This window comes from Candidatus Solincola tengchongensis, from assembly GCF_015711935.1.
Taxonomy (GTDB): domain Bacteria; phylum Actinomycetota; class Geothermincolia; order Geothermincolales; family RBG-13-55-18; genus Solincola_A; species Solincola_A tengchongensis.
The window spans coordinates 1-99,165 of the sequence record NZ_JACVJJ010000022.1; the positions used below are offsets into that span (position 1 = coordinate 1).

A 99,165-nucleotide genomic window follows, 5' to 3' on the forward strand; every position below is an offset into this window, starting at 1 on the left:
GGCCATGGCCTCCCTCAGAAAGGAGGTGAGGAGGAATCCCGAAGCCTGGCTCGAAAAGCACATGCCGCTTCTTGAGACAAGGAGCGGAGACCCCTGGGTGAAGGACGTCCTCAAGGCGCTTGCGGGACATGAGAGGATAGCGTGTTGAGGTTTTGTCGGGATGGGGTGCCTACTTTTTGTAGACAGCAACGGGTTAGTCGGTTCGTTTGACTATCATCCTGGTGAAGACTAATATTAGAAAACGCGCCGAGAAGGATAAAAATCCGCGTGGAGCCATGCAGGCCGGTTGAGACTCATCCGGAATCGGGAGTCTTGCCGGAAGTACGGCGCGAGAACTCGAGAAGGAGGGAAGAGGAATGCTCGCCCTGTTCCAGAGCTTCGGCCTCCCCGAACTGGGAGTCATTCTCCTTATTGCTCTCATCATCTTCGGGCCGGCCCAGCTTCCAAAGATCGGCCGTTCCGTGGGGAAGGCCATCCGCGAGTTCCGGGCTTCGAGCCAGGAGGTCTCCAAGGCCATCCAGGAAGGCATAGAGGGCACGGACGAGGAAGAAGGGCCCAAGAAGAGGAAGTCCTCCGACGACGAGGATTGAGCACCCACCGGGCAACCCCTGAACGGTTTTCAAGCGGAGTAGCCGACGCAAAGTTTATGCGCGCGGAAGGGAATGTCGGTTTTCTCCGTCATAAAAGGGGAGCGGGAGGGATGTGTGGACGAGAGGCGGTCACGGATACCCGTGGCGAGTCCTACCGGAAAGGCGGGAAGATGCCGACCGGGTTGGCCTTTCGCCTCATTGGAAGCCATGTTTGAGTGTCCACTTCCGCTGGATCCGAAATAACGGATGTCCCTCCGCTAGGGGAAACTACTGGAACGCGTTAGCGTGACTGAGCCGGCTTAGTAAAGGATTCGCTTGGCGGTTCAGGCCGGGTTATCCTGCGGGATGCCATTGCCTGCGGATGCCCGACGCCCCGATTATGGGAGGTGGAGGACCGGTTCATGGTATCCCTACTTTGCGAACGGCGTCATCCCCCCGGCCCATGACAGCCCTGGGAGGTTCCCGTGGCCGAGCTGAGGATGTCCTTCATCGAACATCTGGAGGAACTGCGCAGGCGCATCATCGTCATCTTCATCGCCCTGTTGGTGGCGGTCTGCGTGGGTTATATATTCTCCTGGGAGATCCTCGATTTCCTGAAGAGGCCGGCCACTAAGGCCGACATCCCTCTCAACCTCTATTACCAGACGGTTCTTGAGCCGTTCATGGTCCGTTTCAAGATCGCCATGTACGCGGCGCTGGTCATCGCCTTGCCGGTCATCCTCTACGAGGTCCTGGCCTACATAGCGCCCGCCCTGCGCAAACGGGAAAAGCGCATCATGTACGGCTCTCTCTTCTTCATCATCCTCTTCTTCCTCGCCGGGGCCGCCTTCTGCTATCTCTACATCCTGCCGGTGGGGCTCAACTGGCTGGTGGGGCAGGCCCAGGGGAGGATAAGCCCGGTGCTCATGGCCGGGGACTACGTGGGACTGGTGGCCCTGCTCATGCTGGCCCTAGGCCTCACCTTCGAGACGCCCCTCCTTGTGTGGCTGGTGGTGCGACTGGGCATAGTGACCCCCCGCAGGCTTCACCGGGGGTGGCGCTACGCGGTCATCGCCATCCTGGCCTTCGCTGCCCTCATCACTCCGGACTGGAACCCGATCACCATGATGCTGGTCGCGGCTCCCATGTTCCTGCTTTACGAGGGGAGCATATTCTTCGCCGCGCTCGGGAAGCGGGCGGCGGACAGGCGGCGGAAGGCCCAGGAGGTGGAGTTGGGCGAATAGAGGGAAGGGGTTGAAGAGAAAGATCATGGCCCCTCCCTTTATGCGGCGCACGTGGATATCTATGAGTGGGTAGGGTCCGGGTCGACGAATGGGCGAATACCGGCCCTCGCCTCAGGGGTATGACCGCAGTAAAGGTACGGAGAAGCGTTCCCGGACGCCTTTCGGAAGCTTTTTCGGCTGAGGCCGCATGCCCGGTAGGGGCGGGGAGGAAAATCCCCGGATGGGTTGGACGCGACCTCGCCCCCTTATCTGGTCATATGCGGAAAGGGTGCCAGGGGCCTCGGGTTTCAGGGCCGTCTCGTCCCGCATAGGCGTGAGGTTGCGCCCCCTTTCCCTGCTTTGGACGGCTCCGGGCCACTTTCTGGTATTATTATCCCGCCCGTGGGGCCGGATGGGCCGGGGAGGGAATGCCCCGGAGACGTTTCCGGGCCACGGTATGGTTGGACGGGTGCCCTTGGCACGAGAGGAGGTGGGTCATCATAGGCGATTTCAATTTGAAACAGCGCCGCATAAACAAGAGCCTGGTCAACCGGAAGGCGAGAGAATATGTGGAGAAGAACCCCCGCTTGAAGGGGATCGTCGGCCTGTACCGCGAGGTCTTCTCCGTGCAACGCAAGCTTTCCCAGCGCATCCCGGACCGACTGCCCCATATTGAGGGCGCCCTTGTCTCCGCCCGGCTGCAGGAGGAAGAGCTCCTTCTGCGCCCGGAGGAACTGGAGCTCGACCTCCCCCTCCTCGTGGACATGATCAGGGAGATAGGGGACGCGCTGGTGAGGAAGAGCGAGAGGGAACCAGAGGGATTGAGAACCTTCCTCAAGGAGGAACTCACGGAGGAACTGGCACGCGAGATGGCCGAGGGTTACCTCTCGGGGGACGAGGCGAGGTTCAATGCGCTGCTGGAGGGCAAAGCGGTGAAGCCGGAGCTCGTTTATCTTCTGCTGCACCTGACCCTAGCCCCTTTTTACTGGAAGGCGGCGGGTTCCCTGGCCCGCCAGGCGGACCTGGACCAGGTGGCGCGGGGGACATGCCCCGTATGCGGCGACCTGCCGGTCATGGGTTTTCTGCGCGCGGAGGACGGTCTGCGGGTCTTGGAATGCTCCCGCTGCGGGACGCGCTGGGGGTTCCCCCGGATTATGTGCCCCTTCTGCATGACCACGGACCAGGAGAAATTACATTATATATATCTTGAGGAGGATCCGGCCCACCGGGCTTATCTCTGCGACAATTGCCGTAAATACATAAAGATTACCCAGAGCTACAGCGGGAAGGACGAGGAGTTGCTCCTTCCCCTTGAGGACCTGGCCACGGCGCGGCTTGACCTGGCGGCGGAGGAAAAGGGCTATATACGGGGATGCCGCACCGTTTTCTCCTAAGGCCTGGATCTCCATGGCGTGAGGGCACGTTTCGTCGCTGCGGATGGCATTGCCCTCCGCGTGTATGCCCCTCCGCGGAAGGCGGATCACGGCAAACGCCTTCCGGATAGTGTGGGGCAGGTCAGGGTCGGGAGCAGTCCAACGCTTTTCGGTTGCGTTTTGATAAAAAAATGATAGTATTATGACGGCAATTTTCGGATAAACGGGACCTTGACATACGAAATACGCGGGTGAAGCCCGGAGGGCGGGAAAATGGAAGCACCTTGCGGATAGAAGAAAGGAGATCTCTTGTGAGGACCCACGCCCCGTGAGGGGAAGGTTTCAGATATAGAACGGGTTTGTGAGAGTCCGCTTACAGCGGTGTGAAAGCAGGTGTAGGAGTCGACCTAGGAAAGTGGGGGGAGAGTATGGAACTTTCTCGCAGAAGTTTCCTCAAGCTGTCGGGCGCCGGGATTGGCGTCACGGCCCTCGCCCAACTCGGTTTCACCACCCCCGCCTATGCCGCTGACGTGGAGCTTCGCATACGCGAGGCCAAGGAGAGCACGACCGTTTGCCCTTATTGCTCCATGGGCTGCTCGGCCATCGTCAGCGTGCAGGACGACAAGGTGGTGGGGATCGAAGGGCTTCCCGACAGCCCCATCAACCGGGCCAGCCTCTGCTCCAAGGGTCAGGCCATCTTCCAGGTAGCCAACAACGAGAGGCGCCTGAAGAAGGTGCTCTATCGCGCCCCCGGGGGGACGGACTGGGAGGAGAAGACCTGGGAGGAGGCCATCCCGGCCATAGCACGCCTCATCAAGGACACCCGGGACGCCAACTTCGTCGAGGAGGAGGAGATCGACGGGCAGAAGGTGAAGGCCAACCGTTGCGAGGGCATCGCCCAGCTGGGAGGGGCGGCCCTGGACAACGAGGAATGCTACCTGGCCTCCAAGTTCGCCCGCGCTCTCGGCCTGGTGTACATAGAACACCAGGCACGTATATGACACTCGGCCACAGTCGCCGGTCTCGGCGGCACGTACGGCCGGGGGGCCATGACCAACCACTGGGTTGACCTCAAGAACGCCGATGTCTTCATGATCTGCGGCGCCAACCCCAGCGAGAACCATCCCTGCTCCTGGAAATGGTTGGAGAAGGCCAGGGAGGAACGCGGCGCCAAGATCATCGTCGTCGATCCCAGGTTCACCCGCTCCGCCGCCCGCGCCGATCTCTTCTCCTTCCTCCGGCCGGGCACGGACATCGCCTTCTTCAACGCCCTCATCAAGTACGCCATCGACAAGAACTACATCAACTGGGAGTACGTCCAGAACTACACCAACGCCCCCATTCTGGTGAACCCGGACTTCAAGGGGCCGTGGGAGCTGGACGGCTACTTCAGCGGTTACGACAAAGAGAAGAAGAAGTACGACACCAAGACCTGGACTTACCAGACGGACCCGGCGACGGGAGAGCCCAAGCGCGTGCATCTCATCCCCATAGCCGAGGACCCGGCCTTCCCGGGCCGGGGGGTTCCCATCGGGCCCAAGGACGCCAACGGGAACTACATACCAAACCCGGACGACCAGATAGCCGGGACGGTCTTCGCCAAGCTCAAGGAGCACGTATCCCGCTACACCTACGAGGGCCCGAACAGCGTGGTGGCCAAGGTCTGCGGCATGGACCCGGAGAAGTTCAAGGAGATAGCGGAGACCTACGTGGGGATCACCCACAAGCGGGAGAAGACCGGAAACCTCATGTATGCCATGGGGCTTACCCAGTCCACCTACGGGACGGAGAAGATACGTGCCTTCGCCATCCTGCAGGCCCTGCTGGGGAACACCGGACTGCCCGGCGGAGGCATCAACGCCCTGCGCGGCGAGTCCAACGTGCAGGGGTCCACGGACTTCGGCCTCCTCTCCCACATCCTCACCGGGTACATGCCGGTGCCCAACACCACCGACCATCCCACCCTGGACAAGTACCTGGAGAAGACGACCCCCAAGGTGGGCATCTGGACCTGGCAGCCCCGCTTCTTCAAGAGCTACCTCATGGCCTATTACGGCCCCTACGCCAAGAAGAACGGGCTGGACAAGGCCTACGAGCTGCATCCCAAGGTGAAGAAAGGCAAGAACTACACCCACATCGCCCTCTTCGAGGACATGTACGCGGGCATCATCAAGGGGCTCATCGCCTGGGGGCAGAACCCGGTGGTGGGAGGCGCCTGCTCCAACCTGGAAGCGGCGGCCATGGACAAGCTGGACTGGTTCGTGGCCGTGGACCTCTGGGAGACGGAGTCCATGAACTTCTGGCGCCGTCCCGGCGTGGAGCCCAAGGACATCAAGACCGAGGTGTGGGTGCTTCCCGCCGCCTCCTCGGTGGAGAAGAGCGGATCGGTGACCAACTCCGGGCGGCTTGCCCAGTACCGGTGGAAGGCCGTGGAACCTCCCGGCGAGGCCAAGTCCGACGCCTGGATAATGCACCAGATCATGAAGGCCCTGAAGGACCTCTACGAAGCCGAGGGAGGCAAGAACAAGGAGGCCATCACCGAGCTCTTCTGGGAGTATGAGGAGGACGAGCACGGCGACCCCAACCTGGACCAGGTGCAGATAGAGATAAGCGGTTTCACCTGGCCGGAAGAGGAGTTCTCCTGGGATGCCGCCTTCAAGAAGCCGGTGTTCGGATTCGCCAACCTCAAGGACGACGGCTCAACGGCCTGCGGGACCTGGATCTTCTGCGGGCAGTGGGCCAGCGACACGGACATCGAGAACGCGGCCAAGATCCTGGGCAAGGATAAGGAGCTTCCCAGGGGCGACGACGGGAAGGTGAAGATACCCCGGGACAAGCAGGCCACGGAGTGGAACGGTATCCCCTTCAACAAGGCCCAGTGGCACTTCCAGAAGACGCCGGTCTACTGGCTGGACAAGGACGGCGTGACCATCTATACCGAGAACCCGCCCTCCAGCGCCAAGATGATCGACCTGGGAATCACCCCCAACTGGGCCTGGGCCTGGCCGATAAACCGCAGGATCATCTACAACCGTGCCTCCTGCGACTGGTCGGGCAAGCCCTTCGCCCCGGACAAGGCCCTCTTCACCTTCAAGGACGACGACACCCTGGGGATGAAGAACGACGTGCCCGACTTCTATACCCAGGCGAGCACCGACCCTGCCTTCCCGGCCGAGCTCAAGGGGAAAGCCACCATGCGCACCCGCTCGGGGGCCAACTCCTTCTTCATGAACCGGGAGCCGGGTGCCCTGGTGGCGCGGATCTTCTCCAACTCCCTGCTGGAAGGGCCTTTCCCCGAGCACTACGAGCCGCGGGAGAGCCCGGTGAAGAACATGCTCTCCTCGGTGCAGAACAACCCCGCGGCGGTGCTGGAATGGCCATCCGCCAAGAACGAGCCGGAGAAGTGGGGCTTCGCCGAGGTGGGAGACCCGCGTTTCCCCTACGTGTGCACCACCTACAGAGTCACCGAGCACTGGCAGGCAGGTCAGATGACCCGTAACAACTCCTGGCTGGGCGAGGCCATGCCGGAGAACTTCGTGGAGATCTCCAAGGAGCTGGCCGACGAGCTGGGCATCAAGAACGGAGACCTGGTGGAGGTGGAGAGCCTCCGCGGCAAGGTCCAGGGAGTGGCCGTGGTCACCGTCCGTCTGAAGCCGCTGGAGATCGGCGACAACGGGACCACCAGGAAGATCCACATCGTGGGGCTGACCTGGCATTACGGGTTCGTGGGACTCTTTACCGGCGGCCCGGAGCGCAACGGGTTCTCCAAGAAGAACTACGCCGCCAACCAGCTCACGCCGCACGTGGGAGACGCCAACACCACCATCCCCGAGTCGAAAGCGTTCCTGGTGAACCTAAGGAAGGTGAAGTAAAATGGCTAACCCGACGGACAAGGCCATCCTCTTCGACGCCAGCAAGTGCACGGGATGCCGGGCCTGCCAGGTAGCCTGCAAGAACTGGAACCAGCGGGGATACACGGAGACCCACAACGAGGGGACTTACGAGAACCCCCGCCAGCTCACCGCGCAGTGCTGGATGCGCATCCTGTTCAACGAGCCGGAGGAGCGCCCGAAGAGCGACGACGAGATCTACTGGTACTTCACCAAGTACCAGTGCATGCACTGCACCGACGCCACCTGCGTCAAGGTCTGCCCCAGCGGGGCCACCAAGAAGCATAAGGTGACCGACGGGGACAGCGAGGCCTACGTGGTGAAGACCGACCCCAAGCAGTGTATCGGCTGCAACTACTGCGTGGCCACCTGCCCCTTCCAGGCCTGCCGCTACGACGAAAAGGAGAAGGGTGTCTTCCGCTGTGTCCTGTGCCTAGACCGCATAAGTCAGGACCCGGCGGCCTTCCCCACCCCGGAGCAGGCATCGCCGGACCTGGAGAAGAACGCCAAGGACCCTTACCCCACCCGCAACCGCCCGGCCTGCGTGCAGACCTGCACCTCCGGGGCTCTGTCCTTCGGGACCCGTGAGGAGATGCTGGCCAAGGCCAAGGAGAGGGTGGAGTTCCTGAAAAAGGAGAAGGGCAAGGAAAAGGCCCGGGTCTACGGGGAGGACGAGCTGGGCGGCCTCCACTACATCTACGTGCTGGAGGACAGCCCGGACAAGTACGGCCTGCCGGAGAAGCCCACGGTGCCCGCCGGCGTGACCATCTGGGAGACCCTCATCAAGCCGGGCGCTCCCTGGGGCGGCCTGGCCCTGGTGGGACTGGTGGCCGCAGCCGGTGTCGGTTACGTGATCAACAAGCGCAACGAAGGGTTGGAGCGTCAGGCCAAGGGAGGGGGTGAGTGAGATGGCGGAACTCAAGACCTTCAAGGGTGGCATCCATCCCCCTTACAACAAGGAGCTGGCTTCGGGCAAGGCCATAAAGGCCGCCCCCATCCCCTCCGAGGTGGTCATACACTTGCAGCAGCACATAGGGGCTCCCTGTGAGCCACTGGTCAAGGAGGGCGACCGGGTGGAGTTGGGCCAGAAAATAGGCGAGGCACAGGCCTTCGTCTCCGCTCCGGTGCACGCCTCCGTTTCCGGGACGGTCAAGGCCATAACCGAGGTCCCCAACTTCACCGGGGCCAAGGTGAAGAGCGTGATCATCACCCCGGACCCCGAACAGCCCGAGTTCCAGAAGAGGACCGGGAAGGACCTGGACGCCCTAACCGCTGAGGAGGTCCGGGAGATCGCCAAGGAAGCGGGCCTCGTGGGTATGGGAGGAGCGGCCTTCCCCACCCACGTGAAGATCACCCCTCCCAAGGACAAGCCCATCGACATCGTGATCATCAACGCCTGCGAGTGCGAGCCCTTCCTCACCTGTGACCACCGCCTCTTGCTGGAGCGCACCGACGACCTCATCGCCGGCGCCCGCCTGCTGAAGACCGCGGTGGGTGCGGGGAAGGTCATCTTCGGGGTGGAGGCCAACAAGATGGACGCCGTGGACGCCCTGCGCTCCCGCGCCTCCTCCTATCCCGACGTGGAGGTGGAGGTCCTCGAGGTCAAGTACCCAGAAGGGGCGGAGAAGATGCTCATCTTCGCCTTGACCGGCAGGAAGGTGCCCCCGGGCAAGCTCCCCTCCGAGGTGGGCTGCCTGGTGCAGAACGTGGGAACCGCCGTGGCCCTCTACGAGGCCGCCGCCTGGGGGAAGCCACTCTACGAGCGGGTGGTCACCGTGACCGGGCCCGGGGTGCGGGAGCCCGCAAACCTCCTGGCCCGTATCGGCACCCCCATATCCGTCCTCCTCGAGGCCTGCGGGGGCCTGGTGGGCAACCCGGTAAAGCTGATCATGGGGGGCCCCATGACCGGGTGGGCCCAGAAGGATGCCTCCGCACCCGTGGTCAAGGGGACCTCGGGGGTGGTGGTCCTCACCTCCGACGTGGTGGACCTGGGCGAGGAATCGGAGTGCGTGCGCTGCGGGAAGTGCGTGGAGGTCTGCCCCATGTTCCTCTCCCCCAACTTCATCGTCCAGTCCGTCAAGCGGGGGCAGTGGGACAAGGCGGAGATGTGGGGGGCACTGGACTGCTTCGAGTGCGGGTGCTGCTCCTTCGAATGCCCCGCCTACATCCCCCACGTACAGTACGTGCGCAAGGCCAAGGCCGAGATCGCGGCCCTGAAGAAGAAGTAGAGGAGGCGATGGGAAATGGCGATGGATAACCTGGTCCTCACCCCGCCCCCGCACCTGAGAAGCAAGGAACAGACGGCGGTCGCCATGCGCGACGTGCTCATTGCCCTGGCGCCTATCACCATTGCCGCGCTGGTGGCCTTCACCTATAACGCCCTGTTCAATATCGCGGTCTGCGTGGGGTCGGCGATGTTCTTCGAGTTGGTGGCCCGCAAGATAAGGAAGAGGAAGGTCACCCTCTCCGACGGGAGCGCAGCGGTGACCGGTCTCCTGCTGGCGCTACTCCTCCCGGCCAAGATCCACTGGCTGAACATGATCATCGCCTCCTTCGTGGCCGTGGTCATAGTCAAGGAGCTCATGGGTGGCCTGGGGCGGAACATCTTCAACCCTGCACTCTTCGGGTTCGTCTTCATCCTCATCGGCTCCGGGTTCCTGGCCAGCTGGACAGGGCACCTGGGATTTTTGCCCGGCGGCTTCGACGGAGTCCAGGCGGCAACCCCGGTCGCTTACATCAAGCACGGCCTGCAGGGCGCGCCCTCCTACGCCGCCCTGCTCTTCGCCAACTACGGAGGAGCAATCTCCGAGGTGGGTTGCTTCTGGATCCTGCTGGGCGGGGCCTATCTACTGTACCGTAAGGTCATCAACTGGGTGATTCCGGTGACCATTCTGGCCACCGTGTTCATCCTGGCCTACATCCTGGGCTCCGACGGGCTCTACCAGATTCTGGCGGGTGGCGTGATGCTGGGGGCTTTCTTCATGGCCACCGACTGGGTGACCAGCCCCATGTACCGCTGGGGCCAGGCGGTGTTCGGCCTGATCATAGGCATCTGCATCGTGCTCATCCGCCTCTATGGTGGGCCCTCCGGGGCGGTGGCCTACTCCATCCTCATCGGCAACGCCTTCGTGCCCCTGCTGGACAAGGTGTTCAAGCCCAAGAGGTTCGGAGAGGTGGTCGCCGCCTGAGCTATCGGGACCCCGGAAGGAGAGACAGAGGGCCGGGAGCGAACTCCCGGCCCTTTTCCCTTCTGGGGTGATGCGGGGAGGGGGCTCTGGCCGGAGGCGAGAGAGCCAGTGGAGAAGCGGTAGGCCACGCGGGAAAGGCCGTGGGCTTTTGGGATTGATGCGGGATGCCGGGAATGGCGATTGGCGCGGCCCCTTTTTCTTTCCGAAGGGGTGGGGGTGGGGGTTCGGCGGTCATGCGGAGCCATGGCCAGCCAAGGGTTGATGACCCCCCGGAACAGTGCCTCCGGGGACGGGAGACGACGAGTAGGATGCGTGCGGCGATTCGCGGGGCGGGGCGAGATGGGACGACCATGAAGACGGGACCCCCTTTTATGGAGCAGAGGCGTAAACCACAGGTATCATACGCGGTGGATAGGATGTGATAGGAATGAGGGGAGGCAGTGTCCGGAGTCCATAGGTGATGACGCTGCGAATGCGGACGACCCGGGCCGCATGCCTCCATGTGGGGGGAGCCGCCACACGGCCGTAATGAGTGAGCGCGCCCAAGGAGCGGACAGGCATAACGGTGGGAATGGACGGATTTCCTGGCCCCATCCCTGGGGAAACACCGATTGGGCTCGAAGGCGGGCACTTCCGCCCTGACCGCTTCGAACCAGATGACGAATACCCTTTGCGCGGCTTGAGCCTTTCCGAGGTCCGGGAGAGGGAGGACAAGGGCCAGACCAACCGGGTCAGGGAGAAGAGCAGCCGCTCCCTTGCGCACATCATCCGGGCCAACGTCTTTAACCGCTTCAACGCTCTCCTGGGAGCTTTGGCAATCGTCGTACTGGTATTCGACTCTCCGCGAGACGCCCTCTTCGGCCTGGTGCTGGTCTTCAACACCCTCATCGGGATTGTGCAGGAATGGCGGGCGAAGAGGACCTTGGACCGGCTCTCCATCCTCACCGCGCCCCTTGCCCGGGTGGTCAGGGACGGAGTGGTGAGGGAGATTCCCAGGGAGGAGATCGTCCTCGATGACCTGATAGAGGTGGGCCCGGGGGACCAGATCCTGGTGGACGGGTCGGTGGTGGCCTCCGAGGGGCTGGAGGTGGACGAGTCCCTTCTCACCGGGGAGTCGGTGCCGGTGCCCAAGGAACCGGGTGCCGGCGTCTGGTCGGGGAGTTTCGTGTCCGGCGGGAGGGGGAGGTTCCGGGCCACGGCAGTTGGGGAGGAAGTCTACGCCCAGAAGCTGGCTTCGCAGGCCAGGCGTTTCACGCTGGTGTCCTCGGAACTCAGGAAGGCTTCGGACACCATCCTGCGGTATATCACATGGATAATGGTGCCCGTGGCCTCGGTCTTCGTCGCCAGTCAGTTGCTGACTCATTTTTCCCTGCGGGAGGCGGTCATCTCCTCGGTGGCTGGCCTGGTGGGCATGGTTCCGGAGGGTCTGATCCTGCTCACCAGCCTCGTCTTCGCCGTCAGCGCCGCGGCGCTCGCGAGGCGCAACGTGCTGGTCCAGGAGCTTCCCGCCGTGGAGGGGCTGGCCAGGGTGGACGTGGTCTGCCTGGACAAGACGGGTACCCTCACCGAGGGCACCTTGTTTCTCCAGGAGGTGCGATACCTCGGTGACGAGCGCTGGACACGGGATGCACTGGGGGCGTTGATCCGGACCCTGCCGGACCGCAACGCCACTCTTTCCGCCCTCCTTGAGGCCTTTCCCCACGCGGAGGGATGGGAACTCGCCAGTGTGGTTCCCTTCTCCTCGGAGCGCAAGTGGAGCGCGGTGGAATTCCAGGGGCGGGGGACCTGGGTTCTGGGCGCTCCGGAGATACTCCTCGCCAAGGCATGTGAGGCTGGAGGAGAGGGAGCCCGGGAGCTCTCAGCGGAGGTGGAGGAGCTGGCTAGGCGAGGCCTACGAGTGCTCATGCTGGCGCGGACTGACGAGCGGCTGCGCGAAGGCGGGGACCTCCCCCGCGACCTTCGTCCCATGGCCCTCCTGTCCTTTGTGGAGAAGATACGTACGGACACCCCCCGGACATTGGCCTATTTCCGGGAGCAGGGCGTGGGTATAAAGGTCATCTCCGGGGACAACCCGCTCACCGTGGCCGATGTAGCCCTGCGGGTGGGTGTCCCAGGGGCGGAGGAGCCAGTCGACGCCCGAGGGCTTCCCACCACGCGGGAGGAGATGGCCGCCGTCCTGGAGGAGAGGTCGGTCTTCGGAAGGGTGGTGCCGGAGCAGAAGCGGGAGATGGTCCTTGCCCTGCAGGGCCGGGGCCATGTGGTGGCCATGACCGGGGACGGCGTGAACGACACACTGGCCCTCAAGGAGGCGGATCTGGGTATAGCCATGGGGTCGGGGGCTCCTTCCACCAAAGCAGTGGCCCAGCTGGTGCTCCTGGACGGGAAGTTCTCCACCCTTCCCAGGGTGGTGGCCGAGGGTCGCAGGGTGATGGCCAACATGGAGAGGGTGGCCAACCTCTTCTTAACCAAAACGGTGTACGTGGCCCTTTTGGCCCTGGTGATCTCCCTTGCCCGCTGGCCTTTTCCCTTGCTCCCCAGGCACATCACACTGGTAGGTTCCCTGACCATCGGGATACCCGCATTCATCCTCTCCTTCACCCCCAGCAGACGGCGCTACCGCCCGGGCCTTCTCCGCCGGGTGATGCTCTTTTCTCTTCCCGCCGGGGTCATCGCCACCTCGGCCACCTTCACCGCCGTGGCCATGGCCCACTCCAACCGCATTCCGGACGGAGAGGTCAGGACCACGGCGGTCATCGTCCTGACCTGTGTGGGGCTGGCCGTGCTGGCCCATCTCTCCCGGCCGATCTTCACCTGGAAAGGTGGGTTGACCGCAGTAATGGGAGGAGCCTTCACCGGCATCCTGTTCCTGCCCTGGTTTGGGAACTTCTTCCAACTCTTCCTGCCCTCCCTCCCTGTCCTGGTGCAGGCATTGGGCATCGCTGCGGTGCACGTTCTCCTCCTGGAGCTCGCGGTGAGGTACGTGGGGCGGAGAGGAGAAAAGGGCCTCACCCCAGCTTCCGACGACTGATGGGCCGGCAGCGGATTGAGGAGCCTCGGGTCCTTATGCCCCCGGTTCTGTTATACTACCCACCATGGAAGGACGGGAGGATCTGGAGCGGGAGACCCTTGGGCGCAGGAACCGTCGCGACACTTTGATAGTGACCGTGGTCTTTCTGGCCCTTGTGGGAACGGCATTTCTCGGCGTCAAGCTCATCAACCCGGGGTATTCGAGGGAACCCTACCAGCGCACCATGTTCGTCCTCGAGGATTACGTGACCATAACCGCCTACGGGAAGGACCAGGCACGGGTGGAGGGTGCGGTGGATGAGGCATTCCGGGAATTGCAGCGCCTGGATAACGTGTTCGACCGTTACGACCCGGAGAGCGAACTCTCCAGGCTGAACGATGCGGCGGCGCGGGAGGCGGTACCCGTTTCCGAGGACCTGTGGAAGGTCATCGCCACCGGTGTGGAGATCTACCGGGAGAGCGAGGGGGCTTTCGACATAACCGTGGGTCCCCTGGTGGACCTTTGGGACGTCCTGGGCAGGGGAGCGAGGGGCGAACCTCCCCCCGGCGATGCGGAGGTCGCCGCCGCACTCAAGCTGGTGGGCTCCGATAAGCTCGAGTTGGACGAGGCGGCCCACACCGTCCGTTTCCTCCAGCCGGGCGTGGTCATAGACGTGGGTGGGCTGGCCAAGGGATACGCGCTGGACCGGGCGGCGGAGATACTCCAATCCCGGGGCGTCAGATCCGGTTATATAAGCATGATAAGTACCGACCTCACCCTGGGGGAGAAGCCGGGAAGCGCCGGCGGTCCCCTGTGGAGGATCGGCATCCTGGATCCGCGGGGAGAGGACTACCTGGCCACCCTCCTTCTGCCCGGCGAGACCTACGTGAGCACCTCCGGGGATTATCAGCGCTTCTTCGAGTATCAGGGTGTGCGCTACCATCACATTCTCGACCCGCGAACCGGTTATCCAGCCAGGGGGGTGGTCTCGGTCACCGTGGTGGGCGGGGATGATGGGGCGCGTTCCGATGCCTTCTCCACCGCCGTCTTCGTCATGGGATACCCCCAAGGCCTGGAGTGGGTGAAATCACGGGGACTGGAGTGTCTCCTGGTGGACGCCTCCGGTGAGGTCCACTACACGGAGGGGATGAGGGCCCTCCTGGAGGGGATAAAGGAAACCACGACCCCCTGACGTCGATTCTTCCCTATCCTGTTGGTAATACTTACCAATAATCACCGCGCCTCAACCAAAACTGCGCATACGCGCCCCGCTTCACCGGCGTCCTGCAGTTTCGGCAGGCGTTTTCGAGCTTGAGGAAATCGAGGGGCTGCTCCGCGGCCGTGATCGTGAGGGGCGTGGAATAAAGGCTCTCCGTCGATTATCCTCTACTTGGTGTATGCCGTTGACGGACATGAGGCCCTCTTCACGTACGGCCATGGACGAGAGTCTCTCGGCGCTGGAGGAATTGCTGGACGCTTCTCCCTACACGGTGGCCTTCACCGGGGCGGGAGTCTCCGAGGAGAGCGGGATTCCCACCTTCCGGGGACGGGAGGGCATTTGGAAGGAATTCCCACCAGCCTTGTACGGTAACCTGCCCGGCCTGGCGCTGGCCTTCCTCGCCCGGCCGCGGAGGGTGGCCGCTCTGGCCTCCGGCGTGCTGGGTACCCTCCTGCGGGCCGAACCCAATCCCTGTCACCTGGCTCTGGCCCGGCTGGAAATGGAGGGTCGCCTACATGCGGTGATCACCCAGAACATCGACGGATTGCACCAGGCGGCAGGGAGCAGGCGGGTTATTGAGCTGCACGGCAACGCCTTTCGCCTGCGCTGCACGCGGTGCGGGGCGAGGGTGGAGGTACAACGGGAGAGAGCGCTGGCGGTCCTGGAGGGCCTCCGTGAGGCGATGACAAGGCGCAGGCTGCTGGAGGCCCTACGCAGATATGCTGAACCTTGCATGAGGTGCGGGGGCAGGACGCGCCCCGACGTGGTCCTCTTCGGGGAAGGCCTTCCCGCGGGAGAGCTCAACCAGGCCCTTGAGGAGGCAGGACGATGCCGCCTCATGCTTGTGCTGGGGACCTCGGGGGTGGTCTATCCCGCGGCCATGGTGCCCCGGTTGGCTCTGGAGACCGGTGCCAGGTTGGTGGTGGTCGACCCCGCCCGTACGGCGCTTTCCTCCCGCGCACACCTCCACATACCCGCGCCCGCGGGGAGCTTTTTCGCTGCCTGGCTGGAAGACCGGTAGAGGCGAAGGTCGGGCGATCCGGCCTAGGGGTGAGGGCAGGGCTCCAAGCCGGAAAGGCGGGAAACGAACATCAACTGCCATAAAATGCCAGCTCTTTTTCCATCCGTGGCAGGGGATATCGAGGGAGACCATCAGGCCGGCCTTGCAGCTCCTTTCCCCTGTTTGTCGTTCGGATACGTGTCTTCATTTAGCTCCGGACCATATCCGCTCGAGGGGTGTCGGGCAACTTTCCGGCACTCTGACCGTTTATCCGACACATCCGTGAGAGAAGGCCTTCTTTAGGGGGAACGATCGACGCGGCTTTCCATTAGATACCTGCCCATTGGCGATGATCCCCAAGGCTTAAAGGTCAAAAAATCTCTCCTCAAAGGGCTAAACATCCTTCCCATTCGCGAGGCGAAGGTCTTGGCTCTGCGTGTTCATGGCTTTGAGAAATCAGCCTACCCCCGGTCCGGAGGCCCGACAAAGGAGGCCAGTTCGTCCTCCAGTTCCGGGCGCATCTCCTCGATGACCTGCACCAGGGCTTCCACCGCGGGTGTGCTTGGCCTGCGCCGCAGGATGACATAGTGGAAGTCGCGCCTGAGATCCGCGCCGGACAAGGCGAGAACGCGGACCTTTCCCAGCCGCGCATACGGCTCCACCGCCCACAGGGAAGAGACGGATATCCCCGCCCCCGCAGCCACGGCCTGGATAACGGCCATGGTGCTCCCCAGTACCAGGCAGTCCAGGTGGGAGATTTCCAGCCCCAGCTCGGAGAGTATGCGGAGCATGTGGGAGCGGGTCCCGGACCCTTCCTCCCTGAGGATGAGGGTCTCCCCGGAGAGGTCGTCGACCTTCACCCGTTTCCGGGTGGCCAGGGGATGATTACCGGGAGCGATGAATACCAGGCGGTCGGGGCACAGCCTTCCGTACTCCAGCCGCTCCTCGTCGTCGCGCGATCCCACGCAGCCCAGGTCCACCTCCCCCGCCCTCACCAGGTCCAGGACGCCGCGGGTATCGGTGACCTCCAGGCGGGGCTCCACCAGGGGATAACGGAGGCGATATCGGGAGAGCACGCGGGGCAGGATGTATTCCCCGGGGATATTGCTGGCCGCCAGGAGCAGGGTGCCGCTGGGTTCGCCCCGCCTCCCCTCCATCTCGCGCGAAAGTTCCTCCTCCACCTTCAGTATGCGCTGGGCATGCCTCAAGAGGGCCTGCCCGGGTTCGGTCAACCGGCAGCGCCCCAGGGACCGGTCCACCAGAACACAGCCGTATTCCTTCTCCAGGGAACGGATATGAAAGCTCACCGCGGGCTGGGTGAGCCCCAGGTTCCGGGCGGCGGTGGAGAAGCTCCCCGTGCGGGCCACCTCGGCGAAGACGCGCAGGCTCCTGGTGTTCATGCCGGACCTCCATGGAAAAGCCCCGGATGCAACAGGGGCGGGAATAAAAAATGGCGGAGATGCGTAAGAATCGAACTTACCCGGCGCCCGTTACGACGCCGCACCGGTTTTGAAGACCGGGCCGCCCACCAGGACGGATGCATCTCCGAATAAAAATTATTACCCACGGTTCGTCTTGTAAAGGACGGTTTTCGTTTCTCCCTCGCCGGGGCGGCGATGAACATCGGATGATGGAAAGTGAGCCTCGGAGAGGGTCCGTCCGGGCTTCCGGTCCGCGCCCGGCGGACCGGTATCGCCGTGCCTTTCACACCCCTTCCTTCCATGGCGCGCTCCGGTATATGAGGGCGCGAGGCCCATGTCGAAAAGCAGGGTTCACGATCCCTCGCCGATTTTTGCACCGCGTTTCACCTCCGACCGGATTTGAAGGACACTCGGAAATCCCCCTCCCGACGGGTGATCCTCTTCCGGTCCATGTACTCGAGGAGGGGTATGGCATATTTCCGGCTGGCGCCCAGCATGTCCCTCAGGTCGGCCACGGAGAGCCTCTCCCGCTCGGCGAGGAAGGCCAGGACCTTTTCCTCCGCCTCGGCCAGCTTTCCCGCGGCCAGATAATATTCCGGGTTCACCTGCTCTATCCTGCCCTCCTCCAGGAGGATGTTCAGAAGGTCCCGGAGGCGGTTGCGGTCCAACCCCAGCCTTTCTCCCAGCTCCTTGAACAGGGGAGGGGAGAACCCTCCCTCCCGGATGAGGGCGTTCAGGTCCTCCAGGAGCGCCCTTTCCCTCTCCCCCAGCGCTCTCCCTTTCCCCTTGACCCTTATCTTGCCACCCTCCGTTTCCAGGCGGCTCTCCTTCTCCGCCGCCCTGAGGAGGGCCAGAAACTCCTCGGCGGGCAATTGGGAATTCCTTCCTTTTACCACCCGCTCACCCAGGCGCTGGCGCAGCACCTCTTTCTCCACCCCCGCCTTGAGCGGGTTGGCGGCATGCAGCTCCTCCACCAGCCTTACCATGGTGTCCAGCAGGTCGCTCAACAGGGAGGGGCTCAGGTAGAGAGGGCCGCTCTCCCCTGTTATCTCCACGAGTCTCCCTTGGGCCACAAGCTCCCGGACCGCTCCCTCCACGTCTCCGGGCTTCAATTCCAGCCTTTCCACCAGAGCGGCGAGGGACATGGGGAGACCTCTCTCCTCCAGGGCCAGGAGGAGGAGTTCCGCGGGATCCCCGCGCCCCCGGACCTCGAGCTCCTCGAGCACCTCCATCTGATGATGGCGGTGCTTGCGGGGATGGGAGTCCAGGATGCGGCCACCGCCTATGGTGGTGATGGGCGAATAGCTGCGGATTATGAAGCGGTCGCCATAGCGGAGCACGGCCGGCCTCTCCAGGCGCAGCTGCACCGGATGGCTCTCACCCGGGGGGAGCTCCTCGCGGCCTCCCAGAAGGACCACCCGGGCCATGATCTCGCTGGTGCCGTGGTGAAAGCGGACGCGGGCACGGTTCCTCAGCGGCTGGGGCGCGCTGTGCAGGAGGTGGAGGCTGGCGTCGGCCATGAGCGTGGGCCGGAGGTGGCCCGGCGAGACTATCACGTCCCCGCGGGCTATCTCCTCCTTGGAGATACCGGGTAGGTTCATGGCCACCCGCTGGCCCGCGTAGGCCCTCTCCACCTCCTCCCCGTGCACCTGGACGTTGCGCACCCGGACGGGCTTTCCCCGGGGCTGGACAACGGCCTCCTCTCCGTCGGCCACGCTCCCTTCCCAGAGGGTACCGGTGACCACCGTGCCTATGCCGCGCAGGGTGAAGACACGGTCCACCGGGAGGCGGAAGGGACCCTCGCTGTCGCGCGCGCGCACCCTCTCCGCGGCACGGGAGAGGGCCTGGAGGAGTTCGTCCAGCCCCTCTCCGGTACGGCTGGAGGTGACCACCACCTCCGCGCCCTCCAGGACGGTGCCCCGGAGGGCCTCGCCCACGTCTTCCCTGACCAGCTCCAGCATGTCCTCCTCGACCAGGTCCGCTTTGGTGATGGCCACCACCCCGTCGGACACTCCAAGGAGGTCCACGATGGCCAGGTGTTCCACGGTCTGTGGCATGACCCCGTCGTCGGCGGCCACCACCAGGAGCACCATGTCGAATCCGGTGGCCCCGGCGAGCATGTTCTTCACGAAGTGCTCGTGGCCGGGCACGTCCACCACTCCGGCGGTGGTGCCGTTGGGCAGCTTCAACTCGGCGAAGCCCAGCTCGATGGAGATGCCCCGCTCCTTCTCCTCCTTGAGGCGGTCAGTGTCGGTCCCGGTCAGGGCCTTGACCAGTTCGGTCTTTCCGTGATCGATGTGCCCGGCGGTCCCTATGATGAAGTTCTTCATTTCCCGTTCAGCCCTCTTCGTGCCCCGCAGAGGACCGGAAAGCCTCCACCACCAGAGAGAGCTCCTCATCCCTCAGGGTTCTCACGTCCAGGAGGAACCGTTCCTCCTTTATCCGCCCGATGACCGGGGGGTCGTGGCGGCGGAGCCTCTCCTCCAGCCGGTTCACCTTCAGGCGGGAAGACTCCACGGCCACCACCCAGGTGGGCAGGTCCTCCAGGGGAAGGGATCCCCCACCGGCCCGGGAGACGTCCTCCACCACCTCCACCCTCAGATCGGGGCAGGCGGACGAAAGTTTCCCCGCCAAGCGCTCGGCTCTCTCGCGCAGGGATTCCGGGTCGGCGGTGATCATGGCTAGGGTGGGTATCTCCGCCAGGGCGCGTTCCGGGTCCAGGTAGAGGCGCAGGGTGGCCTCCAGGGCGGCAACGGTGAGCTTGTCCGCACGCAGGGCTCGGGCCAGGGGATGCTTGGCCATGGCATCCACGAGTTCCTCGCGGCCCAGGATGATGCCCGCCTGGGGCCCTCCCAGGAGTTTGTCCCCGCTGAAACACACCAGGTCCGCCCCGGCTCGCAGCGAATCGGTGATGGTGGGCTCGGGTGAGAGGCCGAAACGGGAGAGGTCCACGTAGACCCCGCTCCCCAGGTCGTCCAGGAGGATGAGCCCGTATTCGTGGGCCAGGGAGGCCAGTTCCGCGAGGTCAACCTCCGCGGTGAAGCCGAGGATGCGGTAGTTGCTGGGATGGGCGCGCATGATAACCGCGGTCTCGCTGGTGATGGCCTTCCGGTAATCCTCCAGGTAGGTCTTGTTGGTGGTCCCCACCTCCACCAGCCGGGCGCCGCTCTGGGCCATGACTTCTGGGAGTCGGAAGGAGCCCCCTATCTCTATGAGCTGGCCGCGGCTCACGATGACCTCGCGGTCCCTGGCGTGGGCGGTGAGGGCCAGGAGGACGGCCGCGGCGTTGTTGTTCACCACCAGGGCGGATTCCGCCCCCGTCAGCTCGCACAGGATTCTGCGCAGGTGCACCTGGCGGGAGCCCCGCGTTCCGTCCTCGAGCCGGAACTCCAGGTTGCTGTAGTGGGCGGCGGCGGTCCGCAGGGCCTCGATGGCCGCCGCGGGGAGGATGGAGCGTCCCAGGTTGGTGTGCACCACCACTCCGGTGGCGTTGATCACACGGCGGAAGCTGGGCCTCATCCGCTCCTCGACCTCTTTCTCCACCATGGAGACCAGCTCCTCGGTGTCCGTGCTGATGTTCTGCAGGGACATCTCATCGCGGGCGGCCAGGATGGCCTCCCTCACTCCCTCCAGGACGGCGCGCGAGGCCTCGGTTATCAGCTCGCGGGGGATGGTGCGGTTTCCCGCCATACGGCTGCGGTAGAAGGCCTGGATGAGGTCGTTCACTGAGGACAGCCGCCGCAGGTAGTCCTTCTTTACCTCCTCGTTACCCGCCATGTCTCCCGCCTTTCGTCCTCTTTCCCCTCATATGCACGGTATTATGTGGATTTCGGACACCATCCTTAACCTGCCCCTCAGGCGTCCTCTTCGTCGCGTAGGGTCGAATGGTGAGCGTGAACCGGGCTTTCGCCCCCCTGGGAGATTCTCGAAAGGCGCCCTTTCCCACCTCCCGACCCTTCCGCCCTGGACCGCTTGAAGGGCGCTCGCCGCGCACCCGAATGACTCCCAGAGGCCTTTCCTCCTGCCGTCGCGGGACGCATTTATTTTAGACGGTTACCGAATTGGAGGCCACCAGCATGGTCTCCAGTATCTCGAACATGTTGCTCACCGTGCCCGCCGCCACCTTGTCCTTGGCTCCGAAATAATCCAGGCAGGTTCCGCAGACCAGGACCTCCACGCCCCGGGAGGCCAGTTCCTTGAGGGCGGGGAGGGTGTCCGCGCCCTCCACCGCCAGAAGGACGCCGCGGTTGAAGAGCACCAGCCTCCAGGGCCGCCTTTCGCTCTCCGCCAGGGTGTTCAGGAAGGCCTTCATGAGTATCCTTCCCAGTTCCTCCTCACCCCGGCCCATGACGTCCGAGGAGAGGACCACCACCCTTTTCTCCCCGGAGGGCGAAGGGCTTTCCGCGGTCGCGGTTGCGCACGCGGCTTCCTCCGGCCCACCCTCCCTCATTATGTACAGATGGAACATGCCGTCCTCCTCGCTCACCTCCACGCTGCACCCCTGGGAGGCGGCAAAGCGGGTGACGTTGTCCCTGGCCGTGGGGTTGTCCACCAGCACTTCCAGACGCTGGCAGCCGCGTTGCAGGGCTTCCCTGGTCTTCACCACCGGGGTGGGGCAGGGCAGGCCCCGGGCATCCACCACTTCCTCCATGTCCCCTCCTTTAACCTCGTCGCATCGTATCCTCTCCCCACGCGGGCTCGAATCCCGGATAACGGCTCGGGCCGTACCGTTCCCTTACCGCCTTTGCCTTCAGGCAGGGCCCCCGGGCTCATTCCCTTACCCAATGGGGAGCCATTGGAGCGCAAGGGCGGCTCTTCACCACCCGAAAGGCCCGAAGCGGGCGGGTCGTCTCTCCGCCGGCCCTCCGGTCCTCTCCCGCGGCGTGATACCGGCCGACCCGTGAGCCGGGATTCAGGCGCTTATCTTTATGATCGGACTCGAGCGGGCGAAGAATTCGCCGATACGGAACCACCTCTGCCCCTCCGGGAGCGAGGCCCTGAATTCCTCCAGCTTGTCGGGGGGCAGGGCCACCAGCAATCCCCCGGAGGTCTGTGGATCGTAAAGGATGTCGCGGTCCACCTCTCCCACGCTCACGTCGAACTCCACCCTTCCGGCCAGGAAGTCGCGGTTACGATGGGCGCCCGCCGGTATCATCCCCATGGCGGCCATCTCCCGGGTTCGGGGATAAAGAGGTATGGAGCTTATGGAGATCTCGCAGGCCAGCCCCTGTTCGGGGAGCATCTCGAAGAGATGCCCGAGAAGGCCGAAACCGGTGACGTCGGTGCAGGCCCGGGCCCCGGCGGCAAGGGCGGCAAGGGAGGCTTCCCGGTTGAGCGCGGCCATCCCCTCCACGGTTTCCTCCATCTCCTCCTCGGACAAGAAGCCCGCCTTCAGGGCGGTGGCGAGGATGCCCGTCCCCAGAGGCTTGGTGAGAACGAGGGCGTCACCCGGGCGGGCTCCCTTTCTGGTCAACATGCGCCCGGGGTGGACCATGCCGGTGACCGCCAGCCCGTACTTGGGCTCATCGTCATCCACGGTGTGGCCGCCAAGGACGACGGCGCCCGCCTCGTGTACCGCGTCGTGGCCGCCACGCAGGATCTCGGCCAGCATGTCCATCCCCAGGGAGCAGGGAAAGCAGACGATGTTCATGGCCGAAAGGGGAGTCCCTCCCATGGCGTATATGTCGCTCAGGGCGTTGGCCGCTGCTATGCGCCCGAACCGGTAAGGGTCGTCCACGATGGGGGTGAAGAAGTCCAGGGTGTGCACCAGGGCCCTTTCCCCGTCCAGCCGGTAGACGGCGGCATCGTCAGGGGTGTCCAGCCCCACCAGGATCTCCTCCCGCAGCTCGCCTGGGGGTAGGAGGCGCAAGACCTTTCTGAGGTCCTCCGGACCCACCTTGGCCGCTCACCCCGATTTACTGGAAAGGAGAGTGAGTCTTACCTTTTCCTCCGCCATCCGCCTACGTCCTTTCCGCTCCGCGCTCCCGCCGGCCCACCGGGAGCGGCTCCGGCCGCTTCGGCTCTCCGGACGGGCCCCCACCCGGATATCCTCGACAGGCAGCCTTCCATGTCTCCCGGCCTTCCCCATGCGCCTGGCGGGTACCCGCGCAGTTCGGGGGCGTCGAGGCGCCGCTTTTCGCGCCGGACGAACCTTTCGCCGGGGGCGAAAGCGGGACTTGACATCCAGGGCGGCCTAACCCTCCGCGAGACATCCGCCTCCCGCCCGCTCAAGGCCATTATAAAATGAGGAATCCGCCTCCCGCCCGCTCAAGGCTATTATAAAATGAGGAATCCGCCTCCCGCCCGCTCAAGGCTATTATAAAATAATTTATTCAATAATATAAAAATATTTTAAAAAGAGTCGCTTTCTCCGCATCATGAGGGTTACTTGGCCAAGACCTTGAGGGAGGCCGGCGGACCTTAAAGGCAGTGCACCTTTCAGCGAACCTGCCCCAGGGTTTTTGCGAAGCATGTACATGGAAGCGCTGCTGGGGGGCAAAGGTTCAAGCGGGAGACGGCCTGCACTATGGTTTTCTTCTCCGCGGCATGGATGACGTTTAAAGCGTTGGAAACTCTTCGTGACGCGCGCCGGCGGTCGACCATCTCTTCCTCACCTGCCTCTACCGTGACCCTTACACGGCTCGAGCTTCCTCCGCTCGGGATGGCCTGGCTTTGTGTTCCTCAACGGGGGGAAGTGGGGGAGACCCGTTGGCGGGCTTCAGGAGCGCGTATCGCCGAGGCTCCGGCTTATCTCGGCGACGAGCTGCTCCCCGGCAGAGTAGGCGTCGCGCATCGCCGTGGGATGGTTCCTCACGGCTCCTCTTTCTCCCATGCGGAAGAAGAGAAGGCGGTGATAGTATTCGATGTCCAGGAGGCGGAAGAAGGAATCCACGACCTTGATGGCCCCGTCAAAGGCGTGGGGGTCGTCGGCTCCGGCGGTGGACAGGAAGAGCCCCCTGCGGGCATGGCGTGTGTCGGGGTCGGTTATCTCCTCCTTCAGGATCTCCTTGCGTGCCCATATGCACTGGTGGCGGTCGATGAGGGCCTTAGTCTGGGCGTTGAGGGAATTGAAATACACGGGGGCGGCGAGTATTATCCCGTGGCTGGAGAGGGTGAGCCCGTAGATCTTTTCCATGGCGTCTTCCTGCTGGCAGGCCCCGCTGCGCCGGCACCAGCCGCATCCCAGACAGGGGTTGATCTCCCGGTTGCAGACGACGATCTTGTTCACCGTGGCGCCGGCCGCACGCGCACCCTTGAGCGCCTCCTCGAGCAGGAGTGAGGTGTTGCCGTTCTGGCGCGGACTACCGGCGATTCCCAGGATCTTCACCATCGGCAATTCCCTCGCCCTCTTGCTTGATTAATAACCGGGTTGCTGCAAATTTTATCCGATACCCACCCTCTCCGCAAACTTTTTCGGGAATTTTTCCGGCTGTTTTCCCTTCCTCTCCCTACCCGTTTTCGGGTTACCCTCCCCCTGAAACGGAAGCGAGAGACGCTTTGGTGTATGTCGTGGGGAATCGCGGGCCCACTTTTCCGGTCCTCATCCTCCCCGGCGGGCGCTTCCCCTCCGTTCCGCCGCCAAGGTCAGAATACGGCCTTCTCCTCCCTCATCTCGGAGATCTCCTCCCGCGTGAACCCGGCCTCCAGCAGGAGCTCCTCGGTGTGTTCTCCCAGCTCAGGAGGGGGAAGCTGAAAACGGGGAGGGGTGGAGGAGAGCTTGTAGGGGCTTCCGAGAAGGCGCACGCGCCTCTCTCCTTCCCCTACCTCCACTATCATGCGGCGGTGACGTACCTGGGGGTCGTCGAGGGCCTCGTCAATTCCCGGCAGGTTGCAGTAGGGGATGTCCTTATCGGCCATCAGTTCCATCCACTCCGCAAGGGTTCGCGAGCGCACGGCATCCCGCACGCGGGGAAGAAGACGTTCGCAGTCCATGATGCGCTGGAAGACGTTCAGGCCTTTGGCGTCCTCCATGCCCAGGACCTCGCAGAGTTCGTCCCAGAACCAGTCCTCGTGGGCTATCCCGATGACCAGGTATTCTCCGTCGGAGGTCTCGAAGATCCCGTAATGGGGAGTGGCATGCAAAGGGTTGACGGTTGGGAGCTCCCCGGTCTCCAGGTATGGGCCCAGGCTGTTGGAGAGCAGGGCGACCGCGCAGTCCAGCATGGAGATGTCCACCAGTTGCCCCTCGCCGGTCCTCTCTCGAGCCTGGAGCGCGGCCAGTATCCCGATGACCGAGTTCAGGGCGGAGACGATGTCCGCCACCTCGAAACCCAGGACCACCGGCCTTCCCTCCCTGTCCCTGGTGAGCCCCAGAACGCCCCCCATGGCCAGGTAGTTGATGTCGTGACCGGGACGGTCGCGGTAAGGCCCGTCCTGCCCGAATCCGCTTATGGAGCAGTAGATGAGGCGGGGGTTGATCTCCCGCAGCGTCTGGTAATCCACGCCCAGGCGGGCGGTGGTTCCGGGCCGGAAACCCTCCACCACCACATCTGCTCCTGCGGCCAGGCGGCGGAAGGCCTCCTGGGCCCTGGGGTGCTTCAAGTTCAGAGCCAGGCTCTTCTTGTTGCGGTTTATCTGGTTGAAGAGGAAACGGTAGGCGCGCGCGTGGTCGCCGGTGCCCGGCGGCTCCACCTTTATGACCTCCGCGCCCAGATCGGCCAGGATCATGGTGCACAGCGGACCAGGATAGAGCTGCGACATATCGAGGATGCGGATTCCGTCAAGGGGCGTGGTCATCCCAATCTCCTCCCTCTCGTGGGCTCGGGGTTCGGCCGGGGAGACGGATATCCGTTTTCCGGACGCGGATGGCCATTCTCCCCTTTTTAAATGCCGATACCCGCCGGATACGCACCAATTATATTAACGCCGCACCGTTTAAGGAAGTTAAGGCCCTTTCCGCGCCGGGCGGGAGCGGCGGGGATGCCTTGCTCCGGCCGCGGTCCCCAATGAGGTGGCTCCCCTTGCCGGGGAATCCCCTGTGACTACAAACCCTCATCATACGCGAATACGGGCGCGATATGAGATGGCTCCACTGCCCGGAAATCCCCCTGCGACCGCTGCCGGAATGGTTTCCGGGGGGACGCGGTGTCCTTTCGAGACGGTTCATATGCCGAAGAGCCGCTCGAGGCCGAGGGTCCCGGGATCGCTTCCCTGGCGGGAAAGGGACGGTCCCGCTGCCGCGGCTCCCGGGAAGCGGCGGGCGCCGGTTCCTTCACGCCGGAGAGGAGAAGAAAATGGTCGGGGTGAGAGGATTTGAACCTCCGACCTCGGCGTCCCGAACGCCGCGCGCTGACCAAACTGCGCCACACCCCGACATCCCCATATTATAGAGAAACTCATCCTTGTTGATAACCCTTTGTCCGTGCCGCAACAAGGGCGCGCCGCCCTCCCCTCGCTGCGCCTCGCGACGGGCCACCTCAAGGCCTTGTCCCGGCCCGCTGTCTCTGGAATCCCTCGCCCCTTTCCCCGCGCCCCACTCACCAACCGGTTGAGGGAGAGCCCAGACCGATCGGCCATCCTCTCCGCCTCCCATTGTGGGGGAAAGGGGGCATGGGAGGTTGAGTGATCCTCCACTTCTTCCCCAGTTCATTCGCTCCACTCGTTCTTGCCGCAAGGAAAGCGCAAGGGGGATTCGCATATGTCCGGCCTGCCCCTTCCTGTCGCGCGGCAAGCAATAGGAGTGCCCGTCCTGCTCCCGAACCCGGGTACCCATCGCCCATGGCTCGCTCCGTGTGAGATGGCGTGAACCTTGCGCCCGGGTTGCCGGGCCCGCGGGAGTCGGCCCATAATGGGAGAAAGCGCCTGGAAGGGAGTGGTCGGCAAGCGGAGGAGGTATGGGATATCCAAAAGGGGTGGTGAAGGGGTTTCTCTCCCTGTGGCCTTTCACCCACCTGGTCAAGAAGCTCAGCCCCTATCCGCCCTTTCGGCGGCTTTTCGCTCCCCTCGTGGACGAGAAGGTCCTCCAGGTGACCTTCCTTCCGGTGTCCGAGGACATTCCTCTCCCGGAGAGCACGGTGCTGCCCCGCCAGGCCCTCGCCGAGCTCATCCGGGCCTCCTCACACCGCTTCATCCATGACGGATGCATCTGCCGGAACCGCGAAGGCTGCAGCAAATATCCCCGGGATATAGGATGTATCTTCCTGGGAGAGGCCGCCGCCCACCTCCATCCCTCCCTGGGCCACCGAGCCTCGGTGGAGGAATGTCTGGCCCATGTGGAGAGAGCGGCGCGGGCCGGGCTCACGGGCATGATCGGCCGCATATGGTTCGACGCCGCCAGCCTCGGCGTGCTGCGCGAGTTCAAGCGCTTCCTGGTGGTGTGCTTCTGCTGCGACTGTTGCTGTCTGGTGCGCACGGACATGCGCCATGCGGCCCCGGAGTTCAAGCGGGCCATACGCCGGCTGGATTCGGTACGCGTGAGGGTGGGGGAACGCTGTGCCGGATGCGGGACCTGCGTGGAAGCTTGTTTCGTGGGGGCGGTTGAGCTTCGCGGGGGGAGGGCCTTCATAGACCCGGAAAAGTGCAAGGGTTGCGGCAGGTGCTCCCTCCTCTGCTCCAATCGGGCCGTGGAGGTGGAGTTCGACCCCTCGGAGGAGCTTTTCCGGGAGCTTCTGCGCCGGGCGGGGGCCGTTGCCGGGGGTGAGGGAGTCGAGGAGGACGGAGGAGGCGCGCGGCGATGACCGGCCTCCGCGAGGACGCGGATGTTCAGGGCACTCCGCATGGGGTGGAAACCCAAGCCCTCACCGCCGCATGCACGGGATGCGGGAGGACGATACGTCTTCCTCCGCAGTTTCCCGGCGGGAGGTTCCTGTGCGCCCGGTGCCACCACCTCATGTCGGCCTGGAACGGGGAGGGGCGCGGTGGTTCCGGGAAATGGTTTCGCGCCGGCTGCCTGGGAGGGCTGGCTGCCGTCGCCGCGGCCGGTATCTCCCTGTGCTCCCTTTACCTCGCGGGCACCGGAAGGGGAGCCTGGTTCGCGGCTCTGCTCCTCGCTTTTTCGCTCACCGTGGCCATACCCCTGGGGGTGTACCGCAGACGCCGCAACCTGTACCTCATCGTCTCAACCCTTTATCTCCCGCTGGGAGTTTGGTGTTTCCTCTGGTACCTGGCCCCGGGTGTGGGATGGGATTACCCATCTTCCCTGCTCGGGGGCGGATTCTTCTTCCTGGTGTTGGGCGCCGGGGGGGTTTATCTTTACTACAGGGATATTCGGTCACTTCCGAGGTGGTGAGCCGGGATGGAAGATGAACTCCCTCTCTTCAGGCGTTTCCCCGCCTTGTGCGCATTCCTGCCCCGGGTCTCGCTGGGGATATGGCCCACTCCGGTGGAGAGGCTGTCTTCCCTGGAGCGGCAGCATGGGTTGCCGCCCTTCTACGTCAAGAGGGATGACCTGAGTTCCCCGCATTACGGGGGCAACAAGGTCCGCAAGCTGGAGTTCACCCTGGCGGACGCCCTGCGCCTCGGTTGCCGGGTGGTCATGACCATGGGAGCGGCGGGTTCCAACCACGTGCTGGCCACCGCGGTGCACGGCCGGAGGCTGGGCCTCAAGACCGTGGCCCTCCTCTTCGACCAGCCCTGCGCGGAGTATGTGCGCCGCAACCTCCTCCTGGACGCTTGTTTCGGCGTGCGCCTGCGCTGGGCCTCATCCATTCCCCTGATACCCCTGGCTTATCTGCGGGAGCGGATCTACCATCTGTTGAGGCGCGAGAAGGTCTACTGGCTGGGCCCCGGGGGGTCCTCGGCTCTTGGATGCCTGGGGTATGTGAACGCGGGGTTGGAGATCGCTGAACAGGTGGAACGGGGCTCGCTCCCGGATCCGGGACTGGTGGTCACGGCCATGGGCACCCACGGGACGGCGGCTGGGCTTTGGGTGGGGATGAAACTGGCCGGCCTGGGTTCCCGCCTGGTGGGTGTCGGCGTGGTGGAGACCGCCTACTGCAACCCCTTCCTGTGGTCGCGCCTGGCCAACGCGGTGGCGAGGCTCCTGAAGAGCATGGACCCGGGCATCATGATCCCGCGGGCCAGGCCCTCCGACCTTCTTTTCATAGGCGACCAGCTGGGCAGGGGCTACGCCTATCTCACGCCCGAGGACGTGCAGGCGGTACGGGAAGCCCATGAGCTGGAGGGCCTGATGCTGGAGGGGACCTATACCGGAAAAGCGCTGGCGGCGGCATTGAGACTTGGGGGCGCCAGCGGGGGGAAGCCGATTCTCTTCGTGAACACCTATAATTCCGCCGATCTCTCCCATCTGATCGAAGGCATTGATTACCATGTTCTACCAGCCCCCTTCCACCGCTTTTTCACCGCCCCCTGGCGTGAGCTGGAGGAGGAACTGGTTTCCCTGACCTGCGCAGGGGATGGGGATAACTCCGCCGGTGCGGCCTGAAGGAGACGAGATGTGCCTCTGGGACCGCTGGCTGTGGGAGCTGGGTTTCGCCGTCTGCCATCAACGCACGGACCGCCTTCTCTCCTTCGGGGGGAGGCCTCTCTTCGTGTGCGCCAGGGATACGGGGATGTTCGTCGCCTTCTTCGGTCTTCTCCTGGCCCTGAGCCTTTTGCGGAGGGAGCGGAGTGCGGGCATACCCTCCTTCGCCACCATCGCCCTCTGCGTCGCGGGAATCCTCTTCCTGGCCTGGGACGGACTTACCAGCTACCTGGGGTGGAGGGAGTCGACCAACCTGCTGCGCTTTCTGAGCGGCGCTACCGGAGGAGCCGGACTCGCCGTTCCGGTTTCCGCCCTCATGAACCGGGAGATATGGTTGGAGGACACCTCGCGGCGCATCATGGGCGGGGGGCGGGACATCCTCTTCGTATCCGTGGTCCCGCTGGTCGCCCTTCCTCTCTACATAATGCGACCACCCTCCCTTTTCCGCGTGGCGCAGCTGGAGCTGCTTCTCTCCATGCTGGGGACCTTCTGGTCCCTGAACCTCCTTTTGATCTGCCTCCTCAGGCCACGGAGGAGAGAGGAGGCGCTACGCGCGCGCATCGCGCTCGCCTTTCTCCTCCTGGCCCTGGAGCTCGCCGCTTCCTACTGGGCGCACCGCCTCTTGGCTGGCGGAGGGCCTCTCGTCCCTCCTCCCGCACTCTTCGGACGGCTTCCGTAAGGGCAGCCGAAGGTAAAACCACGCCCTTTGTTGTATATTGGTTTAGTCCGGCGGCATCGCCAGCTCTCGTTACGCGTCCAGGAGGTCCGACATGCACGCAAGAAAGGAAAAGCTCCGGGTGGAGATCTACACCACCTCTCATCGTATCCTGGCCGACCTGCACATCTTCGCCGGAGCGAGATTGACGGACATCATGCAGTCCAGGGAAACGCAGTCCTTTTTCGCCCTCACGGACGTGGAGGTGTACAACCTGAACACCGGGGAGCTCCTCTTCCGAACCGATTTCATCGACATCAACCGCAGCCACATCGTCCTCATCCGCCCCGTGGAGGTGCCCCAGCGCAGCCGGGAGGAATTGCGTCCTTCCTTCTGAGCTTCGTGGGAGGCGCGCCCACATGGCGCACATGCGCGGCAGGGGCTTTCGCCCGCATCGAAGCACAGGTGTGGTGCCCGAAAAGAAAGGGGAGGTTCCCGCTTATGCTGCGGGCCGCGGAGCCTTGCTTCGTGAATATGGCAATATCTTCCAGATAATCAGATCGGGTTGCGGGTGGGCGGGGAAGAGCCTCGCGATATGCCTACGTTCGGAAGAACGGCCCTTCTTATGCCCGGCAGTGGTCTCCCGTCAGAAGAGGTCCTCCTCGCCTACCGCCTTGGCTTCCGTATAGGGGGACAGATAACCCACGTGCTGGAAGAAGAAGGTGTTGACGATCTTGCGCACGGGGACGACTATCTTGGCCGGCCTTCCCGCCTGGTCGTACTCCAGGCTGATGTCCCCGTCCAGGCGCGCTCCTCTCTCGTTGAGGAACTTGGCCACCTCGGACCGGACCTCATCCATGTTCCCCCGCTTTTTCTGGTAGGTGTCCGCGGCCAGCTCGGCGGCGTCCTTGGCCGTTCCGCGGGTGGCGATGTGGTTGGCTATCACCGGTCCGCACTGGGAGATGATGATCCCGATTATCAGGGCGGCCAGGAATATGCGCAACACGTAAGTCCATACCTGCCCCTCCTGGGAGGAGAGGGACCTCCGGATTCTTGCCCCGTCCATTCCAGCCCTTCCTTCGCCCACCAGACCGCCGCTTTCCGTTCTCCGGAAGGTTGCATGCAAGAAGCCGTCAGCAACACTAAAAACTTCGACCGGGGAACCCCTTTCCCTTTATAGGTACCGGGACCCTGATCCCGCGGCTTCCCCCTTCCGCGGCCCGGAAGTCTCCCGTTTCCCTCTCCGGTGAGTCCCTTTGGGTAAGGGTGCCCGGGAGAGGGCCTCGCCCGGCGATTCCGCCGGTGGCTAGACCGGAGGATACGGTTCCGGGACGCGGATTCCATGTCCGCCCGCCGGGGACCGGCCCGCTCGTGGACCCTCCCCTGGAAAGCGACCCTGTGGTTCGAATGGTGCTCCCTTGCGGCTCAGCCCGGGCGCATCCCGCTCCGCCTCCTCTCCAGGAGACGGGAGGTCATCCGCCTGAGGGCTTCCAGTTCCTCCATATGCAGCGCATGGGCGAGGAAGAGATAGGCGGCCAGCCCGTTCAACAAGGGGAGGGCCATGAGCAGCAGGTCCCTGAACAGCCCGGCGTGGGGGTGGAGCTCCTCGACAAGGTGCCTTGTGGCGTAGACCACCAGGGCCATGGCTCCACCCGCGGCCAGTGCCTTTACCAGCGTGACAACGAGTTTTCTGCCCCCTATCCTGCCCAGGCGTAGGCGGAGCACGGTCCCGTCCATGAGCATGGAGAAGACGTAAGCGGTGGTGAAACCGAGGGCCAGGCCCTTCACTCCCAGCCAGCGGAAGAAGAAGAGATTGGCCACGATGTTCACGGCCACCACGAAGCAGTTGATGATCATGGGGGTGCGGGTGTCCTGAAGGGAGTAGAAGGTCTTGGTGAGGAGCATGTCGATGGAGTAGGGGATGAGCCCGAGGGCGAAGAAGAAGAGCACGCCGGAGAGGAGCTCGGTGTCCCCCGATTTAAAGAAGCCGTGCTGGAGCAGGAAACGGATTATGGGCCTGTTCAGCGTGAGGTAGACCACCGCGCAGGGCACGATGACCAGCAGCGTGGCGCGCAGGCCCAGGTTGGCCGTCTCCTTGAAGCGGGACATGCGCCGCAGCGCGTAGTGCTCGCTCATGGCCGGAAAGAGGGCGGTGATGATGGATACGGCGAAGACCCCATAAGGGAGCTGGAAGAAGAGCTGCGCGTACTGGTAGGAGGGCACTCCTCCGTCCACCTTGATGGCCAGGGCGAAGACGAACCAGGTTCCCACCTGCCAGAGGAGGATATAACCCAGGAGGGGCAAAGCGAGGCGGCCGATCTTGCGGATGGCCGGGTGCCTGACGTCGAGGGTAGGGCTGTAGCGGACCCCGATGCGCAGGAGCACGGGCACCTGTACCAGGGCCTGGGCCGCCACACCCAGGGTTGTGCCCACTCCCAGTACCACCAGGTGGAGCTGGTTGTCCCGGGGCCCCGGGAGGAAGTTGAAGACGATTACCGTTCCGATGACCACCAGGTTGTTGGCGATGGGGGCGAAGGCCGGCGCGGTGAAATGGCGGTGGGCGTTCAGGAGCCCCCCGATTATGGCGCTCAGCCCGTAGAAGATGATCTGGGGCAGGAAGAAGCGCAGGAAGAACGCCGCCTGGTCCCTCACTACCCGGGTGGTGACGTCCCCCGCCGAGTAGGAACCGAACGCGGTCATGAGGCGGATGATGAGTGGGCTGGCGAAGATGCCGGCCACGGTCACCGCCCCCAGGATGATCAGCGAGAGGTTGGTGACCGAGCTGGCGACGTACCAGGCCTCCTCCTTCGACCTGGTACTCAGGTACTCCACGAACACGGGGATGAAGAGGGAGGCGATGATCCCTCCCATCACCAGGTCGAAGATCATGTTGGGTAGAGAGTTGGCCAGGTTGTAGGTGCTGGGGAGGTTGGTCCTCCCGTACTGGAGAGTGAGCCCCAGGACGTAGGCCAGGGAGGCGTAACGGAGGAAACCGGTCACGCGGCTGAGGGCCGTCCCCAGGGCCATGATGCCGGCGTTGCGGGCGAAAGCCTGCGGCTCGTCCCGCGAGAGATAGAGGGAATCGTCTTCCATGCCGTCCTCTTCCTGCGTTTCGGGCCCGGACTCCGCCATTCCTCCGATTGTCGCCGTCTCAGCCTCTGTCTTCCCTTCGCGCGTGCTTGCCTCCGCGTATATTACGCCACATCCGGCGCGCGAGCATGCCCAATCCCACCATCCCCAGGAGGCAGGCCAGGAGGATGACCGCCAAGGTGTTGATGATGGAGGTGTTCACGGTGATGGTCGTGCTGTCCAGGACCAACCCGTTGGTCTCCAGCTCGATGTCCACCAGGAAGGAGCCACGGCGGTGGGTGCTGATAGGGAGGACATAACGATTTTCCCTGGGTTCCACCTGTATCTCCAGGACGTTGCCCTCGGGAAAGCTCAGGTTGGGGTTCTCCATTCTCAGGGTGGCGCGGATGGGAAAGTTGAGCTCACTCACTATATCCACGCTCAGGTTGCCGGTGGTGCCGGAAAGGGTCACGGAGCGCTTGCGGCCTATGTTAACGCGAGAAGTCCATCCGGCGAGGTAGTCCTCCAGGCTGTTGAGGAAGTTGCGGGTGGCGTTCTGGTCGCTCTCGTCCGAGAAGCGGTGGTTCATGCCCAGAAGCACCAACTTGACGAGCTCATCGGGAAGGGGGTGGTCGGCGGGGATCACCGCGGCGGAGAAGGAGAGTGCCCGGTCGCGCAGCGGAGCCAACCTCTCGGGATAATCCGACGTCTCTCCCGAACTCTCCGGTACCTGGACGGCTACCCCCTCCAGGGGGAACTGGTCGCGGCTCAGGTCCTCCAGGCGGCGCACCTGCACCCAGGGGCAGCTCTGCAGGGCGTCGTAAAGGGCCTCCAGGAATTCCCGGCCGGGCAGAAAGCCGGGGGGGAAGGCCAGTACGCAGGACCTTATGGCGTAGGGTCTCTCCCTCTGGAGCACGGCCAGCTCGGCGATGAGGTTCTGCACGAGATGGCGGGGGTCACCCGCGGTGGATTCCTCCAGATAGGCGTACATCGACTCGTCGAGCACGAAGCCCTTGATGAGGCTCCCCCTGGAATTAATCAGGCGGACCGGCTGGCTTATGGTGGTCCCCTGGAGGAGTTTCTTCCCCGCCGCGCTGTGTTTAAGGACCTCCTGCGAGATCACGGTGAAATCCATGCCTTCCTCCACCATTCGTTGCATGGTGGAGTCCGTGATGCGGAATGAGGGATTGACGAAGCCGGAGCCCCTGGCATGGGGCACGCCGGTGCCCTCTATTCCCAAGCGCACCTGATCGTCCACTTCCTGTTCCCACCCCGGTATCTCGAAGAGTCCCAGGTCACAGAAGGAATAACTGGTGTTGAGGAGATCAAGCCTGCCCTCGGTGACCATTCTGGAGAGCCTCGCCAGTATCTCCTGGGCCCCTTTCCCCACCCCGGTGTCGCCTGGCGTGGAGCTCCGGGAGAATTCTTCCAATTCCTGGTAAATGAAAACCGGGAGCACCAGGCTGCTTGCCATGCCCGGCCTTTCATTGAGGATCTCCAGAAGTGAATAGAGGAAGCCGGGTTCGGTGGACGAGCAGGCCGCCGCCAACCCCCCGTCCAGCAGGTTCCCGCGGGCGTCCGTGGAGGGCAGGAAATCCAGTGTCCAGAGCAGGGATAGGTTGAGGGGGTAACCCGTTTCCGGCTTCATGATCACCAGGAAGTTGCGGTCCTTTCCCACCACCTCGCCTTCCCGGAGCAGCCTTACCTCGTAAGGGTGGATGCCGGGAGTAAGCCCCAGGGCGGAAGGCTCCAAAGCAAAGCTCATGGCGCTCCGGCTTTCCGCCGGGGTGAGGGTGGTCAGCTTTCGGGTGACAAGGGGATATAGTTCCGCTCCCCGCCGGAAGGAACCCAGATATGACCTGGTTATGGCCGGCGAATAGAGTTGCAGTTGAAGGGCGAACTCTCCGGGAAGCATGTCCGCCGGTATCTGCAGCTCCACCTGCAGAAGAGCCGTCTCTCCGGGCAGGTAATAAAAGGAGTCCGTGTTCGCCAGGACCGTGGCCCCCACCTCCTGAGCCGTGGCCTTCGTCGGCGAGGTAAGGGGGAAGAGGGAGTGGAGCGACATGATGCACAGGAGGACCGGCAGCGCGGCGAGGATGAGTGCCTTGCGCTTCCGTCTCATCTTCGGCTCCCCGGCGACTCCCGGGCGGGGAACTGGAGGATGAACCTCTTCTCCCCCGTTTCCCGGAAGCCGAGCTTTCGGTAGAGGGACAGGGCGGGCAGGTTGTCCTCTTGCGTGTTCACGGAAACAAGGGTCGCTCCCATGAGCTGCAGGGCGCGCAGCAAGCGCCTGGCAAGACACTCTCCCAGGCCCTGGCCTTGAAACCGGGGGTGCACCCCCAACCTTTGCAGGTAGCCCAGTCTCCCGTTTGCCCCCCCGATGACGTACCCGCAAATCCGGTTTCCTTGCTTGGCCACCAGGAAGACGTTCTGGAGGCATGACTCCGCGATCCTTGACAGTGTGCGCCGGTCCAGCCTCCAGAAGTCCTCGAAGGCCGCCGCGTCCGTTTCCAGGACCTCCTCGAGGTCCCTACCGCGGAAATGGCCGATACTCGCCCCGTCGGGTTCCCGGGGGAAGGATTCCCTGCGCAGCGTCTTCTCCAAGAGCACCACGGTGCAGAACGGCCGGAATCCCCAGGAAGCGTATTCCTCGGCTTCCCGGTCCGGGAGCGGCCGTGTGATCAGGCACCGGGTCCCCTCCGCGAGGCAGGCCTCCGAGGCCCCACGGATCAATGCCTCTCTCTCCCAAGGCTCGGCCTTCACCTGCAGAAGAGCCCGGATGTCGGAGTGGTTTCTCCAGTCTCCCACCAAAACGAAAGGGGGAAGCTCGACCTCTTTCCGGTATAGGCAGTAGATACGCCCGTGGTTCTCGCGCATGAAGGCCAGGAAGTCGCGGCGGTTGCGGAAGGCATAGCTGCTCTTTATCTCCGGCCAGAAGGCCTTGAAGTCCGTCGGCGACGCCGCATAGACCTCGCCTTCGCCGGGCAGTGTCTCCGCTTTTTCCTGCAGGATAGCCATATCCTCTTTTCCGTACCGTCTCTCAGAGCAGGCCTCTTATCTCCTTGAACAGAAATATTATACCGATGGCCAGCAGGAGTAAGGCGAAGAGTACCTGAACGCGGCGGTTCCTGGCCCGAAGGGTAAAGAAAGAACCCATGTAGGATCCCGGCATCACTCCCAGGACCATGGCCAGCGCCACCGGCCACTCCACGTGTCCCAGAAAGGAGTGTATCAGGCTCCCGGGAAGGACCAGGAAGGCCATGACCACCAGCGAGTTGCCCAGGCATTCCTTGAGCTCCATATGCAGCAGGAAATAGAAAGCGGGCACCAGGATCACACCTCCCCCTACCCCCAGGAAACCGGAGAAGAACCCGGCAAGGAGACCGATGCAGGCGAGCATGGGGGCCGGATACCTGCTGTGCCGCGCCTCCTCCCCCGAGTCGTAAGGGCTCCTCGCGCCGGCCGCGGCATAGGTGCGGTATGCTAGGTAGATGATGAGAAGAGAGGTGATTATCATGATATATCTGGTGTCCAGAAGGGAGGTTGCCGAGGAACCGACGACCGTCCCTATGAGGCCGAACAGGGAGCAGTATAAAACCACTCGCGGGATTATCTTCCCCGCCCTCCAGTAGTTGAACCCTCCCACCACGGCGGAGGGGAAGATGACGGGAAGCGGGGTGCCGAGGGCGATGTCCGAGGAACGCATGAGCAGCAGGCGTATGGCCGGGGTGGTTATCACCCCTCCTCCTATGCCGAAGGCCCCACTTGTAAAACCGGAGGCGAAACCCAGGAGGATCGTGAAGAGGAATTCCTGCACGGGCAATGGATGACCCTCCGGAGTTCAGCGCACCACGTCGACGATCTCGGCGTCCGTGGCGCGAACCAGATCGTAGGACCTTATCTTGAGGATCATCTCCGGCTCACCGCCCCCGGTGTACACCACATCCTCCCGCAGGGCCTGGATGTCGATGTACTTGGGCATCTCCGTCTTCAGGGCTACCGGAGGCGTGCAACCGATGAGGTAACCGGTGAGCTGGCGCACTTCGTCCGCACTGAGCATGCGGAGCCGTGAGACCTTCAGCTCCCTTTTCAGCTTGTCATAATCCACAGTGCGGTCCCCGGGGATCATGACCATGATGGGCCGGCCGTCGGCGTGGAAGAGGACGGATTTGATGATCTGATGGGGTTGCAGCCCGAGAACCGCCGCCGCTCTCTGCGCAGTGCGCGCGGGTTCCGGGATGCGTCTGAGCTCGTGGGGGATGTTGGCGTTCTGCAATTGATTGTGAACGTCCACGCTGCCGAGCAAGACAACCTCCTCTCAGGCGAACGACGTTTTTCCCTTCCGCTCGGCCGGACCGAGGGAGCGAGGTCGTTACGATTATATCAGGGGCAGCACATCCGCGGTTAAGACCCTGAGCCGGGGGGCAAGGAGCGGCGGCCTCTACTTGAGGCCACCCTTGCGGCCAATATCCTGGAAGAATTTGGTACCATACCTCTCCTTGGTCGTCTGCCCTCCCTTGCGGCCTCCTTTCTGGCCGATCTGCTGGTAGAACTCCTTGCCGTATTTCTTCAGCGTGGTCTGCCCCCCCTTGCGACCCGCCTCGCTGCGGCTCATCTTGCGCTCGGCCATGGCACATCCCTCCTCGAAAGAACCCGAAGACGAGAAAGCGACGCAAGCTCCCATTTGTTAAATTACCCAATTCGGCCGGTTTTCTAACCTTGGTCCGCCTCTTCCTCTTCCCGTCGCATGGCCAGCCAGAAGAAGGCCACGAGGGCACCCATGGCCGCCGCGGAGACGAGGGTGACCCAGATGGGGACGGAGGACACGTAATAAACGACCAGCGTGACCACCGCCCCGGCGATGAGCACGCCGCCTGTTATGGCCAGCATGGCGCGCCAGAAGGGGACTCCGAAGACGAAGGCCGCCAACGCTCCGGACCAGGCACCGGTGCCCGGCAGGGGAATGGCGACGAATATGCAGAGGGCCAGGTCGCGCCAGCGTTCGAAGCTGCGGCTGTGCTTCCGGCGGGTACGGGCGAAAAGCCAGGTAAAGAAGCGGTCCATGGATGAGGAGCGCCGACGCAGCCACTCGGAGACCGGCCCCAGCAGGAGGAGGATGAAGGGTATGGGTATGAGGTTGCCGAGGATGGCCCAGAAAAAAGTGACCCGCAGGTCCGCCCTCCAGTAGGTGGCAGCGGGGATGGAGCCGCGCAGCTCTATCAGAGGCACCATGGAGATGAGTAGGGTACGCAACCATACCGGAATGCCGCTCAACCATTCCACGTAGGAAGGAGCGAAGAAAACCCCCTTATAAAATGGTCGCGGCAATGGATACATAGCTCTCTTACCACCCTACCGATCGTGAATCCGCGTTATCTTAACACACTCGAAGCCTCAAGGTCATCGTCTCCAAGCAGAGCGGGCTGACACGCGTCCGCCGGGGCTCGCCGGACAAAGAGTTCGGCGGCCCGCGTATCCCCCTTCGTCTCAGAGCAGCGTGACCGGATCCACATCCACGGCCAGGGAAAGGTCCTCCGGGGCGATTCCCTCCCTGCGGCAGAATGATGAACGCCAGCCCTCGAAAGCTCGTATTCCCGCCCGCAGTTCCTCCTCCAGCCCCCGGGGATGGAGGATCTTGAGGGTCAGGTGGTACCGGTACCTTCCCTTGAGCCTGGACAGCGGTGCGGGAGCCGGTCCCAGGACCACGCCCCTGCCGTGGGGGACCCTTGAACGGAGGTCCTCGGAGAGGGCCTCGGCGGCGCATCGCGCATGCTCCTCCAACGGAGAGCTGACCACCAGGTTGGCCAGCCGGCAGAAGGGGGGGTACATCGCCTCGCGCCTGAACTGGAGCTCCTGGGAATAGAAGGACTCCGGGTCGCTGCGTAACGCGGCCTGGATGGCATAATGTTCGGGGCAGTAGGTCTGGACGATGACCTTGCCGGGCAGGTCGCCCCTTCCCGCCCTCCCGCTGACCTGGGTGAGGAGCTGGTAAGTCCTCTCACCGGCTCGAAAATCGGGAAAGGCCAGAGAGGTGTCGGCGTTGATGACCCCCACCAGGGTCACGCTGGGGATGTCCAGGCCCTTGGCGATCATCTGGGTGCCCAACAGCACCTGGGCGTCTCCCCGGCGGAAAGCTTCCAGAATATCCCAATGGGCATTCTTGCGGCTCGTGGTGTCCGCGTCCATGCGCAGGCACTTGAGCACGGGAAGCAACTTTCGCAACTCCTCCTCGACACGTTCCGTGCCCACCCCCGCATAGCGGTGGACCCGGTTGCCGCACTGGGGGCAGACGAAGGGGGGGCGAAGGGCCCAGTTGCAGTGGTGGCAGAGGAGGTAGGGGCCTCGAGCGTGATAGCAGAGGCTTACCGAGCAGTCGCGGCAGCGGAAGATGTGTCCGCATCCCCGGCACTGCAGAAAACTGGCGAATCCGCGCCGGTTCAGAAAGAGGATGGCCTGCTCCCCGCTCCTGTGCAACTGGGCGAGGGAGTTGAGCAGCCTGGGAGAGAGTATGGCCCTCTCTCCCTGCGCGTTGAACTCGCGCATGTCCACCAGTTCCATTCCCGGAAGAGGCCTTCCGTCCACCCGTGAGGGCAGGACAAGCGGAGCGCACCTCCCGTTTCTCATGTCATGATGGCTCTCCAGGCTGGGAGTGGCGCTTCCCAGCACCAGCACTGCACCGCTCAGCTCCGCCCTTTTCCTGGCCACCTCCCGGGCGTGGTAGCGGGGCGGAGAGCCCTCCTTGTAAGTGGTCTCATGTTCCTCGTCTATGACGATAAGGCCCAGGTGGCGCAGGGGAGCAAAGAGCGCTGATCTGGCCCCGATGACCACCCGGTATCTCCCTTCCTTGATGCCCCTCCACTGGTCGTACCGTTCTCCCAGGCCCAGGCGGGAGTGCAGCACGGCCACTTCCTCGCCCAGACGTCCCTTGAAGCGCTGCACCATCTGGGGGGTCAGGGCTATCTCCGGGACCAGGACCATGGCGGTCCTTCCCATCCCCAGGGCGTGCTCTATGGCGTGAAGGTAAACCTCGGTCTTTCCGCTCCCGGTCACCCCCTGCAGGAGAAAGACGCCCCCACCATCCTCCAGGGCGGCCACAATCCGCCGCAGCGCCTCCTCTTGGTGCGGGTCGAGGGTGTGCCTGGGGACATCGGGAAAGGAGCGCTCGGCGAAGGGGTCGCGCAGGCGCTCCTCGACGTCCAAGCGGACCCAACCCGACTCCACGCAACCGCGCACCACGCTCGAAGAGGTCCGGCTGGCCCTCTGGAGGTCGGCGAGTCTCATCCTCCCACCGTGTTCCAGCAGCACCTGGAGGAGGTGGCGCCTCGCGTGAGTGAGGTGCGCACTTTCCTCCCCGGCGAGAGCCCCTTTCCCGGCGGCGGTGATCTCCGCCACCCGTATTCGGATGCGGGAGGCCTTTGGCTTGGGAACGACGTATCTGCGGACGACGATTCCCTCTTCCTCCAACTCCTTGAGCGGGGCGGAGGCGAGCCTGCCGCCCAGAGCCTCACGAAGCTCGGGAATGGTCAAGGGTCCTCCGGACCGGGAGAGGGCGCGGAGGATCTCCTTTTTCCGTCCGGAGAGCTCGGGGAGAGCGTCCAGGGCTTCCCGGACGTCCACCAGGGGCTCCACGACCTCCACAACCTTGCGTGCCCGGCCGGGAGGGATCACCAGGCGCAGTGCCTGGGATAGGGTGCAGAGATACCTCTCGGCGATCCAGGTGCAGAGTTCGAGCATGGAATCGTCGAAGGCCGGTGGTTCGTCCACCACCGCCTGCACGTCCTTGATGGAGGGGAGCTCGGGGCGAGTCCGGAAACACAGAACGTATCCTACCTGGAGCCGTTTCTGCAGGGGCACCAGGACCATGCTTCCCGTCTCCACCCTGGTGGCGAGCTCAGGGGGGACGCGGTAGGTGAAGGGTCGGTCGAGCTGTCGGGCCGGGGCGTCGATGACGACGTCCACGAACCGTTCCGCATCCGACGGCTCCTCTCTAATGCCGGGCATGTGGTCATTATAACCCCGGGGTATGACCGTTCCCGCCGGAATCAGCCTTTGTTCCTCTGCCTTTCTCGTTGCGGTCCTCGGCGGTTAGGCGGTTGAGGTGGGGAACCGGGTACGGTGACAAGACGGTTTTGGCCCGAAAAGCTTCGCCCCCCGTATCGCGGCCGGGGGCCGGAAGGCCGTCCCGGAGAGATAGGTCAGTCCTGGGAACGTCTCTTGGCCGTTCTCCAGGCCTGCCCCTCTCCTGGCGCTCATATGGCGGCACGGGTCACGAGGAAGGCCGCGGTGAGGAACAGGAGGGCTGCATAGGGTAGCGTTGGAGGGGTTGCTTTCCCGGGTCGCGGAAGGCCGCCCTTTCTATTCGCCTTACGGCCCGACAACAGGTAGAACAGAGCCATCCCTCCTCCCGCGCAGGCTCCCCAGAAAAAGGAGGCCAAGAGAAGTGAGGGACCGGTAAAGAGCCCGATGACCGCCAGCGATTTGACATCTCCGCCTCCCACGCCCCCCAGAAGGAAGAAGGGGAACAACAGGGCCGCGCCGAGGAGGAGACCATAGACCCCCCGGAGGAGGCCGGAGGTTCCTCCCCAGGCCGCGACGGCCACCCCGCAGAACGCACCCGCCAGGATGAGGAGGTTGGGTACCTTCCTCCAGCGGAAGTCAAAATAGGAAGCGGAGAGAGCCAGTATCCAGAGGAGAAGGGCCTTCACCGGTCCCGTTCCCATTTTCCGACCCCCTTGGTCGGACCTGTGCCAACAACAGGTTTGTCCCAGCGGAGGGGCAGGATTTCAGCCCAAGGCGCCCATAAGCTGGTGGAATATCTTATTGAAGAAGCTCTTGATGACGTCCGTGCCGCCGGCCCAGGCTATCAGCGCGCCGGCTATGGCCGCCGCCCCCAGTATGACCAGGGCGTATTCCGCTGTGGCCTGGGCGGACTCATCCGTCAGCAGTTCCATTGGATGGCGCAATATCTTCACCCCCTTGTCACTACGGAGAGGGTTTCCCGGCATTCACATGCAGCGGATACCGGGTAACCTCCCGCCGTTCGTGCACGGCGGTCCCCTCTTTTCCGGCTCCAACGGCTCCATAATCACGTTCTACGGCATCACCTCCCGTCATTTCGCGCCTCTTTGATCCACCCCCATGTGCAAGCGCTCCTGGGGCATAGGCCCTACAATTGGGCAAGAAGCATCGCCGCGCCGGCACAGGGGCCGTTACCGCCGCCCTCCCTTCAGGGCCTCAGAGGGAACGGCCGATGATCATACTTCCCACGGTCAGGAGGAGGAAGCTGGGAAGGATCATGAAGACCAGGGGGAAGAGGACCAGGACCGATACCCGCGCGGCGCGTACCCGGTTTCTCTCCCGGCGGGCGGCGCGCATCTCCGCCGCCAACCGGGCAAGGACCTCCGATACCGGAGAACCGCTCTCCTCGGCCCTCACAACGGTGCGGGCGAAGCGCCGCAGCTCCCTGGAGGGATGATCGACGACGCGACTCAGGGCCTCACACAGCCCAGCGCCCAGCTGGAGGCCCTCCACCACCTCTTCCAGTTCGCGCCGCGTCTGAGGATGTTGGACCACGGAGAGCGAGTGCTTGAGGGACCTCGGCAGGCTCTCCCCCGCATAACAAAGCACGGCCACCAGGTCCACCACCTCCGGGAGGTCCGCTCCGAGGGCCTCCAGGGCGAGGCGGCGCCTGCGCTTGAGCCATAGGGCCGGCACCCTGCTACCCGCGATGTAAGCCAGGGGCAGGATGGGTGCCCCCGTGATGCCCAGGGGAAGGAGGAGGAGACAGAAGGTCAGCCCACTGAGCCTCCTGATCCCCATGAAGCGGGGCACCGTCCAATCAAGCCCCGCCTCCCGCAGGAGGCGCTTTACCTCGCTCTCTCCCGAACCGGAAAAAAGCTTTCCCAGCCACTCGCTCAGATACCAGAATATGGTATTTAGCGATTTGCCTCTTCTCGCCCTGCGCCGGGGTATGTTCCCGGCACCCGCAAGGTTCAGTACCGCCTCACGGCGAACCCGGCTGCCCGCCATGGAGAGAAGCGTGCAGAAGACGGAAAAGCCTACCAGGAGAGAAGCGAGCAGCTCCATGCCTCAGCCCCCCTCGGTCATGCGCCTTATAACCAGGAAAGCCGCCGCATTGAGCGCCATGGCCACCAGTGCCAGAAGATTGCCCGCTGGGGTGGTCAGCATGGGTTTGAGGGAGGAAGGGTTCAACGCCGCCTGGATGGCGAGAAAGGCTAGGGGAAGGGCAGAGACCAGATAACCCGAGGCCCTGCTCTGAGAGGTCGCCATCCTCAACTCCCTGCGCGCCTCCAGCCCCTCGCTTATCCTGCCCCGCATCCTGTCCAGTACCCGGGGAAGGTCGCCGCCCCTCCCGTGGAGCAACCCCAAGACGGTCAGGGTGAGGCGAAGGGAGGGAACGGGGGAGCGTTCCGCGGCGCGGAGAAGGGATTCCTCTAGGCCGCCCCCGGTGTTTATCTCCCCGATCAGCTCGCCCAGTTCCTCGCCCAGTTCTGTCCCCACGTCCTCCATGCATACCTGCAGGGATTGCTGGAGTGAAAGGCCGGAGCGCAGCGATTGGGTGAGGGAGTCGATGAGCTCGAGGACCTGTTCCTCCTTCCTCTGGGCTTTCCTCCTTCCGCGGTATTGCCGGAGAAAGCGACGCAAGGGGGGCAGTAGGAGAGGGAGCATGCAGAGGAGCGGGTTCCTCGTGACCGCCAGGGCCACCGTACAGGCAACGAGCATGAGGAACCTCTCCTTCCCCCCGGGCTTAAGTACCCTCCGCGCGGCCTCGCGAAGTACCTCCTGGGTCGGGACCCTCCTCGGCGGGCCGAGGGCTTCGCCCAGAAGGAGAGAGGCGGCACGTTCCCGCCTCGCCAGCTGTAGGTGGGAGCGGAAGAGGATGGCGCTTGCAAGAAGGAGAAGGACGGAAGCGATTATCATATTCGACGCGGCCCGGGAACCGCCGCTCTCACCCCCTCCCTCTTCCTCGGTGTCGGGCTGGAGATGTCGGGACCGGAGAGATGGGACGGCCCCGTCTGTTTCTCCATCGCCTCAAGTGCTTCCGGCTCCAGCCTGCGCAGCCTTCCCCCTCCCCATTCCTCCCTCTCCATGACCGCTATCTCCCTGACCCGCCTGCGACCTTTACCATCCCTTTCCACATGCACAACGACGTCCACCGCCCTCTCTATCTGGCGGCGCAGTGCCTCCGCGGGAAGGCCCACTCCGGCGGTGAGGGCCATGGTCTCCAGGCGGGAGAGGGCATCCAGTGGGGAATTGGCGTGGATGGTGGTCATGGAGCCCCGGTGTCCTGTGTTCAGGGCTTGCAGCAAGTCCAGGGCTTCCGGCCCTCGGACCTCACCGATGATTATACGGTCCGGGCGCATACGCAACGCGTTGCGCAGGAGGTCGCGGAGGGTCACCTCGCCCTTCCCCTCCAGGTTGGGAGGGCGGGTCTCAAGGGGGACCACGTGAGGCTGTTGCAGCCTCAGTTCGGCGGCGTCCTCCAGGGTGATGATGCGCTCACCGGGATGGATATGCGCGGACAGCGCGTTGAGAAGAGTGGTTTTTCCGCTTCCCGCACCGCCCGTTATCACCACGTTTTTCCTCTCCCTCACCACGGCGGCCAGGAAAGCGGCTTCCTCCGCGCCGAGCATCTTCACCTCCACCAGTTCCTGAAGGGTGAAGGGCTGGGTACGGAACTTGCGGATGGTGATCGCCGGGCCCAGCAGGGAGAGGGGAGGGAGGATGACGTTGACCCGGGATCCGTCCGGAAGCCGGGCATCCACATAGGGAGAGGCCTCGTCGACGTGGAGCCCGAGGGGGCCGATTATGCGATCGATTATGCGGTAGAGCTCCTCCTCGCCCTGCAGGACCACATCGCAGGGAAGAAGGACACCGTTTTTCTCCACGTAGACCCGGTGAGGCCCGTTGACCATGACCTCCGTTATCTCCGCATCGCGCATCAGGCTCTCCAGGGGACCGAGACCCAGTATGTCATCGAGCAGTTTCTGCAGGACCTCCTGCATCTCTGCGGAGCCCAGGACGAATCCTTCCTCCCATATGACCTCCCGGGCCAGGCGGAGCAGGTCTTTCCGTTTCCGTGCGATGTCGGCTCGGAGGTCCAGGACCTTTTCCGTGCCGGAGAGGCGATCCCGAACCCTTTCCCTGATCAGGGGATAGGCGTCTGCAGGTTCCACCCGTTCACCTCCCGGCGGTAGAAGGGAGATAGGAACTCTTTTTCTTTCCCGTGCCTGGGAAGAGGCGAAGGCGCTGTTCCCCCACCGGATAGGGTTCCGTCTCCCCGATGAGCCATCCGGCAAGCCGAGATACCGCCTTGCCCAGGGATGAATCGGGCCGAGGGAGCCGCCCGAGCTCGGCGAAGTCCAGCCCGGAACGCTGGTCGTCGGGGACCGTACAGGTGTTCTCTATACCGATGGCCCGTGAGATCTCGTGGGGTTGCAGGGTGGAGCTGTTTCCGTGTCGGTTGATTATCAGGCGGAGGACGCGGGGGTCGATCCCGAAACCCCGCACTGTCGAGCTCAGGACGCGTGCGGAACGCGCGGACAAGGCGTCGGACATGGTGACCACGGACAGAGCGCGGCAGGGGAGGAGAAGAGGGAGGAACTCCTCCGCAAGGTGGCCGGGCAGATCCACCACCACGGTGTCGAAGAGAAAGGCGAGGTTGCGAAAGAAGAAGGAGGGGAGACGGGAAGCCCGTCGCGCCTCTTTCCCGCGCTGGTGCCCGAAAGGGAGGAGGTAAAAACCAGCGGGATGGCGGTACAGGGATACGCGGGCCATCTCCCAGGAGATGTCCTCCGCCAGGGGCAGCAGGTCGAGAAGAGACTTTCCCGTACCTTCCGGCTTAAACATGGAGAGCTGGGAGCGTTCCCGGTCCAGATCCACCAGGAGCACACGCCTCTCCCGCACGGCAAAGGAGGCGGCCAGGGAGGATGCCAGCAAGCTGTTTCCCACCCCTCCTTTGCCGCCGGCGAGTATGACGAGGCCGGGAGCCGATGGTTTCTTTCCGGGATTCCCGAACGGTTCTCGAAACGCGGTCCCGCGGAGCAACTCCGCTTTTTCCCTGAGCCTTATATAGAGGTCTTCCGGGTCTGCCTTCGCGGGGTCGATGGTTCCGCAGAAAGCGAAAGGTCCCCGGAATAAATTCGAAAGCCCCTCGTATCCCGTCCAGGGTTCCGTTCCCGTAACCAGGAAAGCGGGGATGAGGCCCAGCCGGTCCTGGTCATGGAATCCCGGTGCCTCATCCTCCAGGTCCAGGAGAAGCTGGGTGGAGATCAGCAGCATATCCGGACGGAAGCGGTGGAGCAGCCTCCAGAGGTCTTCCAGGGTACGCGCCACCCCGCACGTTTCCAGAAGGGGGTGTGCGTCCACCGCCTCGGCCAGGCTTGAGACGTCCCCGCTGGGGAGCGCCAGGGCTACGCTGATGGTCTCCATAGGTTCCTCCAAAAGTTATAACAGTTATATAACTAATATAAATTTATCATAATGTCAATATCTGCTCCCTGGACGGATACCGGACCAGGGAGGCCCGGAAAACGGTCATCTCTCCGGCATCGCGGCATACGGGCGCTTGTTTCGAGGATGCCGGGAGCACATGAGGAGGGAGCCCGGTTTGATGCGGCAGGGGGCTTGTGTTAAAAAGGGCGTGACGGGTTCGCCGGTGCCTGTTCCCGTGCATCTTCCGGAGAGGGATTGACGGGCATCGAGACCGAGGCCTGTGGTTGCGACGCAGCGAGATGGCGAGGCGGGTATGTTAGCCGGCATAGGAGAAACACCGAGAAAAAGATGGCTCTCCGGTGCGTTGCTTCTCCTGGCGGCAGTACTTGCCGTTTCCTCCGCTTTCTATATAAGGCGTACCGCAGAGGGGATAAGACTCGGAAAGGCAGACATGGCCATGCCCGGAGTGGGCCCCTCTCATGCCTCCTATCTTCCTGCCGGACCCCGAGGAAACCTGGGCGAGATGTGGGGCACCCGGATGGAGTCGGAGATCGTCGGCCCGTGTGCGATCGCGGGCGATAGGGTATTCACGGCCTGCCGGAGCGGGTTTTTATACTGCCTGGATCTGGGAAGTGGGCGTCCGCTGTGGCGGTACGACACCGGAGGAGAGATCACCTCCATGCCCTCGCTGTCCGAGGACGGCGTGCTGGTCTCCACGGGGGACGGCCGCGTGGTCTGCGTGGATGCGGAGGGGAGGTTTCGCTGGGAGGCCGAGGCCGGGGGTTCGGTGCCCTCCTCACCGTTGCCCGCGGGGAAGGTTGTCTATTTCGCTTCCCGCGACGGCTTCCTGTATTGTGTGAACGCGGATGACGGTTCGGAGAAGTGGAGCTTTCGAGCGGACGCTCCTCTGGAGGTCTCCCCCTGCCTCTACGAGGGTCAGGTACTGTGCGCATCCTACGAGGGGACCCTCTTCGCCCTGGATGCCCATGACGGCCGCCTGTTGTGGTCGTCCCGCCTCCAGGGAGTCCCGGTTTCCTTCCCGGTAGCCGACGAGGGACGCGTCTTCGTGGCCACCGACGTGGAGTTGCGCTGCATGGATGTTCAGAGCGGCAAGACCCTTTGGTCCTGCGCCCTGGGCCCCACGGTCCTCTCCAGTCCAGCGGTAAGGGGCAACCAGGTTATCATACTTCAGGGCGAGGTCGAGGAGACCTCCGGAGTGCTCTCGTTGGACGCGAGGACGGGAGACCGGCTATGGCAGGCATCTACCGGTATCCCGTCCTGCAGGACGAACATCCTGGTCACCAACCAGGATGTATACCTGGCCAGCCCCGCTCAGGTGCTGGCTCTGGAGTGCGAGACCGGTTCACCCACCCTGAAGGTGAACGTGGAGGGCGTGTTGCCGGCGACGCTCACGGTCACCGAGGACCGCGTCCTGGTGGGGACCGCCAGGCGCAAGGTGTTTTGTCTGGGAGAGTAGAAAATAGATTATGCGAAAGCGGGTCACGGTTTCACCGTCCGCTCGTGGTCAGGAACGTTCTGGGAGTCGGAACGGGACCATCGGGAACATAAAAGGGATGCGGGATGTTTATGGGATGCGGGGCGCTTATATAATATGTCCTCGATGTCGAAACTTGTGATATGTCCGCAAGGCCAAAACCGGAAAAAGCTAGTTCGAACTCAAGAGCGACGGGTAACGAGAAAGGGTGATGAGATTGAAGCGCATCCTATCTGGCGGGACGGGCCGCTGGCTTCCGGCAGTCTCTCTGACCGTGCTCCTATGTTTCCTGTTGGTCGTCTTTCCCGGCTGCGGAAAGGGGGAACCCTCCCTGGAGGAGATCTGGGATAAGTCGGCGGAAGCCCAGGAGAACATAACCTCCCTGCACATGGAAATAGCCATATTTTACCAGAACACGAAGTTCGGCAGCGGGCAGATCCAGACCTATACCGTTGACGTGAGCGGGAACAACGTGCACCTTCAAAACTCCATCTTCGGGCATACCTTCAGTGAGGTCATCGTTGTCGGCGGCAAGCAGTACAGCCGGTCTATGGGGGAGAAGAAATGGCAGGAGCAACCGGTGAGCCTCACGGCGCAGTCGGCCACGGAGCAGATGCGTGGGCTCGCAAATCTCCCATCCGTGGCCTCGACGAAGGAGAACAAGGGCTTGGAGAAGGTGGGGGGCAAGGAGACCTACCACCTCTATTTCGGCTTGGCTCCCGGGGAGATACCCAGCCTATTTTCCAAAGTGCCGGTCTCGCAGCTCTCCGCGGCCAGCGGTGCGGACGTCGATGTATGGGTGGAAAAGGACACCTACTACCGCATAAAGTACGAAGCGGTGATCCGGAACGTGCTCATCGAGGAGAAGATCGGGTACGGGGACGTGCGCATCGTCACCAATATAACGGAGATAAACCAGCCCATAAGCATCAGCCCGCCGTCCTGATGGCAGGAAAGAAAGACCCGGGCGCCTTCCGGCGCCCGGGTTTTTAATTAGTCATGTATGGTGGGCGGGTGTTGGGCGGGCGGCATGCGGTTCCCTCCCGCTAAGGCTCCCTCCCGCTAAGGTTAAGATGCGAGCCCCTATTCGATCGATCTGGCACAGCACATCGGGTCTGGTTCACCACCCCGGGGTCGTGTCCGATTATTTTCCGCCGGCTGTCAAGCTGGCGTTGCGGCCATGTTACGTTTTTGCAAATGTTTTTCGGGAAAGGTGCATTGCCGCTAAATGTAGAAAGATTCGTTGCCGAAATATATAACGGCTGGTAACATACGTTGATTAGTTTCCGTGTCCATAGGGAGGGGATAGTCGAGGTAAGGGAACTGGGGCTCCGGCTCAATGCCCCGGGGAGGCAAAAGCAAGAGGCAAGTCAAGGGGTGCAGGTTTTGGTCGCTTTTATTTGCAGGCGTCCAGCCGGGGGGCTTGGACGGAAAATCTTATCGCCTGGTACCGCAAATGCGGTACGGCGATGTTTCCTATTCCGCATTTTTCCCCGAGTATGGAATATCACATCTTTCGTTTCTTTTTTTCGGGCTTTCGGCCGGCGAGGCCGTTGCCTTTTCCGCCATGTCACGCCTATCCAGGGAGTGGAAAACATCTTAAGGCCATGCGTATCGAGCCTGCAGCGGTAAGGTGAAGGGGGTCGGGGTCATGCTCATCAACAGGACGCTTCAGAAGGTCGTTAACCTGCTGGTAATCGTCATGCTGGTTGCCCTGCTGGTGGTGGGGGGGGTGGATGGCCTTACCCTCGCGCAGCCCCTTCGGCCCCTTGATGGGCAAGATATTCAATTCCAAGAATAACCTGGTAGGCATGTTCGAGACCCTTGACCCCAAGGAAGTTGCGCGTGCCATCAACGAGAACCCCGAGCTGGTTGCCGAGCTTCTCCCTCTCCTGCAGGCGGACATACTGGCCTCCGCGGTCAACGCGAATCCCGAGTTCATAAGCAGCCTTATCGCCTCACTTGATCCCAAGACGGCTGCGCAGATCATGAACCAGAACAGCGAGTTCGTGAGCATGGTCATCCCCTACCTCGACCCTCGTGTCATCGCGGACGTAGTGAACAACAATTACACCTTCCTGGTGGAAGTGGCTCAATATCTGGACCCCGGATCCGTGGCCTATATCATCAACAACAATCAGGAGTTCGCCATCCAGTTGGTGGGGTCCCTCGATCCCCAGGTAATTTCCCAGGTGATAAACAACAACAGCACCTTCATAACCCAAGTGGCGGGGCTCATCAACGCCGAGGTCCTGGCCAGGGCCATCAATGAGAATCCGAACATGGCGGTAGAAACGGTGAGCCTCATCGACCCGAGGGTGGCGGCCCTGGTGGTCAACTCCAACGGGAGATTCCTGACCTCGGTTCTGGCCCTGTTGAACCCAAGGGTCCTGGCGGGTGTGGTGAACGCCAATGGCCCCTTCCTTGTGCAGCTGCTGGGATATTTGGACCCGGACGTCATAGCCGATGCCCTGAACAACAACGAGCAGCTGGTGAACGACGTGGTCGCTCTTCTGAAGCCGGATTTCATCGCTTCCATCATCAACAATCAGTCCTTCGTCACCCGTTTGATAGGTTACCTGAACCCGGCCTCCATAGCGGGCTCTATAAACGCCAACGGGGGCTTCGTGAGCGCCCTTATGGGATTCCTCGATCCCGCGATGGTGGCGGGTGCGGTCTCGAACAACGCTGCCTGGCTGGATGAACTCATCGGATATCTGGACGGCGCGCAGTTGGGCCACATCCTGGACAACAACGCCGCTTTTATGACCGATTTCGTGGGCTCCCTCTCACCGACCACCATAGCGGAGGTCATTAACGGCAACGCGCCCTGGGCGGTGAGTTTGATATCCCAGCTGGACACCGGGGTCATAGCTTCCATCGCCAACGACCCGGCCACGGTGGCCTTCATAAACGCCCTCCTCCCCCAGCTCGACGCCGCCACCCTGGCGGGGATCGTGAACAACAACGGCTCCTGGATCGGGGATTTGGTCTCCCACCTCTCCACGGGCATGGTGGTGGACCTTCTGAACAGCCTGGACCCCTCCTGGACGGCCCAGCTCTTCACCGACCTCAACAACCCCACGAGCCTGGGGGTCATCGCCTCCATCGCCAACGACCCGGCCACGGTGGCCTTCATAAACGCCCTCCTCCCCCAGCTCGACGCCGCCACCCTGGCGGGGATCGTGAACAACAACGGCTCCTGGATCGGGGATTTGGTCTCCCACCTCTCCACGGGCATGGTGGTGGACCTTCTGAACAGCCTGGACCCCTCCTGGACGGCCCAGCTCTTCACCGACCTCAACAACCCCACGAGCCTGGGGGTCATCGCCTCCATCGCCAACGACCCGGCGACCATCGCCTTTTTGAACAGCCTCCTCCCCCAGCTCGACGCCTCCGGCATCGCCTCCATCCTCAACGCCAACTGGGACTGGATGGGGGACGTGGTCTCGGGCATCGCCCCCTCCACGGTGAACAGCCTGCTCACCGACCTCGGCCCCTGGATGCTCGGGGTGCTCATGCCCAACCTGGATGAGGGCATCGTGGCCACCCTCGTGAACCATCCCAACACCATAGACTTCATCAACCGCCTGCTGCCCAATCTCGACGCCACGGCGCTCGCGGGGATCGTCAACGGCAACGGGGCCTTCGTGGCCGACCTCCTCTCCGGGGTCACCCCGGCCACGGTGAACACCCTCATCTCCGACCTCGCCCCCTGGCTCACGGGGACCCTCCTTCCCGCCCTGGACGTCTCGGCCATAGCCTCCATCGCCAACGACCCGGCGACCATCGCCTTTTTGAACAGCCTCCTCCCCCAGCTCGACGCCTCCGGCATCGCCTCCATCCTCAACGCCAACTGGGACTGGATGGGGGACGTGGTCTCGGGAATCGCCCCCTCCACGGTGAACAGCCTGCTCACCGACCTCGGCCCCTGGATGCTCGGGGTGCTCATGCCCAACCTGGATGAGGGCATCGTGGCCACCCTCGTGAACCATCCCAACACCATAGACTTCATCAACCGCCTGCTGCCCAATCTCGACGCCACGGCGCTCGCGGGGATCGTCAACGGCAACGGGGCCTTCGTGGCCGACCTCCTCTCCGGGGTCACCCCGGCCACGGTGAACACCCTCATCTCCGACCTCGCCCCCTGGCTCACGGGGACCCTCCTTCCCGCCCTGGACGTCTCGGCCATAGCCTCCATCGCCAACGACCCGGCGACCATCGCCTTTTTGAACAGCCTCCTCCCCCAGCTCGACGCCTCCGGCATCGCCTCCATCCTCAACGCCAACTGGGACTGGATGGGGGACGTGGTCTCGGGAATCGCCCCCTCCACGGTGAACAGCCTGCTCACCGACCTCGGCCCCTGGATGCTCGGGGTGCTCATGCCCAACCTGGATGAGGGCATCGTGGCCACCCTCGTGAACCATCCCAACACCATAGACTTCATCAACCGCCTGCTGCCCAATCTGAATCCTGCTTCACTTGCGGGTATAGTGAACAACAATGGAGCATGGGTGGGCGACCTCATCTCCAACCTCTCCACGGCCATGGTCGTGGACATCGTGAACAACCTGGATCCCGCCTGGACGGCCCAGCTCTTCACCGACCTCAACAACGCCACCACCCTGACCGTCCTGGGCAACATCGCCAACTCGCCCGAGTTCACCGCCTTCGTGGACGCCCTCATCGGCTACCTGGACCCGGCCATCCTCGCCGGCATCCTCAACTCCAACGGGGCCTTCGTGGGCGACCTCATCTCCAACCTCTCCACGGCCATGGTCGTGGACATCGTGAACAACCTGGATCCCGCCTGGACGGCCCAGCTCTTCACCGACCTCAACAACGCCACCACCCTGACCGTCCTGGGCAACATCGCCAACTCGCCCGAGTTCACCGCCTTCGTGGACGCCCTCATCGGCTACCTGGACCCGGCCATCCTCGCCGGCATCCTCAACTCCAACGGGGCCTTCGTGGGCGACCTCATCTCCAACCTCTCCACGGCCATGGTCGTGGACATCGTGAACAACCTGGATCCCGCCTGGTGGGCTCAATTAATGAACGATCTGAGGACTGGGGCTCTCGGTTCCATCGCCACCTTGGTCAACGACCCGGCAACGGTGGCCTTCCTCAACAGCCTCCTGCCCCAGCTCAACGCGGCCAACATAGCCTCCATCGTGAACAACAACGTGAGCTGGCTGAACTCCGTGGTGACCAACGTGACCCCGGCGACGGTGAACAGCATGGTGAGCGGGCTCTCCACCTGGATAACCAACACGCTCATTCCCGGGCTGGATACCGCTGCCATCGCCGGGATAGCCAACCATCCCAACACGGTGGCCTTCCTCAACAGCCTCCTGCCCCAGCTCAACGCGGCCAACATAGCCTCCATCGTGAACAACAACGTGAGCTGGCTGAACTCCGTGGTGACCAACGTGACCCCGGCGACGGTGAACAGCATGGTGAGCGGGCTCTCCACCTGGATAACCAACACGCTCATTCCCGGTCTGGACACCGCTGCCATAGCCGGGATAGCCAACGCCGACAGCACCAGGGATTTCCTGGCCGCACTACTGCCACAGATCGACGAGGCCAAGCTGGCTTACGTGGTGAACAACAACGGGACTTGGCTGTCCGACCTCATCTCCAACCTGGACGCCTCGGTCATCGCCGCAGCCGTCAACGCCAACGAGGCCTTCGTCACCGCGCTGGTTCAGAACCTGGACACCACCGTGCTCGCAAACGTCATCAACGCCAGCGGGACCTTCCTCAGCCAGCTCCTCGGCAAACTCGATCCCAACGTGCTGGCCAACGCCATCAACGCCAATGGCACCTTCCTGACCAACCTGCTCGGCGCCCTCAACCCCAGCGTGGTGGCCGCGGCCATCAACGGCAACCAGACCTTCGTGAACAACCTGCTGGGAGCCCTCGACCCGCAGGTCCTGGCCAACGCGGTCAACGCCAACCAGACCTTCGTCACCAACCTGATAGGGTATCTTAACCCGGCGGTCATAGCCGGCGCGGTCAACGCCAACCAGACCTTTGTCACCGGGATGGTCACCAACCTTTCTCCGACGGTCCTGGCCACAGCCATCAACGCCAACGAGACTTTCATGAGCAGCCTGATAACCGGGTTGGACACCACCGTGTTGGCCAACGTGCTCAACTCCAACTCGGTGCGGGACTGGCTGGCGACCCTGGTCTCCAAGCTGAACGCCACACAGGTGGCCTATATCGTCAACAACAACCAGACCTTCCTGACCAACCTGCTCGGGGCGCTCAACCCCTCGGTACTTGCGGCGGCCATCAACGCCAACGGGGCCTTCCTGAACAACCTGATCGCCAACCTCAACCCCTCGGTGGTCGCCGCGGCCATCAACACGAACCAGACTTTCCTGACCCAGCTTATCTCCAACCTGAACGCCGGCGTTCTCGCGGGAGCCATCAATGCCAACGGGACCTTCCTGCAGAACCTGCTGGGCGCCCTGGACACCAACGTCATCGCCGGCGCGCTGGCCTCCACCAATGGCCAGACCTTCCTCACCAACCTGATCATCAACCTCTCAGGGGCCCGAGCCCAGGCTCTGGTCAATGCCCTAAACGCAACCGGCGTCGATTATCATAACGATGATGCACCTATCACCTTCTTCGACCAGTTCGTCCTGATGCTCCACTCCAACCTGAACATCTTGGGTCTCGGGCACCATATCGAGGGTAAGCTCGAAGGGTTCATCTACGATGCCAATGGGGGAGACTGGTAGTCGTACGGTGTGTGAGAGGGCTGGCGTCATGCCCGCCCTCTTTTTCTTGCCCATTCACGCGGTTGTCCGTGTATGGTGTTAAATTTGAGAGCGTGGCCTTTTGAGTTTTGGCAGGCGAGGAGGGGAAGCCTTATGCCCGCACCGGATGTGGGCCCTGTGGCTGGTTCAAAACCGATGAATGAATGTATTCCCCATGGCGCGAAGGTAAATCGATTCACGGGAACCTTCTTTTCCCTCATGTTCACGCTTCTCCTGTCAATGACTCTTTTCTTCGCCGGTTGTGGAGGCGGCTCCCTTGGCGGTTCCCTCGAGAGAGTGGAAGCGTCCGTGAAGAGCTTAAACAACGCGGTGCAGGGAGCGACAGAATGTATACAGGCGCTTAACGGCTTCGATTTCGAGAACGCCGCTTTTCTGAGTGATGCCATGAGTGCAGTACGGACGGGCCAGGATTTGGTTCAGGCGGCAGGGCAGGCGCTTGAGGATTTGTCCTCCATCGATTATCGGGGCAAGCTCATGCGCCTCGGAGAACTTGTCAGCGAGTTCGTGCCCAATGCTCGCGAGGCACTTGATGAGGTTTCCATCTTTTACCAAGATATGGAAGCGATCCTGCTGGCCGTCAGGCCACTTCTCGAGGAGGAGGCGACCATCACCCAACTGGATATACCCCAGAACCAGTCCGAATGGAGGGAGAGGCTGGAGAGGCTTAGGCGGGCCGTGGAAATGACGATTCAATCACTCGGAGGGTTGACGGTCGATCCCATCCTATCCAGCTACCGCTCATATTTTTTGGAGCTATCCTTGGCGCTTGAGAAGGTCGTCGACAACATCATCGACCGTCTTCCCCTTGCGGACATCAGGGAAGATATCGGAATCAGCGCGGAGTTCGGTCGGGTCCAGGAACTGCTCGATGCCTATCCCTCGTTGGCCGAGGGGTTAAAAGGGAAGTTGATGATATTTTCACTCGACCATTCCTTGGGGGAAATCGAATTGGAGATAAACAGGTTGTACATGGAGAGCGGTTCATAGGCTTGAGCTATTGCAAACGCCTGCATTACCCAGCTGTTGAGGGCAAAAACGGCTCGATTCCTTTCCCTGCGGAGAAGGGGTTGGCCGTTCCAGAACGCAGGGGTTTTTACGAGAGTGGTAATTACCTGGATAGGCCAGTTCGGTGGACCTCTCACAAGGCAAGATGGGGGATGTCAATTTCTTTCGAGCGATGAAGAAATCGAAAAGGGGGGAGCTCAAGCTCTCTCCCGGCTAAAACAAGTTAAGAAAAGGGAAGGGATAGGTGTGGGAAAAGTCATTGGCGGATGGTTTATGGTATGTTAGAAAGTGAACGGTAATTAGAGGAAGTATCGAAGTCGGAAAGGGGAAGTCAACTCCAGCTTCAAGGCGCAGAAGGGAGATGCAATCCAGCTTACCAGGATTTTGATGGAGGTGTGACGCTTGAACTGTCCCCGCCATCCCCACAAGCGAGCGGTGGCCTCCTGCCGTGAATGCGGGACGGGTTTCTGCATTGAGTGCGTGCGGGAGACGGACCAGACTACCCTGTGTCCGGAATGCCACCGAAGGCGGATAGACGAATTCAGCCGGGAGTTCGCATCCCCGGACGAGCAAGTCGAAGGTACCGCAGCCCGGACTGCGGCGGAAACCGGACGGGGCGCCCGCCTTTACGGGACTGCGGTGCCGGCGGCCACACCTCCCCCGAGTTCCGAGATGCCGGAGGGCCCCTCCCCGACGGCGCGAGCGGAGGCCGAAGAGGCGGAAACCGTTTCGGAGCGGGCTGCAGAAGCTGGGAGATTGTGGAAAACAGTCCGGCGAGGCGGTAGGCCGGGACGAAAGGGGTGGGTGTCGGGGAAGGAGGGTGTAGAGGAAGCCCTTTCCGCGGAGAGAACCGCAGGCGTTGTCGAGCACGGTACCGGCGGGGAAGCGGATTTCCTCTCTCTGGGCCCCGATGAGGACTTCACCGAGCTGTCCAGGGCCGTGGAGAAGAGGAGGTTCCGTTTTCCTGGAAGAAGGCGTTCGGCGGGGAAGGGCCTCCCGGAAGAGACCTCGCAAGAAAGCGAAAAGCAGGGACCAAGAGAGGCCGTGGCCGTGAGGGATGAGACGGTAAGACCTGGAACACGGGAGCCAGTGGAGCGGACCGACACGGCATCCCGGTCAGGGGGGAAAGGTACGGCCGCGCCGGCGAAGCCGGGACGAGAGCCGGATGAGGCGCGGGAACCGGGGCCGATCCATCCCGGAACGGCGGTTCGGGGCGAGGAAGCTGAGCTCGATGTCGTGGTCTCACGGCTCCTGCGGCCTGAAAGCGGCCGGAGAGCGGGTGAACCGGCGGGGGGAGTCCGGAAAGCCCAAGCCGCTGCCGGAGATGGCGTGGAGGAGGTGCTTTCCGCGCTCCTGCGGCCGGAGGCCGAGGTTCCGGGGAGGGCAGGAGCGGGACGGGGTGGAGCGGCGACCGTCCCCCGGGATAAGCTTGCGGATGCCCGGGCCCTCTCCTCCACGGCTGAAGAGGTGGCGCCGGGTATATCCCGGGAGGTTCGTCGCTCGGCCGAGGAACGCCGCAAGGTGCGAGGGGAGAGGGAAAGGCGTTGGTCCTTCCTGGCCCAGCCCCGGGCCTCGGAGCACACGGAGCTCGCCTCCAGCTGGTGGAAAGCCACGCTGTTCATCCTGCTCATGTTGGTCCTGGGCGTTGTCCTCTGGGCCGTGCCCAACGCCTACCTGGTGCCCAAGGACACGGAATACGGCATCCATGCGGTGGCCTTGGGTATCCTCCTCGGCCTGCTTTTCTGGTGGAAAGCGGGCAGGAAGCACGGCACCAAGCTGGCCGTGCAGGCCGCGCTGGTCACCTTCTTCGCCCTCTTCCTGGGCGAGTTCCTGCACTGGTTCCTGATCATCACCAAGAACGCGGCCCTGCGTACCGTGTTCTTCGACCTCATCTCCTTCCGTTTCATCTGGGAGCACGGCGCGGAGGTAATGCGCCATACCATGGAGGCCATGTTCCCGGGAGCCTTCATATGGATTATGATCATGCCCACCCTCCTGGCCTTCATCATCGGTTTCGGGATGCCACCCATACCCGAGATCTTCCTACAGTTCGGGCGGGCGGTACGCGAGTGAGACGTCGAATGGAGAGTGGCCATGGCCTGGGAAGTGGAGATGTTGAACGGCGGGGCCAAGGCCCTGGTGCGCGTGGAAGGCGTGGTGGACTCCACCAACGTGGAGGAATTCTTCGCCTTCATCAACTCCATCTTTAAAAAAGGCGTGAAACGCATGGTGCTGGACATGGAAAACACCAGTTACTTATCCAGTGGAGGTATCTCCGTCATCGTCGACGCCTACAAGAAGGCGGAAAGAGAAGGGGGGAGGCTGGTCATCGCCCGCGCCTCGGATATGGTGGTCGATCTCTTCCGGGTGGCCCAGATCGAGAGGATAATCCCCCTGTTCTCCACCCTGGAGGAAGCCCTCCAAGCGCTCTGAAACCTTGCCGCCTTCACGCCCTGTCGACCTCACGTTTCAAGGTCATTCTCATACACTTCCGCAGCGGGCTTTACGATGCCGCACCCCGGGCGTTAAAGGCGGTTTTCGACGGCGCATACGTGGTTGGCGGCACAGGATGATCCGGGTGTGAAAGCCGCTTGCACCGCGCATACGCAGCACGGCAGCGCGATGGACGGTGAACGGGTGTTATCAGTATGACTTGCGGGCAATCATGCGTTCAGATGGCCACCACCCGCATGACCTCCTCGATGGAGGTGATGCCCATCTTGACCTTGATGAAACCGTCGTCGCGCATGGTGATGAGGCCCTCTTCCTTGGCCTGTTTCATGATCGTCGTGGCCGAGGCCTCCTTGACGGTGAGCTTCTTTATCTCCTCGCTCATGGGCATGACCTCGTAGAGGCCGATGCGTCCCTTGTAGCCCGTGCCCCCGCACTTGGCGCAGCCGTTCTCGTTGGCCTTGTAGAGGATCAGGTCATCCATGTCCTGGTAGGGGAAGTCCAGGGCCTTGAGCACCTCGATGTCGGGTTCATAGGGCACCTTGCAGTTGGGACAGAGCTTGCGCACCAGCCTCTGGGCCATCACGCAGTTGACGGCGGAAGAGACCAGGAAGGCCTCCACCCCCATCTCGATGAGGCGGGGCAGGGCGCTGGGTGCATCGTTGGTGTGCAGGGTGGATAATACCAGGTGGCCGGTGAGGGCGGCCTCGATGGCCGTCTTGGCCGTCTCACGGTCGCGGATCTCGCCCACCATCAAGATGTCGGGAGAGGTCCGCAGGATGTTGCGCAGGGCGTTGGCGAAGGTGAGGCCGGCCTTGGGGTTCACCTGCACCTGGTTTATGCCCGCCAGGCGGTACTCAACGGGGTCCTCCACGGTGGTGATGTTCTTGTGCTCCGTGTTGAGCACGTTCAGGGTGGCGTAGAGGGAGGTGGACTTCCCGCTGCCGGTGGGGCCGGTGACCAGGAGGGCCCCGTGGGGCTTGGTGAAGGCCTGGCGGTACTTCTCCAGCGCCTCGGGCAGGAAGCCGAGGTCCTCCAGCCGCAGGAGAATGCTCGACTTGTCCAGGATACGCATGACCACCTTCTCCCCGTAGACGGTGGGGAGGACGGCGACCCGGAAGTCGATGGCCTTACCGTTGGTGACCAACCCGAAGTGCCCGTCCTGGGGGACCCTCCGCTCGGCGATGTTCAAGTCGGAGATGATCTTGATGCGTGACACTATCCCATCGTGCACGTTCTTGGGAAGGCGCTTTATCTCCTGACAAACACCGTCTATGCGGTAGCGGATGAGGACCTCGTTCTCGCGGGGGTCGATGTGTATGTCGCTGGCTCCCCGGTTGATGGCCTCGGTTATCATCGTTGTGGTAAATCTTACCAGAGGCGTGTCGTCCACCACGCCGGTGATGCCCTCGGCCTCCTCCTCGCCTTTGTCTTGGAGGGCCTCCTCCACCACGTCCGTGTCCAGGTGGTAGTATCGCTGGATGGCGCTCAGGATGTCCTCCCGCGCGCTCACCACCGGCTTGACCTCGTACCCGGTGCTCAGGCGGATGTCGTCCAGGGCGTAGATGTTGGTGGGGTCGGCCATGGCCACCACCAACTTCCCGTCCTCGAAGTCGATGGGGATGCAACTGTAGCGCCTGGCCATGGATTCGTCTATGGAGGTGGTGGCCTGGATGTTTATCTTGTACTCCAGGAGGTCAACGTACTCCAGGCCCAGTTCGCGGGCGATAAGCTCCGCCAACTGGTTCTCCTTGACCATTCCCATCTCGAGTAGCACCCGGCCCAGGCTGGCCCCGGTCTCCTTCTGTCGCTCCAGGGCCTGCGCCAGCTGCTTCTCGGTGACCACGTTGTTCTTCAGGAGCAGTTGTGAGAGCCTGTCCGTCGCGGATGGCATACTATCTTCCCCCGCTATCCTTTCGGTTGAGGGGAACCACGGCTGGAACTCCCCCCTACCATTATCATAGATTTTTTCGTCATCCGGCACCACAAACTGAAGACGGGGCCTACATTGCCGTTGGGGTCTCCCCGGTCGCCGACCGGCCTTGCACGCCTCCGGCAACGGCGTTTCGCCGCGCTCCTCGCGGGAAGGGAATCCGGGCCGTGCCCGAAAGGGAGGTTCCCTTGAGTACCTTGCCCTGTGCATGTCTTCCTGGTGGGGTGTGGGGCCATCCCGCGCCTGCATGGAGCCTCTCGGGGTAAGAGGACAATCGGTGGCCCGGCCTCCTCTCGGCTTCCTTTTATCTATTTTCCCTCTGCAGGGAGCGGAGGAAATCCCGATACACGCACTCCAGGTTGGTACAGGCGAAGCAGTCGGTGCTCAGGTAGCGGTCCCCGCGGTCGGGAAGGATCACCACCACCCGGCCTCTCTCCATCTCCTCGGCCACTTGTAGGGCGGCGTGCACCGCGGCCCCGGAGGACATGCCCACGAAGAGGCCCTCTATGTTGGCCAGCACTCGCACGGTGTTGAAGGCGCAGCCGTCCTCCACGTTGACCTTGCGGTCGATGATGGAGAGGTCGAGGATGGGAGGGAGGAAGTCCTGGAGGTTGCGCAGGCCCTGGATGAGGGACCTGGGATAGGGCTCCACCCCCACGATGGTGATGTCCGGGTAGACCTCCCGGAGGCGCTTTCCCACCCCGGTTATGGTGCCTCCGGTCCCTATCCCCGCCACTAGGACGTCGATGTCCTCCACCTGGCGCAGTATCTCCTCTCCCGTCCCTTCGTAATGGGCGCGCACGTTGTCCGGGTTGGCGAACTGGTTGGGATGGTAATAACCGGGTTCCCTTCCCATCTTTTCCGCGCGGGCAATGGCTCCGTTCATGCCCTCTTCGGCAGGGGTGAGGATGACCTCCGCCCCGAAAGCCTGCATGACCCTCCGGCGTTCCACGCTCATGGACTCGGGCATGACGATCTTGATCCGGTACCCCTTGTAGGCGGCCACCATGGCCAGGCCGATCCCCGTGTTTCCGCTGCTGGCCTCCACGATGGTCTTTTCCGGCGTGAGCTCCCCGCGCTTCTCGGCCCCCTCGATCATGGACCTGGCGATGCGGTCCTTGACCGAGCTGCAGGGGTTAAAACCCTCCATCTTGGCGTAGATCTCCACGCGCGGGTTACGGGGGGCGACCTTGGTGAGTTTCACCACCGGCGTGTTGCCTATGAGCTTCATGGGGTCGGATGCGGTGAACATGTCTCTCGGGCCAGCCTTTCTTCCGCGTCGTGAGCTATCAGCTATAATAAGTCATCCGCATTATATCTTAGCGGCGGGTGGGGTTAAAGGTGGGAATGGAAGCCCGCTTCAGGCCCATCCATACTTTAGCGAACGCCTTCGGGAAAGCATCGCGGATGAGGATCCGATGCGGCGGAGGCGGGAGACCGGATGTCCCGCCGTGCTGTGGCCTTGGGTTCTCGGGGGGGATGGGTCACCTGAGTCGCTTGACCTGGTTCGCTTAAGGAGACCCGGCAGTGGAACGCGGAGGAAGTTCCCGTCCTGCAGTGGGGGCGGAATGCGGTGATTGCCGCAGGGTGGTGGTCCTGAGCGATACCCATTTCGGGGAAAGGGGCGCCCTGCTCTCCGAACCCCGGACCGTGGAGGCCTTCCTCGGGGAGCTGGAAGGCCTGGGGGAAGTGGACCTACTGGTGCTCCTGGGGGACACCTGGGACCTCTGGAGGACCGGCCTCAGGGAGGCGCATGCCGCGGGAGCGCATTTCTTCCGCCGCCTCGCGAGATGGGGAGGCGCGCGGGGCCTGGTCCTGGTGGCCGGGAACCACGATCATCACCTGGCCCTGGTGTGCTCCGAGGAGAGGCTGCGACGGGAGATGGGATGGTATTATTTTCCATTAAAACCGGGAGATCCACCCGGGAGCGCCGGGGAGGCCGGTCCGGCATGGGATGCGGCCGCCGGCGTCCCCCTTTCCTGCGGCATGGAGGTCGAGGGACTCTCCCTGCGTCTCGTCCATCCTTTTCTGCCCCTCCGGGTGGGAGGCCGGGACGTCCTCCTCATGCACGGCCATCACCTGGATTTCTTCAGCCGTTCCTTTTGGTGGGCGAAGACGGCATGGCTGGCCCGGTGGGTGCTCGGGAGGTCCCGCGGCATAACCCTCTCGGACATAGACCGTCTCAACAGGCCTTTCTTCGAGCTCCTCACCTTCACCGCGGAGGTCCCCGAGATACGCCGGGTGGAATACCTGGCCTACCGCTTCCTCCGGCTGCTGGCTCGCCTGCTACGTTTCCATACCCGCACGGGGAGCAGCCCTCGCCGCTACACCACGGTGGGTGAGAACGTCCACGAGGCGGAGGAACTCCTCTCCGGGTTGCTCCCCGGGTACCTGCCCGATGTCTTCGTCTTCGGGCACACGCACCGGGCCGGGCTGGAGCGCGTGCGGGTGGGCGGGAAGGGCCTGCTCCTGGCCAACACCGGGTGCTGGCTGGAGGAAGAGGACGGCGGTTCGCCCGGGACCTATCTGGTCCTGGACGGGGGCGTGCGGCTGCGCCGTCTCTATGACTGGGAGATCGAGGCCTCCTGACGGGGCGAGCGGAGGGGGCTCCGTGAGCCCCGCTTTTCCGGAGGGGCCAAGAGAGCTGTACCGAGCTCGGCGTCCGCGCCCACGCCCTTTTCAGATACGGAAACGGTGGGAGGCCTCCTTCATGATGCGCAGGTTCTGGAAGGGGGTGTCCAGGCCCAGGCCGCAGGGAGGGCTGATCATGGCCGCACCGCGGCGCACGGCCAGAAGGGTTTCCTCCAGGACCATCTCCGGCGGGAAGTAGTGTACCAGGGAAGCGGGTACCGTCCCGATGATGGGTTTGCCCAGGATGCGATGGGCCTCCGCTGGGTCCACCTCGGCCTCGAAGGAATAGGCGTCCATCACCGTCTCCCGGCACATGCGCACCTGCTCCATGCGCCCCCCGCAGACGTGGAGTATGAGTTTGGCCCCTCCCAGGTGGGCGTAGCGGCTCAGCTCGTTGAGGTAAGGGAGAACGTTGGTGAAGAGGTCGAACCCCAGGTAGGCGCCGGTCCGCGCCGCCGGTTCGTGGATCATGATGATGTCCGCCCCCCTCTCCACCATGGCCTCCGCGTAGGCGCAGAGGAAGGATATCAACCCTTCCAGAAGGCGGTCCAGGAACCCCGGGTCCTTCTTGATGAGCTCCAGGAGGACCGAGGGGCGGATCAGTGAGGACACCAGGGTGGCCGGACCGGCCAGGTTGCCGATGAGGGGGGCGCTGGGCCGCATCTCATGGGCCAGCTCCAGGGCCCGCAGGACCTGCGGGATGCGCCCGTGGTTGAGGAGGGCGGGAAGGGCGCCGGCGGCGATCTCCTCGGGGGAGGCCTGGGGAAAGGCGGTGATGCGGGGCAGGGTGGTCCCGTCGCCTATGTCCACCCGGGCCCCGAGGGCTTCCGCCTCCACCGTCAGGCACAGGGGTAGGCCGATGTTGTCGAAACCGATGGTGTCGTAGCAGGCCACGGCCAGTTCGGCCATCATCACCCCGCTGTAGTGGGCGGCGGGAAGGGGGATGCGGAACCGCTCCAGGACCTCGTGGGTGACCACGTTTATGAGCCCACCGGGTCCCAGGACGGGAAAGCGCGGTGTGGGCTTGCCCTCCAGGGCGGACAGGATAAGCTCACGACGGTCCAAACTCCCCTCCCTTCGGCCGTCCCGGTTGTTGCGGGCCGGTCGCCGCTGGATTATATACCTCTTATCGGCCGATTTCCAAACCGGTTGAACGCCGGGGACGGGAGGCGGGCCGGAGGGGCCGTCGGCGCCGGAAAGGGTGGTGCGTGGCGGCGCTCCCATGGTCACGCCCGGAACGGTCCTGGCGGCCGGGCGGGGAAGCGAGGGAGCCGCTACCGGTACGGAAAGGGGAAAGGCACCGATGCCTCCCCTCGGAGGGTTCTCGAGCCGGTCGAGCGGCGGACGTCTTGGGAAGGGATCCGGAAAGGAGAGAGAGCATGAGCTACTCGGAGATGGGGGAGGTCTGGTCTCAGTACGTAAGGGTTCGCTGCGAGCGAGCCGTGGAGGTCCTGCGGAGGAGGGAGTTCGACGCCCGCTTCTTCCCCACCCGGGAGGAGGTCGTGGAGGCCGTCTTGGAGGCCATCCCTCAGGGCCAGTCCGTGGGCTGCGGCGGTTCCTGGACCATGCGCCAGCTGGGGGTCCTTGACGCTCTGAGGGAACGGGGCCACCCGGTCTACGCCCACGAGGGGGGCATGAGCTTCGAGGAGACCATGCGCGTGCGCCGCGAGGCGCTGGCCTGCCCCTTCTACCTCTCAAGCGCCAACGCGGTGACCATGCGGGGGGAGATCGTCAACGTGGATGGCATCGGCAATCGGGTGGCGGGTATATCCTTCGGCCCGTCCACGGTCATCATCGTGGCCGGGTACAACAAGCTGGTGCCGGACCTGGAAGCCGCCTTCCAGCGCATCCGGGAGGTGGCCGCCCCGGCCAATGCCATACGCTATAACCTGGACACTCCCTGCGTGCGCAGGGGGCAGTGCACCGACTGCAACCGGCCGGCCAGCATCTGCCGGGTGACCACGATAGTCAGCCGCCGTCCCATGATGACCGATTTCAAGGTCTTCCTGGTGGGTGAGTCGCTGGGTTTTTGAGGGGTGGCCTTGTCATCCGTCCATCTCGGAAGCGGACTCTGCTGGTTACGGCCGCTGAGTCGCCGGTCCTTCGAGCCGCGGTCTTGTCGTCGACGCTCCCTGCGGGGAAGCCCGGCAACCGTGTCGCTGGTCGAGACGTTCGCTGCGACCGAACCCTGGCTTTCCCGGCCCCCCGCCCTTCCGCGTGGTTCTTCTTCGGGGAGGCGGGGTAGAGGGAGCCCGCTCACCGGAGCCGGCGTCAATATCCGCTTCTCCTGAGAGCCAGGTCATAGGCTTCCTGGAAGAAACCGGAATGCTGGAGGATTCCCTCCCCCAGCTCCAGGTAGGGTGCTTCGCCTTCTTCATAAGATGGCCACTCCGGGAGCCCTGCGGTATTGGGGTCCCCGATTCGCGCGAAGGCCGTCCAGTAGGCCATCATGGCCTTGGAGAGCCGGAGGTCCGCCTCTTCCAGGCCGGAGATCCGCACCTTGTCCAGGGTTCCGAAGACGTACATGATCTCCAACCCGTGGAAGGAACCCAGGTGCCTCACACGGGGGTCTCCCGCTTCCCTGGTGAAATAATAGAGGTAGCAGGGCATACCCTTCGCGGAGAGGCACTCCGCGGTGAACCTCGCCGAGGCGGCGAAGCCGAGCTCGGTGATGAGCCGGGCGAGGGCCGGCTTGACCTGCTCCGGACCTCCGGCGGGATAGCGGGCCAGCACCTCCTGCGCCAGGCCGCCGTAGAGGAAAGGAAGCATCGTCCTGTACTGCTCCAGCGATATGTCCGGTGCGAATATGGTCCCCTCGTCGGCGTTGATGCCCGTGAGGAGGGGGGTATCGGCCGTGTTCCCCGATGCGAAGGCCTCCAACGGCGGTTCGGGTAGAAGGTATCCGTCGATGTTGGGGCTCAGGTTGATAGGGCTCATGAAGGGATTGTCGGTGGACGCGGCCTCCAGGAGTTTCTCCGCCGGTACGGCGCGCAGGGCGGCGAGCTCGTCATAGGCCTGGTCGCATCCGAGCTTCTTGGACATCTCCAAGCCTGTCTTCTCCGCTTCCCTCAGGGTGGGGACCTTGTTGACCGGGAGACCCAGCTCGGTGAGGGGACCGCTTTCCACGATGGCCCGCTGGAAGAGCCCATCCGCCAGGGGGCTGGTCATGAGGTAGAGTATGCTCATCCCCCCGGCGGATTCACCGAACACGGTGACGTTTCCCGGATCCCCACCGAAGGCGGCGATGTTCCTCCGCACCCACTCCAGGGCGGCCACCTGGTCCAGCAGCCCGTAATTCCCGGAGACCCCGTGCGGGGATTCCTCGGAGAGAAGGGGATGGGCCATGAAGCCCAGGGGACCCAACCGGTAATTTATGGTAACCACGACCACCCCTCTCGAGGCCAACCCTGTGCCGTCGTAGATGGGGAGGGAGCCCGAGCCGCTCTTGAAGGCCCCGCCGTGTATCCACACCATGACCGGGAGGCGGTCATCCGGGCTCTCCGCCGGTGTCCATACGTTGAGGTACAGGCAGTCCTCGCTGGTCTCCCCCACATCCAGCTGCCCCGTCCAGTCCTCCCTGACCTGGGGACAGGAGGGCCCGTATGCCAGGCAGGGGCGCACCTCTTTCCAGGGTTCCACCGGCTGGGGTTCCCTCCAGCGCAGATCGCCGACCGGAGGTGCGGCATAGGGTATGCCGAGGAAGGAACGGATGCCGTTGTCCAGACGCCCGCTTATGGGGCCGCTGTCCAGCACGGGGTTGTCCAGGTTGCCCGCCGGCCTCACGGATCTCCCGCAGCCCGGCGCGAACAAGGCCGTGGCGGACAGGAAGAGCGCCGCCAGGATGACGAGGATACGCCTTGTAGAGAGGTTGGAACGCACGGATGCCCTCCTTTCTCGCCGCTTCAGAGGACCAAGGTCATTTTACACCACCGCGCATGGAGGGCGTGCATCTCCTCCGGCCCCGAGACTTGGGAGGACCTTGCTGCCGGAGGGTGAGGGCTAGAGCCGGAAGCATGAAGCTTAGAGTTCGGTGATCGGGGTATGCAACGCACGGGGAGGGTATGAGGTTGTCTGAGGTGACGGGACGTGGGCATCCGGCAGGGCCCACGGAGCGCCGACTCGGGAGACCAGGAACCCTCCTCGGTAAACGGCGGAAGCCGGCCGGATTACACCTGCGGGGGCCGGATCGTGGTTCCCCACGGGCCGGATTGTAGTATAATCAGCATCGACCGGTATGTCAGGCGGCCCGTGCGGCCGGCACCCAGCCGGGAAACGGCTGGGTTTTGTTTTTGGCCCCAAACGGGTAAAGGGGCCGCGCGGGAAAAAGGGAGCGTGGCCCCGGGCCCGGGGGAGTCGGGACTGAGGCTCGCCGGAAGCCGTGTTCGTCGTGGAGGAGGCGGTTGGGGTTGTCCGCCGGAAAGATACTCATGATCGACAATTACGACTCCTTCACCTACAACCTGGTCCAGTTCCTGGGCATCCTGGGCGCGGACCTGGTGGTCTTCCGCAACGACCACACCACCCTTGAGCAGGTGGAGGAATTGGACCCGGCAGGCATTGTCATCTCCCCGGGCCCCAAGGCTCCCAGGGATGCCGGCCTATCCAAGGACATCATCCTGGAGTTCGGCCCCCGCCTGCCCATCCTTGGCGTGTGCCTGGGGCATCAGTGCATCGGTGAGGCCTACGGGGGCAGGGTGGATCGCGCTCCCTACGTGATGCACGGCAAGACCTCCCTGGTCCACCACGACGGAAAAGGCGTCTTCAGGGGGCTTCCCAACCCCATGGAGGCGGCGCGTTACCATTCCCTGGTAATTCTTGAGGAGGGACTGCCCCCGTGCCTGGAGGTGAGCGCGCGGACCGGCGACGGCATCATCATGGGGGTGCGTCACCGCGATTTCCCCGTGGAGGGCATCCAGTTCCATCCGGAGTCCTTCATGACCCCCGAGGGGTTGAAACTCCTGCGCAATTTCCTGGAGGTGGCGTATTCCCGCGCCGGGGTAGGGTGAGGTGTGTAGGCTCTCTGATGTCCGGGGCCGGCTCGTCCCCGCACCGCGGGGCATAGGGAACGGGGTTCAGAAAAGGCGGTCTGTGGATCCGGTGAGGCGGTTGTGCCGGGAAGCGGTCCTCATGGACATGTCGGCTATGGAGGAGTGGACATGGGCCTGATTGGCCAGAAGGGCAGGGCGGATGCCTGGATCGAGACTCTCCCTTCGCGGCTGGGCGGGGAGGGGCGCGCTGAGGACGGGGAGAGTGCGCTTCCGCTGCACCTGGGTTGGCGGGAGCTCTCCGGGCCCCCTTCCATGGAGGAGATATTCCACCGCCTGGCCGCCACCCCTTACGCCTGCTTCCTCGACTCCAGCCTGGTGATGGAGCGCTTGGGAAGATTTTCCTTCATCGGCTATCAGCCTTTTCTGGTCCTCTCAACCCGCGGTCACCGCTGCCGGTGGCGGACGAGGGATGGAAAAAGATGGGAAACGGAGGAAAACCCATTTACCGCCCTGCGCAGGGCGCTGCGCTCCTTCCGGCTCGCGGATTCGGGAGTGGCGGAGGCCGCCGGCCTCCCTCCTTTCACGGGGGGAGGCATGGGGTACCTGGCCTACGAGCTGGGGCGTTACATCGAAAGGCTTCCGGGCAGGGCCGTGGACGACCTGGGGCTTCCCGAGCTGTGCTTCGCCTTCTACGACCGTGTGCTGGCCCACGACCACGGCGAAGGGCGCACCTGGCTCTTCGTCCTCCATCCCCTGGATCCGGGCTCGGTGGAGGGGGAGGCCCTCTGGTGGGAGGACGCCGAGCCCCCGCCATACCCGGCGCCGGAGGGAGCGGGGGAGGCGGGTTTCGTCTCCAACTTCACGCGCGAGGAATATTTGCGGGCGGTGCAGCAGGTGAAGGAGTACATCTACGCCGGGGACATATACCAGGCCAACCTCTCCCAGCGCTTCCACACCACCCTGCGGGATCACCCCTGGATCCTCTACCGGCGCTTGCGCCGCCTCAACGCGGCGCCCTTCGCCGCCTACTTCAACGCCGTGGAGGGCCAGGTCTGCTCTTCCTCCCCGGAGCGCTTCCTAAAGGGGGAGGGGCGGCGGGTGGAGACACGGCCCATCAAGGGGACACGGCGGAGGTCGGAGGACCCGGAGGAGGACCGCCGCCTGGCCGCGGAACTCATGGCCAGCGCCAAGGACCGCGCCGAGCTCTCCATGATCGTGGACCTGGAGAGGAACGACCTCGGGCGGGTATGCTCCTACGGGAGCGTTACGGTGGAGGAGCACGCGGTGATCGAACATTACGCCACTGTCCACCACCTGGTCTCCACTGTGGTGGGGGAGCTTCACCCGGGGAAGGACGTGGTGGACCTGCTGCGGGCCTCCTTCCCCGGCGGCTCCATCACCGGCGCGCCCAAGATACGCTCCATGGAGATCATCGACGAACTGGAGCCCACGGCGCGCAGCGTGTACACGGGGAGCATCGGTTATCTGGGATTTAACGGCAATTTCGACCTGAACATCGCCATACGCACGATCATCGTCAAGGGGAACACCGCCTATTTCCAGGTGGGGGGCGGGATCGTGGCCGACTCCGTCCCCGAGGACGAGTACCAGGAGACCCTGGACAAGGGCAAGGCCATCTTCGCCAGCCTGCGGGGGGGCGGGACCTGAGCCGCTTTCTCCTGGGGTACGGAAGACCGAAAACAATAGGCAGTTTTCACCCCTCCATACCGGAATCGCTTGCCCTCCCCGGTTCTCTTGAACCGTGGAGGGATAAGGGGCACGCCTCCACGCATCCCATCCCCTAACAGGCCAACGTTTTATACGCATATCCGTTCCTCGTCATTCACTCCGGTCCGCCGCCGTCCACACCATCCGGTCATGCCCGTAGAGGGAGAGCGGGTCCGCTTGTTGTCGAGGGTTAAACATGGGATGGCGACTCGCGGGATCGTGGGGCGTACGATACGGCTTTCGCCCGGGATCGAGGCCGGACCTCAGAGCCCGAGTTCCTCCGCCACCAGCCGGCGGTAGGCCTCGGAGAGCCGGGAGGTGACGGGGCCGGGGCATCCCTCCGCGGGGCGGAAGCCGTCCACCTCGGCGACCGGGATTATCTCCCCCGTGGTCATGGTGAGGAAGACCTCACCCGCAGCGCGCAGGTCCTCGAGGTCGTAGAACCCCTCCTCGCATGCCGTTCCTTCCCTGGAACATAATTCCAGCACCGTCTCCCTGGTGATGCCGGCGAGGATGCCGCAATCCGTGTGCGGGGTCATGACCTTCTCCCCGCTCACCAGGAAGAGGTTGGAGGTGGAGCCCTCGGCCAGGTAACCATCGGTGTTGAGGAAGAGAGAATCGTCGTACCCGCGGTCCGCGGCTTCCTGTTTGGCGTAGAGGGGTTCCAGGTAGTTGCTGGTCTTTATCCGCCACAGGGGTGAGTATGGGTTGCGGCGCACGGAAGAGACGGTCAGCCTTATGCCCCGCCGGTAATACTCGGGCGGATAGCCCTCGAAGGGCCTCACGAGGATGAAGAAACGGGGTGGTGACGACCTGGTGAGGGTGCGGCTTCCGTCGAAGTCGCCCCCGGTGACCGTCAGGCGGACGTAGGCATCCCCGCTTCCCACGTTCTCCATGTAGAGGGCCTCGATGGCCCGGGCTATCTCCTCGTCCCCCGGTATCCCTGACAGCCTGAGCACGCGGCACCCCTCCCTCAGGCGCTTCAGGTGCCGGTCCAACCGGAATGGTTTGCCGCGGTAGGCGCGGATGGTCTCGAACAGGCCGTCGCCGAACAGGATACCCCGGTCGGTCACGGGTATGCGGGCTTCCTCGGCCTCCATGATACGCCCGTCGAGATAGATCTTCATCTTCACCTCTCTCGCTTTCTCGCTAACGCCCTTTCACGGGCGAGCATCGAGGCCTCGGAACCCACCCCGGTCTTCTTATCTTCCCGGCCAGGCTTCCCGGCCAGGTATTTGGGGGCCCACTACTTGAACCGTCGGCCAAACAAATGCACCTTAATAGTATAATATGCTCCCGTGGCTGTCGGGCTCGTTCCGTGAGCAGGCTCCTCGCGCGGCGGGGAACGTTTCAGTTTTTCTCGCGGAGGTATGTGCTGCAGGGGAGAACATCCCCAGCGGCGTGCGGGAAAGCGTGGGAAGGCAGGAGCAGAGGAAGGGGTTGCAGGACAGGGGCACCTCCGGTTGAGGAGGCCCTGGAGCCGGGCGGCCCGGGAGGAGGTATCCGATTCAGGGAAGGAAAGACCCTCGCCGGCTGACGCCGTAAGGGATGGCGCTCTGAGGAGGAGGCGATGGGAAGAAGAAAGGCAAAGGTAGCCATGGGAGAGAGAAAGGCAGAGGCTCGCCTGCCCGGCGATTACCCGCGGGTCTCCGGGCCGCACATGGACCTGGTGAGGACCTATTCCAGCCCCGCCCTTTTAGGGCCCAGGGTATGTGACGAACTGGTGGCCCTGGTGGAGCATATGTACACGGAGGAGGAAGCGGAGGTGGCCCGCCACCTCAGGCCCTGGCGGCCCAGGACGGCGGCCTACCTGGCCCGGGCTTCGGGAAAGCCCCTTGCGGAAGTGCGGAAGATCCTGCACCGGCTGGCCCATGAGAAGTACGTGCTCTTCTCCTTCGGGAAAGGGGAAAAGGAGCGCTTCGGGCTCCTTCCCATCCTTCCCGGGACCTTCGAGCACGTGCTGGTGCGCAAATCCCCGGAGGAAGTCACCGACTGGCACCGTCGCTTCGCCGAGCTCTTCGAGGCCCTCTTCCGCACCGGTTTTACCACCGCTTATTCCCGGCGCCCGGTGCATGCCGTGAGGTATCTCCCGGTGCAGGAGGCGGTGGAGGCCGTGCCCATGGCCCTTCCCTCCGACCGCCTGGAGGTGATCATGGCGGACTACCGGGATTTCGCCGTGGGGGTCTGCCAGTGCCGCCTCACCAAGAGGACGCTGGGGCAGGACTGCGGGCGGCCGCTGGAGACCTGCATGGTCATGGGGGATTTCGCCCCCGTCCTGGTCCGGGAGGGGCGCATGCGGCGCGTGGACCGCGAGGAGGCCCTGGCCATAAAGAGGGAGGCGGAGAAGGCCGGGCTGGTGACCTGGATGATGAACGACCGCAGCTCCAAATATTTCAAATGCTCCTGTTCCTGCTGCGGGTGCTGCTGCGACGCGCTGCGGCAGATCTCCGAGTTCAACGCCCCCGGGTTCATCGCCCCTCCCCATTTCCTGCCTCACCTGGACCTCGCTCTGTGTGATTACTGCGGAAAGTGTGCCAAGGTCTGCACCATGGGGGCCATGGTGGTAGTGCGTGAGGGAGAGAAAAAGAGCCATTTGCACCGCAAGGAGCGTTGCATAGGTTGCGGCCTCTGCGTGGTGGCCTGTCCCCGTGGCGCTCTCTCCCTCCGGGAGGTCCCCGGCTACCGGCCGCCCCCGGCAAACTTCCTCGCCTACGTGGCGAGGTACGGCGGGAACTACATAATAAACGGCCTGAGCGAGTGGGTCTCCCGCCGCCGTTAAAAAACGTTCGTGAAGGGCCGGAGTCCCGGGCGGCGGTGACCATTTCGTCCCTTACTCGCGAGGCGCGCGGAAAGCCTTGAGGTGGAGAGGTGAGGATGCGACACCGCCGCCTTGGGGATGACCTTCGGGAATGGGACCGTTCGCGCGATGCGGAGAGGCTAGGCTTAGCCATGCATGCAATATGAAAAGTTTTCAAAATGTAAAATTTATTTCTTGCACATGAACATAAGATATGTTAATGTATAACAGTCGGTGAACTGGGAGGGGATGCCAAGCTCCACGGCCATATCCGCGGAGCGACTATCCGAAGGGGGTCCGGCCATGCTGCGAAACCGTTTCCGTCTCATCCTCGTCTTGTTGGCGTCTATTTCCATCCTTTTCCTGACTTTGAACCCCGCGGCGCCCATTTCTGCCGCCCGCGGCATCTCGGTGGTGGAGGTGGGAAAAACCGCGAAGCGAGAGGGAGGCGATTCTTACCGCGTGGCCAAGGTCACCGAGGACTGGGCCATGTGGGACGGGGTCACCATACCGGTCAGCGTCTTCTACCCCGAGGATGCTCCGGAGGGGGAGCGCTTTCCGGCCATAATCTTCGTCCACGGCTGGACCCTGGACAAGTCCATGGGGGAGTGGGCGGCGGAGTATTACGCCTCCCGCGGTTACGTGGGGGTAGCCATCACGGCACGCGGCTGGTTCGGGGCGGGGGGCGACGTGGGATGCATGGATCCCGAACACGAGATGAAGGACGTGAGCCACATAATAACCCTGCTCGGGGAGGACCCCCGTTTCCCGGTGCTCAAGGACGAGAAGGGTCCCGTGGTGGGTATCACGGGGGCCTCCATGGGGGGGTGCTTCTCCTACCTCATGTCGGAGCGGAAGGACCCCCGCCCGGGCGATCCCGGTGACCCCCGTATCCGTGCCGCGGTGCCCATGCACGGCTCCTTCGACCTCACCTTCTCGCTTCTTCCCAACGGGGCGGGAAAGATGCTCTGGGGGGCTATGTTGGTGGGCGTCACCTATCTGGGCGATATCACCGGTTTCATGGTCAGCCTCATGAACCTGGTCCTGGACTCCAGGATGGACGGCATGCAGAAGCTGCAGGCGTTTCTGGGGTACCTGTGGAGACTCATCCCACCGGTGACCACCTTCGACCCGGATATGCTCTTCATCTTGGGGACCATGTTCGAGAGGCGCACGGGAGACTACGAGTTCTGCCGCCAGTATTTCAAGGTGCGTTCCGCCCGCTACTGGTGCGACGAGGAGTACGAGGGTGCGGTGGAGCATCCCATCCTCACCCCCACCCTCATCCTGGCGGGATGGAACGACGACCTCTTCTTCGCCAACGAAGGGCTGATGGCCTACTCCCACATCCAGGCGCCGAAGAAGATAATCATCACCAACCACGGGCACATGGGGTGTTATCCCGGTCCCTATCCCGTGGAGGGGATATCCGGCAGCCCGGAGAGCGCCTGGGTCCGGGAACAGGTGGATCGCTGGTTCGACCGTTTCCTAAAGGGGGTGGAAAACGGGGTGGACCGGGAACCGCCGGTGGTCTTCTACCGCCACACCGACCCGTCCCGTTTCGGTTGCGCTCCTTCCTTCCCCCTGCCCGGCACGCGGGAGATGTCTCTCTACCTGGGAGGAGCGGGCAGGGACGGGCAGGGGACACTTGAGAGGGCCATCCCGGGGCCGGGCGATAAATGGGATTTTATGGTAAACATCGGCCTTACCGGTTCCGTGTCCCTGCTCTACTACCAGGATGCGCCGGAGCTTATGGGCGGCGAGGCCATGGACATCCCTACGCGTATCAAACTCATGGAGATACCCTTCACCGAGGTGAGCTACCTGAGCCGCCCGCTACAGAGGGACCTGACGGTGATGGGCGTTCCGCGATTCCAGTTCTTCTACCGCGCTTCGGGGGAATTCACCCAGCTCATTCCCTGGCTCTACGAGGTGACCCCCGAAGGCAAGGAGATCCTGGTGAGCAGGGGTTTCTACGAAGGATACGGGTACCGGCCCTGGACGAACACGGGAACGGGAGCGCCGCTGGAGATGCAGGCCTGCTACCATCGTTTCAGCGCCGGGAGCCGCATCAAACTGGTGGTCTCCACCGCGGACCTGCTTTCGTGCTGGCCCTGCTGGGGGCTGAACTTCATATTCCTGCTCAGGAGCCGGGAGAACCCTTCGAGGGTCATCCTGCCCGTGGTGCCCTCGGGTACCTGATGGAGAAGGCCCCTATTCGGCGGGACCCCTGGCTTATGCGCCCCCGCTTTGAAGAATAACGCCCGCCCCAAGGAGGCGGGCGGCCATTTTCTCTTGCGCCTCTGGTAGGAGCCTCTTGCGGGAAGGGGAGCGTGAAGCGGAGATTTCCGGGGCGACGGGGAGAAACCGTAAGGCGGTTACGCCCTCACCACGATTGCCTTTTCGAATGGTACCTTGCTTGATGCCTTGCCGGCCTTCGTACGGGATTTATGACCTTCCTAAGGAGTAAGGTGTCGCCGGCGGGCAAAGGCTCCCGGCGATGAGTAGCTGTCTGGCCGTCCGCCACGTTGGGGGAACCATGGGCCTAACCCCCTCAGGAGGGAAGCGCTCCAGGGATATGCCGATGGGCCTAAAACCCCCTCAGGAAGATGAGGAGCAGGCCGCCGGCGGGCAGAAGCACCCCGGCGATCTTGATCAGGGCGTTGATGACCCTCGGGTTGCGCAAACCCCTGCCTCCCTCCCTGCCCAGCTTGAGCAGCTCCGGGCGCATGGCCCATAAGAGCCCACCCCAGGCCAGGGCCAGCAGTCCGAAGATGACCTCCTCCGCTTTCATGATCTAAGCATGACAGCCACCCGCTGCACGAGGCAACACGCGTGCTTATGACGCATCCTCTCCTTGCCCGATCCCATCCGGTCCCACCCTGGACTGCTGCGAACCCCATGAAAACCCCGGACTCGCAGCCGATGACGGGGGATGGCCATCGAGACATCTCTATACGCAGTCCGGCAATCTCATCGAAACCGGAAGAGAAGAACTCCCATCCAACTATTGACAAAGTTATATAACATTATTATCTTTTGCATGTACGCTAATTTTAAAGGAGTCTGGGCATGGACGGAGAGAAGATCGCGGAGAGGTACCGATTGAAGGAGAAGGTCTTCTCCGCAAGGGGCTGGACGACCTGTCTGGCTCTGGATATCGAGCTGGGAACTGAGGTTGAGGTGGATCTGGTCTCCGCCTCCACGGAGGACCTCCCCGTGGACCCGCAGCGTATGCGCGAGATATTACATGCCGCCCAGAGGATAAGAGGCCCACACGTGTTGCCCCTTCTGGACTGGGGTGAGGAGGAAGGCCTGTTCTATCTGGTGCGGGAGAAGGGCGACGGCCCCACCCTTCCCGAGCTGATCTCCCAGTTGGGCACCCTCCCGGGACCTCAAGTGGTGGAGCTGGCCGCTGCCGCTGTGGAGGTCCTTTCCGAGGCTTACGGCGCGGGCCTTTACTACCTGGGCCTGAATCCGGGGCAGGTGTTCGTCGACCGCCGTGGAAGCCTTCGCTTCCGGCGCGTCGGCTACGGGTGGGTGCTGGAGGATATGGATCCGGCACAGGTGGCTCGCGTCTCCCCTTATCGGGCGCCGGAGGTGGAGCCGGGAAGGGAGGGAACCCGCGCCTCGGATGTCTTTTCCCTGGCGGTGATGGTAAACGAAGTGCTCTCCGCGGAGTCGAGGACGGAGAGGTTAAGCCTCCTCCTCGAGCGGGCGGCGCATCCGCTTCCCGCGCGGCGTCCCTCCTCTCCCAGGCTGCTCCTCGAGGAGTTGTTGGGTTCCCTGGATTCTATCGCCGAGGAAGACAGGGTTGCACCGGGCGAGAACGGACCTCTCCCGTCCGGTCGGTACGGGAAAGCGCCGGAGTACGAGGAGGATCCTTATACCGAGGTCCTTGAGGCGGGTAGCCTGGAGAATCATGGCGCCCCTCCGGGCAGCAGGTCCCTACGAGGCTGGGCCCGAAAGGCGGCCCTCATGGTGGTCGGGGGGCTTCTCTTGTGGTTGCTCTTTTCGGCCCTCTCCGGGTTGCTGGGGGGCGACGCCAGACGCGGAGTGGGGGAAGAGATGGAGGGCGCCGCTGCGGGCGTGGAGGTTCCCGACCTGCAGGGTTTGACCCTGGAGGAGGCTCGAGAGCGGCTGGAGGCTCTAGGGCTTTCCTGGAGTGCCAGAGAAGCGCCTTCCCGCCTCTGGTCCGCGGGCAGGGTGGTGGCCCAGGAACCGGCGGCCGGGTCCATCGTGATTCCCGGCGAAACGGTGTGCCTGGTGGTCAGCTCGGGCCGGGAGGAGGGCAATGATTCAGTGGCTCCGGAAGCGCCGCCAGAGAGCGCTTTGCCTTCAGACGACGGAAACGAGGGCCCGGAAGCGCCCTCGACCGCTCGATCAAGCACGACATCCGCTGTTTCCGCGGGTGCCTCGAGGCACGCCGCGCGGCCGCCGCGCGCCGTTGCCACTCTGTCCACGGCACGGGGCCCCGCACCCCTTTATGTGCGCATGGACGCCGGGGGTTCCTCCGATCCCGACGGGGACATCGTGAATTACGTATGGTACTGCGGCGACGGGACCGTGCTCCGGGGGATGACCGTTCAGCACGTCTTCGATGCCCCGGTCATACCCGCACGATTCCGAGTGGTCCTGGAAGTGTCCGATTCCCGCGGCCTGACCGACAGCGCCGTGCTGGCCGTGGAGGTATATTGATCCATGTTTCCTCGGAAGGAGAACCGCCCCGCGAAGCGGGATCTCATCCCGGGCCCGCCCGAACCGCGCCGCCTCCTCGAGTGGCCGGGGGAAGGGCGGGCCGTGGGGGACGGGGCCGGCCTTTTTAGCGGCGGACGTCCCCCGGGGGGCGGAAGGGCACCCTTCAGATGCCGGGCATCAACCCTACCCCTTCTCATCTTTCCCCTCGTTTCCCTCCTCATATTCTCCTTCCACATGGTTTCCTCCCCGGCCCTGGCGGCCGGGGAGGAGGCCCCCACCTTTCTCTGGCCGGCCAGAGGCCGGGTGTTGAAGGGGTTCCTCCCTCCCGCCGGCCATTACGGGGAGGGAGGCCATGCGGGTATCGACATCGCGCTGGCGCCGGACAGCGAAGTGCGCGCTTCCGCACCCGGTATGGTAAGTTTTTCCGGAAACACCCCTCTGGGCATATGCGTGAGCATAGCGCATGAGGGTGATTTGAAGACCACCTACGTCTCTTTGCGCAGCGCGTTTGTGCGCCGAGGACAACCGGTGGAAGCGGGACAGGCGATCGGCAGGAGCGACGGGTCCGCAGACCGTTCCTGCCCGCTGCCGCACCTGCATTTCGGGCTTTACGTCAAGGGGGTGGCGGTTGACCCCCTGCCCTTCCTGCGAGGTTCCCTGCTCGACCCTCGTTCCCTTTTTCTGGGCCCTTGGGAGGACGCGCGCTCCGTGCAGGCCTACATGGGACGGCATGGGGGCGGAGGCGGCTTCCTGGGGTGGTTGAAAAAGGGCCTCAAAGTACTGAAGGACGCGGTCGGGAACGGCGTTCAGGTAGTGTTAAAATCCCTGGGCCGCGGGCTTTCTGCGGCATGGAGGTGGGTCTGCGGTGTAGCGCGGACCGTGGGCCTGGCGGCAGCGAGATTCTACAGAAAATTACTGGAGCCCTGGATCTCTCCACTCTTTCGTGCGGCCGGTAGGGGTTTAAAGGCCCTGTTCTCAAACCGTTTCGTGCGGGCGGCGCTCGCCGGACTGGCGGCTGCGGCTCTAATCTGTCTCGCTGCGGTGGGTGTCGGCCTGGCCTTGGGCCTCTCCCTGGCGGCCGTGTTGACGGCCTGTGCCGTGGGGGCTGCGGCGTCGATCGGTTATGCCGTTTACTGTGCCGCCACCTCTGGGGATTCTTTCTCCTTCCTAGGATGTTTCCTGGGGTCACTGGTTGTGGGTGGGGCCGCGGCCGGAGGATGCCTCCTCCTTTCTTACCTGGCTCCCGCGGCGGCGGCGGGCTGGACCAATCTGGGGTGGCTTGGGTTCGGGAAGGGCTTCCTGGCTCACGGCACGGCCAACCTCCTTGTGTATATGGGTCTCTCCACGGTCACGGGGAGAGGCTTCACTCCGGGGGGCCTCCTGGCTTCCTTCCTGGTTGGCGGGTTGACGGGTGGGATGGGGCGTTTGCTGGTCAGCGGCCTTTTCTCCGGCGGGGCGGTCCAGGGGCTCGCTGCGGGTGTCCTCTCTTCCGGGGGTACTCTTTTGGGCGGAGGCACGGCGGCCCAGATGGCGGCCTGCGCCGGGACGTGGGTTTCCGGAATTTCCCAGAAGCTGGCTCATATGTTGTTCTGCGGGTGCCTCGGAGTGCTGGGAGACCTGGCCGTCAGGGTGGCGACCGGAGGACGCCCCTCCCTGCTCGAGTCCTTGTTGAGTTTTGGTGGTGGGTTCCTGGCCGGCGGGATAAGTCTGCTGGCGCAAGGGCAGGGATTGGGAGGGGCATTGGCCCGCCTCAGCGGAGGCAGGTTGAACGTTTCCGGGGAGTTCACCAAAGCTCTGGCCGGAAAGGCCCTCTCCGGAGGCTTCAGGGAAGGCACCAGGGCTTTGTGGGAGAGGTTTCATGGGGAGGGGAGGGTCGAGGAGAGCCTGCGCCTGCTGGAGCACGGCGGAGTGCCGACAGTGCGATTACCGAACGGCGGTGCCGGTTGGGTCCTGCACAGGGCGGGAGGGCACTAGCCCGGACGGCGCATGTTCCGAAACGGCGCCGGTCCCTCCGTCCTTCGACGGTTACGGATGGGATATGCGCGAGGCGATGCCGGATTGAGAAGAGGAGGAATCGATGAAGGAAAATCAGCCTACCTGGCCCCGGATGGGCCTTATGCTCCTGCCCGCCGCCGTGATGGTGGTCTGCTGTTACCTTCTCTCCAATCGCAGGGAGAGCCTGGGAGGGGCGGCGGGAATCCTGGTGTTGTTGGCTGCTCTCTCTTTCGTGGCCTTTTTCGCCGCGCTTTACTTTATCTACCTTCGCCCCCAGTACGGGGCCCGCGCGTTCCTACACCTCGGCCTTTTTCTCCTGGGGCACGGGATACTCGTGCTCCTCTTGTGGAAGGCGGGGGTGCTGGGTTGACCTCGCCTGATCTCAAGCTACGTATGGCCTGCGGACCCCACGGTGCGCCGCTCCTTCCCTGCGCGTTTCCTCGCTGCGCAGGAGGATATAAGGGATGATGATTGTGAGCCCCCAGTAAAAGGAGAGCAGAAACCCGCTTATGGAGAAGGCCAACAGGCACCACAGGTTGCCGGTCAGGAGCGTGGCCATGCCCCATATGAGCACCAGGAGAGTCAGGGCGGCGAAGATGCGGTTCCTGCGGACCGCCGCTTTCCTGGAGGACGACCTTGGAGGGACGGTGCGCGCCGGCTTCCTCGTTGCGGCGGAAGGCGCAGAGGCGGGTGCGGTGGCGGGGTTCCTTTCGACACGCTTCCTAGGGTTGGCTTCGATAACGGCCCGGGAACTCGCGGCAGCGAAGCCGGCCGCGCGGTGATCCGGCGAGGCGGCGGCCGACTCCACCCGGGGTTCGAGGGATTGACCTATCTCCTGCATGCTCTTCCTGAAGGTCTGCGTGGTCACCAGGGGCGAGTCCTCGAGCTTTCCCCGGATTATGGGGGGCACGATGGCCAGCATGGCTATGAAGCCCAGAAGGAGCAAGGCCAGTATCTCCAAGGCGCCCTCCCGCATGGACTCCCCGCCACCGGACAGCGGAGCATGCACTACATTTAGCCGTTTGACGCCTTCTGCATTTCCACATTATGTATTTCCACCCGTGGACGCGCAGTTCCTTCAGCCTGGAGGAAGTTATTTCCTGGTGTCGGATGCGGAGGCTAAAATGGGACCTGTGCGGCGGGGATTTAAGCTAGAAGGGATGCCGGGTGAAGCCGCAGGACGAGGAGAGAATCTATACCGTGGGAGAGGTGAACCGCCTGGCTGACTGCCTCCTCCAGGAGGTGGTCGTCTGGGTGGAAGGAGAGGTCTCCAACCTCAAACCTTATCCGCAGTATCTCTTCTTCAGCCTCACCGAGGAAGAGGCCGTGCTGCCCTGCGTGATGTTCGGAGATGCGGCGAAGGAGGCTTCCTCCATCCTCCGGGAGGGAATGCGCGCGCTGGCTCGTGGCCGCCTGGGAATCTATGTGCGCCGGGGTCAATACCGCATGAATGTGTATCAGTTGCAGGAGGCGGGGGAAGGCAGGTTGCGCCGGGAGTTCTTCCGGCTCATGCGCAAGCTGTCCGCCGAGGGGCTTTTCGACGAGAGGCTCAAGCGTCCCCTTCCGCCGTATCCCGAGTCCATAGGCCTCATAACCAGCCTGGAAGGGGCCGCCGTCCGCGATGTGATCACCAACATCACCCGCAGGTACCCCTGCTGCCGCCTGTTCGTGCGAGGGGTGAGGGTCCAGGGAGAGGATGCGGTGGGGGACATCGTCTCCGCAATCGAGCTGTTCAACCGGGCATGCCCGGTGGACGTCCTCATCCTGGCCAGGGGCGGGGGATCCCTGGAGGACCTGCAACCCTTCAACAGCGAGGAAGTGGTCAGGGCCATAAGGGGTTCGTCCATCCCCGTGGTCACCGGTGTGGGGCACGAGCCGGACCTGACCCTTGCCGACCTGGCCGCCGACCACCGCGCCAGCACGCCCACCGGCGCGGCGGAGGCGGCTGTCCCCTCCACCGCGGAGGTGCTTTCCCTCTTGAAGCAGAAGGGGACCTCCCTGGAGTCCGCCCTGCGCCGCATGCTCCACCGCCGGGAGAGGGAGCTGGCCGTCATGGGCTCCCGGAGGCCGTTCCGGGACCGGGAACTGGTGCTGGGAGAGGCCGGGCAGCTTCTGGCGGAAGGGGAGGCACTTCTCCTGAACGGGATGCGCGGCGCCTTGCGGCGGATGGGGGCGGAGGTGGATGCCCACGCCCGTACGCTGGTGCGCTTTCCCCGCGACTACCGTGACCTCCCCCGCCGTATCCATCACGCATACGAGAGGCTGCGGACCTCCTTCGACTCCTGGTGGAGGTGGAGGGAGAGGGAGCAGATGGCCGGGACAGAGGAGCTCCACATGCGGATGTCGAGCTTCCTTGCCGCGAGGAACAGCAGGCTGGAGATGGCTGCGTCGCGCCTGGACGCCCTGAGCCCGCTGGCCGTGCTCTCCCGCGGTTACGCCATCGCCACCCGCAGGGGAGAGGTCAAGCCCCTCCGAGACAGCCGTGAGGTGGCCGAAGGAGAGGAGGTGGACGTGCGGCTCCACAGGGGCCGCCTGTTCTGCGAGGTAAGGGGACGGGAGGAGGAAGCGGAAGTGGAGCGATGAGGCCGGGGGCGCCTTTCCCGTGATGTAGGCCGCTTTTCTTTTAAGGGGGTGTTGCGAGGTTGGAGGAGATTACCTTCAGGGGCATCATGCGGAGGCTGGAGGAGATCGCATCGGCCCTGGAGAAGCAGGACCTTGAGCTGGAGGAAGGCCTCAAGCTCTTCGAGGAGGGCGTGAAGCTCGTCCGCGAGGCCCGGAGAAGGCTCACCGAGGCCGGAGCCCGGGTGGAGAAGCTCATCGGCAGCCTCGAGGAGGAGCTGACCACGGAGGAGTTCCGGATGCGGGAAGAGGAGGAAAGCGGGAATGATTGAGGCCCATTCGGCCTCACGTAGCGTATAATCATGTACCGTACGACGTAATGGTTCCCGGAGGGAAGGATAACCGACCGCCATGCCTCGTGAGGAGGGCGGGACGCGGGCCCTTCCCGGCCGGCGGTTCCGGGAGGCAATCGGAACCCCTTGGTAGGGAACCGCGTCGAAAGCGCATAAGAGGTGACAAGCTCGTTCGGGCCCCGGGGACGCCCGCGCACGGGAAAGCGAGCGGATAAGGTCAAAAGCGCAAATGAAGAGGCAAGAACGTTTGAAACTGCGCAAGAGGAGGAGGATGAAGCGGCTCCTCCAGCTGACGGTGGCCCTTGTGCTCCTGGGCGGGCTGGTCGTGGGGGCCCTTAACTTCGACGCCGTCAAGAGTTGGGCGGCCAAGCATTACCTGCGGGTGCGCTTCCAGCCCGCGGTTATCGCCCCGGAGGACAACCCGGACCTCTTCGCCGAGCTCAGCAAGTGGCACAACCCGGAAGAAAACCTCAACCTCCTGCTCATAGGTATAGACCGGGGAAGCGTTCCCGGTGAGGAGGGCTACACCCGCAGCGACGTCATGATCGTGGCCTCGGTGAACGTGAAGGCCAAGAGGGCCGTGCTGGTGTCCATTCCCCGGGATACCAAGGTCACCATCCCGGGATACGGCACGGAAAAGATAAACGCCGCCCACTCCTTCAAGGGCCCGGCGGGCGCGGTGGAGGCGGTGGAGAAGCTCAGCGGCCTGGACATCCACCATTACGCCGAGGTGGACTTCGAGGCCTTCAAGAACATCGTGGACGCCATGGGAGGGGTTCCCTTCCACCTCGACGTCACCATCAACGACCCCAAGGTGGGATACCTGGAGAAGGGCGACCACCTGCTGAACGGTCAGCAAGCCCTTATCCTGGTGCGCAGCCGAAAGCTTCCCCGCGGGGACCTGGACCGCATAGAACACCAGAAGGCCTTTCTCAAGGCGGTGATGGAGAAGGCGGTCTCCATCCGGGACATCCAGGCCCTCCTCAAGATACTGGACACCGCCGTGCGCTACCTGGAGACCACGCTGGAGCCGGACCTGATCTTCACCCTGGCGGAGGCCCTGCAGGGGATGAAGGTGGAGGACGTTGAGTTCGCCACCATCCCAGGGACCATGCCGGAGCCGGCTCCCGGTGAGCCCTGGTATTTCATCTACGACCAGAAAGGGACCGCGGAACTGTTCTCCAACGTCAAGAAGTACTGCAGCACCAAGACACCGGAGGAAAGGCAGGCAGAGCTCGAGAAGCAGGAGCTCTACCAGCGCACGGGAGGGGAGGCACAGGTGGACCGCTCCCTGGTCAATCTGGCGGTCCTCAACGGGGTGCGTTGGGAGGGCATGGCCGCTAAAGTGGCGGAGAAGATGCGGGAGAAAGGTTACAAGAATATCAAGATAGGGAACACGGTACACGCTTACGAGGACACCACCGTCTATTACGCTCCCGGTTTCGCCGACGCGGCCCGGGTGGTGGCCAAGGACCTCGACCCGGATGCCGACTTCCGGGTGGTCCAGGACCAGGACGTGGCCATCACCTATGATGCGGACGTCATCCTGGTCATAGGGAAAGACTACCTGAACCCCTGAGACCGGCTCAAAGCCACACCCTCCTATCGGAAACCCCCATCCCGGTCCTTATGGAGTGCGGGAATGGAAAGGATTGCCATCTCCTCGCCATAGGCGCTCCAGAAGCTGCGCTTCGGGAACCCCTCCATCCCCGCGCCTTGTTCTCTCTGTGTAGTAGAATGGCGTGCGGATCGCGGAGAGTCCGACTTGCCGAGGGAAGGGGGACGCTTGGCCGGCGATTCGAGGAGGGGCGGCTACCTGATGGTGCTGGGGGCCATCGTCCTCTTCAGCACCATCGAGGTGGTATCGCGTTACCTCCAGTCCGGCACCGGCTTTCAGACTCCTCTGGAGGCGGAACAGGTGGCCGCCCTTCGCTTCATCCTCGGCGGACTTTTCCTGCTCCCCGCGGTCGTTGTGGGAGGGAAGCGCAGGAGGTCGGTCTTTCGGGTCTTGCGCCTGCACATGCCGGCCGTGGCCTTCCTCGGTGCCGTGGGCGTGTTCCTGGGTTTCTACCTCTTTCACCGTGGGATTGCCCTCTCCGATGCCTCCTCGGCGGCGGTCATATTCTCCGTCAACCCCGTGTTCACCGCCCTCCTGGCCTCGCTGGTCCTCAGGGAGAGGATACGCTTCAGGGCCTGGCTGGGCATCGCCCTGGGGCTGGTGGGAGCGCTGGCCGCCTTGACCGGTTTCCGCTTCACCGGCCTTCTTTCGCGGGATGAATTCCTGGGGCATGCCATGGTGCTCGGTTCAGCCGGGTGCTGGGCGGTATATACCGTGTACGGCAAGAGGTATGCCGAGGAGTTCGGCGGCCTCACCGTCTCCTTTTGGAGCATCGCCACCGGATCGCTCCTCTTCTCCGTCTTCCTGGCACTGAAGGGCGGATGGAAGGACGTGACGGCATACCATCCCGCGACCTGGGGCTGGCTCATCTACCTGGGAGCGGTTACAGTGGGGCTCGGATACCTGCTTTATTTCGGGGGGATGAGAAGGGTGGAGGCCTCGCGTGGAGCGAGCCTCTTCTACCTTAAGCCCGTGCTGGCCCTCTTTCTGGCCCGCTTGTTCTTGGGGGAGACGGTCACCTGGACCCTGGGCCTGGCCGCCGCCCTGGTGGCCTTCTCCATCCTCCTGGTTACCCGTAACCGTGCCTGAAAGGAATGGATGGAGCGCCTTTGAGGACTCCCTCCCGCCCCCGATCCTCACCGGATTGATCGGCCCCCTCGTTTGGTGGCCCTTGAACGGGGTTTAGAGATCAAGACCGACGAAGATCTCAACGGAGGAGGGCTCTTCCTCTCGTATGAGGCCGAGCTTCATGTCCCGCGCGCTTTTTCGCCCTTTAACCGGAGAGGTCCGGGCCGCGTCTCTGCGGGAAGGAAGCCCCGCTCGCGGTCCCGCATGAGATCCCGCTTTTTGACCGCGAGGAAAGGCGGCGGTCCTGCCGAATGCTATAATGGCGTCGGGTTCGACGGGATGTCTCTATCTGGAGTTATAGGTGAGAGCGAAAAAAGCGTTGCCGTCCTCTTCGATTCCCCGTCTGGTTACCATTTTCTGCCTCCTGCTCCTCGCTTTCCTCGGTAGTTCCTGTTCCCGCTCCGGCGGGCCGTCACGCAGCGTTCTGGTCCTGGGGTTCCGCGAGGGGATCGCCGGAAGGGAACGCAATTCTCTTCTGGATTACGGCTGCCGGAAGGCAGGCTCGGAGCTGGGTCTGGAGACGGAGCTTGTCGTGCCCGGGCCTTGGGAGGGAGCCGATGCGTACGCGAGGCCGGAGGACCCCTCACTGTGGATGCTCCTGAGCTGTGGGGAGGAGCCGGCCGCAGGCGGCAACCTTTCCCGGGACGGGAGTCCCGTTTCCCATACGGTAATCCTGGACTATCCTGGAAACTCGGTCCCACCGGGAGGGGAAGGCAATGCCTACATCCGTTACCGAGTGGAGGAAGGGGCCTACCTCTGCGGTTTTCTCGCCGGCAGGCTCACCTCGGGAAGCGATCACCCGCTCGTCAACCGCCTGCCGGTGGTGGCCTTCATAGGCTGCGCCGGCGACCCCCGCACCGCCCGTTACCAGACCGGTTTCGTGCGTGGGGCCCTGGCCGCCAACCCCCAGGTCAACCCACTCTCCTACCTGGTGGGCGACTGCCGCGATGAGGCTCAGGGAAGCGCCTTCGCCCAGGACGCGGCCAGAAAGGGAGCGGACATCGTCTTCTGCACCCCGGGAGACTTCAGCGACGGGGTTCTCCGAGCCGCCCAGTCCCTGGGCCTGCTGGTCATCCTGGCGGGAAGCGACCGTTCGGCGGAATCGCCCTCCCACGTGCTCACCTCCCTCATCCTGCGCGACGACAACGCCCTCTTCCGTGCCGTGTACCTGGCGCTGAGGGACGAACTGAGGCCGGGGTTGCAGGAATGGGGGGTCCGGGAGGGTGTATGGGCTCTGGCGCCCTTCCGGGGCCATGATGTGTATATCCGGCGCGAACTCAAGGAAGCGCTTGCCGTGGAGGAGGAGAAGGTGGCGGACATGAAGCTCTCCCCTTGAGGTCCCTTGAGGTCGGATTTCCTTGAGGTCCCTCGAGGCCGGACCGTCCCTGCAAACTCGCGGTAAGGCATGCCTCGCGGTATTCCGGCAGCAAGGCAACTCCTGCGCAAACGCGTGGCGCAGGGATCTCGAGAGAATGTCATGCCCCGACCCGGCTCGAGGCCGCCTCGGCGGCCCTTCCCTCCACTCCCTCCAGGCATTTGCATCGCAGACCAGGCGTATAACCTCCTCCAGACACCTCGCTTCGCAGGCCAGGCGTAAAGCCATGTCTTTCAGATCGAACCATTGAAAGATCACCGCTTTAACCCTTTCTGTTTGCTTGTTTTGCCGGGATGAGAGGCCGGCCTCTCGATCCCCCACGCGCTCAGATATCCATTGAAACATGAAGGCCCTACTTCGAAAGCCGCGGCCCGCCCGGCCTGAACCCCTGTCGCCGAGCCGGAGATGAATTTCCTGCCGGGAAAGTAACCTATCCGGACTTTCTCGTCCCGCCCCTCCCTCGAAGACCCTTCGTCACGGGAGGGAAGCCTACCGGCAGATCACCCTCTTCGTGGGCCGCGGCGGCCCTTCCGGCAGGAACCCCTGTCGTTCGTGTGGTGCTTCCTCCGCATGGAGCCCAAGGAGTCCGGGGCCTCGAGACGCCTCGAGAAGATGCTCCGGGCGCCGCTTTCAGAGAGCGTCTTCGATTTTTCTTAGGGCTTGGGGTGGGTGAGGGATGGAAGGCCCGACCGCCCGATTGCACGGTCTTTCCTGGGGTATAATGAGAAAGTCGGTAACTTTAGGAGTGGCTGGAGAGACGGTTTGCCGTTGGGTCGAGGATACATCTCCGGGGCAATCCCGGCGGAGGATTTCCGGCATCCACCGGATGGACGAAAGGGGTCTTGGAAGTGGCTGGGGCATTCCGTGACGACGACGACTTCGACGAAGTGGTGGTGATGCGCGCGGAGATGGAGCGCTTCTTCAGCCACCTGCCGCGCTGGAAGAAGCCCTCCGCGGTGTTCGAGAAGGCCTGGAAGCCGCTTTGCGACGTCTATGAGTGTCCCGAACATTTCACCGTCCTCATGGACCTGGCAGGGGTGGACGAGAACGAGGTGGAAGTGACCCTGCACGGGAGGGTGCTCAACATCCGGGGAAGGCGCAATCCCATCCGCCCCGCCGGGGTGAAGAACACCTATCTCCTTGAGATAAGCTACGGCGGTTTCGAGAGGACCTTCGAACTCCCGGCGGAGGTGGACGCGGACGGTACACGCGCCGTGTACCGGAAGGGTTTCCTGGAGATCCATCTCCCCAAGCGCCGGAGAGAGAACCTGCGCAGCGTGGACATCAACGAGGAATGAGGCGACCGTTTTCCAGGGAGAGGGACTGAGAAGGAGGTAAGCGAGTTGCCGAACGGCGATTTCCCCATGGGGATGACCGAGCCCTATATACCGGAGATACTTCCCGTGCTCCCCCTGAAGGACACGGTGATCTACCCGCACATCATCATGCCCCTCCTCATCACCAGGGAGGAGTACGTGAAGCTCATCGACGACGCTCTGACCGCCGACCGCCTGGTGGCGGCCATGGCCGCCAAAGAGGAGGTGGAGACCCCGGGCCCCGAGCAGATCTACCACATGGGCACGGCGGCGGCCATCATCCGCATGCTCAAGCTCCCCGACGGCTCCATGCAGCTCTTCGTGCAGGGGGTGCAGAGGATACGCATCGTGGACTTCGTGCAGACCCACCCTTACATGAAGGCCCGGGTGGAGAAGGTGCGGGAGGTGGTGGAGAAGTCCGTGGAAGTGGAGGGCCTGGCCCGCAACATCCTGGCCCAGTTCAAGAAGATCGTCTCCATGGCTCCCTACCTGCCCAACGAGATCTTCATCGCCGCCATGAACATCTCCGAGCCCAACAACCTGGCCGACTTCATCGCCTCCAACATCAACATAACCCTGGAGGAGAAGCAGGAGCTCCTGGAGGCGGTGAACGTCAAGGAGCGGCTGGAAAAACTTACCTTCTACCTGAACAAGGAAATCGAGATCCTGGAGATCGGCTCCCGCATCCAGTCCCAGGTGCAGACGGAGATGTCCAAGAGCCAGCGCGAGTACTTCCTGCGCGAGCAGCTCAAGGCCATCCAGAAGGAACTCGGCGAGGTCGACGAGCGGACCATGGAGATCAACGAGTTCCGGGAGAAGATAGAGCAGAGCGGGATGCCGGAGGAGGCGCGCAAGGAAGCGGAGAGGGAGCTGGACCGCCTGGCCAAGATGCCGGTGGCCGCGGCGGAGTACACCGTGGCCCGCACCTACCTGGAATGGCTTACCAGCCTGCCCTGGAACGTGAGCACCGAGGACAACCTGGACATCAAGCGGGCGCGCAAGATCCTGGACGAGGACCATTACGACCTGGACAAGGTAAAGGACCGCATCATCGAGTACCTGGCGGTGCGCAAGCTGAAGGAGGACATGAAGGGCCCCATCCTGTGCTTCGTGGGCCCACCCGGAGTGGGCAAGACCTCCCTGGGTCAGTCCATCGCCAGGGCGCTGGGCCGCAAGTTCGTGCGCGTCTCCCTGGGGGGCATGCACGACGAGGCGGAGATACGGGGGCACCGACGCACCTACATCGGCGCTCTGCCCGGGAGGATAATCCAGGGTATCCGCAAGGCGGGCTCCAACAACCCGGTGTTCATGCTGGACGAGGTGGACAAGATCGGCATGGATTTCCGCGGCGACCCGGCCGCCGCCCTCCTGGAGGTGCTGGACCCGGAGCAGAATTACTCCTTCTCCGACCATTACCTTGATGTCCCCTTCGACCTCTCCAAGGTGATGTTCATCACCACCGCCAACACGGTGGTCCCCATACCCCCCGCCCTCCTTGACCGCATGGAGGTATTGGAGCTCCCCGGCTATACCGAGGTGGAGAAACTGTACATCGCCAAGGAGCACCTCATCCCCCGGCAGCTGGAGGAGCACGGCCTGAAGAAGAACCAGCTGACCATCACCGACGAGGCCCTGCGGGCCATCATCCGCGGCTACACCCGGGAGGCGGGGGTGCGCAACCTGGAGCGCGAGATAGCCTCCATCTGCCGCAAGGTGGCCAAGGACATCGCCGTGGGCAAGCGCAAGAGCAAGAAGGTGACCGAGAAGGACCTGCACGACCTCCTGGGGCCGGTGCGCTTCCGCTTCGAGGTCCTGGAGGAGGAGGACGAGGTGGGTGTGGCCACCGGGCTGGCCTGGACGGAATCGGGGGGCGATGTCCTCTTCGTGGAGTGCCAGGTTATGCCGGGCAGCGGAGAGCTTGTGCTCACCGGGAAGCTCGGGGACGTCATGCAGGAGTCGGCCAAGGCCGCCCTGACCTACTGCCGCAGCGTGGCTGAACGCTACGGGGTGGACCCGGAGTTCTTCAAGAAGCACGACCTGCACATCCACGTCCCCGCGGGGGCCATCCCTAAGGACGGTCCCAGTGCCGGGGTCACCATGGCCACCGCTCTCATCTCCGCGGTCACTGGCCGCAAGGTGCGAAAGGACGTGGGGATGACCGGTGAGATAACCTTGCGCGGGAAGGTCCTGCCAATCGGAGGGCTCAAGGAGAAGGTGCTCGCCGCCCACCGCTCTGGGGTGAAGACGGTGATCATCCCCGAGGAGAACAAGAAGTACCTGGAGGAGATACCCGATTTCATACGCAAGGAACTCAAGTTCGTGCCCGTCACGGACATCGAGCAGGTCTTCAAGGTGGCCCTCTACCCGGACGGAAGGGCCCGCTCCCGCTCCGCCGAGGAAGCCGCCGGTGAAGCCTCAGCGGAGGGTGGGGAGGAGAAGGCGGTGGCCCGGGGCGCTTCCTCCGGAAGGACGGCGGCGCGTGGGAACACCACCTCAACGGGAAAGGCGGCCCGGAGGAACGCCCAGGCGAAGAGGAACTCCCGTTCCGGGAAAAAGGCTTCCTGAGGGAAAAGGCAACCGGTGAGGCGGGATCCTGCGGCCGGCTTCACGTGGATGGTCTCAGTGTTCTTCCTCCTCCCGCAGGAGCTTGAGGTCCGGGAGCCAGAGTTCCTCCGTTTCGCGAAGGGAGACCTTCCACCGCGATCCTTCGCGCCGGCAGATGTAGGACACGTCCGCCTTTTCCCCCTCTCCCCAGCGGTAGTGGACCACCACCCGGGCGCGGTCAGCGGAGACCTCCGCCGTCTCCGCGTCGAAGGAGACCCCCGAGCCGGCCAGAAATGCCTCCCCGCCCGGGAAGTCGGAGAGGTCGCCCTCTACGGTGAGCCCGGCCGCCCGCCGTTCATCGCCCTCCAGCCGAGCTCGGATGAAATCGCGCACCGTGCCCTCCGGCCTGGAGGACGAGCATCCTGGAGACAGCAGTGGGACGAGGGTGACCGCCAGGACCGTGAGTAGCACTGCCGCCACGAAGGGCATGGGCCCACGGCCTACCTTGCGGGTCGTTCTGCCGCGGCGTACCGGATACGAATGACGCGCCTCGCATGCCGCGCACCGCCGATAACGGCCCGGGTTTCCCGGATTGATCGGGTGTGCATCCCGTCTATCGGTTTCGACACGGACCGGCTGCCGGGCGATCCTACCCGGCCTCGACTGGACAGTTCGCTTCCTCATCCCTTCGTCCGCGAGTTCCTCTATGACTCCCCCTCTCCCTCCCGTTGGCCTTTCCCTTGCCTGTGGTCGTTCTTTCCGAAGTCCCATGATGATGTTTCGCCTGCTCTTCTCCATACCCCTTGTCATGCCCGGGTTGTAGATTCCTCTCTTATTCCGTTCCCCCTTCATTCACTGGGCATCACTGGATGGCTTGTCCCTTTTCTTTTCCCACGGCGGTCCATTCCGTTCTTTTCGAGGACCGAGGTGTACCTGCCTTCCCGTCCTCTCGTTTTCGCAGTGCGGCCATGCCGCCGAAACCCTGTAGTTCAGCCGTGCCTGGGCTTTTCTCCTCTTTCCGCTCAACACCAGGGTGTCTGTCCTTCGCCTCTCGAAGGGCTCCAATGGACGAAAACCCATGCATGCTTTCCATACTTGGGGTTTTCCCTACTGGCCGGTCCCTCTTTATATCCCGGCATCGCCGGACGTCCCTTTCCTTACACCGTCGTTTTTCCTCATGTGAAGGCTTGCGTGCTTCTCGTGTGCCTTGACCTTTGCCGCACACGATCACTGGTGGTTCGCCGCCTTTCGGCTCGCTCTGCTCATGGTCGAGTGGCTCCGCTGCATCTCCGGCCTTCACGGGAGGTCTAGGCCTCCGGAGAGGAGCTCTTCCAGGTCGTAGTTCACCCCCTCTATCAGCCAGGAGCCGCCCTTTTTCTGCAGGTAGAACACCAGGCCGTCATCGCCGAACTGGTATATCGCCAGAGGAGGGCCCTTCGTTTCCCGGGAGTAAACGGTAACCCTTCCCCTCACCGGGCTGGACTCCGCGAAATCGCCCTCCGTCCGCGTCCTCCAGCTCAGGGAGGAGAATTCCAGACGGTACCTGGAAAAGAGCTCCAGGAGGCGGTCCCGCGCCCCGCCCACGTTCTCGTTCCACAGGATTCCCAGCTGGCCCTGGGGGTCCACCAGCGCCATGGCCCCCTCAAGGTTCCCTTCCTCCAGCCTTCGCACCGCCTCTTCCAGAGGTCTCTGGGCCGCCGGGGTGCGGAAGAGTTGGAGGAAGGCGATGAGCCCGGCCAGCGCGGCGAGGAGGACGACGAATCCCCACTTGACGGCGTTGCCCGCCATGTTTACCCTCCGCTCCCTCTCTTCGGGATCGCGTGTCGATTCCATGTAGGGCGCCTTCCTCACTTGCGCTGGACCTGGGTGCGTTTTGCCATATACACATTATCCTCACCGGCGGGCGCAAATGCCACGGGAGCGAACCGTCATCGCCATTATCATCGGCATCTTTCTGGAGCCCGCCGTGTCCTTCATGGTGCGCCATCGGTTCCCGCGCTGGCTGGTCACCCTCATCACCATGGTCGTCACGTCGTGGTGGTGGCGGGGCTGGTTACGGTCATCCTCTACGGCATCTCCACCCAGGTCGAGGCCATAGGCGCGCAGGTGGAGAGGGCCGTGGAGAGGATTCGGGGCTGGATGGACAATCTCAAGGTGAGTGGCGGTTTTGCCCGTTGGGCACAGGAACAGATAGAGAGGGCCTGGCCTACCGTCACCAGTGGCATCGCCATGAGCTGACCGGGGGCGTGCACGGCTTCACTTCTTTCCTGGTGGGGTCGTTCATCGGCTTTTCATCCCCATGTTCATCCTCGCCGACGACGGGACCAACAAGAGACGGGGTCGCCGGGCATCCGGGCGTGAAGCGGGAGACCGGCGAGATGATGTTGAACGAGGCATATTCCTCCATCCGCGGCTATTTCAAGGGCACGACCATCATCGCCGCCTTCGATACCGCCCTTATGGTGGCGGCTGCGCTCATCCTCCGCCTCCCCCTCGTGGGGCCCATATGCCCGGTCAGCTTCGCCACCTGTTACATACCCTCTTTCGGCGGGTACCTGGGAGGGGCCTTCACGGTGATCATCGCCTTGGCGGCAAAGGGGCTGACGGCGGGGCTGGTGATGCTGGGGCTGGCGATACTCATCCATACCGTGCTCCAGAACCCGGTGCAGGCGGTGGCCTACGGCAAGACCCTCAACCTGCATCCCCTTTCTCGCCCTCCTGGGTGCCGTCTTCGGCGGCATATTCGGGGCCATCATCGCCGTGCCGCTGACGGCCGTCTCCATCAAGGTGGCCGGCGAACTCAGGCGAACGCGAGCGGGGGAGGGCTCCTCGGCAGATGATCTTCCAGAGGACCGCCACGGGCCTGGATGACGGGGTTTCTCCCCCGCCTCCACGATCGAGGATGGACATCCGCCGCGCTGGAAGAGGCACTTTCCTCTGGACATGCCCTGGGCCGGATGGCGGAGGTCACACGGCATCTGGAACGCGGCCCCTTGCACGTGAGAACCCGTCCATCATCGGCCCGGGAAAGACGGACCGCAGGTCCCAATCCCCTTCCCGGAGCCTTTCCTTTTCCGAGGAAGCAAGAGGCGGCGCGATCGCCTGACCCCGATCCCCGCAGGAAAAGAGAGCGGATCCCCCATGCACCCGTGGCCCGGGAAAGACGGACCGCAGGCCCCAATCCCCTTCCCGGAACCTTCTCCTTTTCCGAGGAAGCAAGAGGCGGCGCGATCGCCTGACCCCGATCCCCGCAGGAAAAGAGAGCGGATCCCCCATGCACCCGTGGCCCGGGAAAGACGGACCGCAGGCCCCAATCCCCTTCCCGGAACCTTCTCCTTTTCCGAGGAAGCAAGAGGCGGCGCGATCGCCTGACCCCGATCCCCGCAGGAAAAGAGAGCGGATCCCCCATGCACCCGTGGCCCGGGAAAGACGGACCGCAGGCCCCAATCCCCTTCCCGGAATGCTCTCCTTTTCCGATTTGGCCAAGCGGACACACCACCTTGATAACGATAGGTCAATAACGATACGCATATGGATCGGACAGGAGGTCTTCGGCCCCTTCGATCTCTTGGGAAAGCCGCATGGGGTCTTTCCTACTTCTCGGAGAAAAGGAAAACCATAGGTTCATTATATGGGCTGTCCGACAGAATGGGTGAGATCTTGGGCACTTATCTCAAGCTCTCCCCGGGAGGGAATACGGAGTCGCCTGTAGCCTCTCCTTTGCCTGGGTAATGGAAAGGTAATCCATATGCCATTCCTACCGGGCTGATGGAATATAAGGTTTCTGTTCGCATCCTCATAGGGAGGAAGGAGGGACCCATTTCTCCTTACCCGGAGTTGCGGGAGGCTCTTAGGTCACTCCTTAACCCTAGCCGGGATAGGTTATAGGATAGGAAAAAGGGGGTAATGTCGTGACCTCCCGAGAAGATGCGGGAAAGCGGACGTCGTTCCGAGGCGGATAACGCGGACGTTAAAGACATGGAAGGCTATACCGACGGAAGGAGCGCTCGAGGTCCAGGGGATAAGGCCTGCGCGTTGTGCGGGGCCGTATCGCCCCACGTGTCCGCTTCTCTCCGCCTGTGCCCTTCCTGTGCCCTGCGAGGGGGCGAGGAGGTGGAGGGATTCGTCCGCGAGGCGCACGAGCGGACCCGGGCCCCCTTCGGGCTGCCGACGCTTCCGCCCCGCGCCGAGGGGGGCAAGTCCTGCCGCCTGTGCGGCAACCGTTGCCGGATGGGGGAGGGGGTGAAGGGGTTCTGTGGGCTGCGTATGGTAAAGAATGGTAAACTGGTCCACCTCTCGGGAACCGCGCGCCAGGGCGTCCTGGAATATTATTACGACCCCCTGCCCACCAACTGCGTTGCCGACTGGGTGTGCGCCGGGAGCGCCGAAAGGGGGCGCTTCAACCTGGCCGTGTTCCTGGGCGCCTGCTCCTTCGACTGCCTCTTCTGCCAGAACTCCCAGTACCGCCTCCTTACCGCGCGCCTGGCGCCGGCCTGCACACCGCAGGAGCTGGCCCGGGCCGCCGACGAGAGGACCGCGTGCATCTGTTATTTCGGCGGTGACCCATCTCCCCAGATGCCCTTCGCCCTGCGGGCCTCCGAGCTGGCCCTGGAGATGAGGGGAGGCGGGGTGCGCATCTGTTGGGAGACCAACGGAAGCATGCATCGGGGGCTCCTGCGGCGCGCCCTGGAGCTCTCGCTGGGGAGCGGCGGGTGCGTGAAGTTCGACCTCAAGGCCTTCACCCCGGCCCTCCACCGCGCCCTCTGCGGCACGGACAACAGGCAGACTCTGGATAATTTTGCCTACGCGGCCTCGCGCCTCTCGGAACGCCCGGACCCCCCTCCGCTCATCGCCAGCACCCTCCTGGTCCCCGGTTACGTAGAGGCTGAGGAGGTGGGGCGCATCGCCTCCTTCATCGCCTCCCTGGACCCGGGCATCCCCTATTCGCTTTTGGCTTTCCACCCCCAGCACGCCATGCGGGATATGCCCGTGACCTCGCGCCGCCAGGCGGAGGAATGCCTGGCCGCCGCCCGCGAGGCCGGCCTAACCCGCCTGCACCTGGGGAACGTGCACCTCCTGCACTGACCCGCTTTTAAGGGACTCCCGGGGCATGAGCACCGCTCCCGGTTCGTCTCGGATATGAGAAGTTCCCTCCACTCCCGGGAGCCTCAAAAGCGAGGAGATCGTGAAGGATGTGAGAGGAGGGTATCATACGGTTTGAGAGGAGGGTATCGTACGGTTTGAACCGTGGCACAGACAGGAGCGGAAAATGGCCTTGAAACCTCGTTTATCCTCGAACACAACGGCGCACATCGCCTGGTGGAACTCGAACGCGGGCATGGAACGGTGGAAAGGGATGGCGACATCGCCTTTCAGCGGGATGCCTGGGTCGCCGCATCATGTCCTCGCGTAGCCTGCACCGGTTCATGCGTGCGTCGGTGAGGAAGACGGAATCCCCTCCCGCACGGCCGCCGCCGGCCGAATCCCTCCAGGCCGCCGGCGCCTCGCGAGCGGCGGGGTGGGTCTCGCCTCGCCCCTCGTACCGCCCGTGGACCTCGGGGCGGCAATGGACATTCAAAATGTCGACGTTGATGTGTAAACTGGCTATGTATCACAGGTGGCGCATAGCGAGGAGCGTTGGTCGTGGACAGGAGGTCGGGATACGGGGGCGGTCGCGCGAGGACCGCCGCCGGGCGCGCTTACCCGGGAGGGAGGAGGCCCGGCAGGAGGAGGATGAGCAGGAAACGCGCCTTTGCCCTACTGCGCGCCTTCACCATCCTGGTGGTCCTGATAGTGGTGGTCCTCGCCCTCTCCCACGCCGGGCCCTTCAGCTGCGGAGGCTCGAAGGAGGGGGCCGTGGAGGTGGGTGCGGAGGGCGCTGCCGGGGCCGGCGAGGAGCAGACCCCACGCCGGCCCAACCTGAAGGAGTCCAATACCGAGCCTCCCACCATCGCCATTGTCGTGGACGACACCGGCTCCTCGTCGGACACCCTCGACCTGTGGCTGAAGATAGACGCCCCGTTGACCTTTTCCGTTTTCCCCTACTGCACCGACCTCAACTGGATGGTGGAGAAACTCTACGACGAGGGCTACGAGATAATGCTGCACATGCCCACGGAGAACCAGCCCCCCAACAGCTATTCCGGGTACGGACAGCTGTCCGTGGGGATGACCCGGGAGCAAGCCTTCTCCGCCCTGGACAAGGCGCTGGCCAGCATCCCCCACGCGGAGGGCATCAACAACCACCAGGGCGGTAAGGGATGCAACGACCTGCAGCTCATGACCTACATGTGCGAGTGGGCGAAGGAGAGGGGGCTGTATGTTGTGGACAGCAACGCCTCCACGCACAGTATGGTCTCGGAGGCGGCGGTCAGCCTGGGCATGCCGAGGCGGCGAAACCAGGTCTTCATCGACAACAGCCGGGACCCGGAGAGCCTGCGCACCATGATGCGCAGGCTGGCGGACGTGGCGCGCCAGAACGGGACGGCCATCGGCATCTGCCACTTCAACCATCCCAACGTGCCCAAGGTGGTGGGGGAGATGATAGAGGTCCTCCGCGCCGAGGGCTTCCACTTCGCCTTCGTCCGCGACGTGAGTAACTGATGAGTCCTTTTCCGGGGAACGGTTACCCATACCATGGGCTTGTCTAGGTTACCCGTGTCTGTTTCAGCTCGAGGGTGTTTGGGATTTGGTTTCCGATGCATGAAGGCTGAAATATATGGGGGTACACATGCGTCGTTGCCAAAGACCGAAGGGATCCACTTGGATTTCCCGGCCGTAAGCATGATGCAGTCACCTATCAGGCGGCCTACCTATGTTCCTCGGTAGGCGGTCCTCTTCTCATGACTCGGTGTGCTTTTCAGTCTTACGTTCGTCCCTTTCAAATCGCGAAGGGTAGAAGCCGCACGGGAGCTCCAGGCCGTGGCGCTCGAGCAGGGCCTCGTCTGAGAGGACGTCGAAGACCTCGCCGTCGGCCACCACCTTTCCGGCGTCCATGATCACCACGCGCTCGCAGTTCTCGAAGACGAAGGGCAGGTCGTGGGTGACCACTATCTTCGTCACCCGCATCCCTTGAAGGAGCTCGGAGAGCTCCCGCCGGGCGCGCGGGTCGAGGTTGCTGGAAGGTTCATCCAGCACCAGGAGGTCGGGGTTCATGGAGAGCACGGTGGCGATGGCGGCGCGCTTCTTCTGTCCGAAACTCAGGTGGAAGGCGGATTTCCTCTCCAGTCCCGAGAGGCCCACCTCCCGAAGGGCCCGTCCCACCGCTTCCGCCACCTCCTCCCGTGAGAGGCCCATGTTGAGGGGCCCGAAGGCCACGTCGTCGAAGACAGTGGGGGAGAAGAGCTGGTCGTCGGGATCCTGGAAGACCAGCCCCACCCGGCGCCGTATCTCCCGGAGGTTCTCCTTGACCACCGGGAGCCCGAATATCTTCACCTCGCCGCGGCCCTCGAGAATGCCGTTCAAGTGCAGGAGAAGGGTGGACTTCCCGGCCCCGTTGGGGCCCACGATACCCACCGATTCACCCTCCTCCACCAGCAGGTCCACGCCGCGCAGCGCGGGGGTGCCATCGGGATAGGCGTAATAGAGCCCCTTGATCTCCACCGCCGGTCTGTGATGCATCCTCGTTCCCTCTTTCCTCTCTTTTCCTCACGATCCTACCGTGTTCTCGATGATACTCACGTCAACGCTTCGCCGGTCGATACCGGATCTCCAACTCCCGGAAGCCCGTGCCCTGAGCGCGAGACCTTTATCCTGCCCCGGCTCCGAACCCTTCAAGAGAGCAGCCTGGCGGCCAGGGGGAAGAGGGCCACCAGGGCCGCGAACCCCGCCTCCAGGATGCCGAGCTCATACGCATAAAACGTGCGCACCCCACCGCCGCCGTAACCGCGGGCCAGCATGGCGGCGTACACCCTTTCCCCGCGCTCGTAGGAACGCAGGAAGAGCGCCGCGATCATGTGCCCGACAACCTTAGCCTGCCACAGCCACTTCCCGCTCCAGCCCCGGGAGTCGCGGGCCCTCCGCATGCGCTGCGCCTCGTCCACCAATACGAAGATGTAGCGGTAGGTGAAGCTGAGCAGGGAAGTGAAAAGGCGTGGGACCCGCATCTTCTCCATGGCCCCCAGAAGGTCGGAGAAGGGGGTGGTGGAGGAGAGGATTATCACCGCCAGCACGCTCACCGTGGATTTGGCGGCCACATTCCAGAGGATCAGAAGCCCGTGACCGGAAATCCTCACCGGGCCGAGGTTGTAACTCCCCCCGCCCTTGCTGAAGAAGGGGATGAATGCCGCCACCACCATTATGAAGGGGAGCACCACGAGGAGACGCTTGAGCACATGCTTCCACGGGAGGCGCGAGAGCACGATAAGGGCCGCTTCCAATCCCAGGTAGGCGACAAAGGCCGCGTAGAGGTGGGGAGGAGTGGTCACGCAAACCACGACGAGGGTCGCGAAGCCCACCAGCTTGGCCCGCGGGTCCAGCCGGTGCACCGGACTCTCCAGGTGGCTGTAGCGGTCCAGGAAAGCGTGTTTCATCCGTTCACCACTCAGACTCGTGAACCCCGCCCACTCGCGGGTCCCGTCGCATCGCTTACCTCCTCCAAAGCCGTACCCTCTCCTCGCGGGACCACTGTGGTGCCGGGCTGGTTCCCGCTCCGGTCCTCGAACCTGCGGCTTTCGGGGATCCCCGAATCTCCTGGTCTCCCAGTATCCCCTCTCCTCCAGGCCTCCATCCGTTCGACCCTCCCTGTGAGAGGGGCTTTAAAGCACGTTTTAACCCCACCCGTTCCTTTAATGCGCTTTTTCTACCGGAAATCGTATCTGGTCCCGTGCGGTCGCTAGATCTGTCCCGCGCGGTCAAGGGACACCAACTGCCCCTTTCCGGTCTTTTTTCTTGAGGACCAGCGCCAACCCCCAGGCGATGAGAAACACGGCGGCCGTTCCTACCAGGCCGGCAAGGGCGGTGGCCAGCCTGGTGGGCTCCTCGACCACCTCGCCGCTATCCTCGTCCACCGCTTTCTCGGTCAGACCGGGAATGGCGTAATCAGGAATCGGGGCGCTATCCCAGGCAGGGTCGGTTTCCTCCGCCTTTTCTATAAATCCCTTGTCCTCGGCCACCCTCTCCAGCCCGTCCGGGGCGGATGAGGCCCAGGGGCTTACAAGTAGGGCCAGGGCCGCGGAGACCAGGAACCCGGCGAGGATGAAAAGGTAGATTCCCTTCTTGCGCGCTTCCATCACCGGCTCACCTCCGAATCGACGGGCACGGCCG

76 protein-coding genes and 2 tRNA genes are annotated in these 99,165 nt (G+C 63.5%); 42 read left to right on the forward strand and 36 right to left on the reverse strand.

All coding sequences use genetic code 11. The features are described 5' to 3' along the window. The first annotated feature begins 356 nt into the window (after positions 1-356). From H7007_RS01115 to H7007_RS01165, 11 genes are all read left to right on the forward strand, one after another. Positions 357-590 (forward strand): twin-arginine translocase TatA/TatE family subunit, encoded by a 234-nt coding sequence (locus tag H7007_RS01115; RefSeq protein ID WP_287152646.1) that lies wholly within the window; start codon positions 357-359, stop codon positions 588-590. A gap of 464 nt (positions 591-1,054) precedes the next feature. Then, the gene (tatC, locus tag H7007_RS01120; RefSeq protein WP_287152647.1) at positions 1,055-1,813 is read left to right on the forward strand and encodes a twin-arginine translocase subunit TatC; all 759 of its coding nucleotides are present in this window, start codon (positions 1,055-1,057) and stop codon (positions 1,811-1,813) included. Between the two features lie 407 nt (positions 1,814-2,220). Continuing rightward, on the forward strand, positions 2,221-3,186 hold the full coding sequence (locus H7007_RS01125; protein WP_287152648.1) for a formate dehydrogenase accessory protein FdhE: 966 nt from the start codon (positions 2,221-2,223) through the stop codon (positions 3,184-3,186). A gap of 407 nt (positions 3,187-3,593) precedes the next feature. Next, the gene (locus H7007_RS01130) at positions 3,594-4,166 is read left to right on the forward strand and encodes a twin-arginine translocation signal domain-containing protein (protein ID WP_287152649.1); all 573 of its coding nucleotides are present in this window, start codon (positions 3,594-3,596) and stop codon (positions 4,164-4,166) included. Positions 4,167-4,214: 48 nt separating this feature from the next. Beyond that, complete coding sequence (locus tag H7007_RS01135; RefSeq protein WP_287152650.1) at positions 4,215-7,037, forward strand: molybdopterin-dependent oxidoreductase; 2,823 nt, start codon at positions 4,215-4,217, stop codon at positions 7,035-7,037. 1 nt (position 7,038) lies between these two features. Next, complete coding sequence (locus tag H7007_RS01140; RefSeq protein ID WP_287152651.1) at positions 7,039-7,962, forward strand: 4Fe-4S dicluster domain-containing protein; 924 nt, start codon at positions 7,039-7,041, stop codon at positions 7,960-7,962. Between the two features lies 1 nt (position 7,963). Continuing rightward, entirely contained in the window at positions 7,964-9,283 is a 1,320-nt protein-coding gene (gene rsxC / locus H7007_RS01145) for an electron transport complex subunit RsxC (protein ID WP_287152652.1), read from the forward strand. 15 nt (positions 9,284-9,298) lie between these two features. Beyond that, positions 9,299-10,243, forward strand: coding sequence for an RnfABCDGE type electron transport complex subunit D (locus tag H7007_RS01150; protein ID WP_287152653.1), 945 nt, complete (start codon positions 9,299-9,301; stop codon positions 10,241-10,243). Between the two features lie 571 nt (positions 10,244-10,814). Then, positions 10,815-13,271, forward strand: a complete 2,457-nt coding sequence (locus tag H7007_RS01155) for an HAD-IC family P-type ATPase (RefSeq protein WP_502754841.1) — start codon at positions 10,815-10,817, stop codon at positions 13,269-13,271. 64 nt (positions 13,272-13,335) lie between these two features. Then, the gene (locus H7007_RS01160; RefSeq protein WP_287152655.1) at positions 13,336-14,442 is read left to right on the forward strand and encodes an FAD:protein FMN transferase; all 1,107 of its coding nucleotides are present in this window, start codon (positions 13,336-13,338) and stop codon (positions 14,440-14,442) included. 220 nt (positions 14,443-14,662) lie between these two features. Next, a complete protein-coding gene (locus H7007_RS01165) occupies positions 14,663-15,490 on the forward strand; it encodes an SIR2 family NAD-dependent protein deacylase (protein WP_287152720.1) in 828 nt (275 codons plus the stop codon). Between the two features lie 440 nt (positions 15,491-15,930). Here H7007_RS01165 and H7007_RS01170 read toward each other — a convergent pair whose 3' ends face one another. The 9 genes from H7007_RS01170 to H7007_RS01210 form a co-directional block, all read right to left on the reverse strand. Beyond that, entirely contained in the window at positions 15,931-16,869 is a 939-nt protein-coding gene (locus H7007_RS01170; protein WP_287152656.1) for a selenium metabolism-associated LysR family transcriptional regulator, read from the reverse strand. 51 nt (positions 16,870-16,920) lie between these two features. Continuing rightward, a tRNA-Sec gene (locus H7007_RS01175) sits at positions 16,921-17,016 on the reverse strand. A 257-nt stretch (positions 17,017-17,273) separates the two neighbouring features. Beyond that, positions 17,274-19,220 carry a selenocysteine-specific translation elongation factor gene (gene selB / locus H7007_RS01180; RefSeq protein ID WP_287152657.1) on the reverse strand — a complete coding sequence of 649 codons (1,947 nt, stop codon included), beginning with the start codon at positions 19,218-19,220 and terminating at the stop codon, positions 17,274-17,276. A gap of 7 nt (positions 19,221-19,227) precedes the next feature. Continuing rightward, entirely contained in the window at positions 19,228-20,667 is a 1,440-nt protein-coding gene (gene selA / locus H7007_RS01185; protein WP_287152658.1) for an L-seryl-tRNA(Sec) selenium transferase, read from the reverse strand. A gap of 268 nt (positions 20,668-20,935) precedes the next feature. Continuing rightward, positions 20,936-21,541 (reverse strand): sulfurtransferase-like selenium metabolism protein YedF, encoded by a 606-nt coding sequence (gene yedF, locus H7007_RS01190; RefSeq protein WP_287152659.1) that lies wholly within the window; start codon positions 21,539-21,541, stop codon positions 20,936-20,938. A 261-nt stretch (positions 21,542-21,802) separates the two neighbouring features. Then, a complete protein-coding gene (gene selD / locus H7007_RS01195; protein ID WP_287152660.1) occupies positions 21,803-22,846 on the reverse strand; it encodes a selenide, water dikinase SelD in 1,044 nt (347 codons plus the stop codon). A gap of 762 nt (positions 22,847-23,608) precedes the next feature. Further along, positions 23,609-24,220 carry a flavodoxin family protein gene (locus tag H7007_RS01200; RefSeq protein WP_287152661.1) on the reverse strand — a complete coding sequence of 204 codons (612 nt, stop codon included), beginning with the start codon at positions 24,218-24,220 and terminating at the stop codon, positions 23,609-23,611. Between the two features lie 254 nt (positions 24,221-24,474). Further along, positions 24,475-25,626 carry a CaiB/BaiF CoA transferase family protein gene (locus H7007_RS01205; protein ID WP_287152662.1) on the reverse strand — a complete coding sequence of 384 codons (1,152 nt, stop codon included), beginning with the start codon at positions 25,624-25,626 and terminating at the stop codon, positions 24,475-24,477. 498 nt (positions 25,627-26,124) lie between these two features. After that, positions 26,125-26,202 (reverse strand) — tRNA-Pro (locus tag H7007_RS01210). 521 nt (positions 26,203-26,723) lie between these two features. On the opposite strand from H7007_RS01210, the gene H7007_RS01215 reads away from it, so the two are divergent. The 5 genes from H7007_RS01215 (at position 26,724) to H7007_RS01235 (ending at position 30,363) form a co-directional block, all read left to right on the forward strand. After that, positions 26,724-27,566, forward strand: coding sequence for a 4Fe-4S binding protein (locus H7007_RS01215; protein ID WP_287152663.1), 843 nt, complete (start codon positions 26,724-26,726; stop codon positions 27,564-27,566). Further along, positions 27,563-28,117, forward strand: coding sequence for a hypothetical protein (locus H7007_RS01220; protein ID WP_287152664.1), 555 nt, complete (start codon positions 27,563-27,565; stop codon positions 28,115-28,117). Before H7007_RS01215 ends, H7007_RS01220 begins: the two co-directional genes overlap by 4 nt. A gap of 6 nt (positions 28,118-28,123) precedes the next feature. Next, positions 28,124-29,272: a 1-aminocyclopropane-1-carboxylate deaminase/D-cysteine desulfhydrase gene (locus H7007_RS01225; protein WP_287152665.1), complete on the forward strand. Its 1,149-nt coding sequence runs from the start codon at positions 28,124-28,126 to the stop codon at positions 29,270-29,272. A gap of 10 nt (positions 29,273-29,282) precedes the next feature. Continuing rightward, the gene (locus H7007_RS01230) at positions 29,283-29,990 is read left to right on the forward strand and encodes a DUF2085 domain-containing protein (protein WP_287152666.1); all 708 of its coding nucleotides are present in this window, start codon (positions 29,283-29,285) and stop codon (positions 29,988-29,990) included. A 91-nt stretch (positions 29,991-30,081) separates the two neighbouring features. Further along, positions 30,082-30,363: a DUF6812 domain-containing protein gene (locus H7007_RS01235; protein ID WP_287152667.1), complete on the forward strand. Its 282-nt coding sequence runs from the start codon at positions 30,082-30,084 to the stop codon at positions 30,361-30,363. Positions 30,364-30,612: 249 nt separating this feature from the next. Here the strand turns inward: H7007_RS01235 and H7007_RS01240 are convergent, their stop codons facing one another. The 15 genes from H7007_RS01240 to H7007_RS01310 form a co-directional block, all read right to left on the reverse strand. Continuing rightward, positions 30,613-31,032 (reverse strand): hypothetical protein, encoded by a 420-nt coding sequence (locus H7007_RS01240; protein WP_287152668.1) that lies wholly within the window; start codon positions 31,030-31,032, stop codon positions 30,613-30,615. A gap of 359 nt (positions 31,033-31,391) precedes the next feature. Further along, on the reverse strand, positions 31,392-33,059 hold the full coding sequence (murJ, locus tag H7007_RS01245) for a murein biosynthesis integral membrane protein MurJ (protein ID WP_287152669.1): 1,668 nt from the start codon (positions 33,057-33,059) through the stop codon (positions 31,392-31,394). 58 nt (positions 33,060-33,117) lie between these two features. Next, entirely contained in the window at positions 33,118-35,157 is a 2,040-nt protein-coding gene (locus H7007_RS01250; protein ID WP_287152670.1) for a DUF6049 family protein, read from the reverse strand. Beyond that, complete coding sequence (locus H7007_RS01255) at positions 35,154-36,053, reverse strand: GNAT family N-acetyltransferase (protein WP_287152671.1); 900 nt, start codon at positions 36,051-36,053, stop codon at positions 35,154-35,156. The genes H7007_RS01250 and H7007_RS01255 overlap by 4 nt, the downstream gene beginning before the upstream one ends. Before the next feature lie 22 nt (positions 36,054-36,075). Beyond that, positions 36,076-36,852, reverse strand: a complete 777-nt coding sequence (locus H7007_RS01260; RefSeq protein ID WP_287152721.1) for a sulfite exporter TauE/SafE family protein — start codon at positions 36,850-36,852, stop codon at positions 36,076-36,078. Between the two features lie 24 nt (positions 36,853-36,876). Then, a complete protein-coding gene (locus tag H7007_RS01265) occupies positions 36,877-37,341 on the reverse strand; it encodes an aminoacyl-tRNA deacylase (RefSeq protein ID WP_287152672.1) in 465 nt (154 codons plus the stop codon). Between the two features lie 135 nt (positions 37,342-37,476). After that, complete coding sequence (locus tag H7007_RS01270) at positions 37,477-37,665, reverse strand: hypothetical protein (protein ID WP_287152673.1); 189 nt, start codon at positions 37,663-37,665, stop codon at positions 37,477-37,479. Between the two features lie 83 nt (positions 37,666-37,748). Beyond that, positions 37,749-38,318: a COG2426 family protein gene (locus tag H7007_RS01275; protein ID WP_350340599.1), complete on the reverse strand. Its 570-nt coding sequence runs from the start codon at positions 38,316-38,318 to the stop codon at positions 37,749-37,751. Between the two features lie 204 nt (positions 38,319-38,522). Then, positions 38,523-41,036, reverse strand: a complete 2,514-nt coding sequence (gene priA, locus H7007_RS01280; protein ID WP_287152675.1) for a primosomal protein N' — start codon at positions 41,034-41,036, stop codon at positions 38,523-38,525. A gap of 248 nt (positions 41,037-41,284) precedes the next feature. Beyond that, a complete protein-coding gene (locus tag H7007_RS01285) occupies positions 41,285-41,755 on the reverse strand; it encodes a prepilin peptidase (protein ID WP_287152676.1) in 471 nt (156 codons plus the stop codon). A 63-nt stretch (positions 41,756-41,818) separates the two neighbouring features. Then, a complete protein-coding gene (locus H7007_RS01290) occupies positions 41,819-42,007 on the reverse strand; it encodes a DUF4244 domain-containing protein (RefSeq protein ID WP_287152677.1) in 189 nt (62 codons plus the stop codon). 262 nt (positions 42,008-42,269) lie between these two features. Beyond that, positions 42,270-43,121 carry a type II secretion system F family protein gene (locus H7007_RS01295; RefSeq protein ID WP_287152678.1) on the reverse strand — a complete coding sequence of 284 codons (852 nt, stop codon included), beginning with the start codon at positions 43,119-43,121 and terminating at the stop codon, positions 42,270-42,272. Between the two features lie 3 nt (positions 43,122-43,124). Beyond that, a complete protein-coding gene (locus tag H7007_RS01300) occupies positions 43,125-43,778 on the reverse strand; it encodes a type II secretion system F family protein (RefSeq protein ID WP_287152679.1) in 654 nt (217 codons plus the stop codon). A gap of 194 nt (positions 43,779-43,972) precedes the next feature. After that, on the reverse strand, positions 43,973-45,232 hold the full coding sequence (locus H7007_RS01305; RefSeq protein WP_287152680.1) for a TadA family conjugal transfer-associated ATPase: 1,260 nt from the start codon (positions 45,230-45,232) through the stop codon (positions 43,973-43,975). 4 nt (positions 45,233-45,236) lie between these two features. Then, entirely contained in the window at positions 45,237-46,487 is a 1,251-nt protein-coding gene (locus H7007_RS01310) for a nucleotide-binding protein (RefSeq protein WP_287152681.1), read from the reverse strand. 526 nt (positions 46,488-47,013) lie between these two features. Between H7007_RS01310 and H7007_RS01315 the strand changes: the two genes are divergently transcribed. The 6 genes from H7007_RS01315 to H7007_RS01340 all read left to right on the forward strand — a co-directional run bounded on the left by H7007_RS01315 (position 47,014) and on the right by H7007_RS01340 (position 58,220). Further along, positions 47,014-47,967: a PQQ-binding-like beta-propeller repeat protein gene (locus H7007_RS01315; RefSeq protein WP_287152682.1), complete on the forward strand. Its 954-nt coding sequence runs from the start codon at positions 47,014-47,016 to the stop codon at positions 47,965-47,967. A gap of 229 nt (positions 47,968-48,196) precedes the next feature. Next, on the forward strand, positions 48,197-48,931 hold the full coding sequence (locus H7007_RS01320) for a LolA-like protein (RefSeq protein ID WP_287152683.1): 735 nt from the start codon (positions 48,197-48,199) through the stop codon (positions 48,929-48,931). 790 nt (positions 48,932-49,721) lie between these two features. Continuing rightward, a complete protein-coding gene (locus tag H7007_RS01325; protein ID WP_287152684.1) occupies positions 49,722-54,743 on the forward strand; it encodes a beta strand repeat-containing protein in 5,022 nt (1,673 codons plus the stop codon). A gap of 132 nt (positions 54,744-54,875) precedes the next feature. Continuing rightward, entirely contained in the window at positions 54,876-55,769 is an 894-nt protein-coding gene (locus H7007_RS01330) for a hypothetical protein (protein WP_287152685.1), read from the forward strand. 1,356 nt (positions 55,770-57,125) lie between these two features. Further along, a complete protein-coding gene (locus H7007_RS01335) occupies positions 57,126-57,860 on the forward strand; it encodes a hypothetical protein (RefSeq protein WP_287152686.1) in 735 nt (244 codons plus the stop codon). Positions 57,861-57,881: 21 nt separating this feature from the next. After that, positions 57,882-58,220 carry an STAS domain-containing protein gene (locus H7007_RS01340; protein ID WP_287152687.1) on the forward strand — a complete coding sequence of 113 codons (339 nt, stop codon included), beginning with the start codon at positions 57,882-57,884 and terminating at the stop codon, positions 58,218-58,220. A gap of 238 nt (positions 58,221-58,458) precedes the next feature. On the opposite strand, the gene H7007_RS01345 is transcribed toward H7007_RS01340, so the two are convergent. Continuing rightward, a complete protein-coding gene (locus H7007_RS01345) occupies positions 58,459-60,132 on the reverse strand; it encodes a GspE/PulE family protein (RefSeq protein ID WP_287152688.1) in 1,674 nt (557 codons plus the stop codon). Positions 60,133-60,475: 343 nt separating this feature from the next. Then, the gene (locus H7007_RS01350) at positions 60,476-61,423 is read right to left on the reverse strand and encodes a PLP-dependent cysteine synthase family protein (RefSeq protein ID WP_287152689.1); all 948 of its coding nucleotides are present in this window, start codon (positions 61,421-61,423) and stop codon (positions 60,476-60,478) included. A gap of 275 nt (positions 61,424-61,698) precedes the next feature. Here H7007_RS01350 and H7007_RS01355 point away from each other — a divergent pair, with 275 nt between their 5' ends. Then, the gene (locus H7007_RS01355; RefSeq protein WP_287152690.1) at positions 61,699-62,760 is read left to right on the forward strand and encodes a metallophosphoesterase; all 1,062 of its coding nucleotides are present in this window, start codon (positions 61,699-61,701) and stop codon (positions 62,758-62,760) included. Between the two features lie 90 nt (positions 62,761-62,850). Here H7007_RS01355 and H7007_RS01360 read toward each other — a convergent pair whose 3' ends face one another. Further along, positions 62,851-63,867 carry a uroporphyrinogen decarboxylase family protein gene (locus H7007_RS01360; protein ID WP_287152691.1) on the reverse strand — a complete coding sequence of 339 codons (1,017 nt, stop codon included), beginning with the start codon at positions 63,865-63,867 and terminating at the stop codon, positions 62,851-62,853. 314 nt (positions 63,868-64,181) lie between these two features. On the opposite strand from H7007_RS01360, the gene H7007_RS01365 reads away from it, so the two are divergent. After that, complete coding sequence (locus H7007_RS01365) at positions 64,182-64,835, forward strand: lactate utilization protein (RefSeq protein WP_287152692.1); 654 nt, start codon at positions 64,182-64,184, stop codon at positions 64,833-64,835. 238 nt (positions 64,836-65,073) lie between these two features. Here the strand turns inward: H7007_RS01365 and H7007_RS01370 are convergent, their stop codons facing one another. Then, positions 65,074-66,681, reverse strand: coding sequence for a carboxylesterase/lipase family protein (locus tag H7007_RS01370; RefSeq protein ID WP_287152693.1), 1,608 nt, complete (start codon positions 66,679-66,681; stop codon positions 65,074-65,076). A gap of 548 nt (positions 66,682-67,229) precedes the next feature. Here H7007_RS01370 and H7007_RS01375 point away from each other — a divergent pair. Next, positions 67,230-67,808 (forward strand): anthranilate synthase component II, encoded by a 579-nt coding sequence (locus tag H7007_RS01375; protein WP_350340600.1) that lies wholly within the window; start codon positions 67,230-67,232, stop codon positions 67,806-67,808. A gap of 150 nt (positions 67,809-67,958) precedes the next feature. After that, the gene (pabB, locus tag H7007_RS01380) at positions 67,959-69,458 is read left to right on the forward strand and encodes an aminodeoxychorismate synthase component I (RefSeq protein ID WP_287152695.1); all 1,500 of its coding nucleotides are present in this window, start codon (positions 67,959-67,961) and stop codon (positions 69,456-69,458) included. 323 nt (positions 69,459-69,781) lie between these two features. On the opposite strand, the gene H7007_RS01385 is transcribed toward pabB, so the two are convergent. Further along, a complete protein-coding gene (locus H7007_RS01385) occupies positions 69,782-70,645 on the reverse strand; it encodes an aminotransferase class IV (RefSeq protein ID WP_287152696.1) in 864 nt (287 codons plus the stop codon). 443 nt (positions 70,646-71,088) lie between these two features. Here H7007_RS01385 and H7007_RS01390 point away from each other — a divergent pair, with 443 nt between their 5' ends. Together H7007_RS01390 and H7007_RS01395 are read left to right on the forward strand one after the other, a co-directional pair. Next, positions 71,089-72,297, forward strand: a complete 1,209-nt coding sequence (locus H7007_RS01390; RefSeq protein ID WP_287152697.1) for a 4Fe-4S dicluster domain-containing protein — start codon at positions 71,089-71,091, stop codon at positions 72,295-72,297. A gap of 438 nt (positions 72,298-72,735) precedes the next feature. Continuing rightward, positions 72,736-74,517, forward strand: a complete 1,782-nt coding sequence (locus tag H7007_RS01395; protein WP_287152698.1) for a CocE/NonD family hydrolase — start codon at positions 72,736-72,738, stop codon at positions 74,515-74,517. A 388-nt stretch (positions 74,518-74,905) separates the two neighbouring features. Here H7007_RS01395 and H7007_RS01400 read toward each other — a convergent pair whose 3' ends face one another. Next, positions 74,906-75,109, reverse strand: a complete 204-nt coding sequence (locus H7007_RS01400) for a hypothetical protein (protein WP_287152699.1) — start codon at positions 75,107-75,109, stop codon at positions 74,906-74,908. A gap of 278 nt (positions 75,110-75,387) precedes the next feature. On the opposite strand from H7007_RS01400, the gene H7007_RS01405 reads away from it, so the two are divergent. The 3 genes from H7007_RS01405 to H7007_RS01415 all read left to right on the forward strand — a co-directional run bounded on the left by H7007_RS01405 (position 75,388) and on the right by H7007_RS01415 (position 79,378). Continuing rightward, a complete protein-coding gene (locus H7007_RS01405) occupies positions 75,388-77,013 on the forward strand; it encodes a PASTA domain-containing protein (protein WP_287152700.1) in 1,626 nt (541 codons plus the stop codon). 306 nt (positions 77,014-77,319) lie between these two features. Continuing rightward, positions 77,320-78,987, forward strand: a complete 1,668-nt coding sequence (locus H7007_RS01410; RefSeq protein WP_287152701.1) for a M23 family metallopeptidase — start codon at positions 77,320-77,322, stop codon at positions 78,985-78,987. A 103-nt stretch (positions 78,988-79,090) separates the two neighbouring features. Next, on the forward strand, positions 79,091-79,378 hold the full coding sequence (locus H7007_RS01415; protein ID WP_287152702.1) for a hypothetical protein: 288 nt from the start codon (positions 79,091-79,093) through the stop codon (positions 79,376-79,378). Positions 79,379-79,390: 12 nt separating this feature from the next. Here the strand turns inward: H7007_RS01415 and H7007_RS01420 are convergent, their stop codons facing one another. Next, on the reverse strand, positions 79,391-79,984 hold the full coding sequence (locus H7007_RS01420) for a hypothetical protein (RefSeq protein ID WP_287152703.1): 594 nt from the start codon (positions 79,982-79,984) through the stop codon (positions 79,391-79,393). A 191-nt stretch (positions 79,985-80,175) separates the two neighbouring features. Between H7007_RS01420 and xseA the strand changes: the two genes are divergently transcribed. The 7 genes from xseA (at position 80,176) to lon (ending at position 89,922) form a co-directional block, all read left to right on the forward strand. Beyond that, a complete protein-coding gene (gene xseA / locus H7007_RS01425) occupies positions 80,176-81,591 on the forward strand; it encodes an exodeoxyribonuclease VII large subunit (protein ID WP_287152704.1) in 1,416 nt (471 codons plus the stop codon). 59 nt (positions 81,592-81,650) lie between these two features. Further along, complete coding sequence (gene xseB / locus H7007_RS01430; RefSeq protein WP_287152705.1) at positions 81,651-81,899, forward strand: exodeoxyribonuclease VII small subunit; 249 nt, start codon at positions 81,651-81,653, stop codon at positions 81,897-81,899. A 292-nt stretch (positions 81,900-82,191) separates the two neighbouring features. Beyond that, a complete protein-coding gene (locus H7007_RS01435) occupies positions 82,192-83,499 on the forward strand; it encodes an LCP family protein (RefSeq protein WP_287152706.1) in 1,308 nt (435 codons plus the stop codon). 207 nt (positions 83,500-83,706) lie between these two features. Then, positions 83,707-84,627 (forward strand): DMT family transporter, encoded by a 921-nt coding sequence (locus H7007_RS01440; protein WP_287152707.1) that lies wholly within the window; start codon positions 83,707-83,709, stop codon positions 84,625-84,627. A 340-nt stretch (positions 84,628-84,967) separates the two neighbouring features. Next, entirely contained in the window at positions 84,968-86,002 is a 1,035-nt protein-coding gene (locus tag H7007_RS01445) for a BMP family ABC transporter substrate-binding protein (RefSeq protein ID WP_287152708.1), read from the forward strand. A gap of 887 nt (positions 86,003-86,889) precedes the next feature. Continuing rightward, a complete protein-coding gene (locus H7007_RS01450) occupies positions 86,890-87,339 on the forward strand; it encodes an Hsp20/alpha crystallin family protein (protein WP_287152709.1) in 450 nt (149 codons plus the stop codon). Between the two features lie 66 nt (positions 87,340-87,405). Beyond that, entirely contained in the window at positions 87,406-89,922 is a 2,517-nt protein-coding gene (gene lon, locus H7007_RS01455; RefSeq protein WP_502754842.1) for an endopeptidase La, read from the forward strand. A gap of 54 nt (positions 89,923-89,976) precedes the next feature. Here the strand turns inward: lon and H7007_RS01460 are convergent, their stop codons facing one another. Together H7007_RS01460 and H7007_RS01465 are read right to left on the reverse strand one after the other, a co-directional pair. After that, entirely contained in the window at positions 89,977-90,390 is a 414-nt protein-coding gene (locus H7007_RS01460; RefSeq protein WP_287152711.1) for a hypothetical protein, read from the reverse strand. An 807-nt stretch (positions 90,391-91,197) separates the two neighbouring features. After that, a complete protein-coding gene (locus H7007_RS01465; RefSeq protein WP_287152712.1) occupies positions 91,198-91,734 on the reverse strand; it encodes a hypothetical protein in 537 nt (178 codons plus the stop codon). 207 nt (positions 91,735-91,941) lie between these two features. Between H7007_RS01465 and H7007_RS01470 the strand changes: the two genes are divergently transcribed. From H7007_RS01470 to H7007_RS01485, 4 genes are all read left to right on the forward strand, one after another. Next, the gene (locus H7007_RS01470) at positions 91,942-92,139 is read left to right on the forward strand and encodes a hypothetical protein (RefSeq protein ID WP_287152713.1); all 198 of its coding nucleotides are present in this window, start codon (positions 91,942-91,944) and stop codon (positions 92,137-92,139) included. A gap of 119 nt (positions 92,140-92,258) precedes the next feature. Next, the gene (locus H7007_RS01475) at positions 92,259-92,741 is read left to right on the forward strand and encodes an AI-2E family transporter (protein ID WP_287152714.1); all 483 of its coding nucleotides are present in this window, start codon (positions 92,259-92,261) and stop codon (positions 92,739-92,741) included. A gap of 1,273 nt (positions 92,742-94,014) precedes the next feature. After that, positions 94,015-94,986 carry a radical SAM protein gene (locus tag H7007_RS01480; RefSeq protein WP_287152715.1) on the forward strand — a complete coding sequence of 324 codons (972 nt, stop codon included), beginning with the start codon at positions 94,015-94,017 and terminating at the stop codon, positions 94,984-94,986. 648 nt (positions 94,987-95,634) lie between these two features. Continuing rightward, positions 95,635-96,504, forward strand: a complete 870-nt coding sequence (locus H7007_RS01485; protein ID WP_287152716.1) for a divergent polysaccharide deacetylase family protein — start codon at positions 95,635-95,637, stop codon at positions 96,502-96,504. Between the two features lie 237 nt (positions 96,505-96,741). On the opposite strand, the gene H7007_RS01490 is transcribed toward H7007_RS01485, so the two are convergent. From H7007_RS01490 to H7007_RS01500, 3 genes are all read right to left on the reverse strand, one after another. Beyond that, positions 96,742-97,521 carry an energy-coupling factor ABC transporter ATP-binding protein gene (locus H7007_RS01490; protein ID WP_287152717.1) on the reverse strand — a complete coding sequence of 260 codons (780 nt, stop codon included), beginning with the start codon at positions 97,519-97,521 and terminating at the stop codon, positions 96,742-96,744. Between the two features lie 152 nt (positions 97,522-97,673). Then, on the reverse strand, positions 97,674-98,432 hold the full coding sequence (cbiQ, locus tag H7007_RS01495) for a cobalt ECF transporter T component CbiQ (protein ID WP_287152718.1): 759 nt from the start codon (positions 98,430-98,432) through the stop codon (positions 97,674-97,676). 321 nt (positions 98,433-98,753) lie between these two features. Continuing rightward, the coding region (locus H7007_RS01500) for a PDGLE domain-containing protein (protein WP_287152719.1) at positions 98,754-99,165 on the reverse strand (412 nt) is incomplete at its 5' end.

Bases quoted from the DNA above. Each gene is read 5' to 3' on its own strand.
- H7007_RS01225 (WP_287152665.1), top strand. From the start codon at position 28,124: ATGGAAGATGAACTCCCTCTCTTCAGGCGTTTCCCCGCCTTGTGCGCA.
- H7007_RS01325 (WP_287152684.1), top strand. From the start codon at position 49,722: ATGGCCTTACCCTCGCGCAGCCCCTTCGGCCCCTTGATGGGCAAGATA.
- H7007_RS01400 (WP_287152699.1), bottom strand. From the start codon at position 75,109: ATGAAAGCGGAGGAGGTCATCTTCGGACTGCTGGCCCTGGCCTGGGGT.
- priA (WP_287152675.1), bottom strand. From the start codon at position 41,036: ATGCCCGGCATTAGAGAGGAGCCGTCGGATGCGGAACGGTTCGTGGAC.
- H7007_RS01130 (WP_287152649.1), top strand. From the start codon at position 3,594: ATGGAACTTTCTCGCAGAAGTTTCCTCAAGCTGTCGGGCGCCGGGATT.
- H7007_RS01465 (WP_287152712.1), bottom strand. From the start codon at position 91,734: ATGGAATCGACACGCGATCCCGAAGAGAGGGAGCGGAGGGTAAACATG.
- H7007_RS01350 (WP_287152689.1), bottom strand. From the start codon at position 61,423: ATGTTCACCGCATCCGACCCCATGAAGCTCATAGGCAACACGCCGGTG.
- H7007_RS01315 (WP_287152682.1), top strand. From the start codon at position 47,014: ATGTGGGGCACCCGGATGGAGTCGGAGATCGTCGGCCCGTGTGCGATC.
- H7007_RS01285 (WP_287152676.1), bottom strand. From the start codon at position 41,755: ATGGGAACGGGACCGGTGAAGGCCCTTCTCCTCTGGATACTGGCTCTC.
- H7007_RS01490 (WP_287152717.1), bottom strand. From the start codon at position 97,521: ATGCATCACAGACCGGCGGTGGAGATCAAGGGGCTCTATTACGCCTAT.
- H7007_RS01205 (WP_287152662.1), bottom strand. From the start codon at position 25,626: ATGACCACGCCCCTTGACGGAATCCGCATCCTCGATATGTCGCAGCTC.
- H7007_RS01310 (WP_287152681.1), bottom strand. From the start codon at position 46,487: ATGGAGACCATCAGCGTAGCCCTGGCGCTCCCCAGCGGGGACGTCTCA.
- H7007_RS01365 (WP_287152692.1), top strand. From the start codon at position 64,182: ATGAGCTACTCGGAGATGGGGGAGGTCTGGTCTCAGTACGTAAGGGTT.
- H7007_RS01405 (WP_287152700.1), top strand. From the start codon at position 75,388: ATGGACGGAGAGAAGATCGCGGAGAGGTACCGATTGAAGGAGAAGGTC.
- rsxC (WP_287152652.1), top strand. From the start codon at position 7,964: ATGGCGGAACTCAAGACCTTCAAGGGTGGCATCCATCCCCCTTACAAC.
- H7007_RS01270 (WP_287152673.1), bottom strand. From the start codon at position 37,665: ATGGCCGAGCGCAAGATGAGCCGCAGCGAGGCGGGTCGCAAGGGGGGG.
- H7007_RS01300 (WP_287152679.1), bottom strand. From the start codon at position 43,778: ATGCTCGTTGCCTGTACGGTGGCCCTGGCGGTCACGAGGAACCCGCTC.
- H7007_RS01165 (WP_287152720.1), top strand. From the start codon at position 14,663: ATGAGGCCCTCTTCACGTACGGCCATGGACGAGAGTCTCTCGGCGCTG.
- murJ (WP_287152669.1), bottom strand. From the start codon at position 33,059: ATGGAAGACGATTCCCTCTATCTCTCGCGGGACGAGCCGCAGGCTTTC.
- H7007_RS01170 (WP_287152656.1), bottom strand. From the start codon at position 16,869: ATGAACACCAGGAGCCTGCGCGTCTTCGCCGAGGTGGCCCGCACGGGG.
- H7007_RS01255 (WP_287152671.1), bottom strand. From the start codon at position 36,053: ATGGCTATCCTGCAGGAAAAAGCGGAGACACTGCCCGGCGAAGGCGAG.
- H7007_RS01220 (WP_287152664.1), top strand. From the start codon at position 27,563: ATGACCGGCCTCCGCGAGGACGCGGATGTTCAGGGCACTCCGCATGGG.
- H7007_RS01345 (WP_287152688.1), bottom strand. From the start codon at position 60,132: ATGCCATCCGCGACGGACAGGCTCTCACAACTGCTCCTGAAGAACAAC.
- H7007_RS01340 (WP_287152687.1), top strand. From the start codon at position 57,882: ATGGCCTGGGAAGTGGAGATGTTGAACGGCGGGGCCAAGGCCCTGGTG.
- H7007_RS01330 (WP_287152685.1), top strand. From the start codon at position 54,876: ATGCCCGCACCGGATGTGGGCCCTGTGGCTGGTTCAAAACCGATGAAT.
- lon (WP_502754842.1), top strand. From the start codon at position 87,406: ATGGGGATGACCGAGCCCTATATACCGGAGATACTTCCCGTGCTCCCC.
- H7007_RS01230 (WP_287152666.1), top strand. From the start codon at position 29,283: ATGTGCCTCTGGGACCGCTGGCTGTGGGAGCTGGGTTTCGCCGTCTGC.
- H7007_RS01140 (WP_287152651.1), top strand. From the start codon at position 7,039: ATGGCTAACCCGACGGACAAGGCCATCCTCTTCGACGCCAGCAAGTGC.
- selB (WP_287152657.1), bottom strand. From the start codon at position 19,220: ATGAAGAACTTCATCATAGGGACCGCCGGGCACATCGATCACGGAAAG.
- selA (WP_287152658.1), bottom strand. From the start codon at position 20,667: ATGGCGGGTAACGAGGAGGTAAAGAAGGACTACCTGCGGCGGCTGTCC.
- H7007_RS01240 (WP_287152668.1), bottom strand. From the start codon at position 31,032: ATGGACGGGGCAAGAATCCGGAGGTCCCTCTCCTCCCAGGAGGGGCAG.
- H7007_RS01235 (WP_287152667.1), top strand. From the start codon at position 30,082: ATGCACGCAAGAAAGGAAAAGCTCCGGGTGGAGATCTACACCACCTCT.
- H7007_RS01160 (WP_287152655.1), top strand. From the start codon at position 13,336: ATGGAAGGACGGGAGGATCTGGAGCGGGAGACCCTTGGGCGCAGGAAC.
- H7007_RS01150 (WP_287152653.1), top strand. From the start codon at position 9,299: ATGGCGATGGATAACCTGGTCCTCACCCCGCCCCCGCACCTGAGAAGC.
- H7007_RS01295 (WP_287152678.1), bottom strand. From the start codon at position 43,121: ATGGAGCTGCTCGCTTCTCTCCTGGTAGGCTTTTCCGTCTTCTGCACG.
- H7007_RS01135 (WP_287152650.1), top strand. From the start codon at position 4,215: ATGACCAACCACTGGGTTGACCTCAAGAACGCCGATGTCTTCATGATC.
- pabB (WP_287152695.1), top strand. From the start codon at position 67,959: ATGGGCCTGATTGGCCAGAAGGGCAGGGCGGATGCCTGGATCGAGACT.
- H7007_RS01390 (WP_287152697.1), top strand. From the start codon at position 71,089: ATGGGAAGAAGAAAGGCAAAGGTAGCCATGGGAGAGAGAAAGGCAGAG.
- H7007_RS01485 (WP_287152716.1), top strand. From the start codon at position 95,635: ATGAGCAGGAAACGCGCCTTTGCCCTACTGCGCGCCTTCACCATCCTG.
- H7007_RS01435 (WP_287152706.1), top strand. From the start codon at position 82,192: ATGAAGCGGCTCCTCCAGCTGACGGTGGCCCTTGTGCTCCTGGGCGGG.
- H7007_RS01385 (WP_287152696.1), bottom strand. From the start codon at position 70,645: ATGAAGATCTATCTCGACGGGCGTATCATGGAGGCCGAGGAAGCCCGC.
- cbiQ (WP_287152718.1), bottom strand. From the start codon at position 98,432: ATGAAACACGCTTTCCTGGACCGCTACAGCCACCTGGAGAGTCCGGTG.
- H7007_RS01250 (WP_287152670.1), bottom strand. From the start codon at position 35,157: ATGAGACGGAAGCGCAAGGCACTCATCCTCGCCGCGCTGCCGGTCCTC.
- H7007_RS01125 (WP_287152648.1), top strand. From the start codon at position 2,221: ATGCCCCGGAGACGTTTCCGGGCCACGGTATGGTTGGACGGGTGCCCT.
- H7007_RS01200 (WP_287152661.1), bottom strand. From the start codon at position 24,220: ATGGTGAAGATCCTGGGAATCGCCGGTAGTCCGCGCCAGAACGGCAAC.
- H7007_RS01375 (WP_350340600.1), top strand. From the start codon at position 67,230: ATGATCGACAATTACGACTCCTTCACCTACAACCTGGTCCAGTTCCTG.
- H7007_RS01115 (WP_287152646.1), top strand. From the start codon at position 357: ATGCTCGCCCTGTTCCAGAGCTTCGGCCTCCCCGAACTGGGAGTCATT.
- H7007_RS01460 (WP_287152711.1), bottom strand. From the start codon at position 90,390: ATGCCCTTCGTGGCGGCAGTGCTACTCACGGTCCTGGCGGTCACCCTC.
- H7007_RS01415 (WP_287152702.1), top strand. From the start codon at position 79,091: ATGAAGGAAAATCAGCCTACCTGGCCCCGGATGGGCCTTATGCTCCTG.
- H7007_RS01420 (WP_287152703.1), bottom strand. From the start codon at position 79,984: ATGCGGGAGGGCGCCTTGGAGATACTGGCCTTGCTCCTTCTGGGCTTC.
- H7007_RS01320 (WP_287152683.1), top strand. From the start codon at position 48,197: ATGAGATTGAAGCGCATCCTATCTGGCGGGACGGGCCGCTGGCTTCCG.
- H7007_RS01155 (WP_502754841.1), top strand. From the start codon at position 10,815: ATGGACGGATTTCCTGGCCCCATCCCTGGGGAAACACCGATTGGGCTC.
- yedF (WP_287152659.1), bottom strand. From the start codon at position 21,541: ATGGAGGAAGTGGTGGATGCCCGGGGCCTGCCCTGCCCCACCCCGGTG.
- H7007_RS01215 (WP_287152663.1), top strand. From the start codon at position 26,724: ATGGGATATCCAAAAGGGGTGGTGAAGGGGTTTCTCTCCCTGTGGCCT.